Annotated in this window: 124 protein-coding genes, 1 pseudogene and 3 riboswitches (1 of these 128 running past the window's edge); of the genes and pseudogenes, 31 read left to right on the forward strand and 94 right to left on the reverse strand. The window is 47.0% G+C overall.

What is annotated here, in order from left to right; all coding sequences use genetic code 11:
• Positions 1–147: 147 nt before the first annotated feature.
• A complete protein-coding gene (locus tag AB9R92_RS03825) occupies positions 148–1,368 on the reverse strand; it encodes an MFS transporter (protein WP_370668187.1) in 1,221 nt (406 codons plus the stop codon).
• A 134-nt stretch (positions 1,369–1,502) separates the two neighbouring features.
• Here AB9R92_RS03825 and AB9R92_RS03830 point away from each other — a divergent pair.
• A pseudogene (locus AB9R92_RS03830) lies at positions 1,503–1,871 on the forward strand (winged helix-turn-helix transcriptional regulator).
• A 553-nt stretch (positions 1,872–2,424) separates the two neighbouring features.
• Here the strand turns inward: AB9R92_RS03830 and AB9R92_RS03835 are convergent.
• Together AB9R92_RS03835 and AB9R92_RS03840 are read right to left on the reverse strand one after the other, a co-directional pair.
• Positions 2,425–3,315, reverse strand: a complete 891-nt coding sequence (locus AB9R92_RS03835; protein ID WP_370668188.1) for a DMT family transporter — start codon at positions 3,313–3,315, stop codon at positions 2,425–2,427.
• A 214-nt stretch (positions 3,316–3,529) separates the two neighbouring features.
• A complete protein-coding gene (locus tag AB9R92_RS03840; RefSeq protein WP_370668189.1) occupies positions 3,530–3,925 on the reverse strand; it encodes a VOC family protein in 396 nt (131 codons plus the stop codon).
• 199 nt (positions 3,926–4,124) lie between these two features.
• Between AB9R92_RS03840 and AB9R92_RS03845 the strand changes: the two genes are divergently transcribed.
• On the forward strand, positions 4,125–5,384 hold the full coding sequence (locus tag AB9R92_RS03845) for a YeeE/YedE family protein (protein WP_370668190.1): 1,260 nt from the start codon (positions 4,125–4,127) through the stop codon (positions 5,382–5,384).
• A 167-nt stretch (positions 5,385–5,551) separates the two neighbouring features.
• Here the strand turns inward: AB9R92_RS03845 and acsA are convergent, their stop codons facing one another.
• Positions 5,552–7,255 (reverse strand): acetate--CoA ligase, encoded by a 1,704-nt coding sequence (gene acsA, locus AB9R92_RS03850; RefSeq protein WP_370668191.1) that lies wholly within the window; start codon positions 7,253–7,255, stop codon positions 5,552–5,554.
• 66 nt (positions 7,256–7,321) lie between these two features.
• A riboswitch (SAM riboswitch) is annotated at positions 7,322–7,429 on the reverse strand.
• Between the two features lie 74 nt (positions 7,430–7,503).
• Positions 7,504–7,612, reverse strand: a riboswitch (SAM riboswitch).
• A gap of 276 nt (positions 7,613–7,888) precedes the next feature.
• Between acsA and AB9R92_RS03855 the strand changes: the two genes are divergently transcribed.
• Entirely contained in the window at positions 7,889–8,653 is a 765-nt protein-coding gene (locus AB9R92_RS03855) for a helix-turn-helix domain-containing protein (RefSeq protein WP_370668192.1), read from the forward strand.
• A gap of 22 nt (positions 8,654–8,675) precedes the next feature.
• On the forward strand, positions 8,676–9,230 hold the full coding sequence (locus AB9R92_RS03860) for a TVP38/TMEM64 family protein (protein ID WP_370668193.1): 555 nt from the start codon (positions 8,676–8,678) through the stop codon (positions 9,228–9,230).
• A gap of 47 nt (positions 9,231–9,277) precedes the next feature.
• Here the strand turns inward: AB9R92_RS03860 and AB9R92_RS03865 are convergent, their stop codons facing one another.
• From AB9R92_RS03865 to AB9R92_RS03885, 5 genes are all read right to left on the reverse strand, one after another.
• On the reverse strand, positions 9,278–10,873 hold the full coding sequence (locus AB9R92_RS03865; protein ID WP_370668194.1) for a long-chain-fatty-acid--CoA ligase: 1,596 nt from the start codon (positions 10,871–10,873) through the stop codon (positions 9,278–9,280).
• Positions 10,874–11,073: 200 nt separating this feature from the next.
• Positions 11,074–11,634 carry a GNAT family N-acetyltransferase gene (locus AB9R92_RS03870; protein ID WP_370668195.1) on the reverse strand — a complete coding sequence of 187 codons (561 nt, stop codon included), beginning with the start codon at positions 11,632–11,634 and terminating at the stop codon, positions 11,074–11,076.
• A gap of 160 nt (positions 11,635–11,794) precedes the next feature.
• Positions 11,795–14,221 (reverse strand): DNA topoisomerase IV subunit A, encoded by a 2,427-nt coding sequence (gene parC / locus AB9R92_RS03875; protein WP_370668196.1) that lies wholly within the window; start codon positions 14,219–14,221, stop codon positions 11,795–11,797.
• A complete protein-coding gene (gene parE / locus AB9R92_RS03880) occupies positions 14,218–16,188 on the reverse strand; it encodes a DNA topoisomerase IV subunit B (protein ID WP_370668197.1) in 1,971 nt (656 codons plus the stop codon). The genes parC and parE overlap by 4 nt, the downstream gene beginning before the upstream one ends.
• Before the next feature lie 117 nt (positions 16,189–16,305).
• Positions 16,306–16,719 (reverse strand): CoA-binding protein, encoded by a 414-nt coding sequence (locus AB9R92_RS03885; protein ID WP_370668507.1) that lies wholly within the window; start codon positions 16,717–16,719, stop codon positions 16,306–16,308.
• 129 nt (positions 16,720–16,848) lie between these two features.
• On the opposite strand from AB9R92_RS03885, the gene plsY reads away from it, so the two are divergent.
• Together plsY and AB9R92_RS03895 are read left to right on the forward strand one after the other, a co-directional pair.
• Entirely contained in the window at positions 16,849–17,439 is a 591-nt protein-coding gene (gene plsY / locus AB9R92_RS03890) for a glycerol-3-phosphate 1-O-acyltransferase PlsY (RefSeq protein WP_370668198.1), read from the forward strand.
• A gap of 21 nt (positions 17,440–17,460) precedes the next feature.
• Entirely contained in the window at positions 17,461–17,757 is a 297-nt protein-coding gene (locus tag AB9R92_RS03895; protein ID WP_370668199.1) for a HesB/YadR/YfhF family protein, read from the forward strand.
• Between the two features lie 26 nt (positions 17,758–17,783).
• On the opposite strand, the gene AB9R92_RS03900 is transcribed toward AB9R92_RS03895, so the two are convergent.
• The 4 genes from AB9R92_RS03900 to AB9R92_RS03915 form a co-directional block, all read right to left on the reverse strand.
• The gene (locus AB9R92_RS03900; protein ID WP_370668200.1) at positions 17,784–18,104 is read right to left on the reverse strand and encodes a hypothetical protein; all 321 of its coding nucleotides are present in this window, start codon (positions 18,102–18,104) and stop codon (positions 17,784–17,786) included.
• Entirely contained in the window at positions 18,079–18,528 is a 450-nt protein-coding gene (locus tag AB9R92_RS03905) for an acyl-CoA thioesterase (protein ID WP_370668201.1), read from the reverse strand. The genes AB9R92_RS03900 and AB9R92_RS03905 overlap by 26 nt, the downstream gene beginning before the upstream one ends.
• A gap of 150 nt (positions 18,529–18,678) precedes the next feature.
• Positions 18,679–21,393 carry an aconitate hydratase AcnA gene (gene acnA / locus AB9R92_RS03910; protein WP_370668202.1) on the reverse strand — a complete coding sequence of 905 codons (2,715 nt, stop codon included), beginning with the start codon at positions 21,391–21,393 and terminating at the stop codon, positions 18,679–18,681.
• Between the two features lie 130 nt (positions 21,394–21,523).
• Entirely contained in the window at positions 21,524–22,027 is a 504-nt protein-coding gene (locus AB9R92_RS03915) for a DinB family protein (protein ID WP_370668203.1), read from the reverse strand.
• Between the two features lie 255 nt (positions 22,028–22,282).
• Here AB9R92_RS03915 and AB9R92_RS03920 point away from each other — a divergent pair, with 255 nt between their 5' ends.
• The 3 genes from AB9R92_RS03920 to AB9R92_RS03930 all read left to right on the forward strand — a co-directional run bounded on the left by AB9R92_RS03920 (position 22,283) and on the right by AB9R92_RS03930 (position 24,390).
• A complete protein-coding gene (locus tag AB9R92_RS03920; RefSeq protein ID WP_370668204.1) occupies positions 22,283–23,152 on the forward strand; it encodes a site-specific integrase in 870 nt (289 codons plus the stop codon).
• A 338-nt stretch (positions 23,153–23,490) separates the two neighbouring features.
• Complete coding sequence (locus AB9R92_RS03925; protein ID WP_370668205.1) at positions 23,491–24,033, forward strand: cysteine hydrolase family protein; 543 nt, start codon at positions 23,491–23,493, stop codon at positions 24,031–24,033.
• Between the two features lie 93 nt (positions 24,034–24,126).
• The gene (locus tag AB9R92_RS03930; RefSeq protein ID WP_370668206.1) at positions 24,127–24,390 is read left to right on the forward strand and encodes a GlsB/YeaQ/YmgE family stress response membrane protein; all 264 of its coding nucleotides are present in this window, start codon (positions 24,127–24,129) and stop codon (positions 24,388–24,390) included.
• Positions 24,391–24,425: 35 nt separating this feature from the next.
• Here AB9R92_RS03930 and AB9R92_RS03935 read toward each other — a convergent pair whose 3' ends face one another.
• Positions 24,426–25,073, reverse strand: coding sequence for a lytic transglycosylase domain-containing protein (locus tag AB9R92_RS03935; protein ID WP_370668207.1), 648 nt, complete (start codon positions 25,071–25,073; stop codon positions 24,426–24,428).
• 147 nt (positions 25,074–25,220) lie between these two features.
• On the opposite strand from AB9R92_RS03935, the gene mscL reads away from it, so the two are divergent.
• Positions 25,221–25,610 (forward strand): large conductance mechanosensitive channel protein MscL, encoded by a 390-nt coding sequence (gene mscL / locus AB9R92_RS03940; protein WP_370668208.1) that lies wholly within the window; start codon positions 25,221–25,223, stop codon positions 25,608–25,610.
• A 46-nt stretch (positions 25,611–25,656) separates the two neighbouring features.
• On the opposite strand, the gene AB9R92_RS03945 is transcribed toward mscL, so the two are convergent.
• The 4 genes from AB9R92_RS03945 to AB9R92_RS03960 form a co-directional block, all read right to left on the reverse strand.
• Positions 25,657–26,214 (reverse strand): SCO family protein, encoded by a 558-nt coding sequence (locus AB9R92_RS03945; protein WP_370668209.1) that lies wholly within the window; start codon positions 26,212–26,214, stop codon positions 25,657–25,659.
• Between the two features lie 95 nt (positions 26,215–26,309).
• The gene (locus AB9R92_RS03950) at positions 26,310–26,438 is read right to left on the reverse strand and encodes a YvrJ family protein (RefSeq protein ID WP_083509135.1); all 129 of its coding nucleotides are present in this window, start codon (positions 26,436–26,438) and stop codon (positions 26,310–26,312) included.
• A gap of 60 nt (positions 26,439–26,498) precedes the next feature.
• A complete protein-coding gene (locus AB9R92_RS03955; protein WP_370668210.1) occupies positions 26,499–26,714 on the reverse strand; it encodes a DUF2922 domain-containing protein in 216 nt (71 codons plus the stop codon).
• Positions 26,715–26,732: 18 nt separating this feature from the next.
• Positions 26,733–26,951: a DUF1659 domain-containing protein gene (locus tag AB9R92_RS03960; protein WP_370668211.1), complete on the reverse strand. Its 219-nt coding sequence runs from the start codon at positions 26,949–26,951 to the stop codon at positions 26,733–26,735.
• Between the two features lie 118 nt (positions 26,952–27,069).
• On the opposite strand from AB9R92_RS03960, the gene AB9R92_RS03965 reads away from it, so the two are divergent.
• Complete coding sequence (locus AB9R92_RS03965; protein WP_370668212.1) at positions 27,070–27,504, forward strand: DUF2621 domain-containing protein; 435 nt, start codon at positions 27,070–27,072, stop codon at positions 27,502–27,504.
• 531 nt (positions 27,505–28,035) lie between these two features.
• Here AB9R92_RS03965 and AB9R92_RS03970 read toward each other — a convergent pair.
• The 7 genes from AB9R92_RS03970 to AB9R92_RS04000 form a co-directional block, all read right to left on the reverse strand.
• Positions 28,036–28,542, reverse strand: coding sequence for a CcdC family protein (locus AB9R92_RS03970; protein WP_370668213.1), 507 nt, complete (start codon positions 28,540–28,542; stop codon positions 28,036–28,038).
• Positions 28,535–28,858: a thioredoxin family protein gene (locus AB9R92_RS03975; protein WP_370668214.1), complete on the reverse strand. Its 324-nt coding sequence runs from the start codon at positions 28,856–28,858 to the stop codon at positions 28,535–28,537. The genes AB9R92_RS03970 and AB9R92_RS03975 overlap by 8 nt, the downstream gene beginning before the upstream one ends.
• Before the next feature lie 15 nt (positions 28,859–28,873).
• The gene (locus AB9R92_RS03980) at positions 28,874–29,584 is read right to left on the reverse strand and encodes a cytochrome c biogenesis CcdA family protein (RefSeq protein ID WP_211654187.1); all 711 of its coding nucleotides are present in this window, start codon (positions 29,582–29,584) and stop codon (positions 28,874–28,876) included.
• A 244-nt stretch (positions 29,585–29,828) separates the two neighbouring features.
• The gene (argH, locus tag AB9R92_RS03985) at positions 29,829–31,202 is read right to left on the reverse strand and encodes an argininosuccinate lyase (RefSeq protein ID WP_370668215.1); all 1,374 of its coding nucleotides are present in this window, start codon (positions 31,200–31,202) and stop codon (positions 29,829–29,831) included.
• Positions 31,199–32,431 (reverse strand): argininosuccinate synthase, encoded by a 1,233-nt coding sequence (locus tag AB9R92_RS03990; RefSeq protein WP_370668216.1) that lies wholly within the window; start codon positions 32,429–32,431, stop codon positions 31,199–31,201. The genes argH and AB9R92_RS03990 overlap by 4 nt, the downstream gene beginning before the upstream one ends.
• A 225-nt stretch (positions 32,432–32,656) precedes the next feature.
• Positions 32,657–33,250 (reverse strand): DUF3221 domain-containing protein, encoded by a 594-nt coding sequence (locus AB9R92_RS03995; protein ID WP_370668217.1) that lies wholly within the window; start codon positions 33,248–33,250, stop codon positions 32,657–32,659.
• Positions 33,251–33,337: 87 nt separating this feature from the next.
• The gene (locus tag AB9R92_RS04000; RefSeq protein WP_370668218.1) at positions 33,338–34,288 is read right to left on the reverse strand and encodes an MBL fold metallo-hydrolase; all 951 of its coding nucleotides are present in this window, start codon (positions 34,286–34,288) and stop codon (positions 33,338–33,340) included.
• A 372-nt stretch (positions 34,289–34,660) separates the two neighbouring features.
• On the opposite strand from AB9R92_RS04000, the gene proC reads away from it, so the two are divergent.
• Complete coding sequence (gene proC, locus AB9R92_RS04005; protein ID WP_370668219.1) at positions 34,661–35,464, forward strand: pyrroline-5-carboxylate reductase; 804 nt, start codon at positions 34,661–34,663, stop codon at positions 35,462–35,464.
• 164 nt (positions 35,465–35,628) lie between these two features.
• Positions 35,629–36,645, forward strand: a complete 1,017-nt coding sequence (gene namA, locus AB9R92_RS04010) for an NADPH dehydrogenase NamA (protein WP_370668220.1) — start codon at positions 35,629–35,631, stop codon at positions 36,643–36,645.
• 502 nt (positions 36,646–37,147) lie between these two features.
• Here the strand turns inward: namA and AB9R92_RS04015 are convergent.
• The 6 genes from AB9R92_RS04015 to AB9R92_RS04040 form a co-directional block, all read right to left on the reverse strand.
• Complete coding sequence (locus AB9R92_RS04015) at positions 37,148–38,215, reverse strand: ABC transporter ATP-binding protein (protein ID WP_370668221.1); 1,068 nt, start codon at positions 38,213–38,215, stop codon at positions 37,148–37,150.
• Entirely contained in the window at positions 38,212–39,039 is an 828-nt protein-coding gene (locus AB9R92_RS04020) for an ABC transporter permease (protein WP_370668222.1), read from the reverse strand. The genes AB9R92_RS04015 and AB9R92_RS04020 overlap by 4 nt, the downstream gene beginning before the upstream one ends.
• Positions 39,039–39,923: an ABC transporter permease gene (locus AB9R92_RS04025; protein ID WP_370668223.1), complete on the reverse strand. Its 885-nt coding sequence runs from the start codon at positions 39,921–39,923 to the stop codon at positions 39,039–39,041. Before AB9R92_RS04025 ends, AB9R92_RS04020 begins: the two co-directional genes overlap by 1 nt.
• Positions 39,907–41,151, reverse strand: a complete 1,245-nt coding sequence (locus tag AB9R92_RS04030; protein ID WP_370668224.1) for an ABC transporter substrate-binding protein — start codon at positions 41,149–41,151, stop codon at positions 39,907–39,909. Before AB9R92_RS04030 ends, AB9R92_RS04025 begins: the two co-directional genes overlap by 17 nt.
• 84 nt (positions 41,152–41,235) lie before the next feature.
• Positions 41,236–41,889, reverse strand: a complete 654-nt coding sequence (locus tag AB9R92_RS04035) for a TVP38/TMEM64 family protein (RefSeq protein WP_370668225.1) — start codon at positions 41,887–41,889, stop codon at positions 41,236–41,238.
• Positions 41,886–43,769, reverse strand: a complete 1,884-nt coding sequence (locus tag AB9R92_RS04040) for an FAD-dependent oxidoreductase (protein ID WP_370668226.1) — start codon at positions 43,767–43,769, stop codon at positions 41,886–41,888. Before AB9R92_RS04040 ends, AB9R92_RS04035 begins: the two co-directional genes overlap by 4 nt.
• A gap of 188 nt (positions 43,770–43,957) precedes the next feature.
• Between AB9R92_RS04040 and AB9R92_RS04045 the strand changes: the two genes are divergently transcribed.
• The 5 genes from AB9R92_RS04045 to AB9R92_RS04065 all read left to right on the forward strand — a co-directional run bounded on the left by AB9R92_RS04045 (position 43,958) and on the right by AB9R92_RS04065 (position 49,063).
• The gene (locus AB9R92_RS04045; protein ID WP_370668227.1) at positions 43,958–44,539 is read left to right on the forward strand and encodes a CDP-alcohol phosphatidyltransferase family protein; all 582 of its coding nucleotides are present in this window, start codon (positions 43,958–43,960) and stop codon (positions 44,537–44,539) included.
• A 12-nt stretch (positions 44,540–44,551) separates the two neighbouring features.
• Positions 44,552–45,643 (forward strand): FAD-dependent oxidoreductase, encoded by a 1,092-nt coding sequence (locus tag AB9R92_RS04050; RefSeq protein ID WP_370668228.1) that lies wholly within the window; start codon positions 44,552–44,554, stop codon positions 45,641–45,643.
• 508 nt (positions 45,644–46,151) lie between these two features.
• Complete coding sequence (locus AB9R92_RS04055; protein WP_370668229.1) at positions 46,152–46,859, forward strand: Na-translocating system protein MpsC family protein; 708 nt, start codon at positions 46,152–46,154, stop codon at positions 46,857–46,859.
• A gap of 136 nt (positions 46,860–46,995) precedes the next feature.
• Positions 46,996–47,472: a DUF948 domain-containing protein gene (locus AB9R92_RS04060; protein WP_370668230.1), complete on the forward strand. Its 477-nt coding sequence runs from the start codon at positions 46,996–46,998 to the stop codon at positions 47,470–47,472.
• Between the two features lie 223 nt (positions 47,473–47,695).
• Entirely contained in the window at positions 47,696–49,063 is a 1,368-nt protein-coding gene (locus AB9R92_RS04065) for a VWA domain-containing protein (RefSeq protein ID WP_370668231.1), read from the forward strand.
• Positions 49,064–49,377: 314 nt separating this feature from the next.
• On the opposite strand, the gene AB9R92_RS04070 is transcribed toward AB9R92_RS04065, so the two are convergent.
• From AB9R92_RS04070 to gnd, 10 genes are all read right to left on the reverse strand, one after another.
• Positions 49,378–51,225, reverse strand: coding sequence for a beta/alpha barrel domain-containing protein (locus tag AB9R92_RS04070; RefSeq protein WP_370668232.1), 1,848 nt, complete (start codon positions 51,223–51,225; stop codon positions 49,378–49,380).
• 81 nt (positions 51,226–51,306) lie between these two features.
• Positions 51,307–51,672: a cupin domain-containing protein gene (locus AB9R92_RS04075; RefSeq protein WP_370668233.1), complete on the reverse strand. Its 366-nt coding sequence runs from the start codon at positions 51,670–51,672 to the stop codon at positions 51,307–51,309.
• A 120-nt stretch (positions 51,673–51,792) separates the two neighbouring features.
• Positions 51,793–52,251 carry a VOC family protein gene (locus AB9R92_RS04080; protein ID WP_370668234.1) on the reverse strand — a complete coding sequence of 153 codons (459 nt, stop codon included), beginning with the start codon at positions 52,249–52,251 and terminating at the stop codon, positions 51,793–51,795.
• The gene (locus AB9R92_RS04085) at positions 52,248–52,736 is read right to left on the reverse strand and encodes a hypothetical protein (RefSeq protein WP_370668235.1); all 489 of its coding nucleotides are present in this window, start codon (positions 52,734–52,736) and stop codon (positions 52,248–52,250) included. The genes AB9R92_RS04080 and AB9R92_RS04085 overlap by 4 nt, the downstream gene beginning before the upstream one ends.
• Positions 52,729–53,244 carry an NUDIX domain-containing protein gene (locus AB9R92_RS04090; protein ID WP_370668236.1) on the reverse strand — a complete coding sequence of 172 codons (516 nt, stop codon included), beginning with the start codon at positions 53,242–53,244 and terminating at the stop codon, positions 52,729–52,731. The genes AB9R92_RS04085 and AB9R92_RS04090 overlap by 8 nt, the downstream gene beginning before the upstream one ends.
• A gap of 82 nt (positions 53,245–53,326) precedes the next feature.
• The gene (locus tag AB9R92_RS04095; RefSeq protein ID WP_370668237.1) at positions 53,327–54,193 is read right to left on the reverse strand and encodes a phosphotransferase family protein; all 867 of its coding nucleotides are present in this window, start codon (positions 54,191–54,193) and stop codon (positions 53,327–53,329) included.
• 89 nt (positions 54,194–54,282) lie between these two features.
• Positions 54,283–54,840 carry a P-loop nucleotide/nucleoside kinase family protein gene (locus AB9R92_RS04100; RefSeq protein WP_370668238.1) on the reverse strand — a complete coding sequence of 186 codons (558 nt, stop codon included), beginning with the start codon at positions 54,838–54,840 and terminating at the stop codon, positions 54,283–54,285.
• Between the two features lie 193 nt (positions 54,841–55,033).
• A complete protein-coding gene (gene gntK / locus AB9R92_RS04105) occupies positions 55,034–56,578 on the reverse strand; it encodes a gluconokinase (protein WP_370668239.1) in 1,545 nt (514 codons plus the stop codon).
• 62 nt (positions 56,579–56,640) lie between these two features.
• Positions 56,641–57,984, reverse strand: coding sequence for a GntT/GntP/DsdX family permease (locus tag AB9R92_RS04110; protein ID WP_370668240.1), 1,344 nt, complete (start codon positions 57,982–57,984; stop codon positions 56,641–56,643).
• 30 nt (positions 57,985–58,014) lie between these two features.
• Positions 58,015–58,896, reverse strand: a complete 882-nt coding sequence (gnd, locus tag AB9R92_RS04115) for a phosphogluconate dehydrogenase (NAD(+)-dependent, decarboxylating) (RefSeq protein ID WP_370668241.1) — start codon at positions 58,894–58,896, stop codon at positions 58,015–58,017.
• A gap of 131 nt (positions 58,897–59,027) precedes the next feature.
• Here gnd and AB9R92_RS04120 point away from each other — a divergent pair, with 131 nt between their 5' ends.
• A complete protein-coding gene (locus AB9R92_RS04120; protein ID WP_370668242.1) occupies positions 59,028–59,879 on the forward strand; it encodes a MurR/RpiR family transcriptional regulator in 852 nt (283 codons plus the stop codon).
• A gap of 90 nt (positions 59,880–59,969) precedes the next feature.
• Here the strand turns inward: AB9R92_RS04120 and cls are convergent, their stop codons facing one another.
• Complete coding sequence (cls, locus tag AB9R92_RS04125; RefSeq protein WP_370668243.1) at positions 59,970–61,424, reverse strand: cardiolipin synthase; 1,455 nt, start codon at positions 61,422–61,424, stop codon at positions 59,970–59,972.
• A 126-nt stretch (positions 61,425–61,550) separates the two neighbouring features.
• Positions 61,551–62,285, reverse strand: coding sequence for a YwaF family protein (locus AB9R92_RS04130; protein WP_370668244.1), 735 nt, complete (start codon positions 62,283–62,285; stop codon positions 61,551–61,553).
• 348 nt (positions 62,286–62,633) lie between these two features.
• Between AB9R92_RS04130 and AB9R92_RS04135 the strand changes: the two genes are divergently transcribed.
• Together AB9R92_RS04135 and AB9R92_RS04140 are read left to right on the forward strand one after the other, a co-directional pair.
• On the forward strand, positions 62,634–62,810 hold the full coding sequence (locus tag AB9R92_RS04135; protein WP_370668245.1) for an alpha/beta fold hydrolase: 177 nt from the start codon (positions 62,634–62,636) through the stop codon (positions 62,808–62,810).
• A 32-nt stretch (positions 62,811–62,842) separates the two neighbouring features.
• Positions 62,843–63,403 (forward strand): alpha/beta fold hydrolase, encoded by a 561-nt coding sequence (locus AB9R92_RS04140; protein ID WP_370668508.1) that lies wholly within the window; start codon positions 62,843–62,845, stop codon positions 63,401–63,403.
• A 93-nt stretch (positions 63,404–63,496) separates the two neighbouring features.
• On the opposite strand, the gene AB9R92_RS04145 is transcribed toward AB9R92_RS04140, so the two are convergent.
• The 10 genes from AB9R92_RS04145 to AB9R92_RS04190 form a co-directional block, all read right to left on the reverse strand.
• Positions 63,497–64,240 carry an ABC transporter ATP-binding protein gene (locus AB9R92_RS04145; RefSeq protein ID WP_370668246.1) on the reverse strand — a complete coding sequence of 248 codons (744 nt, stop codon included), beginning with the start codon at positions 64,238–64,240 and terminating at the stop codon, positions 63,497–63,499.
• Positions 64,233–65,000, reverse strand: a complete 768-nt coding sequence (locus AB9R92_RS04150) for an ABC transporter permease (RefSeq protein WP_370668509.1) — start codon at positions 64,998–65,000, stop codon at positions 64,233–64,235. The genes AB9R92_RS04145 and AB9R92_RS04150 overlap by 8 nt, the downstream gene beginning before the upstream one ends.
• Complete coding sequence (locus tag AB9R92_RS04155) at positions 65,000–65,293, reverse strand: thiamine-binding protein (RefSeq protein WP_370668247.1); 294 nt, start codon at positions 65,291–65,293, stop codon at positions 65,000–65,002. The genes AB9R92_RS04150 and AB9R92_RS04155 overlap by 1 nt, the downstream gene beginning before the upstream one ends.
• Positions 65,293–66,300: an ABC transporter substrate-binding protein gene (locus AB9R92_RS04160; RefSeq protein WP_370668248.1), complete on the reverse strand. Its 1,008-nt coding sequence runs from the start codon at positions 66,298–66,300 to the stop codon at positions 65,293–65,295. Before AB9R92_RS04160 ends, AB9R92_RS04155 begins: the two co-directional genes overlap by 1 nt.
• Positions 66,301–66,428: 128 nt before the next feature.
• A riboswitch (TPP riboswitch) is annotated at positions 66,429–66,538 on the reverse strand.
• Positions 66,539–66,635: 97 nt separating this feature from the next.
• On the reverse strand, positions 66,636–66,932 hold the full coding sequence (locus tag AB9R92_RS04165; RefSeq protein WP_370668249.1) for a putative quinol monooxygenase: 297 nt from the start codon (positions 66,930–66,932) through the stop codon (positions 66,636–66,638).
• 30 nt (positions 66,933–66,962) lie between these two features.
• Positions 66,963–67,391 carry a MarR family winged helix-turn-helix transcriptional regulator gene (locus AB9R92_RS04170; RefSeq protein WP_370668250.1) on the reverse strand — a complete coding sequence of 143 codons (429 nt, stop codon included), beginning with the start codon at positions 67,389–67,391 and terminating at the stop codon, positions 66,963–66,965.
• Between the two features lie 106 nt (positions 67,392–67,497).
• The gene (locus tag AB9R92_RS04175; RefSeq protein WP_370668251.1) at positions 67,498–68,142 is read right to left on the reverse strand and encodes a nitroreductase family protein; all 645 of its coding nucleotides are present in this window, start codon (positions 68,140–68,142) and stop codon (positions 67,498–67,500) included.
• Positions 68,143–68,298: 156 nt separating this feature from the next.
• A complete protein-coding gene (locus AB9R92_RS04180; protein ID WP_370668252.1) occupies positions 68,299–68,835 on the reverse strand; it encodes a GNAT family N-acetyltransferase in 537 nt (178 codons plus the stop codon).
• A gap of 92 nt (positions 68,836–68,927) precedes the next feature.
• Complete coding sequence (locus tag AB9R92_RS04185; RefSeq protein ID WP_370668253.1) at positions 68,928–69,188, reverse strand: hypothetical protein; 261 nt, start codon at positions 69,186–69,188, stop codon at positions 68,928–68,930.
• A 556-nt stretch (positions 69,189–69,744) separates the two neighbouring features.
• Positions 69,745–70,191, reverse strand: coding sequence for a hypothetical protein (locus AB9R92_RS04190; protein ID WP_370668254.1), 447 nt, complete (start codon positions 70,189–70,191; stop codon positions 69,745–69,747).
• 237 nt (positions 70,192–70,428) lie between these two features.
• Here AB9R92_RS04190 and AB9R92_RS04195 point away from each other — a divergent pair, with 237 nt between their 5' ends.
• Positions 70,429–71,139, forward strand: a complete 711-nt coding sequence (locus AB9R92_RS04195; RefSeq protein WP_370668255.1) for a hypothetical protein — start codon at positions 70,429–70,431, stop codon at positions 71,137–71,139.
• Positions 71,140–71,184: 45 nt separating this feature from the next.
• Here AB9R92_RS04195 and AB9R92_RS04200 read toward each other — a convergent pair whose 3' ends face one another.
• Entirely contained in the window at positions 71,185–72,294 is a 1,110-nt protein-coding gene (locus AB9R92_RS04200) for a DUF4179 domain-containing protein (protein ID WP_370668256.1), read from the reverse strand.
• Complete coding sequence (locus tag AB9R92_RS04205; protein ID WP_370668257.1) at positions 72,269–72,817, reverse strand: sigma-70 family RNA polymerase sigma factor; 549 nt, start codon at positions 72,815–72,817, stop codon at positions 72,269–72,271. Before AB9R92_RS04205 ends, AB9R92_RS04200 begins: the two co-directional genes overlap by 26 nt.
• 272 nt (positions 72,818–73,089) lie before the next feature.
• Between AB9R92_RS04205 and AB9R92_RS04210 the strand changes: the two genes are divergently transcribed.
• Complete coding sequence (locus AB9R92_RS04210; protein WP_370668258.1) at positions 73,090–74,334, forward strand: MFS transporter; 1,245 nt, start codon at positions 73,090–73,092, stop codon at positions 74,332–74,334.
• Here AB9R92_RS04210 and AB9R92_RS04215 read toward each other — a convergent pair.
• Positions 74,266–75,096 (reverse strand): helix-turn-helix domain-containing protein, encoded by an 831-nt coding sequence (locus AB9R92_RS04215; protein WP_370668259.1) that lies wholly within the window; start codon positions 75,094–75,096, stop codon positions 74,266–74,268. The genes AB9R92_RS04210 and AB9R92_RS04215 overlap by 69 nt on opposite strands.
• Before the next feature lie 55 nt (positions 75,097–75,151).
• Here AB9R92_RS04215 and AB9R92_RS04220 point away from each other — a divergent pair, with 55 nt between their 5' ends.
• The gene (locus tag AB9R92_RS04220) at positions 75,152–75,343 is read left to right on the forward strand and encodes a Rossmann-fold NAD(P)-binding domain-containing protein (protein ID WP_370668260.1); all 192 of its coding nucleotides are present in this window, start codon (positions 75,152–75,154) and stop codon (positions 75,341–75,343) included.
• Between the two features lie 751 nt (positions 75,344–76,094).
• Here the strand turns inward: AB9R92_RS04220 and AB9R92_RS04225 are convergent.
• The 9 genes from AB9R92_RS04225 to AB9R92_RS04265 all read right to left on the reverse strand — a co-directional run bounded on the left by AB9R92_RS04225 (position 76,095) and on the right by AB9R92_RS04265 (position 83,708).
• A complete protein-coding gene (locus tag AB9R92_RS04225) occupies positions 76,095–77,417 on the reverse strand; it encodes a PQQ-dependent sugar dehydrogenase (RefSeq protein WP_370668261.1) in 1,323 nt (440 codons plus the stop codon).
• A gap of 331 nt (positions 77,418–77,748) precedes the next feature.
• Positions 77,749–78,036 carry a hypothetical protein gene (locus AB9R92_RS04230; protein WP_370668262.1) on the reverse strand — a complete coding sequence of 96 codons (288 nt, stop codon included), beginning with the start codon at positions 78,034–78,036 and terminating at the stop codon, positions 77,749–77,751.
• A 205-nt stretch (positions 78,037–78,241) separates the two neighbouring features.
• The gene (locus AB9R92_RS04235) at positions 78,242–78,487 is read right to left on the reverse strand and encodes a hypothetical protein (RefSeq protein WP_370668263.1); all 246 of its coding nucleotides are present in this window, start codon (positions 78,485–78,487) and stop codon (positions 78,242–78,244) included.
• A 316-nt stretch (positions 78,488–78,803) separates the two neighbouring features.
• Positions 78,804–79,265 (reverse strand): VOC family protein, encoded by a 462-nt coding sequence (locus tag AB9R92_RS04240; protein ID WP_370668264.1) that lies wholly within the window; start codon positions 79,263–79,265, stop codon positions 78,804–78,806.
• A gap of 270 nt (positions 79,266–79,535) precedes the next feature.
• On the reverse strand, positions 79,536–80,465 hold the full coding sequence (locus tag AB9R92_RS04245; RefSeq protein ID WP_370668265.1) for an aminoglycoside phosphotransferase family protein: 930 nt from the start codon (positions 80,463–80,465) through the stop codon (positions 79,536–79,538).
• A gap of 184 nt (positions 80,466–80,649) precedes the next feature.
• Positions 80,650–81,684 carry a S66 family peptidase gene (locus AB9R92_RS04250; protein WP_370668266.1) on the reverse strand — a complete coding sequence of 345 codons (1,035 nt, stop codon included), beginning with the start codon at positions 81,682–81,684 and terminating at the stop codon, positions 80,650–80,652.
• 49 nt (positions 81,685–81,733) lie between these two features.
• On the reverse strand, positions 81,734–82,219 hold the full coding sequence (locus AB9R92_RS04255) for a tetratricopeptide repeat protein (protein WP_370668267.1): 486 nt from the start codon (positions 82,217–82,219) through the stop codon (positions 81,734–81,736).
• 149 nt (positions 82,220–82,368) lie between these two features.
• A complete protein-coding gene (locus AB9R92_RS04260; protein WP_370668268.1) occupies positions 82,369–82,806 on the reverse strand; it encodes an NUDIX hydrolase in 438 nt (145 codons plus the stop codon).
• A 122-nt stretch (positions 82,807–82,928) separates the two neighbouring features.
• Positions 82,929–83,708: a nucleotidyltransferase domain-containing protein gene (locus AB9R92_RS04265; protein WP_370668269.1), complete on the reverse strand. Its 780-nt coding sequence runs from the start codon at positions 83,706–83,708 to the stop codon at positions 82,929–82,931.
• 911 nt (positions 83,709–84,619) lie between these two features.
• Here AB9R92_RS04265 and AB9R92_RS04270 point away from each other — a divergent pair.
• On the forward strand, positions 84,620–84,829 hold the full coding sequence (locus tag AB9R92_RS04270; protein WP_370668270.1) for a hypothetical protein: 210 nt from the start codon (positions 84,620–84,622) through the stop codon (positions 84,827–84,829).
• An 88-nt stretch (positions 84,830–84,917) separates the two neighbouring features.
• Here the strand turns inward: AB9R92_RS04270 and AB9R92_RS04275 are convergent, their stop codons facing one another.
• The 12 genes from AB9R92_RS04275 to AB9R92_RS04330 all read right to left on the reverse strand — a co-directional run bounded on the left by AB9R92_RS04275 (position 84,918) and on the right by AB9R92_RS04330 (position 91,546).
• Positions 84,918–85,370, reverse strand: a complete 453-nt coding sequence (locus AB9R92_RS04275) for a hypothetical protein (RefSeq protein WP_370668271.1) — start codon at positions 85,368–85,370, stop codon at positions 84,918–84,920.
• A 117-nt stretch (positions 85,371–85,487) separates the two neighbouring features.
• Entirely contained in the window at positions 85,488–85,772 is a 285-nt protein-coding gene (locus AB9R92_RS04280; protein WP_370668272.1) for a hypothetical protein, read from the reverse strand.
• A gap of 137 nt (positions 85,773–85,909) precedes the next feature.
• A complete protein-coding gene (locus AB9R92_RS04285; RefSeq protein ID WP_370668273.1) occupies positions 85,910–86,194 on the reverse strand; it encodes a hypothetical protein in 285 nt (94 codons plus the stop codon).
• A gap of 1,088 nt (positions 86,195–87,282) precedes the next feature.
• Positions 87,283–87,783: a hypothetical protein gene (locus AB9R92_RS04290; protein WP_370668274.1), complete on the reverse strand. Its 501-nt coding sequence runs from the start codon at positions 87,781–87,783 to the stop codon at positions 87,283–87,285.
• A gap of 33 nt (positions 87,784–87,816) precedes the next feature.
• The gene (locus AB9R92_RS04295; RefSeq protein ID WP_370668275.1) at positions 87,817–88,209 is read right to left on the reverse strand and encodes a hypothetical protein; all 393 of its coding nucleotides are present in this window, start codon (positions 88,207–88,209) and stop codon (positions 87,817–87,819) included.
• Between the two features lie 37 nt (positions 88,210–88,246).
• Entirely contained in the window at positions 88,247–88,402 is a 156-nt protein-coding gene (locus tag AB9R92_RS04300) for a hypothetical protein (protein WP_370668276.1), read from the reverse strand.
• A gap of 34 nt (positions 88,403–88,436) precedes the next feature.
• Positions 88,437–88,982 (reverse strand): NUDIX hydrolase, encoded by a 546-nt coding sequence (locus tag AB9R92_RS04305; RefSeq protein ID WP_370668277.1) that lies wholly within the window; start codon positions 88,980–88,982, stop codon positions 88,437–88,439.
• Positions 88,983–89,494: 512 nt separating this feature from the next.
• On the reverse strand, positions 89,495–89,740 hold the full coding sequence (locus tag AB9R92_RS04310) for a hypothetical protein (RefSeq protein ID WP_370668278.1): 246 nt from the start codon (positions 89,738–89,740) through the stop codon (positions 89,495–89,497).
• A 26-nt stretch (positions 89,741–89,766) separates the two neighbouring features.
• Complete coding sequence (locus AB9R92_RS04315; protein ID WP_370668279.1) at positions 89,767–90,171, reverse strand: hypothetical protein; 405 nt, start codon at positions 90,169–90,171, stop codon at positions 89,767–89,769.
• Positions 90,172–90,239: 68 nt separating this feature from the next.
• Positions 90,240–90,821 carry a GNAT family N-acetyltransferase gene (locus AB9R92_RS04320; protein ID WP_370668280.1) on the reverse strand — a complete coding sequence of 194 codons (582 nt, stop codon included), beginning with the start codon at positions 90,819–90,821 and terminating at the stop codon, positions 90,240–90,242.
• 53 nt (positions 90,822–90,874) lie between these two features.
• Positions 90,875–91,057, reverse strand: a complete 183-nt coding sequence (locus tag AB9R92_RS04325) for a hypothetical protein (protein WP_370668281.1) — start codon at positions 91,055–91,057, stop codon at positions 90,875–90,877.
• Between the two features lie 48 nt (positions 91,058–91,105).
• Positions 91,106–91,546 carry a GNAT family N-acetyltransferase gene (locus AB9R92_RS04330; RefSeq protein ID WP_370668282.1) on the reverse strand — a complete coding sequence of 147 codons (441 nt, stop codon included), beginning with the start codon at positions 91,544–91,546 and terminating at the stop codon, positions 91,106–91,108.
• A gap of 83 nt (positions 91,547–91,629) precedes the next feature.
• Here AB9R92_RS04330 and AB9R92_RS04335 point away from each other — a divergent pair, with 83 nt between their 5' ends.
• Positions 91,630–91,974, forward strand: coding sequence for a hypothetical protein (locus AB9R92_RS04335; RefSeq protein ID WP_370668283.1), 345 nt, complete (start codon positions 91,630–91,632; stop codon positions 91,972–91,974).
• A gap of 31 nt (positions 91,975–92,005) precedes the next feature.
• On the forward strand, positions 92,006–92,272 hold the full coding sequence (locus AB9R92_RS04340; RefSeq protein WP_370668284.1) for a hypothetical protein: 267 nt from the start codon (positions 92,006–92,008) through the stop codon (positions 92,270–92,272).
• A gap of 172 nt (positions 92,273–92,444) precedes the next feature.
• Here the strand turns inward: AB9R92_RS04340 and AB9R92_RS04345 are convergent, their stop codons facing one another.
• The 4 genes from AB9R92_RS04345 to AB9R92_RS04360 all read right to left on the reverse strand — a co-directional run bounded on the left by AB9R92_RS04345 (position 92,445) and on the right by AB9R92_RS04360 (position 95,508).
• On the reverse strand, positions 92,445–92,807 hold the full coding sequence (locus AB9R92_RS04345) for a hypothetical protein (RefSeq protein WP_370668285.1): 363 nt from the start codon (positions 92,805–92,807) through the stop codon (positions 92,445–92,447).
• A gap of 176 nt (positions 92,808–92,983) precedes the next feature.
• Positions 92,984–93,502, reverse strand: a complete 519-nt coding sequence (locus tag AB9R92_RS04350; protein ID WP_370668286.1) for an NUDIX hydrolase — start codon at positions 93,500–93,502, stop codon at positions 92,984–92,986.
• Between the two features lie 65 nt (positions 93,503–93,567).
• Positions 93,568–94,140: a nucleotidyltransferase family protein gene (locus tag AB9R92_RS04355; protein ID WP_370668287.1), complete on the reverse strand. Its 573-nt coding sequence runs from the start codon at positions 94,138–94,140 to the stop codon at positions 93,568–93,570.
• 114 nt (positions 94,141–94,254) lie between these two features.
• Positions 94,255–95,508 (reverse strand): MDR family MFS transporter, encoded by a 1,254-nt coding sequence (locus AB9R92_RS04360; protein WP_370668288.1) that lies wholly within the window; start codon positions 95,506–95,508, stop codon positions 94,255–94,257.
• A 98-nt stretch (positions 95,509–95,606) separates the two neighbouring features.
• On the opposite strand from AB9R92_RS04360, the gene AB9R92_RS04365 reads away from it, so the two are divergent.
• Positions 95,607–97,259 carry an ABC transporter substrate-binding protein gene (locus tag AB9R92_RS04365; RefSeq protein ID WP_370668289.1) on the forward strand — a complete coding sequence of 551 codons (1,653 nt, stop codon included), beginning with the start codon at positions 95,607–95,609 and terminating at the stop codon, positions 97,257–97,259.
• Positions 97,260–97,469: 210 nt separating this feature from the next.
• Positions 97,470–98,876, forward strand: coding sequence for a bifunctional metallophosphatase/5'-nucleotidase (locus AB9R92_RS04370; RefSeq protein ID WP_370668290.1), 1,407 nt, complete (start codon positions 97,470–97,472; stop codon positions 98,874–98,876).
• Positions 98,877–98,955: 79 nt separating this feature from the next.
• On the opposite strand, the gene AB9R92_RS04375 is transcribed toward AB9R92_RS04370, so the two are convergent.
• Complete coding sequence (locus AB9R92_RS04375; RefSeq protein ID WP_370668291.1) at positions 98,956–99,567, reverse strand: VanZ family protein; 612 nt, start codon at positions 99,565–99,567, stop codon at positions 98,956–98,958.
• Between the two features lie 195 nt (positions 99,568–99,762).
• Between AB9R92_RS04375 and AB9R92_RS04380 the strand changes: the two genes are divergently transcribed.
• Together AB9R92_RS04380 and AB9R92_RS04385 are read left to right on the forward strand one after the other, a co-directional pair.
• Complete coding sequence (locus AB9R92_RS04380; RefSeq protein WP_370668292.1) at positions 99,763–100,038, forward strand: hypothetical protein; 276 nt, start codon at positions 99,763–99,765, stop codon at positions 100,036–100,038.
• Between the two features lie 48 nt (positions 100,039–100,086).
• The gene (locus AB9R92_RS04385; RefSeq protein ID WP_370668293.1) at positions 100,087–100,872 is read left to right on the forward strand and encodes an alpha/beta fold hydrolase; all 786 of its coding nucleotides are present in this window, start codon (positions 100,087–100,089) and stop codon (positions 100,870–100,872) included.
• A gap of 24 nt (positions 100,873–100,896) precedes the next feature.
• Here the strand turns inward: AB9R92_RS04385 and AB9R92_RS04390 are convergent, their stop codons facing one another.
• From AB9R92_RS04390 to AB9R92_RS04445, 12 genes are all read right to left on the reverse strand, one after another.
• Positions 100,897–101,439 (reverse strand): hypothetical protein, encoded by a 543-nt coding sequence (locus AB9R92_RS04390; protein ID WP_370668294.1) that lies wholly within the window; start codon positions 101,437–101,439, stop codon positions 100,897–100,899.
• Between the two features lie 136 nt (positions 101,440–101,575).
• Positions 101,576–102,316, reverse strand: coding sequence for a hypothetical protein (locus tag AB9R92_RS04395; protein ID WP_370668295.1), 741 nt, complete (start codon positions 102,314–102,316; stop codon positions 101,576–101,578).
• A 74-nt stretch (positions 102,317–102,390) separates the two neighbouring features.
• On the reverse strand, positions 102,391–102,762 hold the full coding sequence (locus AB9R92_RS04400) for a hypothetical protein (protein WP_370668296.1): 372 nt from the start codon (positions 102,760–102,762) through the stop codon (positions 102,391–102,393).
• A gap of 557 nt (positions 102,763–103,319) precedes the next feature.
• Positions 103,320–103,601 (reverse strand): hypothetical protein, encoded by a 282-nt coding sequence (locus AB9R92_RS04405; protein ID WP_370668297.1) that lies wholly within the window; start codon positions 103,599–103,601, stop codon positions 103,320–103,322.
• Positions 103,602–103,861: 260 nt separating this feature from the next.
• The gene (locus tag AB9R92_RS04410; protein WP_370668298.1) at positions 103,862–104,686 is read right to left on the reverse strand and encodes an MBL fold metallo-hydrolase; all 825 of its coding nucleotides are present in this window, start codon (positions 104,684–104,686) and stop codon (positions 103,862–103,864) included.
• 171 nt (positions 104,687–104,857) lie between these two features.
• Positions 104,858–105,793 carry a sugar-binding transcriptional regulator gene (locus tag AB9R92_RS04415; RefSeq protein WP_370668510.1) on the reverse strand — a complete coding sequence of 312 codons (936 nt, stop codon included), beginning with the start codon at positions 105,791–105,793 and terminating at the stop codon, positions 104,858–104,860.
• A gap of 176 nt (positions 105,794–105,969) precedes the next feature.
• Complete coding sequence (gene lpdA / locus AB9R92_RS04420) at positions 105,970–107,352, reverse strand: dihydrolipoyl dehydrogenase (RefSeq protein WP_370668299.1); 1,383 nt, start codon at positions 107,350–107,352, stop codon at positions 105,970–105,972.
• A 13-nt stretch (positions 107,353–107,365) separates the two neighbouring features.
• Complete coding sequence (locus AB9R92_RS04425; RefSeq protein ID WP_370668300.1) at positions 107,366–108,742, reverse strand: dihydrolipoamide acetyltransferase family protein; 1,377 nt, start codon at positions 108,740–108,742, stop codon at positions 107,366–107,368.
• 18 nt (positions 108,743–108,760) lie between these two features.
• The gene (locus AB9R92_RS04430) at positions 108,761–109,744 is read right to left on the reverse strand and encodes an alpha-ketoacid dehydrogenase subunit beta (protein WP_370668301.1); all 984 of its coding nucleotides are present in this window, start codon (positions 109,742–109,744) and stop codon (positions 108,761–108,763) included.
• A 24-nt stretch (positions 109,745–109,768) separates the two neighbouring features.
• Complete coding sequence (locus AB9R92_RS04435; RefSeq protein WP_370668302.1) at positions 109,769–110,752, reverse strand: thiamine pyrophosphate-dependent dehydrogenase E1 component subunit alpha; 984 nt, start codon at positions 110,750–110,752, stop codon at positions 109,769–109,771.
• A gap of 135 nt (positions 110,753–110,887) precedes the next feature.
• The gene (locus AB9R92_RS04440) at positions 110,888–111,226 is read right to left on the reverse strand and encodes a bh protein (protein ID WP_370668303.1); all 339 of its coding nucleotides are present in this window, start codon (positions 111,224–111,226) and stop codon (positions 110,888–110,890) included.
• Positions 111,227–111,333: 107 nt separating this feature from the next.
• Positions 111,334–112,364, reverse strand: partial view of an NAD(P)H-dependent oxidoreductase gene (locus tag AB9R92_RS04445; protein ID WP_370668304.1) — the 3' portion only. 271 nt of this gene lie beyond the right edge of the window; the window shows 1,031 of its 1,302 coding nt (coding positions 272–1,302); the start codon falls outside the window, past its right edge; it ends in the stop codon at positions 111,334–111,336.

Genomic DNA, 112,364 nt, shown 5'->3' on the forward strand with positions numbered 1-112,364 from the left:
TAGGCTACTTGTCACCCCGAGAGTTCGGGGCGCAAGCAGCCTAATGAAGGTGTTTTATGGTTGTCTCAAATCGCTATGTCAGTCTAGTCAATCGATTCGGAATGGGGGCTTTTTAAATGGACGGATTGAGGGACTGGAAGAAACCTTTTAAGTTATAGCAGATTTCCGGACGAGGGCTGAAGGCTTCCACCGAGAAGCTTGCTCCAAACTGCGGCTCCAAGCACTCAGCAATACGGCACCCAAGACCATAACTGCCCCGATCCAAGGCGTATGGATCAAACCGATTGAATCTGCGACCGCACCGCCAAGCACCGCTCCGATGGCAATGCCTGCATTGAAGGCAGCAATATTGATGGCAGAAGCCGTATCCACAGCACTCGGCACGTAACGTTCAGCAAGCATCACCACGTAGACTTGAAGCCCTGGTACGTTCATGAACGCGAACAACCCCATTAAGAGGATGGTGATCAAACCGGCGATTTTGAAGGGGGCAGTAAACGACAACATCAGCAAGATGCCCGCTTGAATCAAGAACATATAGAACAATGCGCGAATGGGATTATGGTTAGCAAGTTTGCCGCCGATCGTATTGCCCGCAGCAATGGCAAGGCCGTATTTCAAAAGAATGATGGTGACCGTTCCACTTGCAAAGCCAGTGACTTCCTGGAGCAACGGAGACAGGTAGGTGAAGACGACAAACGTGCCGCCATAGCCGAGCGCCGTAATGGCAAAGACCAACAGCAAGCGCCCATTCGTCACTAGCTTCACTTGATCGCGCAAGGTGGTGCGCGCCGCTTTTTTCAAATTACCCGGCACAAGGAAAGCGTTGCCGATCAATGCTACGACACCGAGTGCGACAATCGCCATGAACGCCGTGCGCCAGCCGAACTGTTGGCCCAAAAAGGTGCCAAAGGGAACGCCGGTCACCGTAGCTACCGTCAATCCGGTGAACATCATCGCAATGGCGCTGGCTCGGTTGTTTTCCGGTACCAGATCCGCAGCGATTGTAGCACCGATTGCCATAAAAACACCGTGCGCCAATGCAGAAATAACTCGTGCAGCGAGTAAAACACCGACAGTCGGGGCGGTTGCCGCTATCAAGTTCCCAATAACGAAGACGACCATAATCCATAACAGCAACGACTTACGCGGCATATTTGAGCTGACAGAAGTCAGTACCGGGGCGTCGACCATGACACCAATCGCATATAATGACACAGTCAAACCCGCTGTGCTGACGGGAATTCCCAAATCTTCAGCAATCAACGGCAATAAGCCGACACTGATAAATTCGGTGGTGCCAATGGCAAAAGCACTTAGCGCCAATGCCAATAAGGCAAAATTGCTTCTTTTTTGTGATGCAGACATATGTTTCTCCTCCAAAGCGTTTTTATCGATCGATTTCGCTCGATACATGCTAGTATGGATGGCGAGGTTTTTAAAAGGAAGTACGTACTTTAAAGTGCTGTAGGCACTTTTTGGTGCCTATGGGAGGAATAGAAATGGTGAAAAAATATAATATTTCGGTGGAAGCCACGTTGGAAGTGATCGGCGGCAAATGGAAAACGGTGATTCTTTGCCATTTGACGCACGGCACGAAACGGACGAGTGAATTGCGGCGTTTGATGCCAAACATCACACAAAAGATGTTAACGCAGCAATTGCGTGAGTTGGAAGCTGATGGCATCATTAACCGAATCGTTTACAACCAAGTGCCGCCAAAAGTCGAATACGAACTAAGTGAGTATGGCTGGAGCTTGCAAGGCATTTTGGATTCGTTGTGACAATGGGGCGAAATGCATATTGAGAAAGTGCACGGCGATAAATTCGAAGTGCTGGAAGAAGGCGTCTTGAACGACCATTTAAAATAGCCAGCAGCCGGTCTCCAAAAAGCTAGATGGTACGGGGAGATGGGGACGGGTTAAACGGCTGGAATGCTGTTTTAAAATTTAGTTTACATAATATAAATTATAGGAAGTTATGTTTCATTTAATAAGTATACTCATGACAGTGAGACGAAACCGGGATTTTCAGTGAAACCAGCTGTTTTTTTCATTTGCTGAGCTATGCGTTTGTTTGAGTGATTTTGTCGTGTTTTTCTACGAAGACTGCGTTACTTAACATGACCAGTAAATCAAAAAACCAAATCGGTTCAGCTGTTGATCAGCCGTTCCGGTTCGGGTTTAGTTGTTTGTCAGCTTGGCACATATCAACTGGACTCTTAAGTCGTCAGCCTGATGATGATTGTGTAGTTCATGTATGCATCGCTGCATCGCCGTATTCATTTTGCGCCTTTTAGTTCCATCAGTTCTTATGTAGCCATAAACCGCTCCGGCTGGCTTCTTGCTGCAGTCACTAATCCATAAAATCTCCTGATTGATCGATCAACATCTTTTATTCGCATAATTCCGCTATCGAGCCCTTTCATATGACTTTTCCAGGAATGGCCGCTTCCTGCCGCTTTTCCGGCCAATTCACCAGGAATATGCCTGTAAAGATCAACGCGCCGCCAACGATCAGTGACACCCCGACTTGCTCCCCTAAAATGAGCCATCCCGAGATGACGCCAAAAAACGGCGCCAGGAATAAAAAAGCGCTCACTTTCCCGGGATTGCCGTTTTGCAGCAGGTAAAACCAAATCGCAAACTGGATGATCGATGCCGGAATCGCCAGCCAGAAAATAATGAACAACGACTCGGGATTGAGTGCCAGTCGTTGGGTTTCCAACAAGCTGCTTGCCATCAGCAAGATCAAGCCGCCAAACAGCATTTGATACGCCGTCAGCACCCACGTATCGAGCCGGATGCCCCAATACTTGATCAATAATGTGCCGATTGCCCAGGACACAGCGCTCCCGAAGCCGAACAAGGTGCCGACTTCCAAGTTCACTTGGCTTCCCATCGTGATGAAGACGCCGAAAAACCCAAGCAGCACCCCTCCCCATTGAACGATGCGGTAGCGGATGCCGAGTGCAACGGTGCCAAAAATCACCACCAATAAAGGATTGGTGAACGTCAAAATGGCGGATTCCCCAGCCGTGATCGTCCGCAAACTCAGGAAAATGCAGCCCATGACGCCCGCGGTCTGGAAAAAGCCGATAACCAGAATATGCAGCCACTCGGAACGCTGTCTCGGGTGCTTGCGCCGGAACAGCTTGACAAAGACGGCCATTAAAATGCCCGCAATCGTAAAACGGATCCCGACCAACAGCAACGGCGAGACGTGGTCGAGGCCGATTTTGCCGACCGCAAACGAAGACCCCATCAAACTGGTCGTGATGATGACGAGAAACGCGAAAAGGAATTTGTTGTTCACAGGACACCCGCTCCTAGCTGCATGAAAAAACTCATCCAGAAATAGTCGAAACTTTTGATCTATTCCCCTATCGTACCGCATTTTTGCTCCAGTTGTCTCCCTATCTTTAAAACCGGACATTATTGATTCCAGACAAAAGCCCATTCCATAGCAAAAAAACCGGAAACGCCATCTCGTGTGCGATTCCGGGTGGGCATTAAATTAACGGATCAAATTATGCTTCCGTCACGAGGAAATTCCAGCGATGCCCGTCCACATCCGAAAACCCCGCTCCGTACAAGCCGTTTCGCTCACCCGGCGGCGCAAAGACGATGCCGCCTGCCTGTTCGATGCGGAATACGAGATTGTCGACTTCTTCACGGGATTTGGCCGACAGCGAAAACAACACTTCACTGCCGATCGATGTGTCCGCGATGTCTTGCTCGGTAAAGGCTTTAAAGGTTTCTTGCGGGAACAGCATCACATACAGGTGCTGCCGTTCCACATAGAATGCCGCTTGCTGGTCGTTGCTCGAATCCGCTTTGAACGTCAAAAATCCGGCTTGTTCATAAAACGCCGTTGCCGCCTGCAAATCCTTTACCGGCAAATTGATCCACAAGCTGTGGTCCATGGTTTTTCACCTCGTTTCCCTTCCTAAACCAGTCGCTGCCCTGCCCGGAGATCGTGTTAACTATCTAATTCCCCCGCTGCGTCATGGCAAACCCATCGGCGCGTATGTCCATCACAAGCCGCTCCGTTGACTTCTCGCAAACGCTCCTTTAATATAATGTTTTATTCCCTACTATATCACTCAGAAAAGGATGGTTTATATGACAACTTCGACTCGTGTCCAACCGGTCGACGAGGCAAAAGACCCCGTTTATCGCGATTCGATTGCACTGGACGCACCGCAAAAAGCATTGATTGGCGGCGGACTTACCGTCAGCGCATTGTTGACGGTCTACTTGCTCGCCACACAGCACATTTCACAAACCATCTTGCTCGGGCTTGGGCTATTGCTCGGTTATACCTTATTCCATGCCCGGTTCGGCTTCACGTCCGCTTTTCGGCGCTTCATGTCGGTCGGCAATGGCCAAGCGATGCGCTCGCACATGCTTATGCTGGCAGTTGCCGTGACGCTCTTCGCGCCGATTCTGGCGTACGGCTATTCGTTCTTTGGCACCGGTGTGTCAGGGTACGTCTCCCCGGTCGGCGTGAGCTTAGTCGTCGGTGCGTTTATTTTCGGCATCGGCATGCAGCTCGGCGGCGGCTGTGCTTCCGGCACGCTCTATGCGATCGGCGGCGGGCGTTCGGTCATGTTCGTCACGCTGTTGTTCTTTATTATCGGAACGACGATCGGCGCCTATCACTTGCCGTTTTGGACAGAAGACATGCCGGCTTTTGAACCGGTGTCACTCGCGACGTCCACTGGTCTTGGCTACGGCGGCGCATGGCTCGTGTCGATTGCGTTGTTCGGGCTCATCGCCTGGATCACGTTGATCATCGAGAAAAAGAAACGCGCCCCGAAAATGGCGCCGCTTCCGACAACGACTGGTTGGAAACGCATTTTCCGCGGTTCGTGGCCGTTGTTCGCCGCAGCGATCGCGCTTGCGGTATTGAACGCACTGACCTTGATGACGCGCGGCACGCCGTGGGGCATCACGTCCGCATTCGCATTATGGGGATCAAAAATTGCCGGATTCTTCGGCGTGGACGTCGCAAGCTGGGGCTACTGGCAAGGCGCAAATGCCGCGATGCTCGAATCGTCCACTTTCGCCGATTCCACCACGGTGTTGAACTTCGGGGTCATTCTCGGTGCATTTCTCGCATCCGCAGCTGGCGGCTTGTTCAAGTTCACCAAAATCACCATGGGCAATTTCTGGGCATCCGTTGTCGGCGGCTTGTTGATGGGCTACGGGGCGCGGCTCGCGTTCGGCTGCAACATCGGCGCGTATTTCGGCGGCATCGCTTCATTTAGCCTGCACGGCTATATTTGGGGCATTCTCGCACTCGCCGGTACGTTTTTCGCACTTTACTTGCGGCCCTTGTTCGGCCTGTCTGTCCCGAAATCCAACGATTCGGTGTGCTAGAGGTTTTAATCGCTTAACGATAAAAAAGGAGGCTCCCTGTCACAGGGAGCCTCCTTTTACATTTACATGACGACCGATAATGAGTCCCGCAAATTCGCTGTTCATTATCGGTCAGCTAGCCGCCCAAGTGCCCGATTAGCTGAATCCGCAAGGGCCCTGATTCCCGCTCACTGGTTGACTGGCGCACGGTTTTTCAGTTCCCTGCGTAAAATCTTGCCGCTGATTTTTGTTTTCGGCAATTCCTCGATCACTTCGATCTCGCGCGGTGCGGCATGGGCGGACAGTTTCGAACGCACAAACAAGCGAATGTCTTCGATTACTTCATCGCTGACCGTATAGCCGCTGTTGAGCACGATAAATGCTTTGACGATTTCTCCCCGCAGCGCATCGGGCTTGCCGATCACGCCCGCTTCTGCGACCGCTTCGTGTTCGAGCAATTTGCTCTCCACTTCAAACGGTCCGATGCGCTCACCTGAGGAATTGATCATGTCGTCACTGCGCCCTTGGAAAAAGATGTAGCCGTCTTCGTCTTGGATCGCCAAATCGCCGGATAAGTACCAGCCGTCAAATTGGAAATACGACCGGTATTTGGCCTCGTTTTGCCACACTTCCCGCATGATGCCCGGCCACGGGGTGCGGATTGCCAAATGGCCGATCTCCCCGTTTGGCAGCGCCTCGCCTTGGTCGTTCAGGATGCTGACTGATATGCCGGGGAACGGGCGCCCCATGGAACCTGGCTTGATGACTGCAGCCGGCAAATTGACGATCAGCTGGGCGCCGGTTTCGGTCATCCACCACGTATCGTGGATGCGCAGGCCCAATTGCTCGCTTCCCCAATAGATCACTTCGGGGTTCAACGGTTCACCGACGCTCAGGATGTGGCGCAGCGAACGGAGGTCGTAGCGCGCCAAGACCTCAGCCCCCGCTGATTTCAGCATGCGGAACGCGGTCGGCGCACTGTACCAAACCGTGACCTTTGCCCGCTCGATGGTGGCGTACCAGGAATCGGCATCAAAACGCCCGCCGTTGACGACGATGGTGGCGCGGTTCAGCCACGGGGCGAAGATCGCATAGACGGTGCCCGTTACCCAGCCCGGATGCGCCGTGCACCAATAGACATCGTCTTCTTTCAAATCGAGCACCCAGTGGCCGGTCTGGTATTGATGGATCATCGCGCGGTGTGCATGGATGATGCCTTTCGGTTTGCCGGTCGAGCCGCTCGTGTAATGGATGTTGAGCGGGTGTTCCAAGTCGACCCATTCAGTTGAAAAACCGCTGTCAGTGGTTTGTTCTGACAGCTCCGTCAAGGAAATTTCCCCTGCTCGGCAGCGATCGGATCCGGCGGTGATGAAAATCTTTTCCAGAGACGGCAACTCATCCCGTGGAATGCGCACGGCAAGCGCCGGGTCGGTGATGATAAAGCGCCCACTGCAGTCTTGTACGCGGTCGCGCACCGCTTCTTCCATGAACGCCTCGAACAACGGGCCGGCGATGGCGCCGAGTTTTATCACTGCGAGCATACTGATATAGCAATCGGCATTTTTCGGCAGGAAAATAAAGACGATGTCGCCCCGGCGGACGCCTTCACTTCGAAGGGCTGCCGCGACGTGGTCGGTTTGTCTTTTCACTTCGTCGAACGTCCAGTGCTCCTCGTGTTCACCATTGATGTAATGAAGGGCCGTTTTGCTGCCGTAGCCGTCCTCGACGTGCCGGTCGATGCATTCATGGGCCATGTTGACTTTTCCTGTCTCGCTCCAGGTAAATTGCCGTTCCACTTGCTGCCAGGAAAAAGATCGCCGCCCTTGGTCATAGTCCGGCAAGTTCGGCTCGTTCCCTGGTTGAAAACGTGGTGCCAATGGTTGATTGCTCATCTGTTGTGCCTCCTTTTGTCTATAGAAAAAACCCCGCTCATCGAAAGAAGAGGGGATTCGGTCCTCAACTTATCTTTCAGCCTCGCGGACTGCAGGAAGGAGCACCTGTGCAAGCATTGCTTGCCGGTTGCTGGGTTTCATCGGGCCTGATCCCTCCACCACTCGTGATAAGAAGTGTTGCTATGTAATTGAAAAACGAATGTCCAAAACAAAAACAGACCTCCACGAGAGAAGGTCTGTTGTGCCTTCTCTTATCTGCCAGACGCATTCGCCTGTTGGAAGGAGCACCTGTGCAAGTAAGACTTGCCGGTTGCCGGGCTTCACAGGGCCAATTCCCTCCGCCGCTCTCGATAAGATGATGGTTGTCTATGAAATTCGCTATGTCGACAATGGTACGGGAGCACTTCCGGGATGTCAACAACTTCTTCCAAATAACTTGAAATATTCCTTGTTTTCCGACTTTTTAAATAGGCATTCCCTTTTAGGTTCGTGGCACCAGCCGCCGCTTGAAAAAAGGATTTTCTCAATTGTTGCGGAATGGCCCATCTCATTAAAACCATTACCGGGAATATACTGACCTTTTTCTTGATTATTGCTATACTCAAGAGACTTTAATGAAAAGTGCAGGTGTTCATGATTCAACCGTATTTGATCCAAACCATTGATTCGCTCGACCCAAGAGTTTCTCATGCCTCCCCCGTGCCGCTCCATCGCCATCAGCAGACCGCAGAGCTGGTGTGGATGGAAAGCGGCACGGGGGAAGTCGCGCTCGCCGATCAGCGGCTGGCGCTGTCACCTGGCGATCTGCTGTTGATCCCGACAGGCTGTTGGCATCGTTTCGACCGTGCCGATGGGCGCATCAGAACACTGATTGGCCCCCCCGCCTCTAACATGTCTTCGGTTCGATTCATGAAGGCGGAAAGCCCGCAGTTTATCGCTTCACTGTTTGCGGAACTCGAGCGTGAAATTCAATCGGCTGCGTCCTCTGGCAGCAAATGCCAAAAAATAGTGGAACTGTTGTGGATGGAATGCGGCATCACGCAACTTTCGGCATCTGCCCTGCCCACGGATTCTTTCCGATTGCTTCACCTCTTGCATGAATTGGAGGAAGACTGCCACTTGCCGTTTTCCCTATCCGCTACCGCCGCCCGGTTCGGCCTTAGCAAATTCCACTTCAGCCGCCTGTTTAAAGAACGCTGCACACAAACACCGCTTCAGTTCGTCATCGGCTGCCGCCTGGACTGCGCGCAGCAGTTATTGCGTGCGACTGGAGAGGAAGTGGCAGCCATCGCCGCCCGGTGCGGCTACAAGAGCGCTACGCAGTTTCACGCGGCGTTCACACGCCATAGCGGCATGACCCCGCGGTGTTACCGCCTGCATCAAACGGACGGCGTGTAATGCCATTCAAAGGAGACCACTCATGACGATCGAATTCATCTACCGCTCATTGGAATTTTCAGCGCTCCTGCTACTTAATATTGCCATCGGCGCGTTCGGTTTCATTCCGAGCCTCCTCATCACCCCGGTCAACCTGGATCGTTTTGGACTGGCCGGCGGCAGCGTATTGTCCGTCAGCGGAGAAATCATCGGGGCGCTCTTCGGCTTTTGGCTCTACCGTTACGGCGCCAAGCACATGCCGCCCGCTTGGCAGCAACTGCGGTGGTTTCGGTTTTTCCTGCGCCAACAGAATGCCGCTGTATTTTGGGCGGTCATCGCGTTTCGCTTGCTGCCATTTGCCCCGTCCGGCGCCGTCACGGCGGGAGCCGCGCTGACCCGGATTTCGACGCCCGCTTTTTTTGCGGCGAGTTCGATTGGCAAGCTGCCGGCAGTGGCCGTTGAAATTGCCGTCGCGTTCGGGCTGACTTTGTGGCTGCCCCGCTCCGTGCTGTATGCCGTGATCATGGCTTTACTGGTGATGGTCGTTACGGCCGCCATCCTCCGAAAGCGCAGCACGCCGAAAACCGATGCGCACTAAAAAAGCGAGAGAATCCCTTGTGAGGATCTCTCGCTTTTTGCTGTTCGTTAATTGACTTTCTTGCCGCCGCCCCAATACATTTCACGCAATTGGAACTTCTGCAGCTTGCCCGTCGCCGTCTTCGGCAAAGCTTCCACGAAGTCGACCGATTTCGGCACTTTAAAGCGCGACATGTGCTCCCGCGTATAGTCGAGGATTTCCTGTTCGGTCACTTCCGCGCCGTTGTGCAAGACAATGATTGCTTTTGGCACTTCGCCCCATTTCTCGTCCGGCACGGCAATGACCGCGACTTCCGCGATTGCCGGATGCTTATACAGCACGCCTTCGATTTCGGTGGACGAAATGTTTTCACCGCCCGAGATGATCATGTCCTTGATGCGGTCCTGGATTTCGATAAAGCCGTCCGGATGCGTCACGGCGAGGTCACCCGTATAGAACCAGCCATCGCGGATCGCTTCGGCGGTTTTTTCCGGATCTTTGTAATAGCCTGCCATGACGACGTTGCCCCGCGTCACAATTTCCCCGAGTTCCTTGCCGTTCCAGGCGACTTCTTTTCCGTCTTCCTGGCTGACGACTTTTGTTTCGCCGTTAAAGGCCAGTTCAATGCCTTGGCGCGCCTTGATGCTCGCCTGCTGCTCCGCATCCAGCTCATCGAATTCGTTTTTCCATTCGCAATACAAAATGAACGGCGAAGTCTCGGTCAGCCCATAGACGTGCATCATGTTGAGGCCGAGCGTCTGCTGGGCTTTGGCGATAAGTGCCGCAGCGGGCGGCGCGCCGGCCGTGCCCATGCGAATTTTGGTCTTCAATTCAATGTCTTTCGCTTTCGGTTCATTGACCAGCATGTTGACGACCGTCGGCGCGCCGCACAACGAGGTGATGCCGTGGCTTTCGAACAAATCGAGGATGAGCGGCGGGTCAACTTTTCTTAAGCACACATGCGTGGCACCTGCTGCTGTGATCGCCCACACACCGCCCCAGCCGTTTGTGTGGAACATCGGCAAGGTATGCAAATAGACATCGTCGAATTTAATCTCCAAATGATGCAGGAAGTTTGCACCGTTCAAATAATTCGTCCGGTGTGTCTGCATGACGCCTTTCGGGTTCGACGTCGTGCCGCTTGTGTAATTCAGCGACAGCATCTGGTTTTCATCGAGTTCCACAACAGGCAATTGCTCTTCGTCTGTGACGGCTCCGATAAATTCCTCGTAGCCGATGCCCGGAAGGTTCGTCTCATGCCCTTCAGCCGGTGCGATGATGTATTTGTCGATCGGCAAGTCGCCTTGGATCTCTTCGATGATCTTGGCGTATTCCGCATCGACAATCAGCATCTTCGCGTCACTGTGTTTGATGATATAACCCAAGTCTTTCGCGGACAGCCGGTAATTTAGCGGCACGATAACCGCACCGAGCGGCGGAATACCGTAGAACGCCTCGAGCATGTAATGGGTATTCGGCAGCATCACGGCGACATGGTCTTGTTCCTGGATGCCTGCATTATGTAAGGCAATTCCCAACTGGTCGGAGCGGCGGGCAAACTCCTTATACGTGAAGCGCTTGTCTCCGTCGATGACGGCTACCTTGTCCGGGTAATACTTGACTGCGCGTCGTTTCCAGTCCAGCGGTGTCAATGGTACGATCATTTCCAAAACCCCTCTCGTGTCTCTTGTATCCAACTGTTATATATCAAGTATAGAAAGGCGCACACGGGCTGTCAACGGAAGTTTCGGAATTGGCGGAAAAATGAAACAATACATTTTTTGTGTTATAGCACAATTCCATCCACCGTCAAGAAATGGCTGTTCCACCAGCGGCTACCGAATTCAAGGCAAGCGGCAGGCATTCAGCACTGCGTCTTGTGTTTCGTTGGGGCGTAGTCTTGTGCCAGCAGCGCCAAGTAATCGATATCTTCGTAGGCGCCGTCCATGAAAAACTCTTGTTTAAAACGCCCTTCAAAGGCCATGCCCGCTTTTTCAAGCACCCGCCTCGACGCAGGGTTGCGCACGAGACAGCGGCCGAACACGCGGTTCAGGCCGTGTTCGGTGAATGCCTGGTCCAACACTTTTTGGCACGCTTCTGTCGCATAGCCCTGCCCCCACTCGGTGGGGTCGATAAAATAGCCGATTTCCCCTGAACGGTGGGCCTTTGAAATGGAGACCAATCCGCAGTTGCCGATGTAGCGGGCGGGTTGGTCTTTTGTGTAGACCGCGTATTCAAAGGCATGGCCGATGTCAAAGCTTTTTTGGACATAGTTGAGCCACCCGTCGAGTTGCTTTCTCGGATACGGATGCGGAATCATCAGCATCATTTCGGCAATTTCCCGTTTTTTAACCACGGCGTAAACCCTATCCGCCATGTCCGCTTGATAAGGCTTCAACCAGAGCCGTTCGGTTTCCAGTATCATCACGCATGCCTCCTGTTTGGTGATCCAGATTGGCCCTGGTACTGCCAAAAAGAATACAGCTAACGAGTTATTCGGTTAATATTCTGAATAAATTTATAGTGAATAGGCCATAATGCAATAAAAAGGCGTTGAATGATTTATTCATTCAACGCCTTTCGTCTTATTCGGCAGCGGGCACTAAGTAAGCTGCCGTGACGGCGCCGTCTGTTGCTTCGTCAACGATAAACGAACCATTCGAATAGCGGTCGACTGCTTTCAACCGGCCCGGTGCAATCGGAATGCGCAAGCCTTTGGCCGTTTCGAGCAGAATCTCTTCTTTTCCGGTCGTGCCGATGACGGCAACGACGCGGTGGGGATTGGATTTCAATTCCCGCAGCATGATGACGCCGCGTTTGGCGCGGCTGCCGCTTTCAAATTCACTAAGTTTCATTTTCTTTGCGGCCCCGCGCTGCGTCGCGAGCACGAGATCGGGCTGCTGTTTCGCATCAATCATGACCGCAGACACCGCTTCGTCGCCTTCTTTCAAGTTCAAGCCTTTGACGCCAGACGTCCGGAGCCCTGTTACAGGCACTTCTTCGAGTGGGAAACGGACGCCGTACGCCATCTTGGTGGCCAGGAACAGTTCGCTTTCGCTCGTTACGAGCCCTGCAAAGATCATGTCGTCGCCTTTTTTCAAGTTCATCGTCTTGATGGCGCGTGAGTAGCGCTGCACGTGGTAATCTTTCAGCGCCGAACGCTTCACTTGGCCGAATTTGGAGACGGTTAAAATGGTCGCATCTTGTTCGAAGTCTTCGAACGGGAACACCGCGAGCACCGATTCGTTGGAATCCAAGGTGACGATGCTCGATAAATGCTGGCCGAGGTCTTTCCATTTGATATCCGGCAGTTCATTGACGGGCTGGAATACGAAATTTCCGCCGGTCGTGAAGATCAAGACCGTATGCTGTGTATTGAGGTTGCCTTCGAACAATAGGTGGTCGCTGTCTTTCATGGCGAAATCCTTGCCGTTCGAAGCCGCATGGGAGCGGGTGCTCGTCCGTTTGACATAGCCTTCTTTCGTCACGGTGACAATGACTTCTTCGCTTGGAATCATGATTTCGCGCGTAATGGTCAACTCTTCGATCTTTTCTTCGATTTCGGAGCGGCGCGGCTCGGCGAATTTCTTACGGATCGCCTGGAGTTCCTTTTTGATGACGTTTTTCAATTTCGTCGCGCTCGTCAAGATGCCCGTCAGCTCGGCAATCAATTTGCGCAAGCTTTCCTCTTCTTTTTTGAGTTCGGTGATGTCGGTATTCGTCAATCGGTACAGCTGCAAGGACACAATCGCTTCTGCCTGCGCTTCTGAAAACTCGAATTTCGCGATTAAGTTGTTTTTCGCGTCGCGTTTGTCTTTGGACGCACGGATGGTCTTGATCACTTTATCGAGAATCGACAAGGCTTTGATCAAGCCTTCGACGATGTGCATGCGGTCGCTCGCTTTTTGCAAGTCGAATTCCGAACGTTTCGTCACGACTTCTTTTTGGTGTTCGATATAGGCATCGAGCATCGTCGGCAAGGTCATCATCGTCGGGCGGCGGTGATGGATCGCCACCATGTTGAAGTTGTAGCTGATCTGCAGATCGGTGTTTTTGTACAAATAGTTCAAGATGCCGGCCGCCTGCACTTCTTTTTTCAATTCGATGACGATGCGAAGGCCCGTGCGGTCGGATTCATCGCGCACTTCGGAAATGCCGTCGAGTTTGCGGTCAAAGCGGTGGTCATCGATTTTCTTGATGAGGCTCGCTTTGTTCACCTCGAACGGGACTTCCGTAATGACGATCTGTTCTTTGCCGCCTTTTAACGGTTCAACCGCCGCTTTGGAACGGACGACGATTTTTCCGCGCCCCGTTTCATAGGCTTTTTTGATGCCGTCGACGCCTTGGATGATGCCGCCGGTCGGAAAGTCCGGGCCTTTGATGACGGTCATCAATTCATCGATCGACGCATCCGGCTTGTCGATGCGCATGAGGACCGCATCGAGTGCTTCATGCAGCGCATGTGGCGGAATGTCGGTGGCATAGCCCGCCGAGATCCCGGTCGAGCCGTTGACGAGCAAATTCGGGAAACGCGCCGGCAGGACGGTCGGTTCGACGTCCACGTCGTCGAAATTCGGGATGAATTCGACGGTGCGTTTTTCGATGTCGCGCAACAATTCGCCGGAAATCGCGGAAAGCCGGGCTTCCGTATAACGCATCGCGGCCGGGGAATCCCCGTCCATCGAGCCGTTGTTGCCGTGCATCTCCACCAGCATGTGGCGGATTTTCCAGTCCTGGCTGAGCCGCACCATCGCTTCGTAAACGGAGCTATCGCCGTGCGGGTGGTAATTGCCGATGACGTTCCCGACCGTTTTGGCGGATTTCCGGAACGCTTTGTCGTTGGTGTTGCCTTCGTGGTGCATCGCATACAGGATGCGGCGCTGTACGGGTTTCAGCCCGTCGCGGGCATCCGGCAGCGCGCGGTCCTGGATGATGTATTTGCTGTAGCGGCCAAACCGATCGCCGATGACTTCTTCTAAGGGCAGATCTTGGAAACGTTCGGTTTGTGTCATACGAGTTCCTCCTCAGCGTGAATCAAATCATTTTCTAAGATGTTGCTGTCGTCTTCCAAGCCGAAGTCGACGTTGTGTTCGATCCATTTGCGGCGCGGTTCGACTTTATCGCCCATAAGCGTTGTGATGCGGCGTTCGGCGCGCGCGCCGTCTTCAATCGTCACGCGGATCAAGGTGCGTGATTCGGGGTTCATTGTCGTCTCCCACAATTGGTCGGCGTTCATTTCCCCAAGGCCTTTGTAGCGCTGGAGCATATAGCCTTTGCCGATTTTCTTGATCGACTCGTCGAGATCCGCTTCGGTCCACGCGTAATCGACAACTTCTTTTTTGCCTGCGCCTTTGGACACTTTGTAGAGCGGCGGCAAGGCGATGAACACTTTGCCCGCTTCAATGAGCGGCTTCATGTAGCGGTAGAAGAACGTCAACAGCAGCACTTGGATATGCGCGCCGTCGGTATCCGCATCGGTCATGATGATGACTTTGTTGTAGGCGATGTCGTCTACCGAGAAGTCGGACGACACGCCGCCGCCGATCGCGTGGATGATGGTGGCGATTTCTTCGTTTTTCATGATTTCTTCCAATTTCGCTTTTTCGGTGTTGACGACTTTCCCGCGCAGCGGCAAGATCGCCTGGAACGTCCGGTCGCGGCCTTGTTTGGCCGAACCGCCCGCCGAGTCGCCCTCGACCAGGTACAATTCGTTCTTTTTGGCGTTGCGCGACTGCGCCGGCGTCAATTTGCCCGACAATAAAGCATCGGATTTCTTGCGTTTTTTGCCGTTTCGGGCGTCTTCGCGCGCTTTTCGTGCGGCGAGACGCGCCTGAGACGCGCGTATGGCTTTGCGGACGAGTGACGCACTGTGTTCTGCGTTCTCCTCGAGGAAGTACATCAATTGCTGGGAGATGACCGCATCGACGGCACTGCGGGCTTCGCTTGTGCCGAGTTTGCTCTTCGTCTGCCCTTCAAATTGCAGCAAAGCTTCCGGGATGCGCACGGAGACGATCGCCGCCAAGCCTTCGCGGATGTCGGAGCCTTCGAGGTTTTTGTCTTTGTCTTTCAACAAATTGATTTTGCGTGCGTAATCGTTGAAGACACGGGTCATGGCCGCTTTGGCACCGGTTTCGTGCGTGCCGCCGTCGCGCGTTCTGACGTTGTTGACGAACGACAAAATCGTTTCGGAATAGCCGTCGTTGAACTGGAACGCGAATTCGACTTCGAGGCTATCGCTTTGCCCTTCCATGTACGCCACTTTATGGAGCACGTCTTTTTCCTCGTTCAAGTATTCGACGAAGGCTTTGATGCCGGTTTCATAAAAGAAACTCTCACCGGTTTGGCTGCGTTCATCGATCAACTCGATGTTCATGCCTTTCATGAGGAACGCCGATTCGCGCAAGCGTTCGCTCAATGTGTCGTAATTGTATTTGGAGACGCTGAAAATGCTTTCATCGGGCAAAAAATGAATTAAGGTGCCCGATTCCTTCGTCTTGCCGATCTCTTCCAAGGTCGTCACGGGTTTGCCGCCGTTTTCAAAACGCTGGCGGTATTTGCGCCCGTCGCGGTGGATCGTCACTTCCAAAAAACTCGACAAGGCATTGACGACGGAAGCGCCGACGCCGTGAAGCCCGCCGCTCGTCTTGTAGCCGCCTTGGCCGAATTTCCCGCCGGCATGGAGCACCGTCAAAATGACTTCTGGTGTCGGCTTGCCGCTTCTGTGCATTCCCGTTGGCATGCCGCGGCCATAGTCGCGCACGCTGATGCTGTTGTCTTCGTGAATGGTCACCGTGATGCGGTCGCCGAAGCCGGCAAGCGCTTCATCGACGGAATTGTCGACGATTTCATAGACCAAGTGGTGAAGCCCGCGGGCATCGGTCGAACCGATGTACATCCCGGGGCGTTTGCGTACCGCATCCAGTCCTTCTAGAACTTGGATCGCTTCTTCGTTGTATGCATTGCTGTTCGTTTTAGCCATTTATTTCCCTCCAACAAACATTTGTTCGTATACTCTCTTCTTTTAATCGTATGCCATTCCAGGCGTTCCTGTCAATGTTCATAGAAAAAGAGCGCTAGGCGCCCTTCGTGAAAACTGCTATTTCAGGATGGAATGTTCGACTTTAATGCAGCGGTCCATGATGACCGTGTAGCCGGCTGCGTCGAGGCGATTGAAGACCTCTTCATCGACGACGTTCAACTGCGTCCAGAACACCGGGGCTTCGATCTTGAGAAACTCTTCCGCAATGCCCGGCAAAAATTCGCTGCGGCGGAAGACATTGACGATGTCGACCGGCTCCGGAATGTCCGTAAGCGCCGCGTAGCTTTTCTCCCCGAGCACTTCGTCCGCCAGCGGGTTGACCGGAATGATGCGGTAGCCGGCATCTTGCATCGCTTTGGACACCATGTAAGAGGTTCTCATCGGATTCGGGCTTAAGCCGACCACGGCGATGGTCTTGGCACTGTCGAGCACTTCTTTGATTTCTTTGCGGTCTGGATTCTTCAACAAAATCACCTGTCCTTTTAGTCTATCATACATGAAAGTGGGTCGTTTGTTGAATAATCCGCCATCTATTGTTTCTGTCTCTGCGGTCATGGTAAACTGTAGAAAAGAAAACAGTGTACGTCAAAGGAGTCAATCATGGACATTTTGCTTCCGGTAATTATCGCTTATTTACTCGGATCCATCCCTTCAGCATTATGGATCGGAAAACTTTTCTACAACACCGACATCCGGACGAAAGGCAGCGGCAATTTAGGGGCGACCAACACATTCCGCGTGCTCGGCCCGAAAGCCGGCTTCATCGTTACCCTGCTGGATATTTTAAAAGGCACGGCGGCGACGCTCTTGCCGCTCGTCATGGTCACCGACGTCCACCCGCTTATCCTGGGTGTTATCGCCGTCATCGGCCATATGTTTCCGGTGTTTGCGCGCTTTAAAGGCGGAAAAGCCGTTGCCACATCCGGCGGCATCCTGCTTGGTTATCAATGGCCCTTGTTTTTACTGGCTGTCGCGGTCTTGTTGATTGCATTGAAGATCACCAAGATGGTATCCTTGTCGTCAATCATCTTGGCTGTCGTCTCGGTCATCTACACGATTATCTACACGATCAATACCGGCGATTACTTGTTTTTTGCCGTGATTTTGACACTCGCCACGTTCATCATTTATCGGCACCGCGCGAACATCGCGCGAATCCGCGCAGGCACCGAACCGAAGATCAAGTGGTAGAACCCGAAAGGACGTGTTTGCATGGAAATCCATTTGAGCAATGATGCGAAAGATTGGTTCCATAACGAAATGGAAGTCGAGGCCGGGGAAGCGGTGCGGTTTTTCGTCCGCTACGGAGGAGACGGGCTGCAGCCTGGCTTCTCGCTAGGCGTCACAAAAGACAGCCCGTACGAAGCAGTGGTCCGCCTCGAAGAAGATGGCGTGCTGTACTTTATAGAAGAAGCCGACCATTGGTATTTCGATGAACACGACCTGCACGTCAGTGTCGATGATACGTTGGGTGAATTGAGTTATTCATACGGACAAAAAGAAGCATGACGCCATGTAGCGTCATGCTTCTTTTTTTATTCATTCACTTTCTCGCTGGAATTGACTAATCTATTCAACTGATCCAAGCGGCCTTCCGCTCGAAGAATTTCCGCTTGCCTGTCGCCGAATAAATCGAAATGCGGGTAGTCATTCCGAAGATCCAGCCATTCACGCCGCAAGCCGTAGCGGCTGCCCCAATCGGCCAGTTTGTCGATGTCACAACAGCCGACTTTTGTCACCGTGGTGCAGCCGGGAAATCGGTGGTCCACCCAGTAATGGGTGAGAAACGAGATGTGGCCGTCTTGCACATCCTGTTTCCAGCGTTCCAATTCAGGTCGTCGGATTCCGAACGCCATCTTCTGCCCCCCTCACCACTTCTTTGTATTTAGCATCCCACTCAGGCGCCACTTTGGCGAGCGGGACCGGACGGAAATTGTCTTTTTTAACGACGACATGTTCAGATGTCGCCTTGGCGGCGAGTGTGCCGTCTTCGTGGAGCACTTCGTAGCCGTACGTAGTCCGCAAGCGGCCGTGAGACGCGACCCAAGTCTTGACGCGTGCTTTTTGCCCATAGCGCAGCGCGGCTTTGTATTGAATCGAGATATCCGTCACCGGAGACAAGAACCCTTGCGATTCCATCCCGGCATACGTAAACCCGAGATCCTCGATCAATTGCGTGCGCCCGAGCTCGAGCCAGATCAAGTAATTGGCGTGATAGACGACGCCCATCTGATCCGTTTCCGCATAGCGGATTTCAATTTCTTTTTCGCTTATGTACATTTTCCTTCACCTCTCCTCTAGTATACAGGACATACCTTGAGATCAAAAAGCACAAGGTCCTGAAGCTGTGTGGGTCATAGCGGGCGAAATTCCTTGCCGCTGCGATTCTGCCCAAAATAAAAAGGCCGCCCGGAGGCAGCCTTTTTTATTTTATGCTTCTAGCAATTTGTTGCGGAGCACCATTTGCAGAATGCCGCCGTGACGGAAGTAGTCGACTTCCACTTCAGAATCGAAGCGTGCGAGGACCTTGAATTCCGTTACTTTGCCATCTTCGGCAGTGGCTGTGACCGTCAGTACGTCGCGCGGTTTCACATCGTCGGACAAGTTGACGCTGATGGTTTCGTGGCCTGTCAGACCAAGGGAATCAGCGCTTTCGCCGTTGACGAATTGAAGCGGCAAGACGCCCATCATCACAAGGTTCGAACGGTGGATACGCTCATAGCTTTCCGCGATGACTGTCTTGACGCCAAGCAGGAATGTTCCTTTAGCAGCCCAGTCACGGGAAGAGCCCATGCCGTAGTCTTTACCGGCTAGAACCACAAGGCCAGTGCCTTGCTGTTGATACTTCATGCATGCATCATAGATCGGCATAACTTCGCCGGTCGGCCAGAATGTCGTGAAGCCGCCAGTCGTTCCTGGTGCGACTTGGTTACGGATGCGGATGTTCGCGAATGTTCCGCGCATCATGACTTCGTGGTTACCGCGACGGGAGCCGTAAGAGTTAAAGTTGCGCGGCTCAACGCCGTTTTCACGCAAGTACAAGCCAGCTGGAGTATCTTTGCCGATTGCGCCTGCCGGTGAAATGTGGTCCGTCGTGATCGAGTCGGCGAATTTCGCCATGACACGAAGGCCGGATAGCGGCTGGATCGGTGCCGGTTCTTTCGACATGCCCGTGAAGAACGGCGGGTTTTGGATATAGGTAGAGTTGTCGTCGAAAGCATACAAGGAATCATCGTTTGTTTCGATTGCGTTCCACTCTGCGTTTTCAGTGAAGACATGCTCGTATTCTTTACGGAACAATTCAGGCGTTACCGTGTTGTGCACGACGTCTTTCACTTCTTCAGTTGAAGGCCAGATGTCTTTGAAGAAGACATCATTGCCGTCTTGGTCTTGCCCGATCGGGTCCACTTCAAAGTCGATGTCCACTGTGCCGGCAAGTGCATAAGCCACAACAAGCATCGGGGATGCCAAGTAGTTAGCTTTTACGAGCGGATGGATGCGTCCTTCAAAGTTCCGGTTACCGGACAATACAGATGAAACGAGCAAGTCGTTTTCCACGATCGCTTCTTCGATTTCAGGAAGGAGCGGGCCGGAGTTACCGATACATGTTGTACAGCCGTAACCGACCAAGTTGAATCCGATTTGGTTCATGTAGTCAAGAAGGCCAGAATCGCTCAAGTAGCCTGTCACGACTTTCGAACCTGGCGCTAGTGACGTTTTCACGTATGGCGGCGGAGTCAAGCCTTTTTCAACCGCTTTTTTCGCAACGAGGCCAGCGCCAAGCATAACGTATGGGTTGGACGTGTTTGTGCAAGATGTGATTGCAGCAATCGCCAAAGCGCCCGTGTTCATTTCAGCAGTTTTGCCGTCGTTGAATTTAACGGTCGCCGTTTTGTTGATTTCGTTTTGGTCCAACGCGAAGCCGTGCGGGCCTTCTGCAGCGGTGATTGCTGTGTTGAATTCTTTTTTCATTTGAGACAATGGAATCAAATCTTGCGGGCGTTTCGGGCCGGACAAGTTCGGTTCGATCGTCGTCAAGTCGATTTCGACAAGGTCCGTGTAGATTGGATCTTCGTTGTCGACTGTGAAGAACATATCGTTCGCTTTCAGGTATTCTTTAGTGACAGCGATTTGCTCTTCCGTACGGGCTGTAAGGCGCATGTAAGTCAATGCTTCTTCATCCACTGGGAAGAATCCGCAAGTTGCGCCGTACTCAGGTGCCATGTTGGCAATGGTCGCACGGTCTGCAAGCGGCAATGTGGTAACGCCAGGGCCGAAGAACTCGACGAATTTGCCGACTACGCCTTTTTTACGCAAAGTTTCAGTGACTTTAAGTGCCAAATCCGTCGCAGTTGCGCCGTTTGGCAGTTCGCCGGTCATTTTTACGCCGATAACTTCAGGAATCGGGAAGTATGAAGGCTGTCCAAGCATGCCTGCTTCCGCTTCGATTCCGCCAACGCCCCATCCAAGAACGCCGATCCCGTTGATCATTGTCGTGTGGGAATCCGTACCGACAAGCGTATCCGGGAAGGCTTCGAATGTGCCGTCTTCGTTTGGAAGAGCGTGAACAACATTCGCCAAGTACTCAAGGTTTACTTGGTGGACAATACCCGTAGCTGGTGGAACCGCACGGTAGTTGTCGTAAGCTTTTTGAGCCCAGTTTAGGAATTGGTAACGCTCGGCATTGCGTTCGAACTCAAATTCCATGTTCGCGCGCAGTGCATCTTCGCTGCCGTAACGGTCAACTTGCACCGAGTGGTCAATGACCAAATCAACCGGGATTTCCGGGTTGATCTTATCCGGGTCGCCGCCCATTTCAGCCATTGCTGAACGAAGCGCCGCCAAGTCGACAACTACCGGTACGCCGGTGAAGTCTTGAAGGATGACACGGGAAGGTTTGAATGGAACTTCCGCTTCTTTGTTCGCGTCTTTGCCCCATTTTGCCAGTTCTTCTACATGTTCGTCTTTGATGACATATCCGTCGTGCTGACGCAATACGGATTCCAATAGTACTTTTACAGAGTACGGAAGGCGAGATACTTTCGCGATCCCCGCTTCTTCGAGTGCAGCGAGACGATAATAATTATACGTCTTGCCGTTGAGCTCGAACGACGTGCGGCTGTTGTGCAAACTGCTCTTTGCCATAATCGTGTTCCTCCTTTAAATCTTCTGAAAAGGCGTGTTAACGCGTCTTTTCTCCTCTTCCATCATACCGAAACAATGTGCATAAGTAAATTACATTAAAATTATACATTCCGATAAGTTTTTCTAATGACTATTTCCTTTTCTCATCGATTTTTCTTAAGGTCTCTTCCAGCTGGGCCAAATGGCGTTTCTCATGATAGCCGATAAATGGGAACCATTGGACAAGCGGCACATCGCCGAACACCGGATGCGGCATGGAGTTGTTCTGGAGCGTCTCTTTGTCTGTTTGTGTGTAGACTTCATACAGGCGATTTCTTGAATCATTCAACTTCTCTTTCATTTCCTCTAAGGCGAAAAATTTTTCTTCAGGCACCGTGTGATTTGGCGCGTCAACTTTCACTTTGCGGCTGACCGATAATTGGATCGGTTTCTTCAAGGCTTTTTTTCGTTCGTTTTTCTTCGCTGTTTTGGCAACGCCTGCTGTAATCGCCTCTTCCATTTTAAGGAGATGATCCAAGATCTGCATGGCAGACCATTCGCCATCCGATGGTTTTTCATTCAGGATGTGGTCATCGAATGGTTCGACTTTCTTCAAGATGGTATGGCGGATTCTCGCATTTTCTTCGTTTTGCAATTGCTGCACCTCATTTCTAATTCCCATTATCTTTCTTTATACCCGCTTTGTCGATTATCACTCGTTTTTTCACCGCCATTTTAAGTTGCTTGTTGGCTGTTTTTGATTTTTATGTAACACCCTTAAGTAGTTTATTACTTATGAATGAATAAAACCTCTTTTTCATTCATTCCCAACCCGAACAAGGGAAAATACGTTCTATTCCGCCTAAAAACTGGTATAATGAATAAAACCTAGTTAAAGAGGTGAATGTCCATGCCATACGGTTATGAAAAATACAGATTGGATAATGGCATCAGCCCGAACACGGTGGTCCATGAAGTCCAATTGATCCGTGCACTTTTTGCGTTTTTGCGGAAAACCTATAAAAAATCGGTGGAACCCCATGAAATCCGCCCTTCTGATATTCAGCAATTCCTGTTGGAACAAAAAGAAGCCGGCATCAAAGACAGCACCTTGAATCGTAAATTGATCTACATCCGCCGCTGGTTCGATTATATGTGGCAGATCGGCAAGATTCCGAATGATTTCATGCCGAAATTCAAATTGAATCATAAGCTTGATTTAAAGCCCCACGACATCGAAGTCGATTACGGGCATCTTCTGGAAAAGAAACCGGACGTGTTAACGTCCGATAAACTGCCGCTCAATGCCAAGCTGCTCTTCGTCTTTTATTTAAGAGGCTTGCGCCTTCGCGATATGGTCACGATCGACATTGATAATTTCCTGAATGACGCAGATGGCCTCCATTTGGACGTCGAAAAAAAAGACGGTTATCATTGCACACTGCACTTTGACAAACACGAAGAAGCCGTGATGGAACAAGGGATCGAACGGGCCAAAACGCGCGGCACGTCTTTTCTGCTATCGTCGAAAGTGAAAGACCAATTCACCCATTTTCAGATGGGCTCCCTATCGGATTATACGGAAGCCCTTGCTGAATTTGTCGGCGCCCCGATGCGTTCGGGTGATATCCGCTTTGCCTATGTCCATCATTTGTATGCGGTCGAACACAAGAATCTGGAGGAGATCCAGGAAATCCTTGGCGTCTCGCTCGAATCCGCTTCCCGCATGCTCAAGGATTCGCTCGTGCGCATGAAGCGCCAAGCCCATCCGCCCAGCTAAAAACACACCCGCTCCAACCGGAACGGGTGTGTTTTTTCGCTTCATGATTAATTTTTAAGGGATACTTTTTCCTTTCCATTCTTTTCAGGCCAGAAACCCGAAATCGAACGCAAAGCTGAAAATGATCAATGTGTGGATGACCGTAAACCATAGTCCCTGCTTGTTGAGTTTTTCCAAGTTTTCATATTCCATGGCTCACACCCCTTTTCTGTTTTGTCTATTATAATTACTTTTCAGAATATTAGCAATACATTTAATTGCGCTTGCCCTACTTCTTTTCCAACTGTTAACAGCGCATAAGGAAACGGGTATACTAGAAAAAACAGGAGGCGATCGAAATGAAAAAAGCATTGCTGGTAGTGGACTATACGGTGGATTTTGTCGCGCAAGACGGCGCGTTGACATGCGGGGCACCTGGACAGGAAATCGAGGAGGCACTATGCTTCATCACAGAGCAATTTCTCGAAAACGGCGATTTTGTGGTCCTGCCTGTTGACTTGCACGAGGAAAATGATCCCTATCACCCCGAAACCAAGCTCTTTCCGCCCCATAACATCAAAGGGACGGATGGCCACAAATTATACGGCCGTCTCCAGGAGGTATACGAACGTCATCAAGAGGACATCGTCTGGATGGACAAAACCCGCTACAGTGCATTCGCCGGGACGCGTCTTGAATTGATGCTGCGGGAGCGCAATATTGAAGAACTTCATATCATCGGCGTCTGCACGGATATCTGCGTGTTGCACACGGCGATTGACGCCTATAACAAAGGTTTTCAGATTGTGATCCACGAACAGGCTGTCGCAAGTTTCGATGATACGGGACACCGCTACGCCCTGCGGCACTTTGAAACCATCCTAGGCGCCCAAATACGATAATTTTACTGTTCCATGTTTTAAAAGTCCTGAATGTGGTTATACAGAGAGTGTAGCACTTATACAATAAAACATTTTGAAGGAGCTGGAAAAAACATGGGATTCATTTTATATCTAATCATGGGCGGTATTATCGGTTGGCTAGCCGGCCTAATCCTCGGGAAAGACATTCCGGGCGGCATCATTGGTAACATCATTGCAGGTATCATCGGTGCATGGCTTGGCGGCTTGCTCCTAGGCGACATGGGGCCAGTTATTTGGGACGTAGCGATCATCCCGGCATTGATCGGCGCATTGATCTTCGTCTTCGTCCTCAGCTTGATCCTTGGATCAATGAACAAAGGACGCAAACGCGCATAATAAAAAAAGAGTGGACTTCGGTCCACTCTTTTTTTTTATGAATTATTATATTGTTCTTCAAAGTGGCCATAGTAATGAAGGATGTCTTCCACGTATTCATCGCTGTGGTTGTAGCGGTAAATCGCGCGCTCCAAGTCCCCTTCTGCCGCACCGTTTTGCGCCAGATAATTAGCGGCGCTGTGGAGTGCATCTTCCAGGTCGTAAGGGTCAGCTAAGCCGTCGCCATTGGCATCCACGCCGTAGCCGCCGTATTTCGCAATGACTTCTGGGTTGGTCTTATCCGCTTGCGGAATTTCTCCTTGCCCTTGCCCCGAACAGGTCGGGTGGCTCCAGCCGACAAATGTGCAAGGCATGAACTGCATATGCCCTTCTGCCCCAACCGGCGACAACAACGGATCCATCGTCGAAAATTTCGTTTCGATGCGGTGATGGGCTGCAAGTAAGGTCCACGGGATCTCGTAGCGATCGGCCGCTTCCTGGTAAAGTGCGATATTTTCTTCCGGAAACGGTACTTCAAATACGCGGTCCTGCCCTTTTTTCACCGTTTCCTTGACGGTGTCGCCGTAATAGGAATACGCGATCACCGCAACAAGCGTGAACGCCACGATCACTGCTGGAACAAAGGCCAATAACATGAGGAATCTCATAACAAGCGAGGATTTTTTTCGTTTTTTCTGTTTCATATGTTCACACCTATAGTTTCATTTGCCTCAGTTTACCACAGCCGCCCTGCCTTTGCCTGTTTGCCACGAGCATACGGCACAGCTGAAGCAGGAGAATAATGGTTCGAACAGAATATGTATAATGGGAAGTGGAAGGAGGAACAGCCTATGTGGGAAGACTTTAAGAAATTTGCTCTAAAAGGCAATGTGCTGGATTTGGCGATTGCGGTAGTTATTGGCGCGGCATTCGGAAAAATCGTCACATCGCTTGTCGAAGACATCATCATGCCTGGGGTGGGAATATTACTCGGCGGATTCAGCGTGGAGGATTTGACTTATACATTTAATGGGGCCGAACTCCGCTATGGCGCATTCGCACAATCCGTCATCGATTTTTTCATCATTGCGTTCTCTATTTTTATGGTGATTCGTTTATTTACGCGCCTAAAGCGCCAAAAAGATGTACCCGCGGAAGAAGAACCGGAAGTGCTCGACAAGAAAGAAGAGCTGTTGATCGAAATCCGCGATCTTTTGTCAAAAGAAAAAACCGGCCAATGACCGGTTCCCCTAGCTGCCGTTTGGATTCGGCAGCTTTTTCTTTATTTTACTGTGCCAATTCCTGCATGTCTTCAACGATTTCCGCTGTCGGTACCTGTTCAAAGCCGTCGTAATTGCCGACGACTTCGCCTTGCTGATCAACCAGGTAGAAAGAGGTGCCGTGGATGACCTGGTCGCTGTTCGGGTCGTTCTTGACCAGGGATTTGAAATTCTCCGTCGCAAATTCCGCAATTTCATCCTGCGAATAGCCCGTCAGCAAATGCCATTTGCTCTCATCGGGAATCGGGTAATGCGACAAGTATTCCCGCATTTTCTCCGGCGTGTCTTCTTGCGGGTCGACGCTGAATGCGATAATTTTATAGTCGCTCAAGCCCTTTGCTTCCATTTCCTTCTGCAAATCAGCCATATTGAAAGTCATTGGCGGGCATACCGTCTTACAATTCGTGAAGACAAATGTTGCCAGCCAAGGCGTCCCTTCCAATTGCTGCTTGCTTACTTGTTCGCCGCGGTGGTCGGTATAATTGAAATCTTCGACCGCCCCTGCGCCGCATGCTGCGAGAAACAGCATCAGTGCCGTCAGCAGCACCGCCCATTTCCACTTCATATGATTGCCCCCACTCTCGTAACTGCCTATATCATAGCCGAACAAGGGCTTAAAAACAATCCGGGTTCCCGCTCCAGAAATCACAACTTTGTGAATTACGGCGTCTTCATCGTAATGAGCGCGTCGTGGATCGCCACAAGCTTGCCTTCTACACGGTGCATCAGGTAAAACGAAACGAATATCGGAAATCCGAGTTCCTGTATCCATTGCATCCACTCCTGCATCGAAGCGCCTCCTTTCTTTTTAAAAAAAGCCTTCCCGCATTTGCGGGAAGGCCCTGTTCATTAAATTTCGTATTCGACGATGTTGCGTTCGACGACGCGTGCGCCTTTGGCCAGTGCAAACGGCAATCCGCCGACTACAAAAATATTCTGGTCGACGATTGTCTGCATGCCGGTGATGATTTCCTGCGCCGTCAAATCTTCGCGCGGCTCATCAACCGTCATGGTGACTGCTTTGTTTGCGGCTGTTTCAAAAATCAATTCCAATGTTTTCGCCATGTGTCCCACTCCCCCTCATTATTGGTAGATGTTTGAACCGGAGATTTTCTCCAATTCCATTAGCGGTTTCGTGCCGAATGTCTCCAACACTTGCGCCACCTGGAAAATTCCATCGGCAGAAGCCGCTTCTGCCACGTTCTGGTACGCTTTCACTTTGCGCTTTAAACGCCCTTGCTCGTCAAGCCCGTTGTCAAACGTCAAGCGCATGCTTGCGTTCTTAAAATCGCTGAATGCCATATTGCTCACCCCCTTTCATTCGCTATATAGACATAAACACGAAAAAAGGATACATTTCAGGTGAATTTTTTTTCACAGGCTTCTATAATGGTATAGAGAATGATTGAGGTGAGACGAAGTGGAATTAGAAGGCTGGTTTTTATGGTTCATATTATTCTGGGTCGTTGTGTTGGTCGGGCTGTTCGCGATCGGCGGCTATTTTATGTTCCGGAAGTTCCTGAAATCGATGCCAAAAGAAGACGGCTTATCGGATCTGAACTGGGAAGAGTACTACGTAGAAAAAACGATCCACCTATGGGGAGCCGAAGAAAAAGAGCTATTGAACGAACTCGTGCAGCCGGTGCCGGACCTGTTCCGCCCGGTAGCGAAACAAAAAATCGCAGGGCGCATCGGCGAGATTCTGCTTGAGGAAAAAGCCAAGAAAATGGAAATGCAACACATCATCCGTGGCTATATCCAAGCGACGCCAAAACGCGACCACAAATTTTTGCGCAAAAAAATGGCGGAACTCGAAATCGACCTCGCGCCTTATGAGCAATATTTTGAACAATGACTACCAAAAACGCTGCTCCCTATCCGGGAACAGCGTTTTTTTTCAAAATATTAATAAACTCTGTGATTTGCTATGAATACAAAGGAAATCACTTTTTCGCTATTTAAAACTCAGTGTTCTGTTTAAGTATTTAAAAAAAGCGCTCGCTCGTAACTCCTTCTGCTCAATAATGCTGCGCATTACTTTCGCAAAGATAAGGTCTCCCGTAGGTCGACCTTATCTTTCCAGTGGAGCAGCGTAAGCGACGAGACGACCGAGACCCCGCAAGAAATGAATGAGCGAAGCTTAGCTGAGATCATTCATTTGCGACGCATCTGCCACGCAGATGTGGGAGCAAAGCTTTTTCTGCGATGCTTGAGCGAAGCGAAAGTTGAGCAAGCGGGTTTTCTGTGCGATGCTCGAACGCAGTGAGAGTTGAGCACAAGGGTTTCAAAGAGGCTGAGGAGGCTTGGGCGCGAGCCCACGGAAAGCGAGCGAAAAGCTTTGGAAAATACGGCTTCTTGCCTTTCTCAACAAGAAAAACGCTGCTCCCTATTCGGGAACAGCGTTTTTTTGCCCTGCAATCAATTGGTATTTGCGCAGCATCGCGAGACGCCACGGCACAATCATGCCAAAAGCGAGCAGCCAGAACATGCCGCCGAGCTCCCCGACGTCAATCGAAGAACTCAGGATAACTTTCGCCAGCAAACGCACGAACAATAACCCAAGCAAAATGAAGACGAACGCTTTTGAGCGTTTTAAATAGATGTCGCCGTCACGCACTTCGAATTTCGATGTGCGGATCAAGATGATCGAAAACAACGCCCCGACGAGCAACGCTTCAGCAATTTGCAGGGGCGGCACCCGGAAAAACGGAAAAATGAACATCAAGGCACCGGTCGACATGAACAAAGGCGGCAAGATGATCTTTTTGACCGAAGCCGGCTTTTTCGCCGATTTCGACCGGACGATGATCGCGAGCGTCCCCATGACGAGGGCGCCGATGGTCGTCACGGCAAGAAAGGCGCCTGGCGGGATACTGTTGAATAATTCATCCATCCAATTGCGCCTCCAATTCGCCGAGGCGGCTCTCCAGCTCATCCATGCGCACGAAACGGGCGAACCGCAGGTGCTCTTTCCCTTCTTTAAACAAGATGACCACAGGCGCCGTAAAGAGCATCAACTGGCCGGCAATTTCGGGAACCCGCGCCGCATTCACCAGATAGAATGGAATGGATGCATCCGGCTCCAATCCCTCGACTTGCGGCTTCAGCCCTTCGCATACCGAGCAATGATCGGTTTTGACGAACAGCAGAAATGATTCGCGGCTTGCTATTTTCTGTTGGAATTGATCCATTGAAGAAATGGTTTCCATCTCGTCACCTACTTTTTAGAATCCTTGGAAATCCCCGAAGATCGGGCTCAAAATGCGGATAATATACGTCATGCCGTCAAAGAACAGCAAGACCCCGACCGCGATCATGATGAATCCGCCGACTTTCATGATCGTGCTGTGATGCTTGCGCAGCCAGCCAAGACGGGTAACGAAAAACGACAAAACGAAAAATGGAATCGCAAAGCCGAGCACATAGGCGAGCATATACCAAATGCCTGATCCGGGATTGGTCGCAGCGAGCGCATAAATGGCCGCTGTGATCGGCCCTGTGCACGGCGTCCAGCCAGCCGCAAACGCAAGCCCGATGACAAACGTCCCCAAAAATCCGGATGGCCGGTTTTTAAACGAGAATTTGCGGTCTTGCATCAAGAATTTTGGCGTAAAGACCCCAACGATCATCAATCCGAAAATGATGATGAACAACGCGCCCACCTGGCGGATCAATTCATCATAGCGCACGAACCATTCATAAAAGAACGATGTGCTGAAGCCAAGTGCGATGAAAATGGTGGAAAAGCCCAAAAGGAAAAATAAAGTATGGAACATTCCACGGCGCTGCATCACTTTCCGGTCATTTTTAATCTCATCCATGGTCATGCCCGTAATATAAGATAAAAAGGCAGGATACAAAGGCAATGTACATGGCGAGATGAAACTCAAAAACCCGGCACCGAAAGCCAAAAGTAAATTAATATCGGTTGCCATTCGAACACGCTCCTCTCTCTCACGAACTCTATCTTATCAGAGATGGTGCGCAAAAACCGCCAAATTGCCTGTGAACTCTTTATGGACATTTCGGCAACCTTCACGTTTTCGCCTATAATTTTTGTTTGCGCCGATTGCCAAAGCACCATAAAAAAACCGGCTCTCTTTAGGGGGAAGAGAGCCGGGCGCAACAGCCTGCCTGTTGTACCGAACATAGCAAGCGCGCATATAAATGGACTAATGATCACCCGATGAGTTTCTTGGCTAGTCCCAATTGATGATGTACTTGATCAAAGCCTGTGCCGCCGAGCGAATTGCGGCGTTTGACCGCCGTCTGCGGAAGCAAGGTTTCGTAAATATCGTCTTCAATGAGCGGGCTCGCTGCCTGGAGGTCCTCAAGCGGCAAATCTTTCAAATAATAGCCGCGCTGGATGCATGTGAAGACCAGCTTGCCGGTCACATCATGCGCTTCGCGGAACGGCAGGCCTTTCGCCGCCAAGTAATCCGCCAATTCCGTCGCATTCGAAAAGTCGGAGTTTACCGCTTTTTCCATGGAGGCGGTGTTGACCTTCATCGTCCGGATCATGCCTTCAAAAATCGGCAAAGACCCCATCAAAGTGTGGACTGTGTCGAACATGCCTTCCTTGTCCTCCTGCATATCTTTATTGTAGGCAAGCGGCAGGCCTTTCAAGGTCGTCAGCAAGCCGAACAGATTGCCGTAGACACGCCCCGTCTTGCCGCGGACAAGCTCCGCCATGTCCGGGTTTTTCTTTTGCGGCATGATGCTCGAGCCGGTCGAGAAGGTGTCATCGAGTTCAATGAAACGGAACTCTTCGCTCGACCACAGGATGATCTCTTCTGCAAATCGCGACAAGTGCATCATGAGCATTGATGAGTTGCTGAGGAACTCCAGGATAAAATCGCGGTCGCTGACGGCGTCCAGGCTGTTTTGGTAGACGCCTGAGAAGCCGAGCAGTTCAGCGGACAGTTCGCGGTCGATCGGGAAACTCGTTCCGGACATCGCTCCTGCTCCTAAAGGCGACACATCGATGCGCTTCAAGGATTCCTGCATGCGTTCTTTGTCGCGCTGCAGCATCCAGAAATAGGTCATCAAATGATGGCCGAATGAGATCGGTTGTGCGCGCTGAAGATGCGTGTACCCCGGCACGACCGTCTCGACATGGATTTCCGCCTGCTCGACGATCGCCGACTGGAAAGCTTCAATCAATTCGACGATTTCCATCACACGGTTTTTCAAATACAGATGCATGTCCGTCGCTACCTGGTCATTGCGGCTTCTGCCGGTATGGAGTTTGCCGCCGACCGGGCCGATCTCATCGATCAGGAGCTTTTCTAAATTCAAGTGGATGTCCTCGTTCGATACGCTGTACTCGAGTTCTCCGTTCTCCGCTTTTTGCTGCAGCGCCTGAAGCCCTGACAGGATAAGATCAGCGTCTTGCTGAGGAAGGATCTTGCAGGAAGACAGCATGGTGACATGCGCCATGCTGCCTTGGAGGTCCTCGAGCACTAATTTCTGGTCAAAGGAAATGGAAGCCCCGAACTCGTCGACCCACTGTTCAGCTGTCTTTTGGAAACGACCGCCCCACAGTTTGGTCATAGCTGTACCTCCTCTTTGACTTGTGCCGTGACCGCAACTTCCTTCTTGTTGATTTTAGAGTTGACGACTGTCGGTAAGCCCCATAGCTCGATGAATCCGACCGCGGACTCATGGTTGAACGTATCGTCTGTCGAATACGTCGCCAGTTCTTCGCTGTACAAGGAGTTCGGTGACTTACGCCCTTCCGTGATGGCATGGCCTTTGAACAATTTCACACGCACGGTGCCGTTGACGAACTCCTGTGTCTCTTTAAGGAATGCTTCAAGTGCCACACGCAACGGAGAGAACCATAGCCCTTCATAGATCAATTCCGTCATTTTCTTCTCGATGACCGGCTTGAAATGAGCCATTTCTTTTACCAAGGTGATGTCTTCCAGTTCTTTATGCGCGGCGATCAAGGTCATCGCTGCCGGTGCTTCATAGATTTCACGGGATTTGATGCCGACCAGCCTGTTTTCCACATGGTCGATTCTGCCGACGCCGTGTTTGCCTGCGATATGGTTCAATTCAAAGATCAAATCCGTCAATTTATAGTCGATGCCGTTCAATTTTGTCGGAACGCCTTTGACGAATTCGATTTCCACGATATCCGGCGTATCCGGCGTGTCTTCTAGTGCATTGGTGATATCATATGCATCGGCTGGCGGTGTTGCCCAAGGGTCTTCAAGGATGCCGCATTCGTTGGCACGGCCCCACAGGTTCATGTCGATGGAGAATGGCGAATCCAAGTTGACCGGTACCGGCACGTCATGCTGTTTCGCGTAAGCGATCTCCTCGTCACGCGACCACCCCCACTGGCGAACTGGTGCGACGACTTCAAGGTCCGGGTTCAACGATTTGATGGAAACTTCAAAACGAACTTGGTCGTTGCCTTTTCCTGTGCAACCGTGGGCAACAGCCGTTGCGCCGCTTTCCACTGCGATTTCCACGAGTTTTTTGGAAATCAACGGACGCGACAATGCCGAAACGAGCGGGTATTTGCCTTCATATAATGTATGGGCTTGAAGCGAAATGAGTGCATAGTCTTCGGCAAATTCGTCTCTGGCATCAATCATATAACTTTCGACCGCTCCGACTTGCAGCGCTTTTTGTTTGATGAAGTCCAAGTCTTTTCCTTCTCCGATGTCGAGACAAACAGCGACGACGTCATAGCCTTGTGATTTGAGCCATGGAATGGCCACCGATGTATCCAGTCCACCTGAGTATGCGAGTACGATTTTTTTGTTCATATAATATGACCTCCTGTATTTTTATGCGTTATATGCGATGAATATACACATAATAACATGGCATTTTTTATAACGCAAGGGAAGATGCGCATAAATTTTCATGTTTTTTAGGAAATATGCAAAAAATCGTGTTTCTTCTATAAGAAAGAACATCTTCTGTACATGCAAAAACCCGGAAGGCTCACTGCCATCCGGGTTTTCTGCTGCCGGGATCTGCCGTTCGGCTTACTCCTCGGTATCTTCCGTTTGTTCTTCCTCTTCTTCATTGCCCATTGTATATTCCAATGTATTCATGTCGATGCGCACTTCCGTCAAATCGCCGGTTTCCATATTATTGAATAAAAACCCGATTTCATCGCCGCGCACGATCGGTTGGCCCATCAAAATCAATTGGGACAATTGCTCTTCATTGATGAACGCCTGCAAAGCTTCGGATTGGCGCTTGGACTCTCCGTCCTGCAAGATCGTAATCTTTTCAGCTTCGCCTTGCATCGGGAACGATTCTTCAAGCGGGCCAGTATAATCCGTCGTGACTTTCATGCCGGTGCGCAAATCGCTGATGACAGCTTCCGTCGTTTCGCCGCCTTCTGCAAACTGGACTTCGACATCTTCCGGTACAGAGAAATAAATATTATTGATGAGGATGCGCCCGCTTCCGATCTGTGTAATGAAGCCTTCTTCTGTCAGGCCTTCCTGTTCGACTGCAATTTCCGGTTCTTCTTCGGTTCCTGCCGGCTCCGCAGGTTCTGTCGGCGCGGCATCATCGGAGCAACCTGCCAATAGCAGGAAGCCTGCGAGAAATAAACTAGCTTTTTTCAATTTATCCCAATCCTTTACGCTTAGATTCTTGTTGCAACTCTTAATTTTCAGTTTACCTGCTGAAGCTTTTGCATGCAACTCTCTGCCTCAAGCCTGACGGTAGACGAAAATGCCCCGGTCGTCCAACCGCTCTTCGATCAAGCCGTCTTCGAGCAAGTAATCGATTTGGCCGATCGTCTCGGACAGTGTCAGGCCGAGTTCTTTTTCGTAGGCATGCGGAAACAGCTGCTGCGTCAATTCATAAACCGACTGCTCGTGTGCCCGGTCGAGCATGTCCAGCACTTTCATTGCCCGTAAGTGCTGCTTTTCGAGTCGTGTGGAGACGAGTTCGTGGACGTTGCGCACATCTTCCCCGTGGCCGCTGTAGATGACGTCGATCGGCATTTTTAGTAGCCGGCTGAGTGAGGCATTGTACTGCAGCAAGGATTTCGGTCGCCCTTCTTCGGGGTTGTACGGCGGTTCGATGAGCGGGTTCGATGACACTTTCGCGATGACGTGGTCGCCGCCGATCATCGTGCGGTCTTCCGGATTCCAAAACGACAGATGGCTTTGGGCATGTCCCAAGGTTTCCATGACATGCCAGTCCGCATGGCCCGGAATCGTATCCCCTTCATTGATCGCCATGTCGAGCGGTCGGTTGCCCATCAAATTGAGCGGCCGCTTCATCTTTTTCATCCAGAACATCAAATCGCCCGGCACCCCTTCTTCTTTCAAGCGCTCCTGATAGAACGCGTCATGATAATCGAAAAAAGCTTCGTCCCGGCGCAGCCACAAGTCGTTATACGGATGGCCGTACAGTTTCGCGCCCTCGAAGCCGTCGACCCATCCCGCGTGGTCCGGGTGGTGATGGGTCAAGACCACCTGCTCGATGTCTTCAGGGGCGACATTCGCCGCTTTCAGGCCGGCCTTGAGCGCTTCCCAGGCTTCCGGTGTTTTCGGCCCGGCATCGATCAAGGTCAACGCGTCGCCTTTCAATAGATAAGAATTGACATCTCCGACCGCAAATGGCGTCGGGATGGTGATTTTGATCGGTTCCATCATTCCCACTCCCTTAAAATGAATGTCTATTCACTTATCATACCTTGAATGGCAGGCGCCGTCACGCCGGCTGGCCAATTTGACAAATAAAATTTGGTTACTTATAATTTAATAACATATGTAAGCGTAGATGAAGATTAGTACGGAAGGTGATGGGTACAAGAGAGTGCCGCCAACGCTGAAACGCCGCACCCCCGCTCCCCTCCTGAACCTGCTTCTGAGCTGCCGTGTAAACACGGCCGTCTGTCCGCGATAAGGATATCGAGTTGTGCGATTGTGCAAACTTAGGTGGTACCGCGGAAACAAGCGTTTTCGTCCTTGGAATAACAGGGATGATTGCGCTTTTTATTTTGAGAAAAGGAAGTGGAATGTATGAAAATTGTATGTGTAGGGGCCGGATCGATGGCCGAATCCATGATCCACGGCTGGATCAACAAGCGAATCATGAAACCGGAAGAGATCTCCGTCATGAACCGGTCAGACCAGGACCGCTTGGAATTTTTGCACGATGAATACGGCGTCAACATCGTCTGCGACGACAAGACCGAACTGAGAGACGCGGATTTCATCCTGCTCGCGATGAAACCGAAAGATGTCGAAGTGGCATTGAAAGGCATCCGCGAAAAATTGACAGGTGATACCGTCATCGTCTCCGTCGCGGCAGGCGTTTCGATTGAGACCATCCAAAAACATGTTGGCGATTTCGCCGTTGCCCGTGCAATGCCAAATACCTCTGCGCAAATCGGCAAGTCGGCAACAGGCGTCGCCTGGAGCAAATTCGTCACCAAAGAACAGCAGCATTTGCTGAGAAAGCTATTGTCGTCGATCGGCGGCGTAACGGTCGTGGAAGAAGACCAATTGCACGCGGTGACCGGCATTGCAGGAAGCGGCCCGGCGTATCTCTACTATTTCGCAGAGTCCATGGTACAGGCAGGAATCGACAACGGCCTGTCTTCTGCCGATGCGAAGAAGCTCGTGCGCCAAACCTTCGACGGCGCAGCGGAAATGCTCCAACAAGAAGATTTTGGCGAGTTGCGCAAGCGTGTCACGAGCCCGAACGGCACGACCGCAGCCGGACTTCAAGCCCTCTATGATAATGACTTCAAGCGCATCGTCGGCGATTGTGTCACATCCGCCGCCAACCGCTCCCGGGAACTCGGGAAAGAATTCGAATAATAAACAGGAACAACCCACAGAAGCGACAGCTTTTGCGGGTTGTTCCTGTTTATCGGGCTATTTTCACCGCTAAAGAAACACAACATGCAAGGCTTTCGAATCGAACGCCTGGGGGATTTCCGGTATACTAATCTCTTGTATAGAGACTGAAGGAGGAATTTCACGTGGCAAAACTTTTCGAAGAATTCGAGATCAAGGGCGTCCATTTCAAAAACCGCATCGTCATGGCCCCGATGTGCATGTACCAAAGCGACAAGGAAGACGGGCATGTCACCGATTGGCACCGTGTCCATTATCCGACGCGCGCGGTCGGCGGCGTCGGATTGATCATCACCGAAGCGACCGCCGTCCAACCGATCGGGCGCATTTCGTCCCGCGACCTCGGCATCTGGGATGATGCCCATATCGACGGACAGGCGGAAATCGTCCGCTTGATAAAAGCGAACGGCGCGAAAACCGGTATCCAATTGGCGCATGCCGGCAGAAAAGCGACTGTGGACGGCGACATCCAGGCCCCAAGTGCGATTGCCTTCAACGATAAATACAAAACACCGAAAGCAATGACAATTGAAGAAATCGATGAGACCGTCCAAGCGTTCAAGGACGGCGCCGTACGCGCCAAAAAAGCCGGCTTCGACATTATCGAAATCCATGCAGCGCACGGTTATTTGATCAACCAGTTCTTGTCTCCGCTGACCAACCAACGCACCGATGAGTATGGCGGCACGAGCGAGAACCGCTACCGCCTGCTGCGCCGTGTATTGGACGCAGTGAATGCCGTATGGGACGGGCCATTGTTCGTGCGCATTTCGGCAGAAGATTACAGAGACGGCGGCATGACGCCTGAACAATACGTCGAGATGACCAAATGGATGAAACAGCAGAACGTCGATTTGATCGATGTCAGTTCGGGAGCCGTCGTACCGGCACAAATTCCGGTATTCCCCGGCTATCAAGTGAATTTTGCGGAGACGATCAAAAAAGAAACGCCAATCGCAACCGGCGCTGTCGGCTTGATCACGGAACCGCGCCATGCAGAAGAAATTCTCCAGAACGGCCGCGCGGATTTCATCTTCCTGGCACGCGAATTGCTGCGCAATCCGTATTGGGCCTACACCGCTGCCCGGGAGCTCGAAGCCGATATCGAAGCTCCTGTGCCTTATGAGCGGGGTTGGATATGAGACAGTTGCAAAATAGCTGTAATTTAGTATACTGAAAGTAACGAAAAAAACCGGATGCTGTGTGCATCCGGCCAGCTGCATGCCGCCTTTCGAGGGCGGTCGGCTGGACACTATAGGTTTACGAAATAACCGTCAGCCCACGCCAATGGGACGGTTATTTTTTTTTTGGAATGACCAGAATCAAGGATATGACGAGCGTCAATGCACTGATCGTCAACCCGACACTCGTGAACACAAGCGAGAATGCTTCTGCCATGGTCATGCTACCACCCCCTTTCTATAGGGAATGGCCAAACCGCCCTCATGCAGCTGTATCTTCATTTTACCACAAATCGAACACTTGTTCTATTGATAACTGTAAAAATAATCAGTAAAAATAACCCAATTTCACACAAAACATTCGCGGATAATGCCATTGCGAATGAGATGCGCTTGTTGAATTGAAAGAAGCACAAACCCCTATGCCATTCAATACGGCATGGGGGTTTGTGCTTGAATGAGGCTATTCTTTAAGGAGCCAAGCTTCCTTCATATCCACCAGCAAATCGATCGGTTCCCCGACTGCCGTTTTTTCAGCTTGGGAGGTGGTGAACACACATTCCAATAGCTGGTTCCCTGCTTTCACTTTCAGGATGTACATTCCGCGCCCGTAGTTCATTTCCTGGACGATGCCTCTAACCCGGACATGGCCCAATGGCTCACATTCCGCTGCTTTGATCGCCTCTGGCCTGATGACCATAAAGTAATCCCCGTCTGCCAGCTGGCCATTTACTCTCGCTTCAATTATGCCGCCAGCGGAGACGAAACGGCCATTTTCCAGCGTTCCGCTCAAGATATTTCGCAAGCCAAGGAAAGCGGCGACCGCTGTCGTTTCAGGGCGTTCGTATAATTGCCGCGCACTGCCGACCTGTTGCAATTTGCCATCGCCCATGACCGCGATCCGGTCGGATAAGGCGAAAGCTTCATCGCGGTCGTGCGTCACAAACAAGACAGTGACGCGAAATTCTTTTTGGATGCGGCTCAGCAAATCGCGCATCCCTTCCCGAAGTCCCGGATCGAGCGCGCTGAATGGTTCATCCATCAACAAGACATGCGGATGGGCCACCAAAGCCCTGGCGAGCGCCACGCGCTGCTGCTGCCCGCCGCTCAGTTCGTCGGGAGAGCGGCTGCCAAATCCGTCGAGCCCGACGCGTTCGAGCATCTCGCGCGCCGCTTTCAAGCGCTGCTTTTTGCCCACTTTCTGCATTTTTAAGCCAAACGCGACGTTGTCCTCAACAGTTTTATGCGGAAACAGCAACGATTGTTGGAACACCATCGCGAATCGTCTCGATTCAGGCGGCACATTCGTCAAGTTTTCATCCCCCAGCCAAACCTCTCCGCCATCTGCTTCCAATAAGCCCGCGACCAGTTTCAGCAAAGTCGTCTTGCCGCAGCCGGAAGGCCCAAGCAGCGAAAAGAACTCCCCTTTACGAATGTCCAGCCGGACCGGGCGAAGCACGAACGATGCTTTGCCTTTTTGCTGCACGGTTTGGTATCGTTTTTCCATATCGATGATGCGCAAATCGCTCACGGTTTCACTCCTTTCGCTTTATCCTGTGAGGCTTTATTCATTTGGTAATAGCGTTTTAACGCTGCATCCATCACGACCAACGCCAAAATAGCGATCGCTGCATACAGCAATGAATAAGCCGACGCTATGCTTGGATCTCCCCCGCTGATAAACGGAAACAGCAAGATCGGCAAAGTGACGACTTGGCCCGCACCGATGATGAAGGTGATCAAGTATTGGCTCAAGGAGATCAAGACGCTTAAACTTGCGCCTGCCAATATGCCGGGTAAAAGATGCGGCAACACAACATGAAAGAATCGCGGCATCGCCCCTGCCCCCAACATGCGCGCCTGGTCTTCCCAATCAGTTGACAAGGTTTGATAGCTGACCATCACCGCCCGGAACATATATGGCAAGGTCGGCGCGATATGCGCCAACACCACTCCCAAAACGGTTTCCGTCAATCCGAATCGCAAAAAGGTCAAGTGGATTCCCATGACCGAGATAAAAGGCGGAATGATGATCGGCGCAAAAATGACCGCTTCAAAAACCCATCTGCCGCGGACCGGATAACGCACCAAGGCGTTGGCCGCCGGGACCGCCAAGAAGATATTTGCAGCCGTGACGATCAGCGCAATCCATAAGCTGATGCCGACCGCTTGCCATGTACGCCCGTCATTCACGACATACTCCCATGCACGGAGGCTCCAGGCTTGCGGCACAATATCCGGCCAGCGCCAGCCGAATGACAGGCTCGATAAAATCAAGGGCACAAACGGAACGATGACAAAAATGAATAACCCGGTAAATAAAAATAAGGACAGGAGCTTCGGATATTTGTTCATTAGCTCCACCCCTTCAGAACATTCCAGCGCTTACTGAAGTAATACGCCACAAGCCCCAGCAAAATCGTAATCGCCGCAAGGACCATATTGACGGCAAGCGCCTCGGGACGGTCTGCAAGCGTGCCGCTTGTGTAAAGCTGATATGAATAAACCGGCAAGACGCTTGGATAGGTAACACCGAGCAGATACGGCACTTCAAAAGCGGAAAACGTAAACACAAAGACAATGAACGAGGCAATCGCCCACGCCGGCATCATGACAGGCAGCACCACTTCCCGGATAAATTGCCAATTGCCCGCACCGAAAACACGTGACACTTCACGCCAGGAGCCGTGGATCCGCGACAGCACCGGATACAGCATAAGCGCCACAAAAGGCGCTTCTTTCCAAGCATAGGCAAGGATGATCCCCCACCCGAACGGGTCATTGACGAGCACCGGAAAATCCGTGATGTCCTCAATCCAGCCTATAGCCGCAAATAGTCTCGCCACAAATCCGCTTTGCATGAACAGCAACACGATGATATAACCGGCGACCAGATGCGGTATGGTCAGTGGCAATTGAAACACGCGATGCCAAGCTTTTGGCGACGCGGTTTTTACGGATTCATTGAGCAAAAACAAAGCCACGGCAACGAGCGCCCCGATGACAGCAGACAGGAGCGAAGACAGTGCCGCGACCCGCAGCGTGAGCGCCAGCGATTCCCAAAAAGCGCCCGAATGCAGGAGCCTGTCGTAGGCCGCCAAGTTCAAGCCCGTCTCCCCGGTTGCCGGGAAATAGCCGAAGCTTTTCAGTAAGCCATCAAAAATCCCCCCGAAAAACAGGAGGACGATTGTACCGGCAGCCGGCAGCAGCAAAAGATACGGCTTACTCTTTCGCCACATGTTCCGTCCAACCTTTTTCAATGATGTCGATATAATCGGATGACAATTCCGGCAAGCGATTTTGCTCCAATTCTTCTATTGAAAGTGTCGCTTCCCCGAGATCCACTTCATTCATCGCCTGTTGCTCCCCGGGCGACAACTTCTCCAAATCGAGCGCCGTTAAATCGCCCCAGTTCTCAGGCGATAATTTAGCGGTCTGGGCGGCTGGCGACATCAGCTCATTGATGGCGACAAGCGCTCCAGCTTTATCCGAGGCGTTGAACGGAATCGACAGGAAATGCGTATTCGCGAGTGTTCCTCCGTCTAATAGATAGGTGCGGGTCGATTCCGGGAACCGCCCTTTCAAAACTTCGCTTGCAGCGAGTGCCGGGTCGTAGCTCATGGTCATGCCGATTTCACCGCTCGCAAACAATTGGTCTTGTTTCGCCAGGCTTTCCGGGTAAGTCTCGCCCTCGCGCCATAAATACGGCTCGATGCCGTTCAAGTATTGCCACATCGGCTCGAGGCGTTGTTCCAAATCTTCAATCTCTGCAGCGGGCTGCTGATACTGCTCGTGCCCGCCGGTCGTTTCATACAGTACTTGGCGGACAAAAGCACTTCCCGTGAAATCTGGCGGTGCGGGGTATGTGAACTGACTCGGATGTTCCTGAACCCACTCGGCGAGCTCGGCCATTGATTTTGGCGGGGATTCGTGTTGATCTTCGTCATGCACGAACACGAATTGCGCCTTGCCCCACGGTGCTTCCAAGCCTTCTACCGGCTCCCCGAAATCCTCGGAAACTTCCGGTGCATCCGCATCGATGTAATCATTGAAATTCGGCAGCTGTCCAGTGAAATTCCCCCATAGCAAGCCATTGTCTTTTGCGGCTTTGAAGTTTTCGCCGTTGATCCAGACGATGTCCATGCTGCCATCGGTTTTACCGGCCGTTTTTTCGTCGAGCAATTGGTTGATGATGTCTTGTGCGTCGTTCATCGGCACACGGGTCAACTCGATGCCGTGCTGTTCTTTCATTCGAGGCGCGACCCAGTCATCTAAATAAGTATTGATGTTGTCGTTTCCGCCCCACATGTACATGTTGACTTCCTGGCCTTGCGCCGCTTCTTGAATAACGTTCCAGTCATCCGTCAATAAGCTGTCTGCCTCCGATGCACTTCCTGCATCTCCGGATGAACAGGCTGACAAGGCGAGGGCCAGGATGCCAAATACCGTTATAGGATATATCTTCATTTGTCCCACTTCCTATTTCCTTTTATGCTGCTTCTCTGTATCTTCAATCAAGCATCAACCGGGAGCTTCGCTTATCGCAATCAATCAAGTCGGTTTGCCCCCGTTTTTTCGCTTCCAGCGGTTGCGGATCGCAATCGGGATGACCGTCAGAATAATGAATACAGCGATCGCTGCGGCAATGATTTTCGGGTTTCCGCTGACAAAACTGCTGCCGAGAAAATTATAGGCGAAAGTTCCCGGAATGATGCCAATCAAGGTCGCCAAGGCAAACGACACGAAACGCACTTTGGCAATCGCCGCCATATAGCTGATCAAGTCGAAGTTGATGACCGGAATCAACCGGAATAGCAGCACATACAAAAAGCCGTTCTGCTCCATTTGCGTCTGAAATTTCGCGGCATTTCCAGTCCATTTTTTGGAAACAATGCTTTTTCCTACCGACTTGGCGACCATAAAGGACAGCATCGCCCCCATAGTTGCGCCCATGACGGTATAAAGGGTCCCCATCCAGGCACCGAAAGCCAAACCGCCGGCAATCGACAGCACCGATGCCGGGAAGAATATGAGTGGCCGGATGGTGTACACGATGATATAGATGACGGGCGCCCACAACCCAAACGACAAAATCCAGTTGCGGAGATCTTCCGCTTCTACGTCGAAGACGGAACGGCTGAGCCAAATAACCAAGCCGAGCGCCACAGCCGCCAGCACCCATTTGATGACACGCATGTCCTTCATGAATTGCGCGTGTGGGTCGAAATGCTTGTGTAGCGTCTTTTCATTTCATCGTAGCGCTTGCGGTTAACCCCTTGGTCTGAATAACCGACGCGCGAGGCAGATCGGAACTCGATTTGCTGTGCTGCATCGTTAAAGAAGAATTCGATATCGTCCTTGAATTTCATCAGTTTGCTTGTGGCAATTGCATAAACATAATTATCATTCACTTGCACAATCCGGACGCCATCGTAACCTTTCAGCATGCCCATCAAGTTCTTTTTCGCCTGTTCTTTACGGCCGTTGTAGGGCCATGCTGGAACGAATTTATCCCGGTCATTTGTTTGCGACGAAACGGCATTTGGCGTCGAAGGCATTTCCTTGAGCCGGCCATTTTTAACGCCAAGTTTTGGCTTGGTGTTGTTTTGGATCGCCATATTGGCGATGCCGAGCCCTGCCGCTGCTGCAGCCCCGTACAAGCCGATTTTCTCGACCGGCAACTCGCCCGCTTTTGCTTTGTTGAAGGTTTTCACGATTGGTTGATTCAGCAAATTATCGACATAGACTTTCTTGCCGATTTTCACCAGCACTTCGCTGTAAGTTGGATACGGATGAATGACACTGGACAATTTCCCCATATTGATGCCGAGTGTTTTCAGTGTCTGAATTTGGCTGATGATTTCGCCAGCCCGGTCGCCCAGAATGCTCGCCCCAAGAATATAGCCTTTTTTATCGAGAACGATCTTCACTTTGCCGATCGAATCTTGCTTCGTATTGGCACGGTCGATATCCGCATAATCGTGTTCGTAGACGCGGATCGAATCGCCGTATTGTTCACGTGCCTGCGCTTCCGTCAAACCAGAATGGCCAAGTTCCGGATCTGTGTATGTACACCACGTGACGTGATCGTATTTCATTTTGCGGTTGATCGGCAAAATGGCATTCTGCGTCGCCGTAATGCCTTGTGCATTCGCCATATGCGAGAGTTGATAAGGACCGACGACATCGCCGATGGCATAGATCCCTTTGGCAGTTGTTTCCATATGTTCGTCCACTTGAATGCGTTTCTTATCGTACTCGACACCGGCAATTTCGAGGTTATAGCCGGAGACGTTCGCTTGGCGTCCAAGCGCAACGAGAAGCCCTTCATTTGAAATCGCCGTTTGTGTGCCGTCTTTTTCGACCGTCAGTTCAATTTGGCCGTCTTGTTGCGCAGCTTTCACGGCTGTCGCGCCGACGTGGATCGTGACGCCTTCCTCGATGAGCCGCTGCTGGATCATCAACGCGAGTTCTTCGTCATCGTTAGACAAGATGCGATCCGATTTTTCAACCAGCGTCACCTCGACACCGAGACGGTTGAGCGCTTGGCTCATCTCGACACCGATCGGGCCAGCGCCTAAAATGGTCATCGTTTTCGGGAAGGATTCCAGTTTGAAAATCGTTTCATTGGTCAGGTAATCCACTTCATCCAAGCCATCAATCGGCGGTACCAGTGGCGTGGAGCCCGTGGAGAGAATGATCTTTTTCGCTTCAATCGTTTCCCCTTCCACCTCCAATGTGTTCGGCCCCGTGAACGTGGCGTAGGCATTGACAAAGTCGATGCCGGATTTCTCTAGCACTTCCGGCGATTCACCGGCGTAAACTTTTTGAATGACTTTTTGGATATCTTTCAATACTTCCGATGTATCGATTTTCAGCTCAGGTGAATACTTTTTGGCGTGATGGACTTCTTTTGCGATATTGATGAGCGATTTGCTCGGAATGCAGCCGGACCATGTACATTCCCCGCCTGGCAGGTTCTTGTCGATCAGTACGGTCTTCTTCGAAAATCCAGCGGCTGTAAAAGCGGCCGTTAAGCCTGCTGCGCCTGCCCCGATAATTGCAATATCATATTTTTTGGCCATTTCTACCAAATCCTTTCTTTCCTGAAGTACATACATCTTATCAAAAAGGCCCGTGCATTTACCTTTAATCCCCCTCGGAATTATCGACTATTTTTTAATGGGCTGCCCGAAACCCAAGCGCTTTGATGGGTCCAGCCGTCCGGGATGTTATATACTGATAGCATCCTCAACACGAAAAGGTGACATCCATGCTTGATACATACGCCAGAAAACATGTACAACCGGCCGTTGATAAAACTGCTGACTTTCTATTGAAAAAAGGCTGGACGGCTGATGGGGTGACCAAGACGGCATTTGCCATCGGCCTGTCGTCCGGTGTCTTCATCTACCTGGACCAGCCGGCTCTGGCGCTTATCGCGCTTTGGCTATCCGGATTCTTGGATGTGGTCGACGGGACGATGGCAAGAAAAACGAAGCCTTCTCCGTGGGGCACGCTGCTCGACATCAGTTTTGACCGGCTGGTGGAAATCAGCGTCATCCTCGGCCTTGCTTTCCGCTTTCCGGACTCGATGTGGGCCTTGCTGCTACTAAGCGCATCGATCATCGTCGCCATGACCGTTTTCTTGACCGTCGGGGCATTGTCCGAAAAACAAGGGATGAAATCATTCTATTATCAAGCGGGGCTTGCGGAACGGACAGAAGGGTTTATCCTGTTTAGTTTGATGATCGTCTTTTCGCCTTATTTGACGGCGATCACCTTATTGTTTATCGCCGTGCAGATTTTCACCATTTTTCAGCGCATGGCCGAAGCCAAACGGATTTTGTCTTAAGGAGTGTTGAACATGAAAATTGTCGTCTTGGTCGGCGGCGGCCACGCCCATTTGCATTGCCTCGCCCAATTCGCAAAAAAGCCCCGGGAAGATGTGCAATTGGTGCTCATCTCGCCTGCGGTCCATCAATATTATTCAGGGATGTTTTCAGGATTCACTGAAGGGGTTTACGGCTTGGATGAGATCCGCATCGACTTGGATCAACTTGCCCAAAAAATCGGCGTTGCTTTTTATCAAGACGCCATTTGTTCCATCGACCCAAAATCCTGCACACTGACGGGACAGCATGGCGAGACCTATCCTTATGATGCAGTGTCTTTCGACATCGGGTCATACACGGACAGCCCCGAAGCGCTGGAAAAATACATATCGCCAATCAAGCCCAATTACCATTTCCCGGAACAATTGCTGAAGTTTCGAAAATCCGCCCAGCCGGTCATTGTCGGAGGCGGCGCATCGGGCGTGGAATTGGCCTTTTCTACACATGCCTGGCGCATGCGGAGTTACTTTTCTACCGATGCTTTGTTGTTCAGTTCAGGTGCGCTGTTGTCGGCTCACGGGGCGGCCGTTTCCAAAAAAATCGAGGCGATCGCCCGAAAAAAAGCGCTGACCTTTTTCACGGATGTAACAATAGAAGATATCGACGAAACTTCCGTCACCGCAAGCGACGGCGTTTCCCACCCCCAAACAGACGTGCTGTGGCTGACCGGACCGAAAAGCGCAAGGCTATTCAAGCGCTCAGGCATGCCGGTCGACCGTGCCGGATTTTTGACCGTCAGTGCGGCGCTTCAATCGACCCGTTTCCCCGAAATTTTCGGTGCCGGCGATTGCGTCTCGATCGACCGCTATCCAGGCCTTGCGAAAAACGGCGTCTATGCGGTTCGCCAAGGCCCCGTGCTGTGGGACAATCTCCTGCATTTTCTTGATGGAGAGCAATTGTCCGCCTTCATTCCGCAAAAACGCTATGTCGCGATTCTCTCCACAGGTGGCGGGGAAGCTTTCTTGACTTATGGGCACTGGGGCATGCATGGCAAATTCCCCTGGAAACTCAAGCAGTTAATCGACAAGAAATTCATGAAGCGTTACCAGGATATCTACCAATAAACCTCGATTATCTTTCTACCCGTACAGCGTAGTTTCCATATGAAGCGTTGAGGGCTTGAGTCCATTCCTAAATAGCATCTTGAAATTTTTTCCCATTCTCGCTATAATTCTTTATACACGTAGGTGAATCATCTCCCGCTACCATCCAGCGGGCTTCATAACAGACAGTTAAATGGAAATCAAAAAATGCAGCACAGGCTGCTATATTGGAATTGCGCAGAGTATATACCTGACAATAGAGCTGGGAATAACGCCAAAGAGAATGAATCATTCTTTTTGGCGTCTTTTTTTATGTTTCGAGCAGCCTGTAAATGGCGTTTAGAAGTTTTAAATGCGAATCAGAGGCTTCCTACACCCCAATGAGAAGCCCGCTATTGCAGTCTGATATAGAAGCAAGCCCTACCGGGGTACTCGAAAAGCGCTTTTCAATGCCTTTTTGATAACCAGAAAAGCACTGAGAAAGTAAAGAACTAGCCGGCAGCTTTACGCCGGAAAGGAGACAGTAATTATGCATGATGCAAGACCTATTCAATCAGAAGTTTCGGGGTATATATCAAATCTGCTGCGCCAACATTTTGGCAAAGGCCCCGCTTCTGTTTACGTCACAATGAAAAGGCCTTATATTACGATACATTTCCGTGGGTTTGTCAGCCCCATGGAAAAAATTCTACTTGATCAAGATGAAGGCCAACGGGTATTGGAAACAAGGAATTTCATGTTCAATGCCTTGAAACCTGAAATTTTAAATGAGCTCCGGGCCATTACCCAACTGGAATTCACCGAGTTATACGCTGACTGGAACTTGCCGCTAAAAAGCGGGATGTTCATTGGCGTAATGAGTGAAGAATCCACCAAAGATCCGCTGGAATGGCCAGAAGATGCAGAACGTGACATTTTTCATAAACAAGTGGAGCGGGTCAACGAAGAAGCTGCACGCATCCCTGATAAAATCGAAACCCTGTGGATGAGCAATCGTACTTTGCTGCTGAAGCGCAGCGGCATTTTGGTAGGCATCGAAAAAGCATTGATTGACGAAGGGTTTGTCGAAATCCTGAAATTGACAAAACGCCCTTTGGAACAGAAACTTTTGAAGGCCGCCCCATTGAATCATTCCTTGCAACGGGAGATAGATGAAATTTTCATGGATTGGAACTTCAGCCAAGACGTCGGTTATATTGCGTTCATCCTATCCGCTGAGTCCCGGCAAGTGAAATAAAGCGGGACATGCAGCATCATTAATCAAATCCTGTCAGTGAAGTTGACAGGAAGATTGACTGCTCTCTTGAGTTTTGTGTTAACGACCGCCTAAAACGGGTATGGCTTAATACACAAACCAAAAGGAGGAAGTTTACATGGATCCGATTATCTGGCTTTACATAGCACTTGGAATTATCGTTCTCGGCCTGATCGTCGCTGTCGTCGGTGTCGTCATGCTGCTATCCGGCATCAAGGAACCGATGAAAGAAATGAAAGGTTCGGCAGATAACTTGAAAGGCCGCATGGACAAGCTGATGCTTGAAACGACTCATTTGCAGCACACGACGAATGAATTGAAAGAAGACATCCAGCAGAAATCCGAGAAAGTGGCCGTCTTGGTCGACGGGGCAAAAGGAACGATCAATTCAGTCATCGACATGAATTCGGTGGTCCGCAGTATCACATCGGGTATTTCAAAAAAAGTCGAAGACGACCCTGCAAACCGTTTCCAAGTCAACCAATACAGCAATAACGCAGCCGGCTTGATGAAATACTTGGATAAGAAGAAAACCCAGGATCAAGCCTACAATCCTGAATCTACCGTCCGAAAAGAAGAAATTAAAACGTATTAATTGTTTTGCAAATACCTCACCCCCTTCCCGTCTCGATTACGGGAAGGGGGTTTTGTACTATTTCACGGCTTAATGGGGTTTGGCTATCAATACTTAATTTGACAAAATATATTATTAAAAAGATAATATGAATATATTACCATTTAAATTGTGCAAGTTTGCCGCTCACTTTATTGGCGGCATTGATGGGTTTTTACATTGACTTGGAGGTGCTTCAGTCCACATGATCAAACAAACGAACAAATTATTCATTCTTCCCGCAACGCTTCTCTGGTTGGCCGGCTGCTCTGCAGCAGATGACAATGCACCGCAAGGAGAAGAAACGGCCGCTGACTCCCCTTCTGCCACGGAAGACCCGGCCGCAGAAGACAATACAGTCGATACGGTTTCGCTTCAATTTTCAACGGTCGAAGAGCGATTGCAGCTGGATTTGGCAAATGCGCCGTATAGCGGTGAACAATACGAGAAAGACGCCGTGATGGAACACATGGCAGATCTGACTGAAAGCCAATCGGCAGAAGCTGTATATTTGGAAATGCTTGCACTGGCCGGCGAAGATTACCGGGAATTTGAGGAGTTTATATCCAGCGTCGACACTTCTTTTGAATCGGCAAGCGCACAGCCTGGCGAAGCGAATGGACAAGAAGCCACCGAACAACAAGTTAATATCGCTGTTCTTTTCGACTCCAGCGGCAGCATGGCAGCCGATGTCGGCGGCATCCCCAAGATTCAATCCGCAAAAGAGGCAGTCAGCTCCTTCGTTAGCGGATTGCCTGACTCGGCAAACGTTTCCCTCACGGTATATGGCCATAAAGGAACAAATAAAGCCGCGGATAAAGAACAGTCCTGCGAAGCGATCGAAGAAGTATACGAATTAGGCGAATTCGATGAACAACAGTTCACCGCTGCGCTCGATTCGTTCTCACCCGCTGGCTGGACTCCCCTCGCCTCTGCTTTGGCGTCCGCACAGAATCATTTTGATGGCCAAGCAAGCGGCGAGTCTGAAAACCTGATCTATGTGGTAAGTGATGGCATGGAGACGTGTAATGGCAACCCGGTGAAACAGGCGGAACAACTGAACCAATCGGGCTCGAAAGCGATTGTCAACATCATCGGGTTTGACGTGGAAAATGAGGGGCAGAAGCAATTGAAAGATGTGGCTGATGCTGGAGACGGCACTTATTCTACAGTGCGCAATGACCAAGAGCTGAAGGCATTTTTTGAGAAGGAAACAACGAGAATCATTAACGAATGGTACCAATGGGAATCCGAGAATCTAAATAAAGTGTACAAATCCGAAACTGAACGCATCAATGAACTGTACGACCAGGAGACTGAATTCATCAATGCGACGTATGACGAAGAAACCCGATTCAAGGAATTGAGTTATGAATTAGAAGAAGCTGCCGAAATCGACGGAGCGGAAGTTCGCAAGCTGATCAGCGCAACGGCCATAGATATGAGGCAATTTGCTAGAGGCACTGCGACTGATTTGCGCAAAGAACTTCGCAGCGGCGGCAATGATCATAGAGAGGAAACACGCGATAAAGCGAAAGAGGAACGTGAAGAGTTGCGGGGAGACGGCGACTGAAGCGATGCAGGTCTTCGATTGCGAATCTGTTGGCTTCTTTGACCCCTTCGTTGCTTAAAAATTTTTAAAAAGACAGCCACTTGGCTGTCTTTTTTCCAGAGTATTGAAGAAGTTTATTAATCCATCACGAATTAGAATGGAATCTTTTTTTCTACATTCAAAAATCAATGATCTTCCTAAGTATTTGGAGAAGCGTTCGCTCGACTCCAGTGGATCAGCGAGACGGCCGAGACCCCGCAAGGCGCGAAGCGACTGAGGAGGCTTGGACGCGAGCCCACGGAAAGCGAGCGATAAGCTTAGGAAAATACGATTTTTTACCTTTCGCGACAAACTGTAAAAAAGAACTTGCGGGACATTATCAACCCGCTTGCGAATAGCAATAAAGCCACGTACGCCGGGAGGATATGGACAAAGCTCGTATAGCCGATTACGTAATGAATGATGATGGCTGCGCCGAACGCCGGCAGCCCGCCGAACAGAAACGTGTACCAGACCCACCGCTGCCCTTCTTGGAATCCCCATAACGCGAGCATCAACACAAGCAGCCCAACACTGATCAAAGCACTGCCAAGCCCCGCCCGGTCATGCGCGATTACAGGAATGAGCCGTTCGTTGATGGCAGCGATTTGTTCAGGGCTCATGCAGATATAGGCGATGTCGGTTTGGACGAAAACGCCGTTCACGCCAATCGTCGAGATGACAAGCCCGGCTGCTGCGAGTGCAAATCCGAGTGAGACAAACGCCAGCTGTCCCCACAAACTTCGTTTCCAGGCTTGGTGGTTCGTGCGGTTGCGCGAAGACGAATGTTCGCCATGGTTCTTGGATGCCTGGTAGCCTTTGTAGAAAAACGGCAGCAACACAAGCCAAAGGATGCCGTGGAGCCAGTCGAAATAGCCGAATCCGATGAACAATAAAATGCCAAGAAACCCCAATACCCCTGCGATGTGTATGGCGCGTTTTGCCCATTGCAGACCATACCGGACGCCGTGACGCGCCAATTGCATGTAAAGAATGCCGCCCGATACCATCGTACCGGCAACGGTCATCCGGTCATGCTGCATGAAATGATAAATATTTGGATTGATCGCCATGAGTTCTTCTCGCGATAAGTTTAAAAACGCCTCGTCATAAGGCATCAACACGATCGTCATGCTGACAAGCATAGCCGCTGCCCCGCCGAGGAACATAAACAGCCCGAATAGCCAATGCCAAATCCATCCATCGAATACCGGTAGCGAAGCTGTTCGTTGATCCAGCAAACCTTCATTGATCCGCTTCGGCAAACCGGGGCCCGTCCCGACATAACCGCTAGAAAGCATCACCAAATCGACTCCAGCCCCGTACAAGGCCAGGGCATCTTTCGGTTCAGCGATTCCTCCTGAGACGATGATTGGCACTTCGCTATGCTGTCGGATAGCAGCCACTTTTTCGGCCAATTCCCCTGCCTGATCGAGCGGGTATTCCATGCCTTCGCCTGTGTCTATTCCCTGTTCATCGATGACGATTCCGTCTATGCATGTTTCGTTAGCGGCCAGATTCGTAACGGCCGAATCAATTTCATCCGCTGGACTGGCACATAACAGCGGCTTGCCTCCAACTGCTTCTTTGAAAGACTGCCAACGTTTCGTACTTAGCGGCTCTTCGACGATAAAAGCTTCTCCGTAGGCGGACAGCTTGTCCAACAACGAACGCGTCTGCTCGAAAGATCCGCTTCTTGCTATGCGGATGAAAAGCGGTTTGCCAAACGGCCTTAGCTTCTCCAGCTTGTCGATCGTTCGCTTGAGGCCGGGTGATTCCAAATTGTATGGAAAAACCAAATGATCTTTGGAATCCGCGAATGCAGGCGAACCCGCTTCTACAGGCTCCCATGACACCGGGCCGATTTCGATAAAGCCCATTCCCAAATGGCCGAATGCCTCGGTTCCGGAAAGCAAGGGATCGATTTTGCCGCTCAAGCCGACGGGATTGGCGATCTTCAAACCGAAAATCTCCGTTTCCAGCTGTTTGGCGGGTGTCGTGTGCCCCAAGTATTCGATCAGTTTGCTTCCGCCAGGGATTGAAGCAATTCGATGCATGCCCTTATGGATAAATTCTCTCCCGGTTTTTGCCGGCAAGCGGGAAAGCGTCGGTTCAAACATCGTATGATAAGTCCAATCCGGCAAGAAAATCACGTCCTAAAACTAAGTATGCTGTTATTTTACCGCATTTTACACGGCGAAAGCGTAAATTTCATAAAAACTCATTTAGATCCACACATCATTTTCTGCTGTCTGATCGCTTTTTGCATCGCCTGTATTTACGACGCCTTTAGGTTCAATCAGCAAGATGCTCGCTTGCGTTTTGGCAAATGGCTTGTGCTCTGTATTCTTTGGAACGACAAACAGTTCGCCTTCTTTCAACTCCACTTTCCCGTCCCGAAATTCAATGACCAGTTCTCCTTCTAATACAATGAACACTTCATCGGTGTCTTCATGCTTATGCCAGACGAAATCCCCTTGCACTTTCACGGTTTTGAATTGATAATCATTCATTTCCGCAATGACTTTCGGCGACCATAGATCGTCGAATTTCGAAAGTTTTTCATTGAAATTGATCGGCTTGAAGTTCATTAAATTCACTCCTCTTTATGTTTTATTGCCCCAGAAAGTGCTGCATGCTTATTTATGGATTTCATGCTGCCGTATAATGGATGCCCTTCCAAGCTTTCCGCTTGTTCTGCTAGAGGTGCTTTATGATTGGCTACGGTCCCATTCTGCCAAAGACATCATTTCGAATTCTTCCTCAACCTTCAGATCTAACGGTGCGATGAACTCAAGTGAATTGCCATCCGGGTCATGAAAATAGACTGCTGCGTGGGCATAAGGACGGTTCGGCAAGACGAGCGGTTGTTCTTCTGGTGTAAAACCGAAAGCCGTTCGTCCTTCGATTCCTCTTTCGGCCAACCAATCCTTCGCGTTGCGGATTGCTTCTAAATCTACATGAAAAGCGATGTGGCGAAGCGAAGGATGATAAGGCGTTTCCACTTTCTCCGTTTCCCATAAGCCCACCCAACTTTGGCCTTTGACGATCCAAAAGAAAGCCAGCTTTGGAGTCTCATAAGCGAGTTCCAATTCCAAACTAGTATAGAATTCAATGGAGCGTTTTAAATTTCGGACTGGTAAATGCGCTTCGTAAAGGCCTTTGATCATTGATTTTCCCCTTTTATTTTTCTTATGACTTCCATTTTTTTTAAGTCTTTTCCGTGATTCTTGGATCTTCTATAGCCGTCTGCAGATGATTTTGTGTACACGTTTAAATAGTCATCCAAACTCAACACGTAATATTCAGCTCCGTCTTCGAGTACTTTTTCTAAACCTCTATAGTCGACCTCTGCAAAAGTCTCTAAATCCTCAATGTATGAAAACCCCACCTGGTTATAGCCATCGCTAAATTCATGCTCCCGATAATCAATCAGCGAATAACCGAGCCGTTCCATTAGCTTTTTCAACACGATCCACTGTTCATAGAGATAAACAAAGGGAACCAGAATATCAATATCTTTAGGAGAGAAATCCATCTTAGTGGCTTTTCCGAGGCCTAGAGAGCCATATAGAACGGGAATGATGCATAATTCTTTATTGAAGCTTTTACAAAGACGAATAAATTCTTTATGTAACTGCTGTTCCTTATTCACTATTTGAACCCACCTTCCGCTTACTCGCCACCGCTTCTTTTAATACCAACAACGCCAATTCATGATCGTTCATCACATACGGAACTTCTTCCGGCTCTACCCAAATGCGGGCGGTGGTCTCGTATTGACGCAAAAATGGAAAGCACTTTATAATGTCCATTCGGTAGAATAGTTGATATCCCACTTTCGGGTATTTTCCATTTTCCGTGAACCTCTCGTTTGCTGAATGGTCCACTTTGATTGCACCGATATAAGTTAGCTCCCCGTCTACATACGCCTCTTCGTACACTTCGCGGCGCAATGCCTGTCCAGGCTTTTCTCCTTTTTCCACATGGCCGCCGGGCACATTAAATCCTCGACCTTTTACTCGAACGAGCACAAGTTTTTCTTCCAGAAAGCAGTAGCCGTGAACGCTGGTCACGATGTCGCTTGCTTTAAGTGGTTTATAAGGCTGCCAGGTCAGGCTCACAGTCTGTCCATCCCAATCTACAAAAGTTTGATCGTCCATGCGGCACCTCTATTTCTTTTTGATTGCATTATCGGAAGGCGAATTTTTTGTATGTTGAGACAAGATATTCTGCAACACAAGTTCACTGCTGCAGCGTCTCTTTCAATATCCTCAAATTGGCTTCATAGAACGCAACATTCTTCTTCAGGCCCCGTCTTTGGCTCCAACCGATGCTGTTAAAGGCATCAATGAAGCGATAAAAGGGCAAGACAGCCCGCAAATCGATCATCGGCCGGATGCTGTTATAGCCCTTCTGATAAGAATTCAGCAAGACAGGATCCGACTTTAAAAAATCACGGTGAATTTTAGTGAAATCAATTTCTGTCGACCCAAAGCGCACACTTTCAAAATCGATCATGCCGGAAACCTGGCCTTCCTCCACAATGATATTGGCTGGGCGGAAATCCATATGGACAAAACTCGGACCGTCTGGTTCTGGAAGATTGCCTTTCATTTGCTCGAAATTGCGCAAGCTGGCCATATACAAATCTTCATCCAATACTTCTTTTGCATCCTCCGCGAAGCTATAAAACTGCCTTTCGATGAATTCATGCCAATTGGGAAATTCATTTTGTAGGGCGCCGAGTGCTGTCTTGTTAGAAGGTTTAATTTGATGCATAGACGCTTGCATTGCGCCGATTTGATACGCGATTTCCGGAGAAGCCGTTGCGGACAAAGGCTTCCCTTTCAGTTCGGACAGCAGTAAAGCCCCTGGACAGCTATCGTCACCTGCCCAACAATCAAGCAACTGTGGAATCGGGACATGTCCTGTTAAAGTTTCATAGGCGGCCAGCTCACGCTCGTATTTCATACGGCTGTACGGGATTTTCACGAAGACCGTTTCGCCATTCGGTAAAGTGCATTTGTAGACCGCCGAACTGAAAGAATCTTCGACTTCGTTGACGGAAACCACTTGCAGCTTGAATTGTTCCAAGACCTGATCAAGCATCGATTTCCCACCTCGCTTCTAAATTTATTTCTATTTTTTTCTGGCAATTCCTATGAGGCGTGCAACAGTCCAGCTAGCACAATCTCCTTCTAAAAACCAAAGCGGTCTTTGATCATTTTGGCGACAGCTTCTGGTTCTAATTCTGTATTATCGATTCGTATGTAATTCGCTTCTCGGATTTCATTTGGCAGAGAGTTGAGCCGGTGCTTTTTTTGAGTTTCGATTAAATGCGCTTCGGATTCCTCGACATTCCGCTTCGTTGCTTTATGTTCGAGGCGATGCGGCGTTTGGTTTCGTATCAAGCGTTCGCTCGGATCGGCTTCAAGTTCTACGAAATAGACGTCTCCACCGCCTTCTTCGAAAATAGCGCGGACATGACTTACGAATTCCCAGTCCTTTTTTGATTCAAATGACCAAACAAAAGTGAAAACAACGCCTTCCAACTCGGTTTTAACGGCCGCTTTAAATATTTCTTCCCGAATGATCGTGGAGATTCTCCACGTGTCTTCACCAAATCCAAAGAACGGGTGCAGCAAGTCAATCGTCATGTGGTTATGAAGTAATTTGAGATGCGTTATCTTTTCCAATTCCTGGCCTATTGTCATCTTGCCGACAGCTGGTGGGCCGAATAATAAAATGAGTTTCATAGCACCTCCCACTGTGGATGCCAATAACCTAACCATTCCAGCAACCACTTGTACTTGTAAATATTAGTATATCAAAAGGTTCTTCAAACCCGGTTCGTTTTCAGAACTTTTCTACAAAATACAAACGGCTTCATGTTAAAGATTAATCGACGAACTAGAAAAACCCGAAGCCATTAAGCTTCGGGTTTTGTCGTTATTTCATATGCTTGCGCTGGAAATCGGAAATGCTTTCGTATTCCTCTGTCAGCAAACGCGACAAACGGATGTAAATCGGAAGCAGTTCGCGGTAAATATTGCTCGCTTCCGTTTCCGGATGATGCGTATGGGTGCTGCCGATCATCTCGGAAACGATGCTGAAATCCTCGATCTCGCCGGTGGCATACATGCCGAGAACGACTGCGCCGAGACAGGAACTTTCAAAGCTCTCCGGGATGATAACCGGCTTGTCGAAAACGTCGGCCAACAGCTGGCGCCATAACTCGGAGCGGGCAAAACCACCGGACGCTTGAATGCGCGCCGGCTCCCCCGTCAACTCCTCAACGGCGAGCAGCACGGTATAGAGATTGAAAACGATGCCTTCGAGTACAGCGCGGATCATATGCTGCTTCTGGTGATGGATGCTCAGGCCGAAAAACGACCCTCTCGCGTTGGCGTCCCATAGCGGTGCCCGTTCCCCCGTCAAATAAGGGTGGAACAACAGCCCGTCCGCTCCCGGTTTGACGGTTGCCGCGATCTTCGTCAACACATCGTATGTATCGATCCCGAGGCGCTTCGCCGTTTCCACTTCAGAAGACGCGAATTCATCGCGCAACCAGCGCAAAATGATGCCGCCGTTGTTGACCGGCCCGCCAATCACCCAGTGGTCTTCGGTCAATACATAACAGAAGGTCCGCTCTTTCGGATCGGTTTTCGGCACCGGCGACACCGTGCGGATGGCGCCGCTCGTCCCGATGGTCACGGCGATGACGCCGGGATCGATGGCATTGACGCCGAGATTGGCCAATACGCCGTCGCTTGCCCCGATGACAAACGGAACGTCTTCCCGGATGCCCATGAACGCAGCGAATTCCGGCGCGACTCCTGTAAACCGCTCGGTCGTCGGCACGAGGCGCGGCAATTTCTCTGCTGTGACACAAGACACATCCAGTGCGCCTTGGTCCCAGTCGAGCTGTTCCAAATTGAACAAGCCGGTAGCGGAAGCAATTGAATGGTCTTCGACGTATTCCCCGAAGAATTTCTGGAAAATATAGCTCTTGATGCTGATGAACTTTGCGGTCTGCTGGCAGATTTCCGGTTTTTCATCCTGCAGCCACAAAAGTTTCGACAGCGGTGACATTGCGTGGATCGGCGTGCCGGTCCGCAAGTAAATGTCATGGCCGTTCAAGTTTTCTTTGATGTGCTTTGCGTGCTTCGAGCTTCTCGTATCGGCCCAAGTGATGCTATTGGTCAACAGCGCCCCTTCAGCATCCACCGCAATGAGGCTGTGCATCGCCGAGCTGAACGACAAAAGCTTTAATGACTCTTTGCTGATATCGCTTTTTCTCAAGGTTTCCCGGACAGCTGTCAGGACGGCGCGAAAAATTTCTTCCGGGTCCTGTTCGGCAGTCAATTGGTTCGGCGTATGCAAAGGATAGAACACTGTATGGCTGTCTTTGATTTGCCCCGCTTTATTGAACAGGACAGCTTTTGTGGAAGTGGTCCCTATATCGACCCCTAAATAATAGGATTGTTCAGGCATGTTCTTCTTCCTTCCTTATAACAGAAAAAGAAAAAGGAGCATCCCTTTTTCTTTTTCTGTACTCATGTGATAAAGAAACTCAAAATCAATACTACCACGAAACCGGTGAGGCCGATGATGGTTTCCATCATGGTCCAGGATTTCAAGGTGTCTTTGACGCTCATTCCGAAATAGCGGTTAACAAGCCAGAAGCCGGAATCGTTTACGTGAGACAAGACCGTGGCACCTGCAGCGATGGAGATAACGATCAAGCCAAGTGCCGGGCCAGTCGTTCCGGTAATTTCCAGAAGCGGTGCGATCAATCCTGCAGCCGTTACCATGGAAACGGTAGCGGAGCCTTGTGCCACACGGACCGCTGAAGCGATCAGGAATGCCAGGACAATCGGCGGAAGCGCCGAGTCGCCCATCATTTCACCAAGTACATCACCGACACCCGAGTCGATGAGCACTTGTTTGAACACGCCGCCAGCCCCTGTAACGAGGATGATAATACCTGCTGGTTCAAGAGCTTTCGTTGCGATGTCCTGTACTTCCTGGCGCGAATAGCCGCGGCGCGTGCCGAGGAAGTAAAACGTCAGCATGGTAGCGAGTGTCAACGCGACGAATGGATGGCCAAGGAACGTCAAAATCTCACGGATTTGATTTCCTTCCTCCAAAATAACGGCTGACAAGGTGTTGAACAGAATCAACACAAGCGGAATCAAAATCAAGGAAATGATCATGCCGAAGCTTGGCAATTCTTTATCGTATTCCTGTTCTTTGATATCCATGTAATCCGGAATCGTCAAATGAATGCGCTTCCCTATGTAACGTCCAAAAACAGGTCCCGCCAAAATCATAGAAGGGATCCCTGCGAGCACCCCGAACAGGATGACCCAGCCAAGTTCTGCCCCGACCAGTTCCGCGACCGCAATCGGCCCCGGAGTCGGCGGGATGAAGCTATGTGTTACAGCAAGGCCCGCCAATAGCGGAATCCCGTAATGCAAAAGCGATTTGCCGGTCTTTTTCGCCAAGCTGTAGACGATCGGCACCAAAATGATGAACCCGACATCGAAAAAGACGGGAATCGCGACAATGAAGCCTGTCACGCCGAGTGCCCAAGGAGCTTTATCTTCGCCAAATTTTCCGATCATCGTTGCCGCTAAGCGCTCAGCGCCGCCGGAAACTTCCAGCATTTTTCCGAACATGGCGCCAAGGCCAACAACCACTGCGACAAAGCCGAGCGTTCCGCCCATGCCGTTTTGAATCGATTGAATAACATCCCCAAGCGGCATACCTGCCGCGATGCCGAGCAGTAAACTTACCAATAATAACGCGACGAACGCGTGCAGTTTCGTGCGCATGACCAAAAACAGCAATACGAAAATGCTCGCAAGCGCGATCATGATCAATGTTGAACCTGCCATTTGATTTCCCCCTATCAGATAAACAATGATTTATTTTTTGACGACTGCGTGCCCGCCAAATTCGTTGCGAAGTGCTGCAACGACTTTTCCTGTAAACGTATCGTCTTCAAGTGAACGATAGCGCATCATGAGCGACATCGTGATAACCGGTGCCGGAACATTTAGATCGAGCGCCGTTTCCACTGTCCATTTCCCTTCTCCTGAAGAGTTCATAACCCCTTTGATGCCATCGAGCTTTTCATCTTTCGAGAACGCGTTTTGCGTCAGGCCCATCAAATAAGAGCTGATGATCGAGCCATTGTTCCAGACGCCGGCTACTTTTTCGTAGTCGTAGTCGAAATCGCTCTTGTGGAGGATGTCAAATCCTTCCGCAATCGATTGCATCATGCCGTACTCGATGCCGTTGTGGATCATTTTCATGAAATGACCGCTGCCCGATTTCCCTGCATAGAGGTAGCCGCCTTCGACTGAGATGTCGCGGAAGAGCGGTTCGATATCGTTGAACTTTTCTTCGTCCCCGCCGATCATCGCGCAAATGCCGTGGCGCGCGCCTTCTGTTCCGCCGCTTGTGCCGCAGTCGAAGAAATAAATTCCGTTCGCTTTCAATTCCTCAGCGCGGCGCACCGATTCCTTGTAGTTTGAGTTGCCCCCGTCGATAATGGCGTCGCCTTTATCCAAAAGCGGCACCAATTGGGCGATGACCGATTCCGTAATTTCTCCAGCCGGCACCATCAACCACACCGTGCGTGGCGCCTGGAGGTTCTGCACCAATTCTTCGAGCGATCCAGCCACTTTGAAATCGCTTACTTCCAAAGCGTTTGCATCATGCCCTACCACTGTATGGCCATGATCCGTTAAATTGAGTGCCAAGTTCTTCCCCATTTTGCCCAAACCGATAATTCCGATTTCCATTATATAACCTCCTATAAAATAAAAGAATATTTTTCCTTAATGGATTTAGTATATCAAATATTTTTCCACATACAAGCATGTTATGATAGAAATACGAAAAAACTCCAAGCAATAGAAAGAGGCGTGGCAGAATGAAACAACAACAATTCGCATTGGCAGCCATCCGTGGCAGTTACCGCAATTTCAGTGAAAAGGAAAAGAAAATCGCCGATTACATCTTGAATGACCCCCGCCATATCATCCATTTGACGATCAACCAAATTGCCGACGAGCTCGGGCTTGCGGAATCGACTGTCTTCCGCTTCTGCCAGCGCCTCGGCTTTAAAGGCTTCCAGGCGTTCAAAATCGCCTTGGCTGCGGAAGTCGTTGCACCACTAAAAGATATCCATGAACAAATCGAAGAGGGCGACGAAGTCAAAACGGTGGCAGAAAAAGTATTCCACTCCAACATCAAGACACTTGAAGATACCTTGCAGATCATCGACGAAGAGGCCTTGAAACAAGCAGTCGCCGCGGTGCTGTCCGCGCGCAAAATTGAGTTTTTCGGGAATGGCGGGTCTGCGATGATCGCCATGGACGGCTATCATAAGTTCGTCCGTCTCGGCCTTCATGTTGCGATGAACATGGACGCCCATTTGCAGCTCATGTCCGCGTCGCAACTCACGAAAGGCGATGTCGCCATTGTCATCTCCCACTCCGGCAGCACACGAGATGTCCTCGAAGTGCTTCACGTCTTGAAGGAAAAAGAAGTGACGATTGTCTGCGTGACCAATTTCGCCAAATCTCCTTTATCCAAAGAGGCGGATATTGTCTTGTACACCTTGTCGGAAGAAACGGATTTCCGCTCGGAAGCCCTCGCTTCCCGCATCGCGCAGCTCAGCTTGATCGATGCGCTCTACACGAACGTCATGATCGCCCGCGGTGACGAAGGCAAGACGGCGCTTCGCCATATGCGCGAAGCCATGTCACAGAAACGCTTATAGGCGTTGGGGATTTTGGACAAATAAAAAAAAGCTGGAAGCTAAAATGGTTCCAGCTTTTTCGTATACTATTTATCATCTAGCTATCTCAACTTATAAGATTGGGCTCAGCAGGCGGGCAAAACCTTCGCGCAGCTTGATGGTCCAGTCGCGCTGTGCGTAGAGCTCTTTCGTCAATTTGCGGCAATCGGCTGTATCCGATTCGAACAAAGACTCGAGTTCCAGCGCAATCCGGCGGTTGAACACGAGCGTATTGATTTCGAAATTCAAGCGGAAGCTGCGGGCGTCCAAGTTGGTGGTCCCGACAGTAGAAATTTCGCCATCCACGGTCATCGTCTTGGCGTGCAAAAAGCCGCGATCGTATAGGTAGACGTCCGCTCCGTAATCGAGCAGTTCGCCGAGAAACGACCAGGAGCCCCACATGACAAAAGGGTGGTCGGGCTTGCCTGGAATCATGATATGCATTTTGACACCGCTCAGCAAGGCCATTTTACAAGCGTCCATAAAACTTTTATCTGGAATGAAATACGGCGTCTGGATGTAGATTTCACGCTTTGCCGATGAGATCATTTTAATCATCATGTTTTTCAAATGCTCAGTCTCGGAATTTGGGCCGCTCGTGACGATTTGCATCGGCGAATAATGCTTGATTTGGTGAGGCGGAAAACAAAAGATGTCGTCTCGGTTCTTGTACTGATTGGCGTAGTTCCAATCCAAGACAAAACGGTCCTGGATGTGATGGACGACATCCCCTTCTATGCGCAAATGAACATCGCGCCAATAGCCGAATTTCTCCACTTCGCCTAAATATTCCGTGCCGACGTTGAACCCGCCGATATAGCCGACTTTGCCGTCGATGATGCACACTTTCCGGTGGTTTCGGTTATTGATGCGAAAATTGATGATGCCCAATTTGGATGGGAAAAAGATTTCCACTTCGCCCCCGTGCTCGATCAATTCCTTGAAATCCGAATGCTTTAAGCTTTTTGACCCAACCGCATCGTAGAGGAGCCGGACTTTGACCCCCGCCTTGGCGCGCTCGAGCAAGGCATCGAACAGCCGCTGTCCGAGTGCGTCCCGCTGAATGATGTAGTATTGGACATTGACCTCCTCTTGCGCGTTGCCGATATCTTCGATCATGGTATCGAATTTCTCGTTTCCTTCAGAGAAGATCCGCGTGTCGTTGTAAAAGCTGACGAGCGACTTGGAAGATTGCAAATTCATGGTCAGCAACTGCTCATATTTGTTCAGCAGCTTTTCATCGTACTCCTCTTCCCCTGCCTTTATGCGCTGGACTTGAGAATCAACTTGGCGCGCGTAATAGGATTGTTCGTCTTCGGATAAGTTGTAGAAGTTGTTGGTTGTCAAATGCCTGCCAAAAAACAAATAGACAATAAATCCGAGAATCGGCAAGAAAAACAAAATCAATAGCCATGCCCAAGTAGCCCCTGCGTCCCGCCGTTCATTGAAGATGATGACAAGCGCTAGCACGATATTCAACAACAATAAAGAGTTCAATGTCCAGCTCAGTACAACTACCCAATCCATTCCCGCCACCCCTTTCGCTGTGTCCCCTCTTATTCTCTAAATATGCAAATAGTCCTCTATTGAAAAACGAAATAGCTGCCTGAGACGGAATCAGTTCTGTTCCTGGCAGCTCGTTCCTAGTAGCATTCAGTTTTCTTCAGGCCCAGTTTTCATAAAGAGCCAGCGGAATATGCCGTATTGAGCCGCAAATAAGAAAAAAGCAGTTAGGCATAAATTGACATAATACAAAACCCCATCCCCGAAAAAATCCAAAGGCGAGACGGTAGCCGGCCGCTGCGACAAGTAAAGATAATTCGAGCCAGTCTGTGGATTGACCCAAAAGCCGATGAGTGCGGCATAGGCTAGCAGGAGGCCGTAGACCGATAACACCGAACGCCATGTAAGTGCGCTTGGCATAGCCAAAGCCAAAAACAGGCATGCCCACGCGATGGCTGTATGATGGACAAAGAATTTCCAAAACCGGTAATGTTGGTAATCATAAGGCATATCCGGTGTCACCAGTGCCAGTGCGGCCGGGACGATGCCGATGAAAAACGACACACGGATCCAAAATTGCTGCAAAGTCACTAACCCGACCATGGCAGTGACAGAAGCGACGCCGCATAAATGAAGCGGCATATAGCGATTGAAGCTCCAATAATCGTGGCTGATGGCCCAATATTGATAGGACATTTCAGAGATGAACAGGACAAGAAACAACAGCCAGCGCAATTGCTGGAACAAGGCGTCTTTAGCGGCTAAATTATCCCTCAAAAGGACCAGGCAAAGGAACCCTGTCAAAGCGATTGCCAATACCACTAGATGGCTTATGGAAAAAAGCTCGAACGGATAATCGGATCTTGCACCAAACCAGGTGTCCATCGCTGCCCCTCCCGAGAAGTATTGTGATGATATTTTATCATTTTTCTCATCCACTGGAATTCACTTTCCGTAGTTTTGACTAGCTTTATTTTCAAGTTTGTAGGCAAACTACAATCCAAGCGCCTGGTTCCAATTTCGTTCGGGTATTCGAAAGTTTTTCAGTGTTTCTGTAAAACGATAAAAACTTCGAAAGTGGGGAATGATAAAAGCAATATGTCGTCTTTTACGTTTTATAACCCTGCTGCGCTATTTGGTCACTTCAAAGCTACCCTAGAAGTCTGCCTTAGTTTTGGGATATGAACCATTTGGCCGGTTGGTTTTAAACAATGAAACAGAGGGGTGTCCAATATGATCGCTTACTCAGAGTCCACGTTTACTGAAGCGGAGCCCATACTCTTCATCCACGGGCTTGGCGCAAGCAGTTGGATGTGGTGGCAACAAGAACACGCATTTTCCGATCGCCAATTAATTATGGTCGATTTGCCTGGACATGGAAAAGTGCCACTATACCTTGGGTCAGTTTAGCGGATAGTGCCGAACAAATTGCCCATCAAGTTATTAAGAGTCGAGCTGTCCATGTAGTGGGACTTTCTTTAGGAGGGCATGTCGCCTTGGAATTGGCTAAGCATTTCCCTGATAAAGTACTCACCCTCTTCATTAGCGGCATTACTGTCCAGCCGTTGCGTTACGGATTTTTATTGAAACTGCAATCACGCGCTGTGCAGCGGAACATTCACAATACATCGCATCTCGAAAAGCAGGCCCGTGAACATTACCGCCTGCCTCCTGAAAAGATCCCTGAATTCATCTCCAATTATCAACTGCTAACGCGCGAGACATATGAAGCCATATTTAAGGAAATCATTCGGTTCCGCCTCGACGCATCGTACAGTTCTTTTCGCAAGCCCGTCCTGTTTGCAGCTGGAGAGCACGAGTCGCGCGCGGTAATCGCTTCGGTTAACATGGCTCCTGTTGTTATGCCGAATGCTGTCGGCATGTTAATCACAAATGCTCGACATGATTGGCCCGTTCAGCAAGCTACGAAATTCAATCGCCTGTTGAGAAAATGGCTGACGGGAAACCTGGATGAACAGAAGGACTTGCTCTTCCCTGATTAAGTACAGAGGAATACTGGCGAAATAACAATAATCGTTGAAGCGGAAGAGGGACCATAAAAGGCCATCGAGGTTTCTCGACAGCCTGCATCGCTACTATTTTGTTACACCTTCCTGCAATACTTTATAAATCCGTCTCTTGTAGTCTAAAAATTCTTCTGTCAACGTGATGTCTTGTGCTCTCGGCCTCTCGAAACCCACTGTAAACTCAGCAACAACATGCGCAGGTTTTTCCGACAACACGAGGATGCGGTCTGCGAGAAACAGCGCTTCTTCTATATTATGGGTGACGAAGAGAATCGCGCGTTTATTGTGCTGCCAAATGTCAAGCAGCCATTTCTGCATTTCCGAACGGGTGAATTCGTCGAGAGCTGAAAACGGTTCGTCCAGCAAGATGAGCGGCTGCGGGCTCAACAGGCTGCGGATAAAGGCGGCGCGTTGTTTCATGCCGCCCGACAATTGGTGCGGATAGGATTGCTCGTATCCTGCGAGCCCTGCTTTCTCCATCATTTGCACTCCCGCTTGCTGATCTTTGTGTCCTGCCAGTTCAGCTCCCAACAAAACATTGTCCAGCACGGTGCGCCACGGGAGCAATGACGGGCTTTGCGGCATATAGCTGACAGAGCCTTTTTGGCCGTTGATGTTCTCGCCTCCCAACAGGATCGCTCCCGCATCCGGTTCGTAAAGCCCGCCGATCAAATGAAACAACGTGCTTTTGCCGCTGCCGGAAGGGCCGAGCACGGCGACAAATTCATCTTCTGCTATCTTCAATGAAAGCTCCTTTAGCACGTCGGTCCCGTCAAAGCTTTTCGATAAGTGCTCAATCGCCAATTCAGCCATTCGGATTCCCTCCCCCACTCGTTTTCCAGCGGATGACCCGCTTTTCGAGTAACACGATCGCCGCAAAAAACAGCATACTTAAACACATGATCAACAGGATCGCGACAAATACTTGCGTCGTCCGGAACGACGACGAGGCGAGCGTCATATAGACGCCGATGCCTTCCTGCGCACCAAGCCACTCCGATATGACGGCGCCCATGACGCTATAGGTCGCCGCGATTTTCAAGCCTGAGAAAATCGACGGCATCGCATGCGGCCATTCAAGCTTCCAAAAAATCTGGCGCCTATTGGCTCCTGCCATTTTCATATAGTGCAGCAATTCGCCGCTCGTTTGCCTGAATCCATCGAGCGCCGCGATGGTGATCGGGAAAAAGCATACGAGAATGATGATAATGAGTTTTGGCAGCCAGCCAAAGCCGAACCAAATGACCAACAGCGGCGCCAACACGATGATCGGAATGTTTTGCGATAATATCAGCAAAGGGTAAAAAGTCTCCCGCAGTTTCGGCACGAGATGAAGGAGCATCGCGACGCCGAGCCCGATCGCCGATCCGATGAAAAAGCCGAGAACCGATAAACGGATCGTCGCAATCAGATGCCCGCTGTAGTTTGGCCAACTATTTACCGCTTCCAGCCCGATTTGATAAGGGGTCGGCAATAGCCAGTCCGGCACTTCAAACAGCGGCACCAGCATTTGCCAGATAATCAATAAAAGGATGAGGACCAGAACCGGTCTCCATCCTTTTCGCACAAACATCACGGCCGGTATTTCTCCGTCAATTTATCCATCGACGCGCCGCTCGGCTGATACAGCACTTTGATTTGGGAGATAACGTTCGAACTGCCGCCTTCGATCATCGCCTCGTTCATTTCTTCGACGATTGAAAACAACTGCTCCAGATCCCCTTCCATCGTCGTCTCCAGTGGATTGACTTGGTATGGGACACCTGACTTCTCGATGACGGCGATTGCTTTGTCCACATATGGAATGACGTCTTCTCCGTTTTTCGTTTTCGGGATGATTTGAATACTTAGTAATGCATTGGCCATTAGTTTTCCTCCTCCGGTAAAAATTCATTGGTATATGCCTGCTCGACGTCCAGTTCTTCATCCAGCAAGCCATTGTCGAACATCCAGTCAGCGTAATCCGCCCACACTTGCTCTTGTTGTTCGCCGAATTTCACGGCATCGTCCTGATATTTCGGCGATAGCCATTCCTGGCTCGCTTTCACCAGTTCCGGGTCCAAATCCGGTACCGACTCGATCAGGATGTCCGCTGCTTGTTCCGGCTCATTGATGGCGAATTCGTAGCCTTGCGATACCGCTTTGGTGAATGCCCGAACCGTTTCCGGATCTTCTGCGATCATGTTTTCATTGGTCATCAGGATCGGGGTGTAATAGTCCAGTTGGTCCGAGTAGTCCGTCAAATACTGCATGTTCAATTCATCGCCGCGCAGCTCGGCTTCAATGCCTGTCCAGCCATAGTAAATCCACGCAAAATCGATGTCGCGCTCGACGGCCGTGAAGAAATCGCTATTGCCGATATTGACGATGTCGACATTTTCCACATCGGCCCCGTCTTGCTCCATGATGGACCCAAGCACCGCTTTTTCGACCGGAGCTCCCCAGCCGCCGTAGGTTTTCCCTTCGTAATCGCCAGGCGACTCGATGGCTTTGGCTTTCGGTGATGCGAATCCGGAGGTGTTGTGCTGGATAATCGCCGCGATCGAGACGATCGGGATGCCCTGCACTCTCGCTTCCGTCAAGCTTTCCTGTGCCCCGATGCCGAATTCCGCCTGGTTGGAGGCGACCAATTGATTGGCACCTGCTTCTCCCGGCAAGATGATTTCGACATCGAGCCCTTGCTCTTCAAAATAGCCCTTTTTCTGTGCCACATACAAGCCGGTGTGGTTGGTGTTCGGCGTCCAATCCAAGACCATCGTCACTTCTTGTAATTCCTGTTGCTCATTCGCCACATCGCTCCCCGGATTTTCCGCTTCTTCTGTGCATGCCGCCATCAGCAATACCGGTGCGATGGCAATCGTCCATTTTTTCATCTTGTTTCCCCCTCTGAATTAACTCATAAAAAATGATTACAGGAGCTGAATCAGGGGACATATCCAATTGGGGATACCAAAAAGCGCCCAAGGTTATGGAAACCTTGGGCGCATATCATCGCAGAATAGACCGATTTGAATATGTTCCCTCCGCTGGTATTAGCCAGTTCAGGTTCCAAGGGTCAATATCTCACGGATATTCTCTCAATCGGCAACACCGATTCCCCCACATGTGTTTTATGAAATTAGCATTTGTCTTTCAATGTCTATCTTGTCACAGTTGACAGATTAGTTCAAGCATTGTCTGAAATCTCGTTTGTATAAACAAGATTTCCTTACAGTTGGACAGCTTCACCGCTATAGACTTTGAGTTCCATCGGCGCGCTCATGAACCCGGCCGCTTTTTTGGAGAATGCCGTGAAATGCTCACTCGAGTTATGGGCTTCGATCGCCTGTGCATCTTTCCATACTTCAACCATCATGAAATGGCCTTCCTGCTCGACCGATTTCACCAAATCGTATTGAATATTGCCTGGTTCTTTACGCGATGCTTCAATCAGAATTTTGCTTTCGTTTAAAAAGGCTTGCTCTTGGTCCGGTTTCACTTGCAAATGCGCGTGGATAATCAACATTTCATTTCGCCATCCTTTTATTTATATTTATTAATATTCAATGATATTGTCTTGCATGCGCTGGAGCATGTCGCTAAGCGCATCCACTTCCTCAGACGTGAAATCGTGGAGCAATTGTTTGACGAAGCCCGTATTTTCATTCCGGTATTCGACAATGCGCTCGCGGCCTTCCTCGGTCAGGCTGACAAAGATTACGCGGTTATCCTCTGGATTTCTGCGCTTCGTAACCATGCCGCTCGCTTCCAGCTGCTTTAAATGGCGCGTAATCGCGGCGCCGTCGATATTGACTAACTTTTGAAGCGTCGACTGGTTGATTTCGTCCACTTTATACAGTTGGGACAATAATTCATAGCGCGACGCACTGATACCCGTGCAGCGCTCGAACTTCGGGCTGATTTGATTGGTCAGGCCCTTAAACTGGTGCAGCACTTGTTCCTGCTTTGAAAATGAACACGGCATTGAAAGACCTCCTAAATGATCGATGAAGTCAATTGATAGCTGTGCCCACTATTCATTGACCAGTCAAATATAATACATACATCCCGAATACTCAAGGTCGGCTGGCTTAGCTCCAGGTCGTGGTCGTCTCGACCGGCAAGCGGTACGACTGGAAGCCTTCGCTCGCGGCTTTGCCAATCGTGAGAAGCATGACTGGCACATAACGCTCTTTGTCCAGGCCGAACGTTTCAGCGATTTTTTCCTTGTCGTAGCCGCCGATCGGGTTGGTGTCGTAGCCGAATGCACGGGCAACGAGCATCAATTGCATGGATACAAGCCCTGAGTCCAATAGCACGATGTCTTTCATCTGCTCATTGGACATGCCTTCATACAAAGGTTTGAAGTAGCCGACTTGGAATTCTTTCACTTCTTCTGGCATATAACCGAGTTCTACGGCTTTTCCGTAAATCTCTTCTGCGTACTCGATGTTTTTGAGGTCGCCGAATACGGCGATGACAGCTGACGCACTCATTACTTTTTCCAAGTTGAAAGATGCCAGCGGCGCAAGCTTTTCTTTTCCTTCTGCGCTGTCGATAACAACAAAACGCCAAGGCTGCATATTGATGGAAGAAGGTGCTTTGGATGCCTGTTCCAGAATTTCGGTCATTTCCTCACGGCTGATTTTCACGGTTGGGTCGTATTGCTTGATGGAACGGCGCCCATTGACGATTTCATTGAAATCATTGGTTTTTTTGTTTTGTAATGTGTTCATCTTGATTGCTCCTTTTTCTATCCTAATGGTTTGGAGAGATATTAATTGACCCCTCATTAATTGATGCCTCACACAATATAAACCCGTTACAGGAAAAATGCAACCAGAAAGTTTCACAGCGGTTCGGAACAAAAAAAGAAAGGCTTCTGCAGCCTTTCATGCTTTTGCCTTTTGATAATCGCTTCGAATAATTGCCATGATGATTTCGTCTGAAAACGCCCCGTTGTAATGGAGCGCTTCCCGCAAGACCCCTTCTCTTTTGAAGCCGTTCTTTTCATAAGCGCGTATGCCCCGCTCATTATGGCTGAACACTTCCAATTGCAGGCGGTTGAGTTTCAACTCATCAAATACAAATTTCAGCACGAGCGCCATCGCTTCTGTTCCATATCCTTTGCCTGTCAATTGCATCGCATTCATGGTGATCCTGAACCCCGCACTCTGGTTGTCTAGATCAATATCCAACACTGACAGCTCACCGATCAATTGATCCATTGCGTTCAAGCAAATCGTGAAATCGTAGCGCGCTTCATCCTTCTGTATCTGTTCAATATGTTTTTGGATTTGCTCAAGCGAAAACCTGGCTTTTGTTCCGGTCATGTAGCGGATTTCTTCGTCTTTGGTATGATTCAAGAAAAGCGGTGCATCTTCTGCCACTACTGGCCTCAAGTATATCCGTTCAGTGATTAGTTTCATGGTTGCCCCCAATTTAATACACTTAATATCTCATACTTACTATAATAAGTTTTCACGGAAATTCAGAGCGTAATTGAACGATTTAACACTAATTACATTGGTTTCTTGTGCAATTTTATATACGGTACAGTAAAAGTAATCGAAGAAAGCAAAAGAAAATAAACGCCAAGGAACATAGGAATATATGTATAGGCATCAATCAAATTGCCCGATGTTCCCCAGGACGCAGCTCCATAAGGTCTTGATATTGCAATAGCAAAAGAGTCTCCGTTAAAAGCAACGATTAAGGAGATAAGTGCTGTACAGAAAAAGACGATCGATAGAGCAAATGATTTTAATAAACGAATAACCATAGTTGATTCTCCTTAAGTATTTTTATCAACCCACCTATAAAACCAAGACAAACGACATCATTGAAATCTCTAAGCCGATTTCAATACTGAAAGTAGAAGTAAACTATAGATATGCCATCAAAAAATGTAGGTATTTTCTTAAATTGAGCTCTATTCGTCAACAGCTGTATACATTATACTTTCCATGCTAATTTGATTTCCCTGATTTTATTTCATCAAATTCAGCCCATCCGATATACACTATGCCACTTATTAGTGAAACAATACTCAAGGTATGCAAAGAAGTGCCTGTGTAAGACAAAAGTATATCGAAGAACTCTGTATCCCACGATGTAGCGGCGCTTCCAAATATAGCAGCACTTATGTATTTTGCAGAAAACAACATTGCAGCAATAAAGATGAAAGTTGTTCCAGTTCCTCTCCGACTCAATCTAAATACCCCCTTATCTACTAAATTTTAGTATATATCCGTGTCCATTATATGTATATAAAAATTTTATTGATAACACGGATTCGATACATATTACAAAAACTATTAATCCAGGCGTCATCAAATTCACCACTCAAACCTACGAACATCAACAGGAAGTACTTTGTCTAGAAACGCTATTTGTTCTGCGTTTAACTCGTAACCGATCAATTCAACTCCATAATGTTCAGAAGAAAACACTGGCTCGCCTTGTCTTTCTAGAAATACAGAGAACCATTTCAGCCTGCCTCTTGCATCAAGAGAACGCGTAAGAATGAATTCTTTCGCTTTTTCATTTAATTGCCCACTTGCAATAAGCAACTGGCCATCATCATCACGTTCTGCATTCGGCAACTCATTTATAATATCTTCAAATTTTGCCGTTTCTCCTTTCCAACAATGGATTTCAAATGAATCTGCATACGCAAAGAAATGCTCGATCATCGGCATCCAAAACGAATAGTCTTCTGCGTAAGAAAATGTTTCAGGCGTATCCGCCATGCTTGTAAGTTCATAATGCATATTGTGTTTCATCTTCAGCCTCCTGGATTTAAGCCATTGGACTAGATTCTCTTTCTTCCCTGGAAATCCCTATCGTCTTATCAAATATAGTTTCAACTACGTCAGACTTCTGAATATTAAAAGGTTATTCATTATTTAGAGTCGAAGCAGTACAATAAAGAAAATCATCGCACGTTATTTATGGCATCTTGGATTTAACAAAACTTCTCCGTTTCACCAGACCATTTCATCTGACAGGAGGCTCAGGTCATGCTGTTGATACCGTTTTTGATCGGCATTGTATTTATCTTGATCCATTTCTTTGCGAGCGTCCTGGTGCCTCGAGATAAATTGAAGCAAGTGAAATGGTTTTCGTTTTCAGGCGGGCTCGCTGTTTCGTATATTTTCATCTACCTGCTCCCGACTTTGCATAAGCAGCAAGCGGCGATCCAAGAGCCATACCGGCAGCTGACGATGGAGTCGGAAATCTATTTCGTCGGCCTCCTCGGTGTCGTCTTGTTCGTCGGCATCCAAATTGTCATCCAGCAGAATTATATTTCCCACACTTCCACTTTCTGGTCTGTCATCTTATTCTATGCATTCTATAATGCGCTCGTCTCCTATTCCGTGCTGTCATTTGAAGTATCGGCCGTTCAAGCCTTGTTCTACTGCGTCGCGATCGGGCCGCATTTTGTGGCGGTCGCCCATGATATGTGGCGGAAGTTTCCTGTGGAATACACCAAATACGGCCGTTATATACTGGGCATGGGCATTGTCGCCGGGTGGATCATCGCATTGACGACAGAACTGACGCCGCTTTTCAAATCGATTGTCTTCTCACTCGTTTCCGGCGCAATGATCTTCACGGTGTTCAAGCACGAACTGCCGAGCGAAAAGGACACGCATTTTCCGACGTTTCTTATTTCCGTCGCCATTTACTCTGCGATTACGATTTCATTGAAGTTTTTGTTCGAATGGTAGACGCCAAAACAAGCCCGGCGCAGTTATGAACTGCGCCGGGCTTGTTTATTTTCGCTTCTCTTCTCTTTCTTCTTCTTCATAAACCGGAAATTCGGGATCTTCAATAATTCGATAGGTCCCTTCCAGCATATTGATTTCCAGTGCATCAAATTCAATTCGAATCGATTCCGGCTCTTTGCCTTCCACCATTCTGCTGACGTGGCCAAAGGGGTAAAAGGTCAATGAGGTGGCCAGAGGGTCCAGCCCTCTCATTGTGGCGGTCCAAGAAAAATCTTCCCGAGTCCGGGCACCTCCATAGGTTGTTCCACCATTATAAGGGACTAGGTAGACATTCCCCAAATCATCCGCAGCCATCAGCTCGACTTCCACAGCTTCCCATACTTCCAGTAAAGCCGGATCTACCAATTGCTGATAGGCGACGTTCACGGCAACGTCCGTAAACGTCACTTCAGTAAAGTGAACAGAGACGCCGCCCTCTGAATTGATTTCGTCCAGCATAATCGGATCTGTTTTCAACTGATCGACCGCGAACTCGAATTTCCAATCGCCTTCTATCTCTCCCGCATCCGTATATAGGCTCCCGGGTTCCCAAATCACGTTGACTTGAGCCGCTTCTTCATCAAGATGCGGAATGGTATTGATGCCAATCAATGAACCTTCCGCCAATTTCCAATCCATTGAGCCTGCAGGACCTTCTCCTTCGAGCAATTGCGGAAAACCTGTTAGGTGGGCAGAGTCATCTAATTCTCTAGTTGAAGTTACCGTGTAAGTGAAGGTGACATTTGTTCCGTCATATACAGCTTTGTCTATGGAAATGGTCACGCCATTGCTGGATTGGGTTAGTTTCACGTCATCACTGAAGCGTTCGTATTGGATGAGCCCCTCTTCTTCTTCAGCGAAAATGGAAAAGACATTTCCAATGACGGGCACTTGTGCCATATAATTTGCAAGAACTGGAGACGCAGAAAGAGTTGCCGTAAACAAACCGATAAATAGCACCGCTGCAGCGATGGTTGGTATGAGCCATTTTTTCCGTTTGTTCTTTTTAGGCTTTGAAGTTTCATAAAAGGCATCATCAATGATGGACTCCAAGTGGTCTTCCGGCACTTTTATATCTTGCATAGCATTTTTAATTAAAATCTCTTTGTCGTTCATCTGCATACACCCCTTTCAAGTCTTTTTTCAACATCGCCAATCCGCGGTGAAGGGTTGTCTTCACTGTACCTTCAGGACATTCCATCACGGTGGCGATCTGCTTTACTGTAAAATCTTGATAATACCTCAACATCAACGCTGTCTTAAATTTTTCAGGCAGCGAATCCAAGGCACTCGACACATCCAATCGTTCGGCCACATCGGCGGTTGCACTATCTTCTAAATTCCGATCCTCCACTTCATCCATGTAGACCAACTTTTTATTGTTCTTTAAAAACGCCAGCGCTTTGTTTATGCAAATGCGTACCAGCCAAGTGGAAAAATAATGCGGTTCTTTTACTTGATGCACCGATTCGATGGCTTGAAGTACGGTTTGTTGAAATATTTCGAGAGCATCGTCTTCATTTTTCACATATGTATAAGCCATTCTATATAATTTTTCTTTTTCGGATTTCAATAATTGCTGAAGGGCGATTCGGTCTCCTTGAATCGCCGCAGAAATTATTTCTTCGTCATGCTGCATCTGCCTCATCCTCCCTTTGTCTATTAGAGATTCCAGCACTTCAAAACGTTTCATTATTTTACTTTTTTGTAAAACTTGGTAATCCCTATTAAACTATAGCTTTTGAAATTCGCAACTACAATCCCATTGCCAATAGCCAACAATAAGAAAGAGCGCTGCAGTTTCGCAGCGCTCTTTCTTATTAAAACTATCGATTTCTTGTGGAAAGAAGCAGCAAGATTCGTATAGAGCCTTATCGCAATTCAGCGTAACCTGAACGGGAGGTGGTTGTTATGTATCGACGTGTACTGAAAAACAAAAACATTTTATGTTACTTGGCTGGAGCTGGCCTATCTCAGCTCGGCAATGTGTTGGCTGGCCTGGCCTTTCTATTTTTTTCTTATGACCTGACAGGGTCCGCTGCGTTGACGACGATCATCGCGATTTCACAAGCAATGCCGTACTTGCTTTTCGGCTTGATTGGCGGAGCGTTTGCGGACCGTGTGGAGAAAAAACGGATGCTCGTAGCGATCGACCTTCTGCGAATTCCACTCATCCTGTCATTGGTCGTTTTGTACCAATTGGACATGCTGGCGTTTTGGCATTTGCTGGCGGCCGCTTTTACGGTTCAAAGCCTGGGCTGTTTTTATAATCCCGCCTACCGGGCCGTCTTGCCGCTCATCACGCCTGTCGACCAACAAACGACGGTCAATAGCCTGCTCGATACGGTTACAAGAGGCGTTCAAGTTGTCACGCCGCTTTTTGCGATTGCCTTGTTGAATGCCGGGCATGCCATCCATTTTTACACGATGGACGCCCTGACTTATCTCGCGAGCGCAATTCTTATCTTGAAAATTCACTGGGTGGAGCCAATGGGCGAAGAGGATGTAAATAGCGCACAAAGAGATGGGCTCTTTCGTTCGATTTCGGTTTTCCACTGGTGGGCAAAACGAGAAGGGACGGTCAAACATCTGTTCATCGCGACGTTTTGGATGGTCTTTCTCAATACCTGGGTTTGGCAAGTCGGCTTATTGCTGCTGCTCATTGATCGATTTCCAGGGAGCGGCCAGGAAGTTTACAGCCTGTTGTTGGGCTGGTATGGATTCGGCGTGATTTTGACCAATATCGCCATCCCGTTTTTCTGGAAAAGCTTGAACTTCTCGCTATATTTATGGGGCTCGATCGTTTGGGGACTCGGCCTTGTGGTACTTGGGTTTTCGAATTACCTGCCGTTTTATTTTGCGGGGGTATTCATTGCAGCGGCCGGATTGCCGCTATCCAGCTTAGCCAGGGTATATTTGATTCAAACCCTTGTGCCCGGGAACATGCTCGGCCGTGCTTTCAGCTTTAACGCGGTGCTCTTGTACGGCTCCAATGTCTTGTCGCTGGCGATCTTTGGGGCCCTTGCTTCAGCTATCGGCATCCAAAGGCTGTTTATAGTGTGCGGCAGCCTGATGGTGATAACGGCCTTATTTTACTTCGTTCGAACTGCATTGGCGGAACATGCGCGGCGAAAAGCCGTAAAGGCGCTTGAATAATTGATTAAACGATCCGATAGAGGAAAATCCACTAGTATAGGCGATATCCGTGACGGATCGGTTTGTTTGTATCAATAGTTCCTGGGCCCTTACGAGACGGTACAGCTGCAGCCAGGAATACGGGGAAACGCCGATTTTCTCTTTGAATAGATGCGCCAATTGAAACTTGCTGATGCCCAAAATTGCCGCCATTTCATCCAATGTCCACGCATGCTGATAATCATTTTTTAACGCTGCCATCACTTGAACAAGCGCAGGCTGGACCGTTCGAAATGGATCAGTAGCCATATCGGCTGTATGTGTCCCGATCGCGGTCTTCGTGAGCAATAAACCCAATTGGGCAAAGCTGTGCTCCAAGAAAATTTCAGAAGAACCATTTCCGCTCTCCATTTCCAGCATCACGAACTGCTGTACGAAATGAACCCATTGTTCGATGAGGGGATTTTTCTGAGGAGTTTGCGCAAAATGCAGTTCCCTGCCGTTCCCGGTAATCGCCATTGCTGCTTCCTTAAGAAACGAGCCATCCAGTTCAACCAAAAACTTGTGGTCGTCTACTGCAAGCTGACGGTGCCCATCATGCGGATTGAACACGATAAACTCTTGGTCCGCTATAGTTAAATCGTTGCGGCTGCTTTGGTAATGCATCGAGCCTTTGAACGAAAACATGAACTTGAAACACGGATCGTCGCGCCACAGGCTTTCTGACTTTTTCAGGTCAGTCGATAACAACAAACACTCGGAAGCTTCCATGATGATGGCCATCCATTTCACCCTTTCTGTCTTGAGAGTTACCTAATTCGAATAAGGAGTGAGTCACTTGCAACATGCACTTGTGATTGGCGGCACCGTAATGCTCGCCAAAGCCGCGCTATGGTTATCGAGAAAAGGCTGCAAAGTTTCTGTAATTGGGCGCAACGAGCAAAACATGCAACAGCTACTCAATCAAAATCCCGATCAATTAACGCCTGTCTTCGTCGACTACACAAATACGAAAGCATTTACTGCTTAACTTATTAAAATTCAGCAACAGGGGCCGATTCAGTTGATTGTTGCCTGGATCCATGCATCTGGAAGTGATGTAATCCCTTGGTTAATCGAGCTCCTCCCCGCTTCCATTCCTTGTAAACTAGTCCATGTCAATGGAAGCAGTTCAAGGCCAACTCACTTCCAAGAAAACCATGACATCCCCCGCCCTATAAGCTATCATCAAGTGCAGCTCGGGTTCGAAATCGAAAAGGTCGTGTCCCGCTGGTTGACCCATGACGAAATCTCAACTGGTGTCGTAAACGCCGTGCAAGACAACAAAAGCTATCATGTGATTGGGGCGATAAGCCCTTGGGAGCAGCGGCCATAAAACTGGATGCCCTCTGCAATGATTTTAGTTTCCATATTACTTAAAATGATACGGCAAATTTGGGAGTAAAGCTTTCGTCCATATGTCTGATTTTATAGTAGAGAAAAGTTGTCCTTTTCAAAAGCCAGTCAACGAGACAGCTAGTTTTTTTCCGGTCTTTTAATATGTATTTGGGCGGTGCTCCAAAAGCTTGTTCAGCCTTGAAATAGGCCAGTCAGTTTCCTTCGCGAATGTCTTTCATGTAAATTACCTGGCCTTATCGCCCCAATCGAATCGCCTTAATATAACCAATCGGCGCAGGCAAAAAAAACAGGCATCCATGTAAATCCATGGATGCCTGCTCTTCTACTATTATCAACCGCCGTAAGTTTTAACATAAGATTGGGTGCTTTAAGAGAATAATAAATTATTCTGCTGCGGTAATCTTATAAATCAGACCGCCATCAGTGCTTGCGATAAGCGCGCCATCCTCAGTTACAAGAATATCGCGGAAACGCTGCGCTTCATCCGTCAATAGGCGTTCTTCTCCAACAACGATGTCGTCTTCAATAACGACACGTACAATATAGTTCGGTGCTAAACCACCGATGAACAAGTTGTTCTCCCATTCAGGAATCTCGTCGTTGTCATAGAATGCCATACCACTCGGTGCACTTGTTGGATCCCAGTAATATCTCGGTTCAACAAAGCCTTGCGCCTCGTGTTCTGAAATACCATCATTGATTAATTCACCTGTGTACTCGATGCCATAAGAAACAATTGGCCATCCATAGTTATTTGCCGGTTCAATGATATTCAGTTCATCCCCAGCTTGTGGACCGAATTCCACAATCCATAAATCTCCTGTTTCAGGGTTGTAGTCAATACCTTGAATATTGCGGTGACCATAGCTGTAGATACCATCCAGTGCGTCTTCATCTTCGACAAATGGATTCGAATCCACGGGTTCTCCGTCTTGTGTAATGTGAATGACTTTACCTAAGTAAGCATCCAAGTCTTGTGCACGCTCGCGAATTGGATCATCCGAACGCTCACCAGTTGTTAAGAATAGGTTGCCAGCCTCATCAAAGATAATGCGGCCGCCATAGTGCAAGTCGCCATCATAAGCTGGAGTCGCTTGGAAGATTACTTCAAAATCTTCAAGTGAGGTTTCATCTTCTGACAAAACACCTTTACCAACAGCAGTGACAGTCCCGTCTTCAAAGTCTTGAGAAAACGTCATGAATACTGATCTTGATTCTTCAAAATCAGGGGCAACGGTTACATCAAGCAACCCGCCTTGACCTTCGCTATTTACTTCTGGTGTACCTTCGATTGGGTCTGAAACAGTGCCGTCTTCAAGGTTGACAATAAGAAGTTCTGCAGAATCTCTTTGCGTCACAAGTATGCGGTTGGTATCAAACTCTTCCATACCCCAAGACACGCCAAGGCCTTCAACCACAACTTCCTCATCAAGTTCTGTTTCAGTCTCTACTGCAGGTGCTCGTGTTTGTTCTGGAAATGCTGGTTCAAACTCAGTAACTTTTGGTTCAGTTTCTGCACTTTCATTAGCACCCTCGTCTGCACTTTCTTCTGTTGCAGCGCCCTCATCGGTGCTTTCTTCTGTTGCAGCATCTGAGTCACCCATTGACTCTTCGTTTGAAGTATCTTCATTGCCACAAGCTGCCAAACCCAATACAAAGCTTAGCATTGTGAGTGATGTTAATCTTGACCACGAAATTTTCGTCATTGTTTTTCCTCCCCATTTCTAGAATATTCAATAGAATATACATTAAATTCCAGTTCCTTGAAATCTAATGTCAAAATGGTTAAGACTTTTATATCATAATGAAACATATGAAACGCATTTGAAAATAACGTTATCATAATTATAGGGTAATTAAAAATAATACGGCTTTTTTTATGATAAAAGGAAAAAACAAGAAGTTTATAGTAAAGAGATCGCTTCAATGGCTGGAATACACGAATGCGTTTCCGCAATAGGAGGGTCGCAAATGTACTTTTTAGGAAACAATAGCAAAGGGAGAGAAGATGCGCCAGATCGGCTTCTTCTCTCCCTTCTATTTTACAACTTTGGCAACCATTAACTTGGAATAAATAAGAGTAAAAAGCAGAGTTAGGAAACCAACAAGAACGATTCCCCCACCCAAGAATAAAGATATAGCTATCCCTTCCCACTTTCCTACGTACATACCCCAATAGTAAATTCCTGCCCCTATAAGGAGAAATATAGATCCGATTAAATATCTTCTTTTCTTCAAAACACTCCAAACTATTCCGACGCAAGCAAAGACTATAACAATAATTGGGCCGTAGACAATTAAGCTATCCATCATTCCAGAACCCATCGCAACCACTTCCCCTCTTCGCTAAGTACTATTGCTGCTGTGGGCAGAAATTATTGGCTAATGATTGGCAGTATCGACACGTTCTTTAGCTTCTTATACTTATGGCAACGGATAGTATGTGAATTCATAGTTTTAATTAAGAAGGCGCTTCGCCGTTAGTTAACTGATGAAATGTGATCAAAATTCATGTCTTCACTAAAGGAACTTAAGATTGTTGCTCCCGGATTTTCTTTTGAATCAAGTTACTTAGATGAAATGCTAACAAAATAAACGCGGTGATGATCAAAGAATAACTAACTGTTTTTAAAAAGTAGTCCGGACCACTCAATACAGCTGCTGAACTCATTCCGTTCACATCAGTGGTCATTATTGTCCGATCCCCTAACCAAAACAGGAATATAAACGTGATTATGAAAGGACCAACAGCCACTTTCCATAATTTCTCTTTCATCGTAAAACTCCCATCAAGACAGACGTATATCCATATTGTACCATATTCGAATAATAGAGAAACGGATGAACAGTATCAATCAGATTAACAAAAGAAGCTGTCCCTAATTAAAATACTAGAGCAGGAGACATGTAGTTGCTCTACAAATATCAACGTAGACTATGTTGTTCTTACTAAAGACTGCTTAATACACTAAAAGAAGAGAGAGTGCTTAAAATCATTTCCTCTTCTGTCTTAATTCGATTTAAGTTTAATTCTAGTACTTCCGATAATCCGGCAATATGTCAACCATTCCTTTTAAGACTGTAGCCGATTTCTATTGTTTATCCTGTAGCTGTTCCCATTCACTTAAATACATTCTCTCTTCGATTTTTTGGGGATTTTCTAGTTTACAAATGAATTCTAAACTATTGCCGTCTGGATCATCGAAATGGATTTTGGCATGTGCAAAATCACTGTTCGGCATGACAAAAGGTTCCGTCGGTTCAAAGCCAAAAGCCTTTCTTGGTTCATATCCCCTATTCTTTAACCATTCTACAGACTTTTTCAATCCTTCGATTGATACTTCAAAAGCAATATGTCTTATGGATGGATGGTATTCTACTTCTACTTTTTCAGTATTCCAAAGACCTAACCAACTTTTTTCTTTTTCAATCCAGAGAAAAGCTAATTTGTCTTCAACTTGATGATCGAACTCTAACCCTAAGCCTTTGTAGAATTCAACTGAGCGTTTTAAGTTACTGACTGGCAAGTGGGCTTCATAAAGACCTTTAATCAAAATAAATTCCTCCCTTTCTTCTCCTTTCACTTTACCCGACTTGTTTATTCCACTCTATACAACTTTCGATTGAACAGTAGTTAGTTCTTTTATTATGATTCGGAACGTACAAAGTCATCTATTCTTTTTAAGATAAGCGCAAAAGGCTACTTTTCAAAAAAAAAAAGAAGAAGCGTATACTTCGGCTTCTTCGCTTTTGATAAAAGTGGGACTATATAAACTAAAATGTAAATCTAGAAACATAATTTGCTTTTCAAAATTTAATTGTCGCTAAAATCGCTCTCCTTCATTTTTATCTATATACCATTTTGGTTTCATTCTATCGAAGGAGTCATGATCGTCCAGAAAAGTATCTATTCTCTCAAGCATATTATTCAGGTCTTTTGGAAATGAGTTTAAGGTCCAAACAACCGTTGAAAAAACACACATAGCCATATAAAGAGCATATAGGTTCCAAAAATCTTCGTCAGGATCTATATTGTCAAAATACCCTCTTATTTGTCCTATTGAGAAAGGAATGCTTATATTCCGACTGAAAATACCTATTTTTAGAAATTCGTGAATAGGATCTCCCCAATCATATCTATCAAAGTCTATAACTCCAGCAAAAACTCTATCTTTCACAATAAGATTTCCGAGATGAAAATCATCGTGCTGAAAAAGATTTGGACGCTCCTTCATAAGATAGCTATTATCATTAATAAATCGAATTATTTTCTCATCATTTTTAATTTTAATACCTGAAGATAAGTAAGCCTCTACATACTTCTCATGCTTTTCAAACTTTCTGGAATACCAAGAGGGAATATAATCTGGAGCTTTATAGTGATGCATTTTTTTTAGTTCTTTTCCTGCCTCACAACCAAGGTTGTACTGCTCTTGATCGGTATAGCTTGAGACTTCATCTCCTGCGTCGTTACCTTCAATATAGGAAGTAACCATATATCCCTTTTCTTCTATTTCACCAATAGCTATTGGCTTGCAGCAATTGACTTTACGGTCTTGCATTCTTTTCAAAATTGAGTACTCAATTTTCTTTGATTCAAGTTGTTCCAAGGCAAATAGTCGAAGAAAGAGCTTATCATTGCCGTTTGACATGTAAACTAAGAATTTTTGATCTGTTGAAAACCCTTTATTAATTTGAGAAATTTTTCGATAGTTTTTGATACATGGGATTTTTTTAGCCAAGCTTTCAATCATACTCCAGCCTCCTTTCCAATATTTTCTATAGCATATTTTAAATACTGATTTTCCTATAACTCATCCATAAAACGTTACACTTCTTTCAAAACATTGCTAAAGCCCAATTCATAGAAAAAACTCAAACTTGAGCTTAATTTCTCCATTAAAACCATATATGTAAGTCAGTATTTTTAACGACTAACTAAATATAGCTCATATTGATAGTTCCTTTGAAGTTAGTATATGTTACTTTTCCAAAAGCTCCATTCACTATAATGTTTTGCGGAGGTGCATGGCCAATATCCACATCATAGAGGACAGAGATATGTTGATCCGCAAATATGTCATTCAACGCATCAATTAGTTGAAAATCTTGATTGGCCGAGTAACGAGAAGGTCTTCCGATTAAAATTCCATTTACATGCTTGAACCAACCGGCTTGTTTCATTTGCCATAAACTCCGGTAGATATTAATCGCATCCAAGCCCACGCTTTCTAAATACCATATAACCCCTTCTTCAGCGGCATACTTTGAAACATAGTCGTTTACCTGATCGAAAGGAGTACCGATAATTGTGCGCAGCGTGCTAATGCAGCCTCCAAGGAACCTTCCTGAAAATTCTACTTGCGAATCTCCACTCAAACTTTTCCATTCTGTCTCCGAATCAAAATAAAAGCCGGTTGCTGGATTTCTATACACCTTCTCCCAGTTGGACTGATAGTGATCAGACGAGTATTGAGTGACTTCTCCATTCTCCGGGCAACTTAACACATCTGTCCATCTGGAGGTTAATGAATCCCATTGAGGTGCCGATAATTCTGCAAAGTTCGTCCCATGAGCAGAAGCGTTGCCGGTTATCGTTGAATAGGCAAAAAGGAAAGTACTGATATCGGAGTAGCCCAGTATCCACTTCGGCGGAACGGCTTTTAGCTTCTCCCAGTCCATTAACGGAAGGATCTCCATGGCGAAACTGCCTCCCCAGGGCGGAATAATGGCTCGGATATGTTCATCTAACAAAAAAGACATTAATTCTTCTGCTCGTTTTTCTTTTGGTGCACTTCTTCCTTTTTGTTGCGTCCAAGCCGTTTCGCCCATCACTACTTTGTAACCCTGTGCTTCTACATTTTCTTTCGCTTTAGACAATAGAATATGCAGAGATTCTTCTGCACCACTAGAAGGAGCTGTTACACCGATTGTATCTCCTCTTTTTAGTGGTTTAGGATAAGTCACTTTCATATCAAACACCCCTTCTAAAAATTGGTTATAAAGTCAAAACTAATTTCCTTTACGTCCAAGTTTCATCTAACTTATCTGAATAAAATTCTATAGCTCTTTTATACGATTGAATGTCTTCATCACCTGTAGTCTTCACTAAACATTGCAAAAGAATTTCCATCGCTTCTTGATGCTCCTTTAGATTATAAAGAGTCATAGCAAGGAATGTTTTCATTGCATTGTTAGTCGGGCATAGTTCTACTCCTTTTAGAAAGGTCTCTTTTGATTCATGGTATCTCCCTAATGTTCTATATGTACTCCCTAAACCTAATAGCGCCCCTTCTAATTCTTTTCCTTCTAATCCAAGACTAATCGCTTTTTCATAAAAGGGAACGGCTTTTTCTTCTTCACCTAATAAATCGAAACTCCAGGCACATTGGTAATTTATTAGTGGTTGCTCCGGGTAACTTTCTACTAATTCCATCATCGATTTATTCGACTCTTTTTCTTTTCCGATTTCTCTTAGCTTAATTGCTTCGGCTAATAATGCATTCATCGTTACATCCCCTATGCTTTCTTATTTTTGAGATATCTAGATTAGAAACCGTCTTTTATCACGTCTAACTTTTTTTCAAATCACTCTAAATTAGTAAAAATACTCCTATAACTATTTATTAATCTATTAGTGTCGAAAATAGCAAAAGGTTAGAAGAAAGTAGAAGCGTTTACGAATGAATCAGCATGCTTTATACTTTCTTTTAAATAACTAGGTGCATGAGGATGGAATAGTATTTCTGAAGTAGTTAACCACAATACTCTTTCTACCTCATTAGAAGCTATAGGATATGCTTCTCCGGAGGCATGTTCGCAAAGAAAGACGATGTTTATTACATTCATCCCCTTGCCAGTCACAAAGGACGTACTATGTAGATAATTTAGCTTTTCCTTTACCCTCACTCCAACCTCTTCCAGGATTTCGCGCTTTACTGTTCTTTCCAGTATGTTCGAAGAGTTTCCTTCTTGATCGACTTTGCCACCAACGAGAGAAAGCATACCACCGGCATGTTCCTCTTCTTTGCTTCTCTCAATAATTAGCCACTTATCATTTTTCCGAACTGCCCCTTCTACGTTCACGATAAACATGTATAACCCTCCAGTAAGTTAATTTCTTATTTAAGTTAATCCCTCAATCACCAAATTACCCGAAATTTTAATGCACTGTTTTTAGCATCTGAGTACAAATTATTTATCGAGTTTATTTATCCTTACTTCTTGCTGAGAGACTGGACTTTGATCATTTCTTCTAATAGTGTTTCTATAATAGAACGATCACTTACCTGCGAAAGGATCCATTCATACTCTTTTGCTAGTAATTGACGGATTTTTGAAGAGGCGATTGCATGATTCCTCGGAGTTATTTGTTCATAAATAGCTTCTACTTCATTAAAGATCTGTTCCGGCAATGATTGATGAAGCGTCTTTAACCCTAATTGCGCTCTCTCTGGACAATACTTATACAGAAGCACTCTGGCCAAATGTTCCATCACATTAGTTAACATTCTAACGGCCCAAATGTCGTTCCCCCGTTCGATCGCTTTTTTATACTGGAATAAGAACCAGGCGATATCCGTAGCACTATCGCTGAATTCGCTTTCACTGACTTCCAGACTCTGTGATTCATTAAATTGCTCTAATAAGTTGTTAGGGTCATGCAAGACTTTAAAGTAATCTTTTTCAGTGAAGTTTTGTTCCGTAACAGTAATCAAATCAAGGTGCAGCAAGTTATCAAATACCACTATTACTTGAGGAGCGATGATATAGATATCATCGTGAAAAATAATTTCCCGATAAGCTTTGATATGCTCTAATCTTTTCTTCAAAAAAAGCTCTTCATCTTCCTTTTCAATTAAGCAATAAAGATCAATATCAGAATACTCATCGTGCTCATCTCTTCCCATCGAGCCTTTTAAGAAAATAGCTTTTACCAAATCATCCTTTTTTAAGCTCGCACATATTTTTTTCACTGCCAATTCTTGTTGTGACAATTCCATTCCCCCCAAACGTTTCTGTTTTTAAGCATTACAACAATATACCATATTCATCCTTTTTTCATACAGCTATAAATATAAGAAACAGTATCATAGATACTTAAGAGATCCGTTTGTAAAAGGATGGTCTCCACATAAAAAGAGAGAAAACAAGCTTTAATCAGCTTGTTTCCTCCCTTTCTATTTTGCTTCCGATAAGGGATCATATGTAAACTTTATCTTTTTTTAATAAGAGGTTACAAAAACCGGATAGGTCTTTCTCCATTATTCTTCTTTTTTGTTCCAATCCTTTACCAAAAAAAACATAATTATTAAGCTGTAAAATAACACAATCCATGAAGTCCATCTTATTTCAAAACCTGACTTCATTTGATGAAAGATACTCACTATGGCGTATATAAAAGCAAGAATTGAGAGCACTAAAAGAAAAATCTCACTTTTTCGTTCAGATAATCTCATATTATTTGGATGATTACAGTATTCATAAGCATCCTTCCACCTCCAATTAGATGCTGTTGCTGAAATTGTCTTATATACAGTGATCATTTCGCTGCAAATGCTAAGCTGGTTAATAACAGCTTCAATAATTCAAACCCAGATTTATTATCTTTTTTCTTTCAATAACGATTGATAGGTAAACCACAATCCTTTTAAAAAGCGAGTTTTCAAACTTACTGTCATTGCATTTTGAATGTATCTTATTTTCGTTCAAAATCAGTTTCGATGAATTTTCTAAACAAGCGCATGAAACCGGGAGATTGAATGTAACTTAATTAGGATTAAGTTACATTCAAAATTCTATATATGGTTCGTCAAAATTCCTCTTTTTTGAAAAAATGAAACTTAATTGGAAATCAGACAGTATACTAATAATATCAGTCTTAAAAAGTTTAAAGGAGGCGATGAACATGAAATTTTTTTACTGGAATCTGTCGGATAGGGAGAAATTTATTCGGTCACTTTGGACAGGTGTATTGGCATTAGGATTTTTATATTTTGCTGCTTACATGTATGAAGGTGGTTCATTCATTAAACTTTATTTGCCGATAATTGTAACTATAGGCATATTGATTTCACTAATTTATAAGTATCGAAAATACAAAAAAGCAGTAACCTAAAATCATATAAATCTCCTTAACGCTGAATGTGAGTGTAACTTAATTGCTAATAAGTTACATTCAAACTCCTAATATAAATTTAGACAAATCACTTTTGTTGAACATCTCTTTGTATAAATGAAACCCTTGGAGGTTCTGTCGACACCACATCGATTGTATGATTCAAAGCATTTATCCCGTAGTGGTTGTATGGCCCAGGATGTTCTTCATCAGCTGTGGTGCCGATCTCAATAAAGTCTAGGTATCGGGATTTTGAATAAAGTGAAAAACCCCGCCCTTCATAATCCTCGTACTTGTCCAAAGCAGTGAAACTCTCGTTTAGAACCGAATAAGCAATGTAAAAGTCAAACTCAAGTCGAAGAATGGGAAGGGTTTCATCCACATCGAAGGCTTCGTGAGACGAAAAATTATCATTTTCACTAATTGGAGTTTCAGGTGTTTTACAACGGTCAATATCGACGATTAAGGCGTTGTCTTCAGGTTCCAACAATGAATTCAAATAAAGATAACCTGGGTATTGAAGCAGTTCAGCATAATTCATGAAACTCTCCTTCCTAGTCTATCGGCTTTTGAATGTAACTTAATTCACAATAAGTTACATTCAGATCTACGTCACAAATGATATAAACTGTCCTGCGTAAAAATTTGCAATGGCACTTTAAGATATTTCACGTTTTTTCTTTAATTTGCTCATAAGTAGTTTAATCAACCAATAAAATACTATTACGTTAACCAAAAAACCAAGCCCTTTAAAATTGAAACCGTTATTAGGATATAATGCTAACCAATCAACCGGAAAACCTCTATATTCCACACCGGAAGTTATTGTTTTCATATCGAAAACAAAAGGAATGCACACGACTAAAATAATACTTATAAGAATAGCAATTAGATTAAATTTTCTTGTTTTTTTTCGGCCATACATATTTTCCTCATATTTCATCTCTTCCCCACCTTTATCTATCATTTTTTGAATGTAACTTATCTGCACATAAGTTACATTCAACTCCTAGTTCTTGCCCTAAACTTAAACATTTATGCTGTCAGAGCTTTTTCGATTCATTAAGGTCGCTTTGTTGCTTATAGAACCAGTTTTATATCCTTTAAGGCAAAAAAGAAGTTCTTTTTGCCTTGGCTCCTTATGAATAAATAAAACCCTAGTAAGGATATGAGTATTCCGCCAATAAGCATAAATAATTTAAATACCCAAAAGTTCACACTGGCTGGCAAGGGAAGAAATTCTCTAAAAACTGGATACTTGTCTGTATTAAGTACTACATCTTTTTTGAATTGAAAGAGAGCTATATAAGTAGGAAATAATCCTATAAGAATTATAATTATCGCACTTCCAGCTTCTGAGTTCATCACTATCCCCCCCCTTATTTCTACTCATACTGACCATTACCAACAATTCTTTATCAACTCTTCAATTACTTTATTAGTTTTCTTTATTTATATACTCCTCAAATTAATAAAGTATGAAGCTCATCTTTGTACTTCTTCCGTTCCAATAAAACGTGAAATTCTATTTTTATTCCTTATTGCGTAAATACTAATTGCATCTAAAACATTAGAATTATTATAAAGGTGCCCAAGCAAGATAAATAATAAATAACATTAACAGACCGATCATAAATGTTAGAAGCTTAAATACATACATATATAAATACTTTGGCAATAAATTTCGGCAAACTTTTAATAGAATACTAAAGACAAAAGAGAGCAAAGCAAAAATTTCCATATCTAAAGAAAGAATTTCTAAATGATCTACATCGTCTTCGTTATATCTTTTAAAGGTAACAACGAAACAAAATAAGGCAACGTACCCGAAAATTAGTGTAAAAATTATGGGCCCTAAAATATCAATAATAAGAATCCTCTCCTTTCTAGCTTCACCATATATACAAGCCAGCCACTTACAGACCATCGTAATCTACTCGTTACATGAATTACTCTTTTTATCTTTTTTACATAGATTTCTTCGCACAAGTCCAGATTGATCTTTTCTTTTAAACTATTCAATTATCTCACTTCATTTCCTTAATGTTATAATCTGCCTCTTTATGTTTTTAAATAATTATATGTCATCTATAACTTTTGAGTGGTTTAAATTCGTCTTTAATCTGATTTTTCTGTTTCCATTTAAATATTGATATTGTATTTATCGGACCATGTAATGGTAAAAAATGAACACTTTATTTTCTTCTTAAGAAGCGTTCGTAAAAGTACACCTTTACGAACGCTTCAAAACAGAAAAAAAATAATCAAAAATAACGTTCGGAAATGTGTCTAAACACTTTGCGAACGTTCGGAAAATCGCAATCACCTTTGCGAACATTTTTCAAGCTTAATTAGAAAAATCGTTTAAGAGGTGATTAAGGAGATATATTTTAGATACACTCGCTGGATCGTCACATAGAATTTGTATTGGCAATTAAGCAACGTCAAACTCATTAGGTGATAAGCTTCCGTTCTTTTCTGTTCGCTTTGACTAAGTTTACAATCTGCAAACCATCACTCGGCAGACCGCCTAAAAAGCGCGGATAGGTAATGGGAATCAACGACATGATAAAGAGAAAAAAGTTGGCTCCTGCACTATTGATGATGATGTTTCCCGCCACTCCGGAAACAAAATGAGAAGCACTGAATAATGACACAAAACCGAAAAATGACGCGATGGGCCCACCGAGGTAGAAGAAGATTTTTTGCCTATATGTAAACGGTGGTGAATTTTTCGGGATGACATACTCGCAGAATCCCGATATGGCGACGGTCAAATAACAGGTAATTCTCCCAAAAGACAACTTTAGCTTGTTCGCTTTGCTGCATGAACCTAGAAACACTTCGGCTGTGGATTTTTTGCTCGCCATGACTGTAGCAACCGCATGGCCCAGTTCATGTATAAATAGCGAATATGAAATAATAAGTAAAACTATAAATACTTCAAGCAACATCAACTTACATCCCCCATTTCTTTGTTTATATTTTTAAAGCATCTTTTCCCGATCTGGCTCTTTCAAAAAAACGTCTTCTCCGACATCAAATCCCTCAGGCCGCCAATGGCTTTCAGGCAATTGGCTTTCCTCAAATAATATGCGGAGATGAGTGATTGCTTCAGCCCAAGTCGAAAATACTTGGAAAGCATAGGGCGGGTCTCCCCAGCCATCATTCCAAACCGTCCATTCGCCGCTTTGAAGCTGCGTGGCATGATAAAATGCATCACCATCCATTTGAAAAATGCCAAATGTGTTTTCGGAAGCAAGCTTCCAATTTGTATAGCCCAGTTCATTGGAAAAGCGGTCATATTTTTCGAAAACCCACTTATGTAAAGACTTCCACAACCGGCACATCCCACCACTCCCTGACTCTACCGAATACATAATGTTTCCAATGCTTACCGAAATTTAAGACAGCCTTTTAGACAAAATCAAAATAGCCCCGAATGAACTTGCCCGCTCCTCTCACTGCCATAAACAGGATTCTAAAGGGGAGAAGTAGCAGTTCAGGAACCGCATATACCACCACATCAAAAAAATCGCTTTTATTCGTATTCTTCTTTTTAGGCTTGTTCATTCGAGTAGTCCCCTTTCCATTTCCACTTACCTTTTTATTTATTTAAAAAAGACTTTGCCATATAGTAGGCGCTGGCTGTAAACAACTGCGTTTCGATAGCCCGATTCAGTATCAAATCGTCAAACTCTTCGAAATCGATTAGTTTAACATCGATCCCTTCTGTATCATCTAATTGCTGATCGCTCATTTTGAATGCATCGGTGATTAGGTATGTAGAAATTTTATTGTTTTGAACGGCTGGATTCACCATATATTCTCCTAGCAATATCGGTTTTTCGTTTGAAGTGAATCCCGTCTCCTCCCGAATTTCTCTTAGAATTCCGTCCTCACGGGATTCGTTTTCTTCAAGCTTTCCAGCAGGAATTTCTAGATAAAAACCTCTTGTCCCATGCCTGTATTGCTCTACAAGTACGAGTTGCTTTCTCTCTGTAAGAACTATGGCATTCACCCAATCGGAATACTCATTTACGTAAAAGTTATCAATAATAATTCCGTTTGGAAGCCTACATTGCTCTTTCCTCGAATTTCCGAATGGATTTTTATACAAATATTCTGTAGAGAGCGTTTCCCATGCTTTCATCTTTGAACCCCCCGCTCATTTTGGTTGCAATACTTGTAATGTTCTTGGAGTTTTTGCTGCCAGCGAAACTCTTCAGGCCATATAAATAATAATTTTTAGTTCTTAGTTCCAAACGAACACATACCTATCCGTATTCCATTTTGAGATTTGTGGATTATCTTTTTCATAAGATCCGAACTCTTTCACATACTTATTTTACCATTTTATATTTTTAAATACATTACTAAAATCACAATTATTAAACTACTCATCTTGCTATTTGCTTTATAGAGCAAAAAAAAGAAGCAAATTAACATCTGCTTCTTTTACGCTTCATTTATATATTTTTTAGTTTGCTTTTAAACTTAATTAAGTTAGTAAACACAAGCCTAGTCACTGCGTTAATTGGATTCCACGTTCTGTTTATGGTGCGAAAAGAGTACGGAATGTAGCATTCGCAAAATTCGATAAAGAGACTGCTGATAAAGCGGTCTTTTCATATGAACTAAAACCTTGTTAATTTAAGGTGTACTCTAAAATAATGTGGAGATAAATGGAATAATGACAGCTAAAAGAAGAACTAAAGAATTTCCAACTAAGCCCAATACTCTGAGCGCTCTGTTGTTGGCAAAGAGTGCTGCCACGATTCCGATAAGCGGCAGAGCAACAGCTGCAATCATAGCTGAATTAGAGAATAGATTTTCATTAAAGAACCAGGCCACATAGACAGCCAAAGAAATCAAAAATGCTGCGACCGAGATTGTTCCAGAATTCACCATTTCCATCTCCTCTCATTAGAAATAATTTATCTGTTTTTCATAAAGTAAAGAACATGGAAATAACTCATGACTGGCACAATAACCAGCATCACCGGCCCTAAAGTGAATATGTTTTCATTAGGGACAAATAAATATATTAGGATGATACAGACCAATATATACATAATCAACTTATCCCAATAGCTGTATCCCCGCGTATTAATAGAAAGAAAATCCACTAGATACGAAACTGGAATGCCCAGAACGATGTAGACCGGTAAAGAATACAAGCCCACTACAAGCAAACTTAACCAAATCGGACCGCTATAGTCCACTCCCTCTCCCGTATAAGGAGCAAGCCCTCCGCTTAAATATTCAATGGTCAGATTAATCAGCAGCATGATTGGAATCGCAAGCAACACACTGACAAATCTTATTGTAAAATCTTTCATCACATCACGCCTTGCTGTATTGATTTTTGTGGCACTTTGAGCCGATTAAAGAAACGGAGTCTTCAGTTCTAACTATGTGCACTCGCAGAATCGAATTCACTTTTTAAAATGGAAAAGATTTTGGTGTCCCTAAATTCTCCTTTAATGCGTTCACTCTCTCTCAAAACGCCTTCAAAGGTCATGCCGGCTTTTAGCATGACTTTTTCAGACCCGATATTGTCTAAATCGCACCCGCCTTCGATCCGGTTCAACTGAAGCACGCCAAAACCGTAATTCAGTATCTCCTGTAACGCTTCTGTGGCGACCCCCGCTCCCCAAAATTTGCGATTTAGCACGTAGCCTATTTCTGCTTTTTGATGTTCATTCGACCACGCAACCAGCGAACGGATTCCGATAACTTTCTCGCTTTCTTTATAGACAATCGCCCATACACCGCTTTGGCCATCTTTATATCCGTCCACAGTCGGCTGCAGGAAGTTGGACAAAGTTTCTTCTTTTGAATCATTCTTCTCCCAGGTCATGCGTTGCGCTACTTCGAAATCGGACGAGAATTCAAATACATCATCCAAATCGTGTCGTGTCACTTTTCTTAGTTGCAGACGTTCCGTTTCAAATGTCGGCATATCTTTTAAGTGGTTTTCAATTTTCATGGTGGACCTCCTTTCAAGCAAATGAGATTTTTTAACTTCTTTTGGGATGAGTTTTATAATTCATCCTTCTCGTTTTCTTTTAGCCTTTTATTTTCTTCTTCTAGTTGGCGAACTCTTTTTTCCATATCAGACTCACGCTTCCCCTTGGATTTTTGCATGCGGTCTATTCCATATAAGGCCAACACAACCCAAATAACCGAAAGCACAACCCAAATAATCAGTGGATCAGATGACATTGAAATCCTCCTTTTTAGCTTTAATGACTAGACAATGTACTATTGACATTATTTGAGATTCAAGCTCATACTGACAGTCCTTGTTGTAAATCCTATGTTTTCATATAACTTAACAGCCGGATTTTCGGCTTTTGCGCTTAAGCGAACCTCTGAATAGCCCTCTTGCTGAAAATGGTCAATCGCTACATTTATTAAGGATTTGGAATGACCATGGCCTCGCTGTTCTTTTTGAATATAGATTTCGTATATGAAACCAATCGGCTGTTCTGTAAATTGATCTTTTATAGTACCCACTAAAATCCAGCCCAAGATTTCCCCTTCCTCTACCGCAACGAAATAAAAGCCGCCTTTGTCCAACAAAGGATTCACCAGGCTTTTGACTTTCTCGCCGGAAGGCATCACTTCACCCAAAGTCCCATCGTAAATAGCTTGTGGTGATAAGGAGATAATCTTTTTCAGTTCACTTTGCTTCGCTTTTCTGATGATCAAGTATATCTCCCCTTTTATGGAGTATTTGGTTAAAAATAGAATGTTCTTATACTATACATTAGCTATAAATTGGAGGAGATACAATGAGGAAATTTGCCATCGGGTTAGGAATTTCAATGGCTATCTTGACTGCGGGATGCAGTGATTCCGAAGACTCGGCAGATGTTGGTGTTAATGAAAGCGAAACAGCACCTGGGGAATCAGTTTCCGAGGCCATGGCTGAGGAAGAGACAGTTGAACAAGAAGTTGCGCAATCAGAATCTCCTTATCAAGAGATCAAGGAACATTTCGACAGTTATGAACTACCTGAGGAAGGTCGCTTGACGGACAGTGAATCTGTAAATGGGATTGATTACGAAAATGGCTATACCTTTGATCAAGACACCAAAGCTATGATTGCGTGTGCATTCGGAAAAGGGCCCGGCTGAGCCAACAGAAGGCCAAATAACGGGTGTCATTATGGGCTGGCTTCAAGATGCTTCCGGAATACCTTCTCCTGAGAACAGAGCGAGCGGAAATGCTAATGGACAAATCGTTGCTCCACTTTCCAGACTCCAGCAAATCAAAGAGCTGAATGACTTCGAACCCTTGGAGCAATGGATTATCGAGACTGAAAACATCCTTATCAACTTCGATGATATTGAAACTGAACAGGAAAGAGCCAAAGTCTATGCGGAAGCCTATGAACGGCTTGAGAAGATGAACGCATTAATTTTGGAGCCATAAAAAGGGTGAGTGATAATATATAGCTTTTACTGTGCTGGTCCATTTAATGACCAAAGAGAGGAGATACTGAGCCATCAGCATCTCCTCTCTTTTATGAATTTCGATGAGTCACATTTCAAACTCCGAAAAAATTATACACACTGCTTAAGTGATCGAGTGTCCTAAACTTTTCTTAAACTAATATTTCAATCGACTTGCAATTGATATGGCAATCCATCATGGGAATAATCATTTTGCATTGATAAAGCAATACACCATTAATTTCGATATCCTGGATTGAAATGTCGTGAAAAAAGAAAGCTGAATCATTTGGGGAATGTGGAATATTCCCCTCCATGCCTTCCAACCAGGTATTGAAGCTTGCTGAAAAACAATCATTAAATAAAACAGTTTGTACTTCTTCACTCAGACCCATCGCTTTAAACTTCATTGTGATTACATGCTGTTTATTGTCGTAAATTAAGTCTACTAATTGCGTATCGATATAATCGGTTTCCATGAGTTTTATTTCCATTTCTTCTCCGTTTAATCTCATTTCTGTACCTCCAGTCGGCTTCTTACTTTTAAACCCGAAGAATAAATACCACCCAAGCATCTTCAATTTTAAATATACTTGTCTTCCTATGATGAATTCCCACAAATTCTCCATCCGTTAATTTCTATTTATTAAAGATCATAGCAAACTCTATCCCCTATTTTTCTCAAATATATCTACTTTGACACTTGGATAAACTGTTTTAGCTCCTCCCAATAAACTTGATACCTCGCCCAAACCGGCGGAACTACTTGGCCAGTTCGATTCATTTCCTTCAATTCTTCAACTTGGACCCATTTGGCATCACAGACTTCTCCAGGCTGTAGGGTTAGTTCGCTGATGTCGATAGTTCTATCGCTGACGTACAAATAGCTGTCCAAAAATGATTTGCCCTTCGATCTCTCGCCTAAGTATTGAAGGTCAGACGCAGCCACGACTATGCCGGTTTCTTCTGCGAGTTCTCGGACTGCCCCTTCTAAGCTGCTTTCTCCAGCATGCACCGAACCCCCTGTACTTTCCCAGAGCAATGGGAAAGGCTTCGTTGTGTCCCTTCGAGTCAATAACAATCGGCCATCTGCGTTAATCGTATAGACCTCCACCACCACATGAAATTCGTCCGGTTGAAGTTCCTCTCCACGCGTATGTAATTTGTTCAAGGGTTTCCTTGATGCGTCTACTAAATCCCATATCTCCATGCCTTGCTCCCCCTCTAACTTGTATTTGATCGAACTTCATATCCTCACTTTTCACTATGCATAAATTAAGGTGATATCTGATGTACTTTCAACCGATGCCAAATTAATGGCCAATTCTTCTTACTCACCCGTTCTTCGTATATTTTTAAACGGTCCTTATCCTCTAAAAAATATGGAGTTGGCTTAACATCTAAATTGATCAAATCTTCGATGCCATGAGGAGCCGCTATTACCAAGCCGTCTTGGTCATCCAGTTTCATCCCTATAGCCGTTGCGGTCTCTGGAAACTTAGCCATTGCATCGACAGAAGATGTGTAAGCTGACGCGTTATTTCGGATGTGCATTCTTGCTTGATTCTTGACCGACCAGGGCAGGTTTAGGGCTAATTCATTGAGCCTGTCTTCTAGTTGTTTCTCCCGTTCTTCCCCAATATTGATGTCATCGTAATAGATGACATCAATATCCGGAAGTGTGCTTCTTTCATCAAAGCCGTGTAAAACATCCCATACTTTTGAGCGCACAAATCCGGCACAGATCCACCAATCCGGCAGGTCCAAGGATTTTACAGTATGCATGATGTCCATCATCCATTTATCATGTTGCACTAGCTGCACGAGGTCCGATTCACTGTTCAGCATTCCATCACCTCTCTTGAGACCGAGTTGTTCTTTCCCTCATCGCTCTTCATTTCTCTATTCACTCTACCATGTCGCACTGGTTCTGGAGAATCAAAATTGAACGGAACAAGCCATTCATGAGCTTGCATTGCTTGCAGTTAACTCCTGAGTGGCTGCCCTTTTGCCAAAGAGCCCTGTATAAACCAGCGAGATGCCAAGCATCAAGATCAACCCCATGTAAACGGACATCATCGTCGGAATCAAATAAGCACCGAGAATGATCGTGGAGCGGGCAATTAAGTCAGCCCCGCTGAAAGAAATACCGGAAAATGCTGAGTAAGAGCCTCTTTTGTCTGCTGGCATCATATTCGCTTGTTCAGCGTTTCGTACGGGTGAGTACATCAATTCCCCAAGTGTCGCGATCACACTGAAAAGAAGCAGCAAATACCAGGAATTAGCCGAAGTCATGACGATATAGCCGACACTGTAAATGAACAGTCCATAGAGAAGGACCTTTTTCTTGTTGAAACGATCCGTGATTTTATTGATCAAAAAGGTAAAGCAGACGACCAGCAGCATGTTTTGGATATTGAGTATGCTCAGCATCCGAACACCGCCAATTTCAAATCCTTCAATCGAAATGGGTTGAAAACTCTCTGCCAACCGAACACCAATATAGCTGTTTAACGAAAACTCGGCAGCGAAAATGAACATCGACCCGATGACCACTTTTACAAAAGGCTTTTCCTGAAACGCCACTTTATAATTTTGGAACACATCGAGAAATACATTTTTATGCTGTTTTTCCAAGCGACTGGCTTGCAAGTCTTCGAGCCAAATTGCATACGCTACAGGCAGGCATGCCGATGTAATGGATAATAATAGAAACAATTCAATTTGATGATTCATGTACAATAACCCGCCTAAAGCCGCTCCAACAGCCAGTGATAAATTGACCAACCAATAATCGATCGCATAGACGGCTTTGCGATTTTCCGGTGTGGTCGAGTCGATAATAATTGCATGGATCGCCGGCCTTCCCAGGCTGCTGGTGATGATATAAGCGATATAGGCAAAAGCGAACAACCAAATCCAGTTCGATTCCGGCACTAAACTGATTGTCATTACGCCAAAAAACACCGCACTTAGCGAAGCGGTTACCATCAGAACTTTTTTTCTTGGCAAGCGGTCGGAAATATAGCCGCCGACTAAATTAATGACAAACCCAATGACGACCGTAAAGATCAAGAACATCCCCGCCGCTACTTTCCCTATTTCTTCTGCAAAGAACAAGGCCATGAACGGCATGACTGCGGAGGATACTGCGCGATTGAAAAACGAAGTGATTAAACGTACTTTGATGTTTCGTGGATATTCTTTCCATTTCATATTGAATTCCCCCTCCATATTCTGTATATTAAACCAGACAAAATATTGGAAAAATGGACAATTTCATCGGAGTATGTCCACTTTTAAAGGAGAAAGAGATGGATAAGCAGTTATTAACTTTATGGAAGAGCGTAACTTCAGGCGATGTAAAGCACGAAGAAATAGCGAAAGCCCTCGACCTGAGTACAAAACAGACCACCCGTTATATCAAGAAATGGGTTAAACAAGGCTGGCTCGAGTATACGGCAGGACGCGGCAGAGGGAATCTATCCAAACTGGTGTGGTTAAAAGATGTCGAAGCGATTTATGAAGACCAGGTGATGACTATCATCAACCAAGAAGCCGTTGAGGAAAGCAGCAAATACCTCCTGTACGATTGGTCAAGCGACAGTAAATTGAGGCTGCTGAATCAATTCCGTCTTAAATTCGGCTATTTCCAACATGCCGATGAAATTGATAAGTTGATCGTTCCAAGACGCCATAAATTATTGACCTTGCACCCGCTGAAGGCAATTGATACGCAAAGCGCCAATATGGTGGCCAATGTGTTTAACCGCCTCGTTGCGGTGGATGAAAACGGCGTCATCGCTCCCGAACTTGCCCATTCTTGGGATTGCGGAGACCATCATCTTCGGCTTTATCTGCACAAAGGCGTCAAGTTCCATGACGGCTCTACATTAACTGCCGATGACGTGGTGACTTGTCTCAATCAATTGCAAAAGCATGAGTATTTTCATTCCCTGTGGGGACCGGTGACTGAAGTGAAAGCAGCCGCTCCCCTAATTGTGGACCTGTTCTTCCCTAATGGCTGCAGCTATTGTTTACACATGCTCGGCATGATGAATTCCAGCATATACAAAGAAAGCCACGGCAGGATTTGGGGAACCGGCGCATTTTACGAAGCCGAAAATTCCGCAGAGAAAACCTCATTAAAAGCGTTCGATCAGTACTTCCAGAAAAGGCCCTTGCTTGATGTCGTCGATTTCGTACAGGTTCCGAGAGACTTTGAAATCACTTATCGCTCTTCTAGCCATCAGAAAGAAGAACCCACCTTTCAAGTAGAAAGCGATACCGGATTCGGCATTGTCGTCATGAATGCGTTCCGCCCTACTGATATCGGGCGGCAAGAAGTGCGGGATTACATCCACTATGTCATTGCGAAACACCGGCATACGATAAGTGATTATCATACACGTGCATTGCCGAACGCCAAGAGTTGTTTAGCTGGTTACGATCAGTGTTATACCGTACCGGAAGTGGAGTGCCCACACTTCACAAAGCCCTTAGTGTTAAAAGCTGTCGAGCACTACGAAAAAGCTGCAGTATGGCTGAAAGAAGCGCTCGAAAAAGAAGGGATTCCCGTAAAAGTACACTGGATGTCTTTTGCAGAAAAGCTATCGGATCATGGAATCGATCAGCAAGGCGACCTATTCGTGCACGGGGAAGTACTGGAAATGAACCAAAACTTCTCATTCTTTTATTTCTTGAAGAACAGCTACTCGCCTTTAGCTGGGGCGATATCGAAAAACGAGAAAGTGCTGGCGTGTCTTGACCAGTATGCACAGACTCCTTTCGAAGAATGGACTTCTTTAAACTTGCAGGTCGAGAAGCTCTTGCTGGACTCTTCGATCATGATTCCGCTTTATTACGAGAAGCGCCACGTTCCTTTTTCTGCAGATTTGATGAACATAAAAATCAGCCATTTCGGCTATGTCGATTATTCCAATTTGTGGGTGCGGCCGAATGTTTAATGTCACGCTGAATGAAGTTACTGCATTAAAGGGTTAAAAGAGCTCGCGGATGCTCCTATGCTTCAATAGCCAACATCCTTTTTAGAACTCGAACGGTCAGGATTCATTCTGCCGCTATAAATAGTCAGAAAAATGATAAAGATTTTTCGAAACCTTAGTGGTAGACTATGGGTCCTACTATTTAAGGAAATATCTAACAGGGGGTTCATCATGAAACTGAAAATCATTCATACCAACGATGTTCACAGCAATTACGAAAACTTTGCACGTGCGGCGACCTTGATCAAAGAACTGAAAGATGAAAACACCCTCATTCTCGATGGCGGCGATTTTGCCGATTTCAAAAGCATTGAATTACAAGGAACGCGCGGCGTGGCAGCGCTTGAATTGCTTCAGTCGACCGGCTATGACGCACTGACGATTGGCAATAATGAGATGTTCAATGGCATGGACACCTTGGAGCATATGGCCACGGCCAGCCCGCTCCCTTTCATCAGCAACAATCTCCTGAAGAAGGATGGGAGTGATATACAAGGCCTTGTCAAAAGCGTCGTGTTACATAAAAAGGACTTGCGTATTTTAGTGACGGGATCCTCCCCGGACTTGGATGTCTTCAACGATGGACTCGGTATCCGTGTATCGGATTATGCAGCGATGACAAAACAGGAAATCGAGAATCATGCCGGAATGTATGATATATGCATTTTGTTAAGCCACGTCGGGACAGCCGCCGACGAAGAACTGGCCCGCATGATTCCGGAAATTGATGTCGTGATTTCGGCGCATGACCACCAGCTTTATGCAGAAGCGAAGTTCGTGAACGGTACCATCATGAACAGCGCAGGAAATTACGCTGAACATATCGGGGTGGTCGAGCTTGAAGTTAAGAATGGCAAAGTCGAGCTTGTTCGTTCGGCCACGTACTTAACAAAAGACACTGAGATGGATTCTGTCGTCATGGACATTTTGAAAGATAATAAAGCGAAAGCCCTCGCTTCCCTAGGAAAACCTTTATATGATTTACCGGAACCGCTTTGGCACGACGTCATTGAAGAAAATCCATTGACTAATTTGATAGCGGACGGCTTACGGGACATGATGCAATGTCATATCGGCTTGATCAATAGCGGCATCGCCAATGCAGGTTTGTTTCATAATATTTCCCGTCAAAAACTGATTGAAATATGCCCTTCCCCGCTGAACCCGACTTCTTTTGAAGTTCAAGGCAAGCAGCTAAAAAAAGCCTTCACGCAATCCTTGGATGCCCAAGCGTGCCTTTCGGATGGGCGCGGACCCGGATTCCGAGGGAAATTCGTCGGCCGGCTGCATATTTCAGGAGCCACGGTCATCCACGACGGCAACCATGTCCTAGACATACTGATTGATGACGAATCAATCAAGGATGAGCGGTGGTACAAAGTCGCCAGTTCCGATTACCTGCAGCGCGGATCCGGCTATCCGGATCTGGCCGATAATCGAAACCAAGTCTACATGGCCGAAGAAATTAAGGATGTCATTCAGCTTTATGCGAACAAGCCCCCATTCATTGAACAGGCTTATAAGATGCGATCGGAAAGACAAGTTAAGCATTCAGGGCTTAGTTCGCCTTTTTCATGAGGATCGTCGGAATAAAAAAGGAGGCTCAACTATCCGCGGATAGTTGAGCCTCTTTTTATTTTGAATCAGGACTTATGTTTCAGAGAGACAACGTTGAAGCTATTGTTTGTTTTTCTTTTGTGATTCGGCTGTGGACAATTTTTGCCATCAAAAAGCCTAAACAACCACCGGCCGTATTTAATAGTAAATCATCGATATCAAACGATCCGCGCTTGGTGAAAAACTGCAGTAGTTCTATCACCACACTGCTATAGAGAAGAATTTGCCACGAATAAGCAAACTTGATTTTCTTTATGTATAAATAAGCTCCTCCAGGCACAAAGAGCATCAAATTAATCAGCAAGGCCGCGATAAACGTTGAGAGATTCACTTCAGAAAAATAGCTTAAAAAGCCAAAAGGCATCAAGTTATAATCGCTTGATCCCCCATCCCCTCTATAAAGAGTAGCAGAAAGTAGAAAGATTAAGTAAAGGACAAACGCCAAGTCTATATAGATCAGTTCAACTTCAAACTCTTTGAATAATAACTTAAAACCCGTAAAAATGAAGAAAGCCAAGAGGAATCTACCGAGTATATAGGGTACTGGGGACACAGCGAACATGACAATTATTTCGTCGATGATGTAATACATCAAAACTTGGGACAGAAATAGCGATAGAACAATTAAAATGGAATTTCTAAGAATATCCATCGTTTCACCTCGTAACCAAATAGCTTGTATATCTATATTTTACCAAACGAGTTTTTAAAAGGGCTGAATATAGCAAAAAGAATGGTTTTATATCCCGCTTTTCATTTCACCTAATTTATGGAAATGGTATACTTTGTATATTATTGGATAAAGAATATGAGTAGATTTTCAATACTGCTGATTAGGAGGAATTAAATGATTCTCATACTCGCTGCCTATATTGCCTTATTAAGTTTTGCAGTCCGTAAGTTCGCAGGAAAAAACAGGGAGAAGTGGATCAATGCAGGATTTCTTACCGCTTTGGTCCTTCCCTTGGTCGTCTTCTTTCTCCTTCTTAACATTCTAGGCACTTTAACAGGCGCTGGGATGGGGTCAGCTGCTGCTGGGTTGTTGTTTGGAGCTGCTACATGTATCACTGGGTTCGTCTTTTTGTACATTGGGTACACGATGAAATCAGCTCGAAATCTTTAATACATATATGTATTGAAGATCAAAATTTATGGAGAATGGACGGTTAAAATGCCTACTATCAAAATAAATAATGCCACATTATACTACGAAGTTACGGGCGCTGGTGAAGTGCTTATTTTCACACACGGCGCTTCATGGGACCATCTGCAATGGAAACCTCAAGTAGAAGAGCTATCGAAATTTTATAAAACGATTACTTGGGACGTGCGTGGCCATGGCAAGTCTTCTTTGCCAACTGGAAAAGTAGACTCCGAAGATTTTATAAAAGATTTAGTAGGTTTGCTGGAACACTTAGGAATTGAGCAAGCACATCTTTGCGGATTATCCATGGGTGGCCATATCTCGCTGCAAACCGCGGTCAAATACCCTGAAATGGTGAAATCCCTCATTTTAATTGGTACTCCCTACACCAATTCATATAATTGGATTGAAAAAGTATTTGTTCCTATTAATAGATGGTCAAGCAAGTTCGTACCCATGGGTGTAATGGCGAGTATTCAAGCAAGAACGCTCTCGAAATTTAATCCCGACAATAAACACTATATTAAAGAAACAGTTAGTTCGATTCCTTTAAGTAATTGGGTGAGGATATGGAATTCAGTTTCAAGAATGGAAAGCGGAAAAGATTTGAGTAAAATACATTGCCCTACTCTCATTTTACAAGGCGACCATGATAGCATGATCGAAAGGCAACAGAAAGAAATGGCGGAGCGTATTCCTCAATCTAACGTGATATATATAAAAAATGCGCACCATGCAACAAATCTCGATAACCCTAAAGGTGTAAACTATGAGATTATGCAGCACTTGTCATCCTTATCAGTACAAGATTAGAGATTGGAGGAGGTGTATTAGACATTACAAAACCCGTGTTTCATTACCGGCTATCAGTTTAATGTGGATACTGAATGACGTCCCTGAGTCTACGTGATTGGGAACGTTCGATAAGTCGAGTAATTCTTCTAGATGAATATGCTTTTGGCTATTGGCTGCTAAGGTGATTGTATAGGGCCCTGCCAAGTTCATAAGCGACTCCATCCGCATGTCTTCTTCTTCCATAAACAACGAATCGATAAATTCCAATTCCACTGTCACAGCCTCATCGCTGCGATTATGCAATACCAGATTGCATTCGGCTTTCATGTTATCATTCATCGTGACAAAATCGCACCGGCCGTCTCCGTCATACGAGATGGCTGAAATGCCGTTTGCCAGAGTTTCCTGGTATGCCGTGATCAATAGATTCGGTAAAAGCAAATAGACTATGACGACCGCGAACACTGTCCGGAATCGATACTTTTCCAGACTATTGAACAACAAAATGAGAGCGCCAATAAACATGATGGAACCAATGATTCCCGGAAAGTTATATCCCTCTTGTTCTTGAATGGGAAACGACATAAAGACAAATTGAGCCTCTTTCATCGCTGAATTTGGAAACGGAAAAAATAAGTACATGCAAATAGCAAATATAATAAACGAGCAAACGAATGCCGTTTTATTTTTAATCATGGTTTTTCCTCTCTTCTAGTCGTAGTCATCTTCCTTTGGATGTATCTTTTCCTAGAATAATGTTACGTGTCAAGTTGAGCATATTGTCTTGTACTTGATCCGTATTTCTTTGCCGATCAATTAAATAACCAACATGGTAAACGAATCCATCATGATAGGAATAAAATTCGTTAGCGGCGGTACCGACGACATTCAACTGTTCTTCCGCTTCATCATATTCATAATACCGGTACAATAAAGCACTATTTGTCGTCAGCACTTGCTGGAAAATAGAATCATCCCCGCTCAGCTCTTGTTTTTCAAATCGATTTCCAACCGAATCGGTTGCTTCTGCAACTTCGTAATTCTCAACCGGATTTTCGTCCATTTCAGTTGCCGAGATGATGAAAAACTCACCTGCAATGCCCTCTTCTAATTTCCCCAGATAGCTCAACTGGACTTGATGAGTCACTTTTCCGGTTCGGTCTTCGGAAGTGACCAAATAAGCATTTTCCTCATCTACTTCAAAAGGCAGTAAATCAGAATCGATCCCCTTTTCGAGCAGGTGATGTTCGCTTAAAATCGACGGAGGCAATGATTGTGCTTCTGCAGGTTTAAAGAACTCCAGATGCTCTCTCTCATTTAACCCGTCATAGGCATTGAAATTTTCGCTATAGGTCAGACCAGTCCCCTCTACTTCTTCTAATCCGTCCGGAGTACTTGAACAGCCACTACATAGAAAGATGCTCATCATTATCGACATAACAGGTACGAATGGTTTCGTCATTATACTTTCCCCCTTCTCCTATAAGGCTTCCACACCAGTCCCACTTCTGCAATAACATGATGATGTGTATTGTGTTAAATCCCAGAAACCACATCAATCGGTGTCGATTTGCCATTTACAAAGATCTCAATAATTTCATGGTTTTCATCTAAGGTTAATTTATAGACAGTTGTTTCCGGGGGATCATCCTCTTCAGCCACATTCAAATTCACCTTTACCGTTTCCCCATCTTCTTCAATATCGGCAGCCACAACTTCTGCAAACTGATAAACAACATAAGCAATATCTTTTCCTTCGTTGATAAGCTGGAGCTGAGCGGTAGGATCAATTACGTTCTGCAGTTCTTCCTGAGCCATTTCCAGTTCACTGAAACTGAGTGTAGAGGGAGTTGAACTACAAGCTGCTAATAGAAGTGTACTCGCTAGTATGGAGAATGCTTTTCTCAACTTAGTGCCTCCTAGTGTCTATTTCTTCACCCAATCTTTTGCCATAAAGATAAGCATACTCAAGCTATAAAACAATGAAGTCCCTGCCGCTGATTATTGAAATATTTTTAACTATATTCGGTAGACCAAATGCCACTACCGTAAACAATGGCAAGAATTAATAGTAGAAAAAGAAAAATCGGGATAATGGTATGGGTAAGCTGCAATAAAAAAACTCATTTCATCAGTAAAGAAAATCTAATGAAATGAGTTTGCAGATTAATGCTTCAGTTCTTGATGACATACTCTAGAAGACCCGGAATGCCGTACATAGGAGCATCAATATTTTGGAGATACATGCCAAGCCCAACAACTAAAATTGAATTTGTTAAAGGAATTCGTTTACTATTTTAGCTATTAATAGAATACCACTAGTATTTGGAAAGTAAATATTTATTAGAAAATATTTCATTACTAGTTACAATGATCTTCATGGAGAGTCTGGATTGAGTCTAAATGACTTGTTTCTATCTACACATCTATTGATATAGAAAAGTTTCACTAATGACCTTGAGCATCTAATCACCAAAAGAGAATCCAAATAAAGTGATCAAAAATAGTGCGAGTAAAATGGCGCTAACTATCGTTGTCACCCAAGGTGCGATGAGGCTTCTGCCGGTTTCTTTCACTATGCCGGCTATTCCAAATAGTAGTCCGAGAGGTGCGGTAACAAATGAATACAAAATAATCGTTAAAGCTCCTAAGCCATTGATGAACAACATGTTTACGATCGAGATGATTTGAATGACGAGAATCAAAAGCACGGCAAAAGAGATTTTGCCCATGTTTGTTCTTGGCACAGTATCCCTCCTTTTAAACAAATCTGTACAGAAATCAAGTGAATTTTGCGGTGATGACAATTTAGCCATACCTTATCGAATCTATAGTCAATTTTAAAGAATAAAAGCTTTTCTTTTGTAATAAGTACTTTATAGCTCTTATCAAATGTATAAGTACTCGGTTTCTTAGATAGAATGATTGATGCATTTTTTGCTCCTATTATATTTGGTTAATTTTAATGCCCGGTTTTTTTAAATTACATATAACACAAGTCCGGATATCAAGTATTGAACAGCACTCCATTTAACGCATTTACATATCTTTTCGCTGATCTTTGCACGGCTTCCCCTGCATTCTTAACTACGATTCGGTGAAAGGCATCATACATGCGGTCGAAGCGCATTTCGCCTAACTGTGCCGCCATTCTTTCGACAGTGGACGCCGGCAGCGGGATGAAGTTTGGGTAGCTGTACATAAAACTGACCCATCCGCGGTCTGCCACGACGCGGACGATATCGCCCGTCAGTAATACGCCTTTGCCGTCGTTTCCGTTTTTCCACTCCAGGATGGCTGCGCCTTTGAAATGGCCACCGATCCGGTGCAGCGTGAACCCTTCTGCAACTTCGAGCGATTCGCCTGACCAAAAGATAATGCGATCGCTGGGTCTCGTCACCCATTGCTTGTCGTCTTCGTGAATATAGATTGCCGCATCGAAGGTTTCAGCCCACTCGACTTGAGTTGAATAGTAATGGGGGTGGGACAAAGCAATGGCATCGATCCCGCCTAGCTTTTGAATCGTTTCGATTGTCGCAAAATCAAGATAGCTTATACAATCCCACAGGATATTGAAGTTCTCTCCTTGAACCAAATACGCCGTTTGCCCAATCGCAAAACTTGGTACCGTCGTGAAACTTGTGAGCCCTTCCTCTTCCGACAAAATCTTGTTTTTATAAGTGTTGGATTGAACCATCTCTTCCAATGTCGTCCAACTTTGCCCTTTGGGACTGACGTATTGGCGTTCTTCTGTACAGATCAAACAATGCTCTGGCGCTGACTCAGCACTTTCGGTTTGGACGCCGCATGTATTGCAAATAAACGTGTTCATGTTCTCCATCCTTTCTATTTACAACTGTCTAGTTAAATTCAGTATATCCTAAAATTGTCAATTTTCATTCATTCATAGGTCCAATTTTTCTGTTTATTTCCCTTGCATGTGACTGAAATTAAAAAAAGCTGCCGAAGCAGCCCACGTTCTCCTGCTTCGACAGCTTTTCGCTTATAAAATTAAGGATGCCGTTGTATCGTCAATGACCAACACATTAAAGTACCCGCCTCTTAAAGCGGCTTTGATGCTTTCCGCTTTATGCGCGCCTTCTACAATGCCGATTACTTCGGGAATGCGTTTGTATTCCTCGATATCAAGCCCGATGACCAACTCATTCAAGGGGTGATCGATCTGTTTTCCGTTTTGGTCGTAAAAACGCGAACCGATATCCCCGACTGCGCCTGCTTTCTTTAAAGAGACTAGACTTTCATCTTTTAAATACTCCATGGTGGTCATCGTGGATTGTTCAAACGGATTGCCGATCCCGACTACTGCCATATCCACATTGCGCCCTTCTTCCAACACCAAGGCAATATCTTCCGACTCGATCAAGCGCTTTTTCAATTCCTCGTTTTCCACCATCGCCGGAGCGTACAAATATGAACAGGTCGTATTCATCTTTTGGGCCAATTGATACGCCAATAGATTCGAGTGGATCTCCACCAGTTTTGTTCCCATGCCGCCGACCAGGGGGATGATCTTCACTTGCTGGTGCTGCTCATAGGGATATTCCTGTACAAACTTTGCCAATGTCAGTCCCCACGAAATTCCAAGTTTCTTGACGCCTTTCATATTTTTCGAGACATAAAAAGAAGCGGCTTTTCCTAGTGATTGCTTGACCATTTCAGCATCCCGCCCCGCTGACGGGACCACGATGGCTTCTTTCAGTCCATACTTCTTTTCAAGGCGGTTTTCCAGTTCTACAGTGTGCGCATTTTCATCTCTGATGTAAATTTCGACGATTCCATTTTCCCGTGCTTTATTCAGCAACTTGGAGATCAACGGACGGGACACACCCACTTTTTTCGCAATCTCCGCCTGTGTGAGTCCTTCAAAATAATACAATGTCGCTACTTTCACGATTTGCCTGCGCTCGTCCCAATTCATTGTCATTGCACCTTCTCTTTTACATAAACTTGAAAGCGGTCAGTAAACCGCTTTCATTTGTTTGTTGTCACTGATTGCATTTACCAGTTAACACGCTCATGAACAACTATACTACATGTATTCACTCAATTGTCGCCCGATTACAATCTGTCTCCAATGGAATCGCTTTAACGGCGTTAATGGTGAACGCCTTTGCCGATCCAAGAGGCGGCTGCTTCGTACAAGCTCTCGGTAATGGTCGGGTGGGCATGCACCATTGAAGCCAGTTCATCCACTGTGCCTTCCAAATGAATAAACGCAGAAGGCTCTGCGATCATTTCCGTTACGTGCGGGCCGACCATGAGCACGCCCAAAATTTCTCCGTACTTGGTGCTGGCAATCAGTTTCGTAAACCCTTCTTTCTCATCCTGTGCCAGCGCTCTACCGTTTCCGGCATGGTCGACTCTTACGACTTTGTAGTCGATGCCTTGCCGCTTTGCATCGGCTTCAGTTAGGCCGACACTGGCAATCTCAGGACTGGTGTAGACGCAGCGCGGCACCATCCGGTAATCAACCGTCTCTGTTTCGCCCGCTGCATTCGCAGCTGCCACGACTCCTTCTGCACTCGCGACATGGGCGAGCTGCCAGCCGCCTGTTACATCACCAACCGCATAAATGGAAGGATCGCTCGTCTGCATGGCGCTATTTACTTTGACGAAAGCACCATCCATCTCGAGGTTCAAGTCATTAAAGGCCGAGGTATTGGGCGACCTGCCGACAGCCATCAACATCGCTTCGGTGTCCAGTGTCTGTGCTTTTCCACTGTCCGATTCCACATGAACAAGCTGGCGGCCATCGTGCTGTTCGATTTTCATCACTTTGGTATTTGTCAGGATGGTGATCTGTTTCCTTTTTAAGGACTTCGACAGCGCTTTGGAGGCTTCCGGTTCTTCACTCGGCACGATCCGGTCGTTCATTTCCACGATGCTCACCGGCACATTCAAGCTGGCAAAGATGCACGCAAGTTCTACGCCGATGATGCCGCCGCCCACAATCACCATCGATTCCGGAATTTTGTCGATATCGAAAATGGTGTCACTCGTGAAATAAGCCGACTCTTCGATGCCCTCAATTGCCGGGACAAGCGGGCGTGAACCGGTCGCGAGAATGATTTTGTCTCCTCGAATGATTTCCTTTTTCTCAGCCAGCTGTACCGTAATTTCCCCGTCCGCTTGAACGTTTCCGACGCCATTATAGACATCGATTTTCCCTTGTTTTAATAGATGGGCAATGCCACTCCTCAATTGTTGGATGATGGCATCTTTGCGCCCAAGCATTTTGGAAAGGGAGAAGGTCATGTCTCCGGTTTCAATGCCCCAGGATTTGGCTTTTTCGATTGTTTCGATCACTTCTGCAAGTCTCAATAAGGTTTTCGATGGAATGCAGCCTCGGTTCAAACACGTGCCGCCGAGTTCGCGCGCTTCAATCAACGCGACTTTTTTCCCGAGTTTCGCAGCGCGTATCGCGGCAACATATCCGCCTGGGCCTCCGCCAAGCACCACCACTTCGTAACTATTCACTCACATCTACTCCTTACACCAATAATTTAACCGGCTGTTCGAGCGTTTCTTTTAATGCAGTCAAAAAAGCAGCGGCCGGTGCCCCGTCAATCACCCGGTGATCAAATGACAAGCTCAAGACCATCATGGGCCGAAGCTCGATGGCGCCGTCGATGCCCACTGGTTTTTCATGGATGCGACCCACGCCAAGAATAGCGGATTCCGGTTGGTTGATGACCGGCGTAAAGGCGTCGATGGCATACATCCCTAAATTGCTGACGGTAAACGTGCCGCCTGACATTTGTTCCGGCGCAAGCTTATTGTCGCGTGCTGCTTTGCCCAGGCGCTTGGATTCTTCCGTCAATGAGGACAGTCCTTTTTGGTCTACTTGTTTCATGACCGGAACCATGAGGCCGTTGTCGACAGCGACGGCAAGGCCGAGATTGATATCCGTTTTGTAGACGATTTCGTTGCCTTCAAGTGAAACATTGACATTCGGATGTTGTTTCAAAGAACTGGCAACGGCTTTTAAAATGATTTCCGTATAGGACAGCCGGAACCCTGTCAGCTGTTCGATCGGCCCAAGCAATTGCTTTCGCAGGCTGATCGCATCAGACATGTCGACTTCTGTCGTCAAAGTCACGTGAGGAGCGGTCGACTTGCTTTGTGCCATGCGCTGCGCCACGACTTTCCGGATTCCGTCCATTTTCACTCGTTTGTCTTCCGATGCAGCAGGGACAGGTCCTGGCCCTTTGGCATTTTCCACATCGGCGCGGTAAATTTTGCCGTTAGTGCCTGAGCCTTTTATTTCCTGCAAGTCAACGCCTTCAGCGGCTGCTACTTTTTGCGCAAGCGGTGTCGCTTTAGCAGAGGTTGTAGATGTAGCAAACTCCATCACATCGTTTTGTTGAATCCGCCCGTTCGGCCCAGAACCTGACACATCAGACAAGGCGATGTTTTCCTCTCTTGCCACTCTTCTAGCTGCCGGCGTTGCGCGAGGTTTTTCAGCAGCGGTTTTTTCGCCTTGTGAGCCAGCGCTTATATGTTCAGTGGCCGTTTCGCTGATTCCCTGTTCCGTCAAATCCTCTACTTGAGCTTGTCGCGAATCGCTTACATCTTCTTGCTCTTTGGCCGCCCCCGATTCGCCTGGTGGTGAATCCGGTACTTTTTCGCCCGCTTCACCGATATAGCCGACCACGTGGTTGATCGGCACTTCGTCGTCTTCTTGAAAATATTTTTTCAGCAAGATGCCTTCTTCGTAAGATTCCACTTCGATGTTGATCTTGTCCGTCATGATTTCAAATAACGGCTCTCCGACATCAACGGCATCGCCTTCGTTTTTATACCATTGCAAAAGCGTTCCCACTTGCATCGTGCTGCTTAGTTTTGGCATGAATATTTCCTTGGCCATCAGCCTGTTCCCTCCTTTCTACTGGCGGTTTAATGTCTCTTTTACAGCCATGATGATATCTTCAACTCCAGGAATGGCTGACTTTTCAAGTTCCGGGTTATACGGAATTGGGACGGCTTTTCCACCCAATCGCTTAATCGGGGCATCCAAATAATCGAATGCTTCGCTTTCGGCGATCACACTGGCAATCTCTCCGCCAAAACCGCCGCGCTTGACCGCTTCGTGCACGACGACGAGGCGGCTCGTCTTCTTGACGGACTTGATGATGGTGTCGGTATCCAATGGCACAAGCGTACGGGGATCGATCACTTCGACACTGATTCCTTCTTTCTCGAGTTCCAAAGCCGCCTCCAGTGATTTATGGACCATGATCGCCGTAGCGACAATGGTTACATCGCTGCCTTGCCGTTTAATATCTGCTTGGCCGAGCGGAATGGAATATAATTCTTCGGGTACATCCGATTTTGTTTTATAGCATAATTTATGTTCGTAAAAAATGACCGGGTTGTCTTCATCGATTGCGGCTTTCAGGAGCCCTTTGGCGTCGTATGCCGTGGATGGCTGGACGACTTTCAAGCCGGGAACATGGGCCATCCACGCTTCCAGGCTTTGGGAATGCTGGGCAGCTGCCCCGGTGCCGGATCCTGCCGGTGTGCGCAGCACCATCGGCACTTTCCCTTTCCCGCCGTACATATAACGGATTTTGGCTGCTTGGTTGACCATATTGTCCATGGCGATGGTCATGAAATCGGAAAATTGAAGCTCCAAGATCGGGCGCATGCCTGTCAATGCGGCTCCCACCGCTGTACCAGAGATCGCCGCTTCCGAGATCGGGGTATTGCGTATGCGCTCCGGGCCAAATTCCTCGATCATTCCGCGAGTGACACCGAAAGCTCCCCCGTAAACGCCTATATCCTCTCCCAGGATAAACACGTCTTCATTTTGCCGCATCTCCTGGCTCATCGCTTCCCTAACGGCTTCCAAATAAGTCAGTTCCCTCATAGTCTTCCGCTCCTTTGCTGCTCTTTATGCATAAACGTCTTCCAGTAAATCCTCAATGGTCGGCATCGGGCTTTGTTTTGAAAACTCGACAGAATCCTCGATTTCCTTTTTCGCTGCGGCTTTGATTTCTGCGGCTCCTTCTTCTGTCAGCAACCCTTCCTGAATCAATGCATCCCGGAGACGCGCGATTGGATCTTTTGCCCGCCATTCCTGTTCTTCTTCCCGCGTGCGGTATTTTTTGGCGTCGCTTTTGGAGTGGCCTTTCCAGCGATAGGTTTTGGCCTCGACAATGGACGGGCCATCTCCATTTCGCGCGCGGTCCACTGCAGCGCTAACACCCTTCATGACGTCGAACACATCATTTCCATCCACGACTGTTCCGGGTATTCCGTAGGCATCGGCTCGCTTCGCCACATCTTCAATGTTCATCATTTCTTTTGCAGGGCCGGACATGCCGTACTGGTTGTTCTCACAAATAAAGACTACCGGCAGTTTCCAAATGGACGCCAAGTTCAGCGCTTCGTGAAAGCTGCCTTCATTGGATGCCCCGTCGCCAAAGAAACATAAAACAACATAGCCTTCATTCTTCATTTGTGAAGTCAATGCCGCTCCAGTGGCAATCGCAAATCCGCCCCCGACGATGCCGTTGGCGCCCAAATTGCCTTTGTCCACATCGGCAATATGCATGGAGCCGCCTTTGCCTTTGCAATAACCCGTTGTACGGCCAAATAGTTCTGCCATCATCCGGTTGACTTCCGCCCCTTTTGCAATGCAATGCCCATGCCCGCGGTGCGTACTCGTGATCTTGTCCCGCTCTTCTAACACCGCGATCGCACCGACCGCTGACGCTTCTTGCCCGACCGCTAAATGCGTGGTGCCATGAATCATGCCTTTGGCGAAAAATTCATCGACTTTCTCTTCAAAAAATCGTATCTGCCACATTTGCTTTAATAAGCTGGTTAACTCCGTGTCCTTGAGATGCGCTGGCAAAGTAAATGATTGTGTCATGAAAAACACCCCTTTTTTACATTTGTATAACTACGTAACATTTGTAAAAATTATAAGTCTTTTCAGACTATTCGTCAAGAAGAAAAGGGCCAGACTCCTCTATGATCCAGAAGTTTGGCCCTTTCAGACGGCGCATTATTTTTTCTTCGGTTTATACGTGTTGATCACACGACGGGAAGAATGGACATCTTTTAACACACGATACGGTTTCCGGATGGCCCGGTACGGCAGTGATAACAGCAGGTGGCTGAGATCTTCCCTGTATTCTTTCGTGACACGTGTCGGTTTAGTGGAAATCCGTTCGTATAATTCTTTATAAAATTCTTTTTTGAGGTCCATGTTCATATCAATCGTACGGTTGCATTCCATGCAGCGAATGCGTTTGATATCATCGTTGATGTACGTAATTTCATGATTGACGTCTTCTTTGCAATGGATACAGTATAGGCCTGCTTCCATCTTTTTCACTTTCATACTAGAACACCTTCTTCTTTAGGTAGTTAACATGCCTCCGCAATGATGAGAGCCTTTGTCTAGTACCATTAAAGCAAATACAGATCAGTAAACGATTGGGACGGTGATTAAGGGTTGGCAGTAACCGTATCATCTTGAATGCGGCGCAATCTCCAAATGGTCGATTCCTGGGTTTGCACCACATCGTCATACGTGATGATTTCACCTTTTTGGACAGGACGTTTCAACTGGACATGACGATCGACCAGGCCGAGAGGCAATGCGTTCTTTTGTTTCGCCTCAGCGGCTGAAAGTATGCTGCCATGGACTGTAAATCCACCGATGCTATCCAGGAACTGGCCTTCTTGTAGATCGGTTTTCGCGACCGTCACGGTTTCCGCCTGCAGCCCTTTCCACGGGGCAATCGTTGCCTCATTGTAAATATACGCGCGGGCGATGGAAATCGGCGTCTCCAAACTGGTCAAATGGTACGGGCGGTATAGCACGTAATTCGGCCCTTCCCCCATGCTTAAGTATTGCATTTCGTGATTGACCTCTTCTTTTTCAGAAGCAATGATGGCAAATACGCCTGGCGCTACCCCATTGATATACTCAACAATCTTTTTATTGCTGACTTGGCCGCCATCTTCTTTTAATTTAAAAATTTCGGGCAGCCCTTTTACATCACTTACAAATCCATGCATGCCTGGTGTATCCGGAAGGAATCCTGTGGCATTGGCGACAGCCGTCATTTCCACCATCGTTTTCGTGCCGTCCTGGAACGATGCCAGCATTTTTGCGCTGGCCCCTTTTCGTGCCGCTTCTTCTGCTGCGGTATCGGGGTTCGCTGCCAAGTTCAATGGATTGTTTTTGCCTTTCCCGAGCGCCACCACTTCAAAACCGAGTGCATCCGCGAAATCGTACAGTTCCATGACGGCTCCGGGTTCATCTCCGGCTGTTCCGGTATAGACCACGCCGCTGGCATCGGCCATTTTCATCAGCAAAGGGCCAATTGTGACATCCGCCTCTACATTGAGCATGACGATATGCTTTTTGTTCAAAATTGCATCCCAGGCGATTTTCGCGCCGATGTCTGGCACTCCGGTTGCATCGACCACTACATCCACTCCCGGCAAAGAAGTGACCAAATGGGCATCGG

The organism is Planococcus sp. SSTMD024 (assembly GCF_041320495.1).
Classification (GTDB): Bacteria; Bacillota; Bacilli; order Bacillales_A; family Planococcaceae; genus Planococcus.

Bases quoted from the DNA above. Each gene is read 5' to 3' on its own strand.
- AB9R92_RS03825 (WP_370668187.1), bottom strand. From the start codon at position 1,368: ATGTCTGCATCACAAAAAAGAAGCAATTTTGCCTTATTGGCATTGGCG.
- AB9R92_RS03840 (WP_370668189.1), bottom strand. From the start codon at position 3,925: ATGGACCACAGCTTGTGGATCAATTTGCCGGTAAAGGATTTGCAGGCG.
- AB9R92_RS03845 (WP_370668190.1), top strand. From the start codon at position 4,125: ATGACAACTTCGACTCGTGTCCAACCGGTCGACGAGGCAAAAGACCCC.
- acsA (WP_370668191.1), bottom strand. From the start codon at position 7,255: ATGAGCAATCAACCATTGGCACCACGTTTTCAACCAGGGAACGAGCCG.
- AB9R92_RS03855 (WP_370668192.1), top strand. From the start codon at position 7,889: ATGATTCAACCGTATTTGATCCAAACCATTGATTCGCTCGACCCAAGA.
- AB9R92_RS03860 (WP_370668193.1), top strand. From the start codon at position 8,676: ATGACGATCGAATTCATCTACCGCTCATTGGAATTTTCAGCGCTCCTG.
- AB9R92_RS03865 (WP_370668194.1), bottom strand. From the start codon at position 10,873: ATGATCGTACCATTGACACCGCTGGACTGGAAACGACGCGCAGTCAAG.
- AB9R92_RS03870 (WP_370668195.1), bottom strand. From the start codon at position 11,634: ATGATACTGGAAACCGAACGGCTCTGGTTGAAGCCTTATCAAGCGGAC.
- parC (WP_370668196.1), bottom strand. From the start codon at position 14,221: ATGACACAAACCGAACGTTTCCAAGATCTGCCCTTAGAAGAAGTCATC.
- parE (WP_370668197.1), bottom strand. From the start codon at position 16,188: ATGGCTAAAACGAACAGCAATGCATACAACGAAGAAGCGATCCAAGTT.
- plsY (WP_370668198.1), top strand. From the start codon at position 16,849: ATGGACATTTTGCTTCCGGTAATTATCGCTTATTTACTCGGATCCATC.
- AB9R92_RS03895 (WP_370668199.1), top strand. From the start codon at position 17,461: ATGGAAATCCATTTGAGCAATGATGCGAAAGATTGGTTCCATAACGAA.
- AB9R92_RS03900 (WP_370668200.1), bottom strand. From the start codon at position 18,104: ATGGCGTTCGGAATCCGACGACCTGAATTGGAACGCTGGAAACAGGAT.
- AB9R92_RS03905 (WP_370668201.1), bottom strand. From the start codon at position 18,528: ATGTACATAAGCGAAAAAGAAATTGAAATCCGCTATGCGGAAACGGAT.
- acnA (WP_370668202.1), bottom strand. From the start codon at position 21,393: ATGGCAAAGAGCAGTTTGCACAACAGCCGCACGTCGTTCGAGCTCAAC.
- AB9R92_RS03920 (WP_370668204.1), top strand. From the start codon at position 22,283: ATGCCATACGGTTATGAAAAATACAGATTGGATAATGGCATCAGCCCG.
- AB9R92_RS03925 (WP_370668205.1), top strand. From the start codon at position 23,491: ATGAAAAAAGCATTGCTGGTAGTGGACTATACGGTGGATTTTGTCGCG.
- AB9R92_RS03930 (WP_370668206.1), top strand. From the start codon at position 24,127: ATGGGATTCATTTTATATCTAATCATGGGCGGTATTATCGGTTGGCTA.
- AB9R92_RS03935 (WP_370668207.1), bottom strand. From the start codon at position 25,073: ATGAAACAGAAAAAACGAAAAAAATCCTCGCTTGTTATGAGATTCCTC.
- mscL (WP_370668208.1), top strand. From the start codon at position 25,221: ATGTGGGAAGACTTTAAGAAATTTGCTCTAAAAGGCAATGTGCTGGAT.
- AB9R92_RS03945 (WP_370668209.1), bottom strand. From the start codon at position 26,214: ATGAAGTGGAAATGGGCGGTGCTGCTGACGGCACTGATGCTGTTTCTC.
- AB9R92_RS03950 (WP_083509135.1), bottom strand. From the start codon at position 26,438: ATGCAGGAGTGGATGCAATGGATACAGGAACTCGGATTTCCGATATTC.
- AB9R92_RS03955 (WP_370668210.1), bottom strand. From the start codon at position 26,714: ATGGCGAAAACATTGGAATTGATTTTTGAAACAGCCGCAAACAAAGCA.
- AB9R92_RS03960 (WP_370668211.1), bottom strand. From the start codon at position 26,951: ATGGCATTCAGCGATTTTAAGAACGCAAGCATGCGCTTGACGTTTGAC.
- AB9R92_RS03970 (WP_370668213.1), bottom strand. From the start codon at position 28,542: ATGGATGAATTATTCAACAGTATCCCGCCAGGCGCCTTTCTTGCCGTG.
- AB9R92_RS03975 (WP_370668214.1), bottom strand. From the start codon at position 28,858: ATGGAAACCATTTCTTCAATGGATCAATTCCAACAGAAAATAGCAAGC.
- AB9R92_RS03980 (WP_211654187.1), bottom strand. From the start codon at position 29,584: ATGGCAACCGATATTAATTTACTTTTGGCTTTCGGTGCCGGGTTTTTG.
- argH (WP_370668215.1), bottom strand. From the start codon at position 31,202: ATGACCAAACTGTGGGGCGGTCGTTTCCAAAAGACAGCTGAACAGTGG.
- AB9R92_RS03990 (WP_370668216.1), bottom strand. From the start codon at position 32,431: ATGAACAAAAAAATCGTACTCGCATACTCAGGTGGACTGGATACATCG.
- AB9R92_RS04000 (WP_370668218.1), bottom strand. From the start codon at position 34,288: ATGGAACCGATCAAAATCACCATCCCGACGCCATTTGCGGTCGGAGAT.
- proC (WP_370668219.1), top strand. From the start codon at position 34,661: ATGAAAATTGTATGTGTAGGGGCCGGATCGATGGCCGAATCCATGATC.
- AB9R92_RS04020 (WP_370668222.1), bottom strand. From the start codon at position 39,039: ATGAACAAATATCCGAAGCTCCTGTCCTTATTTTTATTTACCGGGTTA.
- AB9R92_RS04025 (WP_370668223.1), bottom strand. From the start codon at position 39,923: ATGTGGCGAAAGAGTAAGCCGTATCTTTTGCTGCTGCCGGCTGCCGGT.
- AB9R92_RS04030 (WP_370668224.1), bottom strand. From the start codon at position 41,151: ATGAAGATATATCCTATAACGGTATTTGGCATCCTGGCCCTCGCCTTG.
- AB9R92_RS04035 (WP_370668225.1), bottom strand. From the start codon at position 41,889: ATGAAGGACATGCGTGTCATCAAATGGGTGCTGGCGGCTGTGGCGCTC.
- AB9R92_RS04040 (WP_370668226.1), bottom strand. From the start codon at position 43,769: ATGGCCAAAAAATATGATATTGCAATTATCGGGGCAGGCGCAGCAGGC.
- AB9R92_RS04045 (WP_370668227.1), top strand. From the start codon at position 43,958: ATGCTTGATACATACGCCAGAAAACATGTACAACCGGCCGTTGATAAA.
- AB9R92_RS04050 (WP_370668228.1), top strand. From the start codon at position 44,552: ATGAAAATTGTCGTCTTGGTCGGCGGCGGCCACGCCCATTTGCATTGC.
- AB9R92_RS04055 (WP_370668229.1), top strand. From the start codon at position 46,152: ATGCATGATGCAAGACCTATTCAATCAGAAGTTTCGGGGTATATATCA.
- AB9R92_RS04060 (WP_370668230.1), top strand. From the start codon at position 46,996: ATGGATCCGATTATCTGGCTTTACATAGCACTTGGAATTATCGTTCTC.
- AB9R92_RS04065 (WP_370668231.1), top strand. From the start codon at position 47,696: ATGATCAAACAAACGAACAAATTATTCATTCTTCCCGCAACGCTTCTC.
- AB9R92_RS04075 (WP_370668233.1), bottom strand. From the start codon at position 51,672: ATGAACTTCAAGCCGATCAATTTCAATGAAAAACTTTCGAAATTCGAC.
- AB9R92_RS04080 (WP_370668234.1), bottom strand. From the start codon at position 52,251: ATGATCAAAGGCCTTTACGAAGCGCATTTACCAGTCCGAAATTTAAAA.
- AB9R92_RS04090 (WP_370668236.1), bottom strand. From the start codon at position 53,244: ATGGACGATCAAACTTTTGTAGATTGGGATGGACAGACTGTGAGCCTG.
- AB9R92_RS04095 (WP_370668237.1), bottom strand. From the start codon at position 54,193: ATGCTTGATCAGGTCTTGGAACAATTCAAGCTGCAAGTGGTTTCCGTC.
- AB9R92_RS04100 (WP_370668238.1), bottom strand. From the start codon at position 54,840: ATGAAACTCATTTTATTATTCGGCCCACCAGCTGTCGGCAAGATGACA.
- gntK (WP_370668239.1), bottom strand. From the start codon at position 56,578: ATGCCTGAACAATCCTATTATTTAGGGGTCGATATAGGGACCACTTCC.
- AB9R92_RS04110 (WP_370668240.1), bottom strand. From the start codon at position 57,984: ATGGCAGGTTCAACATTGATCATGATCGCGCTTGCGAGCATTTTCGTA.
- gnd (WP_370668241.1), bottom strand. From the start codon at position 58,896: ATGGAAATCGGAATTATCGGTTTGGGCAAAATGGGGAAGAACTTGGCA.
- AB9R92_RS04120 (WP_370668242.1), top strand. From the start codon at position 59,028: ATGAAACAACAACAATTCGCATTGGCAGCCATCCGTGGCAGTTACCGC.
- cls (WP_370668243.1), bottom strand. From the start codon at position 61,424: ATGGATTGGGTAGTTGTACTGAGCTGGACATTGAACTCTTTATTGTTG.
- AB9R92_RS04130 (WP_370668244.1), bottom strand. From the start codon at position 62,285: ATGGACACCTGGTTTGGTGCAAGATCCGATTATCCGTTCGAGCTTTTT.
- AB9R92_RS04135 (WP_370668245.1), top strand. From the start codon at position 62,634: ATGATCGCTTACTCAGAGTCCACGTTTACTGAAGCGGAGCCCATACTC.
- AB9R92_RS04145 (WP_370668246.1), bottom strand. From the start codon at position 64,240: ATGGCTGAATTGGCGATTGAGCACTTATCGAAAAGCTTTGACGGGACC.
- AB9R92_RS04150 (WP_370668509.1), bottom strand. From the start codon at position 65,000: ATGTTTGTGCGAAAAGGATGGAGACCGGTTCTGGTCCTCATCCTTTTA.
- AB9R92_RS04155 (WP_370668247.1), bottom strand. From the start codon at position 65,293: ATGGCCAATGCATTACTAAGTATTCAAATCATCCCGAAAACGAAAAAC.
- AB9R92_RS04160 (WP_370668248.1), bottom strand. From the start codon at position 66,300: ATGAAAAAATGGACGATTGCCATCGCACCGGTATTGCTGATGGCGGCA.
- AB9R92_RS04165 (WP_370668249.1), bottom strand. From the start codon at position 66,932: ATGTTGATTATCCACGCGCATTTGCAAGTGAAACCGGACCAAGAGCAA.
- AB9R92_RS04170 (WP_370668250.1), bottom strand. From the start codon at position 67,391: ATGCCGTGTTCATTTTCAAAGCAGGAACAAGTGCTGCACCAGTTTAAG.
- AB9R92_RS04175 (WP_370668251.1), bottom strand. From the start codon at position 68,142: ATGAACACATTACAAAACAAAAAAACCAATGATTTCAATGAAATCGTC.
- AB9R92_RS04180 (WP_370668252.1), bottom strand. From the start codon at position 68,835: ATGAAACTAATCACTGAACGGATATACTTGAGGCCAGTAGTGGCAGAA.
- AB9R92_RS04185 (WP_370668253.1), bottom strand. From the start codon at position 69,188: ATGGTTATTCGTTTATTAAAATCATTTGCTCTATCGATCGTCTTTTTC.
- AB9R92_RS04190 (WP_370668254.1), bottom strand. From the start codon at position 70,191: ATGAAACACAATATGCATTATGAACTTACAAGCATGGCGGATACGCCT.
- AB9R92_RS04195 (WP_370668255.1), top strand. From the start codon at position 70,429: ATGCTGTTGATACCGTTTTTGATCGGCATTGTATTTATCTTGATCCAT.
- AB9R92_RS04200 (WP_370668256.1), bottom strand. From the start codon at position 72,294: ATGAACGACAAAGAGATTTTAATTAAAAATGCTATGCAAGATATAAAA.
- AB9R92_RS04205 (WP_370668257.1), bottom strand. From the start codon at position 72,817: ATGCAGCATGACGAAGAAATAATTTCTGCGGCGATTCAAGGAGACCGA.
- AB9R92_RS04210 (WP_370668258.1), top strand. From the start codon at position 73,090: ATGTATCGACGTGTACTGAAAAACAAAAACATTTTATGTTACTTGGCT.
- AB9R92_RS04215 (WP_370668259.1), bottom strand. From the start codon at position 75,096: ATGGCCATCATCATGGAAGCTTCCGAGTGTTTGTTGTTATCGACTGAC.
- AB9R92_RS04225 (WP_370668261.1), bottom strand. From the start codon at position 77,417: ATGACGAAAATTTCGTGGTCAAGATTAACATCACTCACAATGCTAAGC.
- AB9R92_RS04230 (WP_370668262.1), bottom strand. From the start codon at position 78,036: ATGGGTTCTGGAATGATGGATAGCTTAATTGTCTACGGCCCAATTATT.
- AB9R92_RS04235 (WP_370668263.1), bottom strand. From the start codon at position 78,487: ATGAAAGAGAAATTATGGAAAGTGGCTGTTGGTCCTTTCATAATCACG.
- AB9R92_RS04245 (WP_370668265.1), bottom strand. From the start codon at position 80,465: ATGATTGAAAGCTTGGCTAAAAAAATCCCATGTATCAAAAACTATCGA.
- AB9R92_RS04250 (WP_370668266.1), bottom strand. From the start codon at position 81,684: ATGAAAGTGACTTATCCTAAACCACTAAAAAGAGGAGATACAATCGGT.
- AB9R92_RS04255 (WP_370668267.1), bottom strand. From the start codon at position 82,219: ATGAATGCATTATTAGCCGAAGCAATTAAGCTAAGAGAAATCGGAAAA.
- AB9R92_RS04260 (WP_370668268.1), bottom strand. From the start codon at position 82,806: ATGTTTATCGTGAACGTAGAAGGGGCAGTTCGGAAAAATGATAAGTGG.
- AB9R92_RS04270 (WP_370668270.1), top strand. From the start codon at position 84,620: ATGAAATTTTTTTACTGGAATCTGTCGGATAGGGAGAAATTTATTCGG.
- AB9R92_RS04275 (WP_370668271.1), bottom strand. From the start codon at position 85,370: ATGAATTATGCTGAACTGCTTCAATACCCAGGTTATCTTTATTTGAAT.
- AB9R92_RS04280 (WP_370668272.1), bottom strand. From the start codon at position 85,772: ATGAAATATGAGGAAAATATGTATGGCCGAAAAAAAACAAGAAAATTT.
- AB9R92_RS04285 (WP_370668273.1), bottom strand. From the start codon at position 86,194: ATGAACTCAGAAGCTGGAAGTGCGATAATTATAATTCTTATAGGATTA.
- AB9R92_RS04290 (WP_370668274.1), bottom strand. From the start codon at position 87,783: ATGTTGCTTGAAGTATTTATAGTTTTACTTATTATTTCATATTCGCTA.
- AB9R92_RS04295 (WP_370668275.1), bottom strand. From the start codon at position 88,209: ATGTATTCGGTAGAGTCAGGGAGTGGTGGGATGTGCCGGTTGTGGAAG.
- AB9R92_RS04300 (WP_370668276.1), bottom strand. From the start codon at position 88,402: ATGAACAAGCCTAAAAAGAAGAATACGAATAAAAGCGATTTTTTTGAT.
- AB9R92_RS04305 (WP_370668277.1), bottom strand. From the start codon at position 88,982: ATGAAAGCATGGGAAACGCTCTCTACAGAATATTTGTATAAAAATCCA.
- AB9R92_RS04310 (WP_370668278.1), bottom strand. From the start codon at position 89,740: ATGGTGAATTCTGGAACAATCTCGGTCGCAGCATTTTTGATTTCTTTG.
- AB9R92_RS04315 (WP_370668279.1), bottom strand. From the start codon at position 90,171: ATGAAAGATTTTACAATAAGATTTGTCAGTGTGTTGCTTGCGATTCCA.
- AB9R92_RS04320 (WP_370668280.1), bottom strand. From the start codon at position 90,821: ATGAAAATTGAAAACCACTTAAAAGATATGCCGACATTTGAAACGGAA.
- AB9R92_RS04325 (WP_370668281.1), bottom strand. From the start codon at position 91,057: ATGTCATCTGATCCACTGATTATTTGGGTTGTGCTTTCGGTTATTTGG.
- AB9R92_RS04335 (WP_370668283.1), top strand. From the start codon at position 91,630: ATGAGGAAATTTGCCATCGGGTTAGGAATTTCAATGGCTATCTTGACT.
- AB9R92_RS04340 (WP_370668284.1), top strand. From the start codon at position 92,006: ATGGGCTGGCTTCAAGATGCTTCCGGAATACCTTCTCCTGAGAACAGA.
- AB9R92_RS04345 (WP_370668285.1), bottom strand. From the start codon at position 92,807: ATGAGATTAAACGGAGAAGAAATGGAAATAAAACTCATGGAAACCGAT.
- AB9R92_RS04350 (WP_370668286.1), bottom strand. From the start codon at position 93,502: ATGGAGATATGGGATTTAGTAGACGCATCAAGGAAACCCTTGAACAAA.
- AB9R92_RS04355 (WP_370668287.1), bottom strand. From the start codon at position 94,140: ATGCTGAACAGTGAATCGGACCTCGTGCAGCTAGTGCAACATGATAAA.
- AB9R92_RS04360 (WP_370668288.1), bottom strand. From the start codon at position 95,508: ATGAAATGGAAAGAATATCCACGAAACATCAAAGTACGTTTAATCACT.
- AB9R92_RS04365 (WP_370668289.1), top strand. From the start codon at position 95,607: ATGGATAAGCAGTTATTAACTTTATGGAAGAGCGTAACTTCAGGCGAT.
- AB9R92_RS04370 (WP_370668290.1), top strand. From the start codon at position 97,470: ATGAAACTGAAAATCATTCATACCAACGATGTTCACAGCAATTACGAA.
- AB9R92_RS04375 (WP_370668291.1), bottom strand. From the start codon at position 99,567: ATGGATATTCTTAGAAATTCCATTTTAATTGTTCTATCGCTATTTCTG.
- AB9R92_RS04380 (WP_370668292.1), top strand. From the start codon at position 99,763: ATGATTCTCATACTCGCTGCCTATATTGCCTTATTAAGTTTTGCAGTC.
- AB9R92_RS04385 (WP_370668293.1), top strand. From the start codon at position 100,087: ATGCCTACTATCAAAATAAATAATGCCACATTATACTACGAAGTTACG.
- AB9R92_RS04390 (WP_370668294.1), bottom strand. From the start codon at position 101,439: ATGTCGTTTCCCATTCAAGAACAAGAGGGATATAACTTTCCGGGAATC.
- AB9R92_RS04395 (WP_370668295.1), bottom strand. From the start codon at position 102,316: ATGACGAAACCATTCGTACCTGTTATGTCGATAATGATGAGCATCTTT.
- AB9R92_RS04410 (WP_370668298.1), bottom strand. From the start codon at position 104,686: ATGAACACGTTTATTTGCAATACATGCGGCGTCCAAACCGAAAGTGCT.
- AB9R92_RS04415 (WP_370668510.1), bottom strand. From the start codon at position 105,793: ATGAATTGGGACGAGCGCAGGCAAATCGTGAAAGTAGCGACATTGTAT.
- AB9R92_RS04425 (WP_370668300.1), bottom strand. From the start codon at position 108,742: ATGGCCAAGGAAATATTCATGCCAAAACTAAGCAGCACGATGCAAGTG.
- AB9R92_RS04430 (WP_370668301.1), bottom strand. From the start codon at position 109,744: ATGAGGGAACTGACTTATTTGGAAGCCGTTAGGGAAGCGATGAGCCAG.
- AB9R92_RS04435 (WP_370668302.1), bottom strand. From the start codon at position 110,752: ATGACACAATCATTTACTTTGCCAGCGCATCTCAAGGACACGGAGTTA.
- AB9R92_RS04440 (WP_370668303.1), bottom strand. From the start codon at position 111,226: ATGAAAGTGAAAAAGATGGAAGCAGGCCTATACTGTATCCATTGCAAA.